The organism is Ruegeria sp. N11 (assembly GCF_056531525.1).
In genome coordinates, this window is the sequence record NZ_JBQFLX010000005.1 from 111346 (window position 1) to 223159 (window position 111814).

114 protein-coding genes, 3 tRNA genes and 1 other RNA gene (2 of these 118 running past the window's edge) are annotated in these 111814 nt (G+C 57.2%); 52 read left to right on the top strand and 66 right to left on the bottom strand.

The window, feature by feature from the left end:
- The 3 genes from ligA to sciP form a co-directional block, all read right to left on the bottom strand.
- A protein-coding gene (gene ligA / locus ACR0J8_RS07000; protein ID WP_480524030.1) for an NAD-dependent DNA ligase LigA crosses the window boundary here: on the bottom strand, positions 1-441 show its start. It extends 1812 nt beyond the left edge of the window; 441 of the gene's 2253 nt are visible here — the first part of the coding sequence; its start codon is at positions 439-441; the stop codon falls past the left edge of the window.
- A gap of 122 nt (positions 442-563) precedes the next feature.
- On the bottom strand, positions 564-1280 hold the full coding sequence (gene ctrA / locus ACR0J8_RS07005; protein ID WP_480524028.1) for a response regulator transcription factor CtrA: 717 nt from the start codon (positions 1278-1280) through the stop codon (positions 564-566).
- A gap of 83 nt (positions 1281-1363) precedes the next feature.
- The gene (gene sciP / locus ACR0J8_RS07010) at positions 1364-1657 is read right to left on the bottom strand and encodes a CtrA inhibitor SciP (RefSeq protein WP_480524026.1); all 294 of its coding nucleotides are present in this window, start codon (positions 1655-1657) and stop codon (positions 1364-1366) included.
- Between the two features lie 129 nt (positions 1658-1786).
- On the opposite strand from sciP, the gene mnmA reads away from it, so the two are divergent.
- Positions 1787-2932, top strand: coding sequence for a tRNA 2-thiouridine(34) synthase MnmA (mnmA, locus tag ACR0J8_RS07015; RefSeq protein WP_480524024.1), 1146 nt, complete (start codon positions 1787-1789; stop codon positions 2930-2932).
- A 30-nt stretch (positions 2933-2962) separates the two neighbouring features.
- Here the strand turns inward: mnmA and ACR0J8_RS07020 are convergent, their stop codons facing one another.
- The 18 genes from ACR0J8_RS07020 to ACR0J8_RS07105 form a co-directional block, all read right to left on the bottom strand.
- Entirely contained in the window at positions 2963-3538 is a 576-nt protein-coding gene (locus ACR0J8_RS07020) for a hypothetical protein (protein ID WP_480524022.1), read from the bottom strand.
- Entirely contained in the window at positions 3531-4697 is a 1167-nt protein-coding gene (gene lpxB / locus ACR0J8_RS07025) for a lipid-A-disaccharide synthase (RefSeq protein ID WP_480524020.1), read from the bottom strand. Before lpxB ends, ACR0J8_RS07020 begins: the two co-directional genes overlap by 8 nt.
- Entirely contained in the window at positions 4697-5491 is a 795-nt protein-coding gene (locus ACR0J8_RS07030; protein ID WP_480524018.1) for an LpxI family protein, read from the bottom strand. The genes lpxB and ACR0J8_RS07030 overlap by 1 nt, the downstream gene beginning before the upstream one ends.
- A gap of 4 nt (positions 5492-5495) precedes the next feature.
- Positions 5496-6281 carry an acyl-ACP--UDP-N-acetylglucosamine O-acyltransferase gene (gene lpxA, locus ACR0J8_RS07035; protein WP_321253038.1) on the bottom strand — a complete coding sequence of 262 codons (786 nt, stop codon included), beginning with the start codon at positions 6279-6281 and terminating at the stop codon, positions 5496-5498.
- Entirely contained in the window at positions 6278-6751 is a 474-nt protein-coding gene (fabZ, locus tag ACR0J8_RS07040; protein WP_170677032.1) for a 3-hydroxyacyl-ACP dehydratase FabZ, read from the bottom strand. The genes lpxA and fabZ overlap by 4 nt, the downstream gene beginning before the upstream one ends.
- A gap of 72 nt (positions 6752-6823) precedes the next feature.
- A complete protein-coding gene (locus ACR0J8_RS07045; protein ID WP_480524016.1) occupies positions 6824-7408 on the bottom strand; it encodes an OmpH/Skp family outer membrane protein in 585 nt (194 codons plus the stop codon).
- 13 nt (positions 7409-7421) lie between these two features.
- Positions 7422-9782, bottom strand: coding sequence for an outer membrane protein assembly factor BamA (gene bamA / locus ACR0J8_RS07050; RefSeq protein ID WP_480524014.1), 2361 nt, complete (start codon positions 9780-9782; stop codon positions 7422-7424).
- Positions 9783-9909: 127 nt separating this feature from the next.
- A complete protein-coding gene (locus tag ACR0J8_RS07055) occupies positions 9910-10038 on the bottom strand; it encodes a hypothetical protein (protein ID WP_480889348.1) in 129 nt (42 codons plus the stop codon).
- Positions 10039-10129: 91 nt separating this feature from the next.
- A complete protein-coding gene (rseP, locus tag ACR0J8_RS07060) occupies positions 10130-11482 on the bottom strand; it encodes an RIP metalloprotease RseP (RefSeq protein WP_480889350.1) in 1353 nt (450 codons plus the stop codon).
- A 4-nt stretch (positions 11483-11486) separates the two neighbouring features.
- A complete protein-coding gene (dxr, locus tag ACR0J8_RS07065; protein ID WP_480524010.1) occupies positions 11487-12659 on the bottom strand; it encodes a 1-deoxy-D-xylulose-5-phosphate reductoisomerase in 1173 nt (390 codons plus the stop codon).
- Positions 12659-13441 (bottom strand): phosphatidate cytidylyltransferase, encoded by a 783-nt coding sequence (locus ACR0J8_RS07070; protein ID WP_480524009.1) that lies wholly within the window; start codon positions 13439-13441, stop codon positions 12659-12661. The genes dxr and ACR0J8_RS07070 overlap by 1 nt, the downstream gene beginning before the upstream one ends.
- Entirely contained in the window at positions 13438-14169 is a 732-nt protein-coding gene (gene uppS, locus ACR0J8_RS07075) for a polyprenyl diphosphate synthase (RefSeq protein ID WP_480524007.1), read from the bottom strand. The genes ACR0J8_RS07070 and uppS overlap by 4 nt, the downstream gene beginning before the upstream one ends.
- Positions 14170-14178: 9 nt before the next feature.
- A complete protein-coding gene (gene frr / locus ACR0J8_RS07080) occupies positions 14179-14742 on the bottom strand; it encodes a ribosome recycling factor (RefSeq protein WP_170618994.1) in 564 nt (187 codons plus the stop codon).
- Positions 14743-14927: 185 nt separating this feature from the next.
- Positions 14928-15923 carry an acryloyl-CoA reductase gene (gene acuI / locus ACR0J8_RS07085; RefSeq protein ID WP_480524005.1) on the bottom strand — a complete coding sequence of 332 codons (996 nt, stop codon included), beginning with the start codon at positions 15921-15923 and terminating at the stop codon, positions 14928-14930.
- Positions 15924-16018: 95 nt separating this feature from the next.
- Positions 16019-17122 (bottom strand): dimethylsulfoniopropionate demethylase, encoded by a 1104-nt coding sequence (locus tag ACR0J8_RS07090; RefSeq protein WP_480524003.1) that lies wholly within the window; start codon positions 17120-17122, stop codon positions 16019-16021.
- A complete protein-coding gene (locus ACR0J8_RS07095; RefSeq protein ID WP_480889354.1) occupies positions 17123-17632 on the bottom strand; it encodes a DinB family protein in 510 nt (169 codons plus the stop codon).
- On the bottom strand, positions 17629-18333 hold the full coding sequence (locus ACR0J8_RS07100; RefSeq protein WP_480524001.1) for a DUF1326 domain-containing protein: 705 nt from the start codon (positions 18331-18333) through the stop codon (positions 17629-17631). Before ACR0J8_RS07100 ends, ACR0J8_RS07095 begins: the two co-directional genes overlap by 4 nt.
- A 4-nt stretch (positions 18334-18337) precedes the next feature.
- Positions 18338-19129: a DUF2182 domain-containing protein gene (locus ACR0J8_RS07105; protein ID WP_480889356.1), complete on the bottom strand. Its 792-nt coding sequence runs from the start codon at positions 19127-19129 to the stop codon at positions 18338-18340.
- Positions 19130-19215: 86 nt separating this feature from the next.
- Here ACR0J8_RS07105 and ACR0J8_RS07110 point away from each other — a divergent pair, with 86 nt between their 5' ends.
- The 9 genes from ACR0J8_RS07110 to ACR0J8_RS07150 all read left to right on the top strand — a co-directional run bounded on the left by ACR0J8_RS07110 (position 19216) and on the right by ACR0J8_RS07150 (position 26201).
- On the top strand, positions 19216-19947 hold the full coding sequence (locus ACR0J8_RS07110; RefSeq protein WP_480524128.1) for a FadR/GntR family transcriptional regulator: 732 nt from the start codon (positions 19216-19218) through the stop codon (positions 19945-19947).
- A gap of 128 nt (positions 19948-20075) precedes the next feature.
- On the top strand, positions 20076-21476 hold the full coding sequence (locus ACR0J8_RS07115; RefSeq protein ID WP_480523997.1) for a selenium-binding protein SBP56-related protein: 1401 nt from the start codon (positions 20076-20078) through the stop codon (positions 21474-21476).
- A 13-nt stretch (positions 21477-21489) separates the two neighbouring features.
- Positions 21490-22140, top strand: coding sequence for a hypothetical protein (locus ACR0J8_RS07120; protein WP_480523995.1), 651 nt, complete (start codon positions 21490-21492; stop codon positions 22138-22140).
- A gap of 62 nt (positions 22141-22202) precedes the next feature.
- Positions 22203-22565, top strand: coding sequence for a DUF4345 family protein (locus ACR0J8_RS07125; RefSeq protein ID WP_480889360.1), 363 nt, complete (start codon positions 22203-22205; stop codon positions 22563-22565).
- A 36-nt stretch (positions 22566-22601) separates the two neighbouring features.
- Positions 22602-22948: a transfer-messenger RNA gene (gene ssrA / locus ACR0J8_RS07130) on the top strand.
- A gap of 93 nt (positions 22949-23041) precedes the next feature.
- Positions 23042-23473: an ester cyclase gene (locus tag ACR0J8_RS07135; protein ID WP_480523991.1), complete on the top strand. Its 432-nt coding sequence runs from the start codon at positions 23042-23044 to the stop codon at positions 23471-23473.
- A gap of 127 nt (positions 23474-23600) precedes the next feature.
- Positions 23601-24413, top strand: a complete 813-nt coding sequence (locus tag ACR0J8_RS07140) for a chromate resistance protein ChrB domain-containing protein (RefSeq protein WP_480889362.1) — start codon at positions 23601-23603, stop codon at positions 24411-24413.
- Positions 24413-25666, top strand: coding sequence for a chromate efflux transporter (gene chrA / locus ACR0J8_RS07145; RefSeq protein WP_480889365.1), 1254 nt, complete (start codon positions 24413-24415; stop codon positions 25664-25666). Before ACR0J8_RS07140 ends, chrA begins: the two co-directional genes overlap by 1 nt.
- 76 nt (positions 25667-25742) lie before the next feature.
- On the top strand, positions 25743-26201 hold the full coding sequence (locus tag ACR0J8_RS07150) for an SspB family protein (RefSeq protein WP_321253078.1): 459 nt from the start codon (positions 25743-25745) through the stop codon (positions 26199-26201).
- A 39-nt stretch (positions 26202-26240) separates the two neighbouring features.
- On the opposite strand, the gene ACR0J8_RS07155 is transcribed toward ACR0J8_RS07150, so the two are convergent.
- On the bottom strand, positions 26241-26804 hold the full coding sequence (locus tag ACR0J8_RS07155; RefSeq protein ID WP_480523985.1) for a hypothetical protein: 564 nt from the start codon (positions 26802-26804) through the stop codon (positions 26241-26243).
- A 207-nt stretch (positions 26805-27011) separates the two neighbouring features.
- Here ACR0J8_RS07155 and fumC point away from each other — a divergent pair, with 207 nt between their 5' ends.
- The 4 genes from fumC to ACR0J8_RS07175 are packed head-to-tail and all read left to right on the top strand — an operon-like array spanning position 27012 to position 29461.
- Positions 27012-28406 (top strand): class II fumarate hydratase, encoded by a 1395-nt coding sequence (fumC, locus tag ACR0J8_RS07160; RefSeq protein ID WP_480523983.1) that lies wholly within the window; start codon positions 27012-27014, stop codon positions 28404-28406.
- Positions 28406-28582, top strand: coding sequence for a DUF4169 family protein (locus ACR0J8_RS07165; RefSeq protein WP_480523981.1), 177 nt, complete (start codon positions 28406-28408; stop codon positions 28580-28582). The genes fumC and ACR0J8_RS07165 overlap by 1 nt, the downstream gene beginning before the upstream one ends.
- Positions 28579-28800: a ribbon-helix-helix domain-containing protein gene (locus ACR0J8_RS07170; RefSeq protein WP_480523979.1), complete on the top strand. Its 222-nt coding sequence runs from the start codon at positions 28579-28581 to the stop codon at positions 28798-28800. The genes ACR0J8_RS07165 and ACR0J8_RS07170 overlap by 4 nt, the downstream gene beginning before the upstream one ends.
- A gap of 58 nt (positions 28801-28858) precedes the next feature.
- Entirely contained in the window at positions 28859-29461 is a 603-nt protein-coding gene (locus tag ACR0J8_RS07175) for a DNA-3-methyladenine glycosylase I (RefSeq protein ID WP_480889370.1), read from the top strand.
- Positions 29462-29468: 7 nt separating this feature from the next.
- Here ACR0J8_RS07175 and ACR0J8_RS07180 read toward each other — a convergent pair whose 3' ends face one another.
- The 4 genes from ACR0J8_RS07180 to ACR0J8_RS07195 all read right to left on the bottom strand — a co-directional run bounded on the left by ACR0J8_RS07180 (position 29469) and on the right by ACR0J8_RS07195 (position 33787).
- Complete coding sequence (locus ACR0J8_RS07180; protein ID WP_480889372.1) at positions 29469-30350, bottom strand: fructose bisphosphate aldolase; 882 nt, start codon at positions 30348-30350, stop codon at positions 29469-29471.
- 72 nt (positions 30351-30422) lie between these two features.
- Positions 30423-31772 (bottom strand): cytochrome P450, encoded by a 1350-nt coding sequence (locus ACR0J8_RS07185; protein WP_480889375.1) that lies wholly within the window; start codon positions 31770-31772, stop codon positions 30423-30425.
- On the bottom strand, positions 31769-32971 hold the full coding sequence (locus ACR0J8_RS07190; protein WP_480889378.1) for a hypothetical protein: 1203 nt from the start codon (positions 32969-32971) through the stop codon (positions 31769-31771). Before ACR0J8_RS07190 ends, ACR0J8_RS07185 begins: the two co-directional genes overlap by 4 nt.
- A 63-nt stretch (positions 32972-33034) precedes the next feature.
- On the bottom strand, positions 33035-33787 hold the full coding sequence (locus ACR0J8_RS07195; protein ID WP_170615107.1) for a cytochrome c biogenesis CcdA family protein: 753 nt from the start codon (positions 33785-33787) through the stop codon (positions 33035-33037).
- Positions 33788-33892: 105 nt separating this feature from the next.
- Here ACR0J8_RS07195 and ACR0J8_RS07200 point away from each other — a divergent pair, with 105 nt between their 5' ends.
- On the top strand, positions 33893-34126 hold the full coding sequence (locus tag ACR0J8_RS07200) for a sulfurtransferase TusA family protein (RefSeq protein WP_480889381.1): 234 nt from the start codon (positions 33893-33895) through the stop codon (positions 34124-34126).
- A 53-nt stretch (positions 34127-34179) separates the two neighbouring features.
- Here ACR0J8_RS07200 and ACR0J8_RS07205 read toward each other — a convergent pair whose 3' ends face one another.
- The 6 genes from ACR0J8_RS07205 to purC form a co-directional block, all read right to left on the bottom strand.
- Complete coding sequence (locus ACR0J8_RS07205; RefSeq protein WP_480889384.1) at positions 34180-37005, bottom strand: Rne/Rng family ribonuclease; 2826 nt, start codon at positions 37003-37005, stop codon at positions 34180-34182.
- A gap of 494 nt (positions 37006-37499) precedes the next feature.
- Positions 37500-38834, bottom strand: coding sequence for a sigma-54-dependent transcriptional regulator (locus ACR0J8_RS07210; protein ID WP_480889385.1), 1335 nt, complete (start codon positions 38832-38834; stop codon positions 37500-37502).
- A gap of 12 nt (positions 38835-38846) precedes the next feature.
- Positions 38847-40601: a sensor histidine kinase gene (locus tag ACR0J8_RS07215; RefSeq protein WP_480889388.1), complete on the bottom strand. Its 1755-nt coding sequence runs from the start codon at positions 40599-40601 to the stop codon at positions 38847-38849.
- Between the two features lie 60 nt (positions 40602-40661).
- A complete protein-coding gene (purQ, locus tag ACR0J8_RS07220; protein ID WP_480523963.1) occupies positions 40662-41330 on the bottom strand; it encodes a phosphoribosylformylglycinamidine synthase subunit PurQ in 669 nt (222 codons plus the stop codon).
- Between the two features lie 32 nt (positions 41331-41362).
- Positions 41363-41593, bottom strand: coding sequence for a phosphoribosylformylglycinamidine synthase subunit PurS (gene purS, locus ACR0J8_RS07225; protein ID WP_170616903.1), 231 nt, complete (start codon positions 41591-41593; stop codon positions 41363-41365).
- A 253-nt stretch (positions 41594-41846) separates the two neighbouring features.
- A complete protein-coding gene (gene purC, locus ACR0J8_RS07230) occupies positions 41847-42602 on the bottom strand; it encodes a phosphoribosylaminoimidazolesuccinocarboxamide synthase (RefSeq protein WP_170616901.1) in 756 nt (251 codons plus the stop codon).
- Positions 42603-42789: 187 nt separating this feature from the next.
- On the opposite strand from purC, the gene ACR0J8_RS07235 reads away from it, so the two are divergent.
- Positions 42790-43110 (top strand): DUF1476 domain-containing protein, encoded by a 321-nt coding sequence (locus ACR0J8_RS07235; RefSeq protein ID WP_170616899.1) that lies wholly within the window; start codon positions 42790-42792, stop codon positions 43108-43110.
- A 122-nt stretch (positions 43111-43232) separates the two neighbouring features.
- Positions 43233-44249, top strand: coding sequence for a betaine--homocysteine S-methyltransferase (gene bmt, locus ACR0J8_RS07240; protein ID WP_480523961.1), 1017 nt, complete (start codon positions 43233-43235; stop codon positions 44247-44249).
- A gap of 3 nt (positions 44250-44252) precedes the next feature.
- Here bmt and ACR0J8_RS07245 read toward each other — a convergent pair whose 3' ends face one another.
- From ACR0J8_RS07245 to ACR0J8_RS07290, 10 genes are all read right to left on the bottom strand, one after another.
- Positions 44253-45029, bottom strand: coding sequence for an enoyl-CoA hydratase-related protein (locus tag ACR0J8_RS07245; RefSeq protein ID WP_170616895.1), 777 nt, complete (start codon positions 45027-45029; stop codon positions 44253-44255).
- A gap of 72 nt (positions 45030-45101) precedes the next feature.
- Entirely contained in the window at positions 45102-45557 is a 456-nt protein-coding gene (locus ACR0J8_RS07250; protein ID WP_480523959.1) for a cytochrome c-type biogenesis protein, read from the bottom strand.
- Positions 45554-47518 carry a heme lyase CcmF/NrfE family subunit gene (locus tag ACR0J8_RS07255; protein ID WP_480889394.1) on the bottom strand — a complete coding sequence of 655 codons (1965 nt, stop codon included), beginning with the start codon at positions 47516-47518 and terminating at the stop codon, positions 45554-45556. Before ACR0J8_RS07255 ends, ACR0J8_RS07250 begins: the two co-directional genes overlap by 4 nt.
- 75 nt (positions 47519-47593) lie before the next feature.
- Positions 47594-48172 carry a holin family protein gene (locus ACR0J8_RS07260; RefSeq protein WP_480889397.1) on the bottom strand — a complete coding sequence of 193 codons (579 nt, stop codon included), beginning with the start codon at positions 48170-48172 and terminating at the stop codon, positions 47594-47596.
- Positions 48163-48774 (bottom strand): holin-associated N-acetylmuramidase, encoded by a 612-nt coding sequence (locus tag ACR0J8_RS07265; RefSeq protein WP_480523956.1) that lies wholly within the window; start codon positions 48772-48774, stop codon positions 48163-48165. Before ACR0J8_RS07265 ends, ACR0J8_RS07260 begins: the two co-directional genes overlap by 10 nt.
- A gap of 152 nt (positions 48775-48926) precedes the next feature.
- On the bottom strand, positions 48927-49373 hold the full coding sequence (gene ccmE, locus ACR0J8_RS07270) for a cytochrome c maturation protein CcmE (protein WP_170619004.1): 447 nt from the start codon (positions 49371-49373) through the stop codon (positions 48927-48929).
- A gap of 7 nt (positions 49374-49380) precedes the next feature.
- Entirely contained in the window at positions 49381-50409 is a 1029-nt protein-coding gene (gene argC / locus ACR0J8_RS07275; protein ID WP_480523954.1) for an N-acetyl-gamma-glutamyl-phosphate reductase, read from the bottom strand.
- A gap of 94 nt (positions 50410-50503) precedes the next feature.
- On the bottom strand, positions 50504-51313 hold the full coding sequence (locus ACR0J8_RS07280; RefSeq protein ID WP_170676964.1) for an aspartate/glutamate racemase family protein: 810 nt from the start codon (positions 51311-51313) through the stop codon (positions 50504-50506).
- A gap of 8 nt (positions 51314-51321) precedes the next feature.
- Positions 51322-52200, bottom strand: a complete 879-nt coding sequence (locus ACR0J8_RS07285; protein WP_480489797.1) for a lysophospholipid acyltransferase family protein — start codon at positions 52198-52200, stop codon at positions 51322-51324.
- A 78-nt stretch (positions 52201-52278) separates the two neighbouring features.
- Positions 52279-55698, bottom strand: a complete 3420-nt coding sequence (locus tag ACR0J8_RS07290; protein WP_480889401.1) for an indolepyruvate ferredoxin oxidoreductase family protein — start codon at positions 55696-55698, stop codon at positions 52279-52281.
- A gap of 169 nt (positions 55699-55867) precedes the next feature.
- On the opposite strand from ACR0J8_RS07290, the gene ACR0J8_RS07295 reads away from it, so the two are divergent.
- The 6 genes from ACR0J8_RS07295 (at position 55868) to grxD (ending at position 62751) form a co-directional block, all read left to right on the top strand.
- On the top strand, positions 55868-56773 hold the full coding sequence (locus ACR0J8_RS07295; protein ID WP_480523946.1) for a LysR family transcriptional regulator: 906 nt from the start codon (positions 55868-55870) through the stop codon (positions 56771-56773).
- A gap of 276 nt (positions 56774-57049) precedes the next feature.
- The gene (locus ACR0J8_RS07300) at positions 57050-59311 is read left to right on the top strand and encodes a mechanosensitive ion channel family protein (protein WP_480523944.1); all 2262 of its coding nucleotides are present in this window, start codon (positions 57050-57052) and stop codon (positions 59309-59311) included.
- A 215-nt stretch (positions 59312-59526) separates the two neighbouring features.
- The gene (gene purL / locus ACR0J8_RS07305) at positions 59527-61686 is read left to right on the top strand and encodes a phosphoribosylformylglycinamidine synthase subunit PurL (RefSeq protein ID WP_480889405.1); all 2160 of its coding nucleotides are present in this window, start codon (positions 59527-59529) and stop codon (positions 61684-61686) included.
- 143 nt (positions 61687-61829) lie between these two features.
- The gene (locus ACR0J8_RS07310; RefSeq protein WP_170619006.1) at positions 61830-62066 is read left to right on the top strand and encodes a BolA/IbaG family iron-sulfur metabolism protein; all 237 of its coding nucleotides are present in this window, start codon (positions 61830-61832) and stop codon (positions 62064-62066) included.
- A 45-nt stretch (positions 62067-62111) separates the two neighbouring features.
- Positions 62112-62402: a hypothetical protein gene (locus tag ACR0J8_RS07315; protein ID WP_480889408.1), complete on the top strand. Its 291-nt coding sequence runs from the start codon at positions 62112-62114 to the stop codon at positions 62400-62402.
- Positions 62389-62751 carry a Grx4 family monothiol glutaredoxin gene (gene grxD, locus ACR0J8_RS07320; RefSeq protein WP_170806285.1) on the top strand — a complete coding sequence of 121 codons (363 nt, stop codon included), beginning with the start codon at positions 62389-62391 and terminating at the stop codon, positions 62749-62751. Before ACR0J8_RS07315 ends, grxD begins: the two co-directional genes overlap by 14 nt.
- 7 nt (positions 62752-62758) lie before the next feature.
- Here the strand turns inward: grxD and ACR0J8_RS07325 are convergent, their stop codons facing one another.
- From ACR0J8_RS07325 to ACR0J8_RS07335, 3 genes are read right to left on the bottom strand one after another with little or no spacing between them, the layout of a single operon-like run.
- A complete protein-coding gene (locus ACR0J8_RS07325; protein ID WP_480889410.1) occupies positions 62759-63100 on the bottom strand; it encodes an MliC family protein in 342 nt (113 codons plus the stop codon).
- A gap of 2 nt (positions 63101-63102) precedes the next feature.
- The gene (locus tag ACR0J8_RS07330) at positions 63103-63498 is read right to left on the bottom strand and encodes a cell division protein ZapA (RefSeq protein ID WP_480889413.1); all 396 of its coding nucleotides are present in this window, start codon (positions 63496-63498) and stop codon (positions 63103-63105) included.
- Positions 63498-64295: a hypothetical protein gene (locus ACR0J8_RS07335; RefSeq protein WP_480523934.1), complete on the bottom strand. Its 798-nt coding sequence runs from the start codon at positions 64293-64295 to the stop codon at positions 63498-63500. Before ACR0J8_RS07335 ends, ACR0J8_RS07330 begins: the two co-directional genes overlap by 1 nt.
- A 235-nt stretch (positions 64296-64530) precedes the next feature.
- On the opposite strand from ACR0J8_RS07335, the gene tkt reads away from it, so the two are divergent.
- Positions 64531-66555: a transketolase gene (tkt, locus tag ACR0J8_RS07340; RefSeq protein WP_480523932.1), complete on the top strand. Its 2025-nt coding sequence runs from the start codon at positions 64531-64533 to the stop codon at positions 66553-66555.
- Positions 66556-66611: 56 nt separating this feature from the next.
- On the opposite strand, the gene ACR0J8_RS07345 is transcribed toward tkt, so the two are convergent.
- On the bottom strand, positions 66612-67571 hold the full coding sequence (locus ACR0J8_RS07345) for a DUF808 domain-containing protein (RefSeq protein WP_480889416.1): 960 nt from the start codon (positions 67569-67571) through the stop codon (positions 66612-66614).
- Between the two features lie 182 nt (positions 67572-67753).
- On the opposite strand from ACR0J8_RS07345, the gene gap (ACR0J8_RS07350) reads away from it, so the two are divergent.
- From gap (ACR0J8_RS07350) to gap (ACR0J8_RS07360), 3 genes are all read left to right on the top strand, one after another.
- Entirely contained in the window at positions 67754-68755 is a 1002-nt protein-coding gene (gene gap, locus ACR0J8_RS07350) for a type I glyceraldehyde-3-phosphate dehydrogenase (protein ID WP_480523930.1), read from the top strand.
- Positions 68756-68826: 71 nt separating this feature from the next.
- On the top strand, positions 68827-68970 hold the full coding sequence (locus ACR0J8_RS07355; RefSeq protein WP_480523928.1) for a hypothetical protein: 144 nt from the start codon (positions 68827-68829) through the stop codon (positions 68968-68970).
- A gap of 81 nt (positions 68971-69051) precedes the next feature.
- Positions 69052-70056, top strand: coding sequence for a type I glyceraldehyde-3-phosphate dehydrogenase (gene gap, locus ACR0J8_RS07360; protein WP_480889420.1), 1005 nt, complete (start codon positions 69052-69054; stop codon positions 70054-70056).
- Here gap (ACR0J8_RS07360) and coaD read toward each other — a convergent pair.
- The 3 genes from coaD to ACR0J8_RS07375 form a co-directional block, all read right to left on the bottom strand.
- On the bottom strand, positions 70048-70539 hold the full coding sequence (gene coaD, locus ACR0J8_RS07365) for a pantetheine-phosphate adenylyltransferase (RefSeq protein WP_170616849.1): 492 nt from the start codon (positions 70537-70539) through the stop codon (positions 70048-70050). The two genes, gap (ACR0J8_RS07360) and coaD, sit on opposite strands and share 9 nt — an antisense overlap.
- An 85-nt stretch (positions 70540-70624) precedes the next feature.
- A complete protein-coding gene (locus tag ACR0J8_RS07370) occupies positions 70625-71062 on the bottom strand; it encodes a CBS domain-containing protein (protein WP_480523925.1) in 438 nt (145 codons plus the stop codon).
- A gap of 63 nt (positions 71063-71125) precedes the next feature.
- Complete coding sequence (locus tag ACR0J8_RS07375) at positions 71126-72028, bottom strand: LysR family transcriptional regulator (RefSeq protein WP_170616845.1); 903 nt, start codon at positions 72026-72028, stop codon at positions 71126-71128.
- 103 nt (positions 72029-72131) lie between these two features.
- On the opposite strand from ACR0J8_RS07375, the gene ACR0J8_RS07380 reads away from it, so the two are divergent.
- Both ACR0J8_RS07380 and ACR0J8_RS07385 read left to right on the top strand, forming a co-directional pair.
- A complete protein-coding gene (locus ACR0J8_RS07380; protein ID WP_480889425.1) occupies positions 72132-73631 on the top strand; it encodes a CoA-acylating methylmalonate-semialdehyde dehydrogenase in 1500 nt (499 codons plus the stop codon).
- A 221-nt stretch (positions 73632-73852) separates the two neighbouring features.
- A complete protein-coding gene (locus ACR0J8_RS07385; protein WP_170676933.1) occupies positions 73853-74437 on the top strand; it encodes a L,D-transpeptidase in 585 nt (194 codons plus the stop codon).
- 50 nt (positions 74438-74487) lie between these two features.
- On the opposite strand, the gene ACR0J8_RS07390 is transcribed toward ACR0J8_RS07385, so the two are convergent.
- A complete protein-coding gene (locus tag ACR0J8_RS07390) occupies positions 74488-74967 on the bottom strand; it encodes a fasciclin domain-containing protein (protein WP_170616841.1) in 480 nt (159 codons plus the stop codon).
- A gap of 71 nt (positions 74968-75038) precedes the next feature.
- Positions 75039-75890 (bottom strand): class I SAM-dependent methyltransferase, encoded by an 852-nt coding sequence (locus tag ACR0J8_RS07395; protein WP_480889427.1) that lies wholly within the window; start codon positions 75888-75890, stop codon positions 75039-75041.
- A gap of 143 nt (positions 75891-76033) precedes the next feature.
- Between ACR0J8_RS07395 and ACR0J8_RS07400 the strand changes: the two genes are divergently transcribed.
- The 5 genes from ACR0J8_RS07400 (at position 76034) to ACR0J8_RS07420 (ending at position 80776) form a co-directional block, all read left to right on the top strand.
- A complete protein-coding gene (locus tag ACR0J8_RS07400; RefSeq protein WP_480523920.1) occupies positions 76034-77149 on the top strand; it encodes a carboxylate-amine ligase in 1116 nt (371 codons plus the stop codon).
- A gap of 123 nt (positions 77150-77272) precedes the next feature.
- Positions 77273-78415, top strand: a complete 1143-nt coding sequence (locus tag ACR0J8_RS07405) for an acyl-CoA dehydrogenase family protein (RefSeq protein WP_170616835.1) — start codon at positions 77273-77275, stop codon at positions 78413-78415.
- 7 nt (positions 78416-78422) lie between these two features.
- Positions 78423-79463 (top strand): enoyl-CoA hydratase/isomerase family protein, encoded by a 1041-nt coding sequence (locus ACR0J8_RS07410; protein WP_480889430.1) that lies wholly within the window; start codon positions 78423-78425, stop codon positions 79461-79463.
- A gap of 2 nt (positions 79464-79465) precedes the next feature.
- Positions 79466-80338 carry a 3-hydroxyisobutyrate dehydrogenase gene (mmsB, locus tag ACR0J8_RS07415; RefSeq protein WP_170676925.1) on the top strand — a complete coding sequence of 291 codons (873 nt, stop codon included), beginning with the start codon at positions 79466-79468 and terminating at the stop codon, positions 80336-80338.
- Between the two features lie 108 nt (positions 80339-80446).
- Positions 80447-80776, top strand: a complete 330-nt coding sequence (locus tag ACR0J8_RS07420) for a hypothetical protein (RefSeq protein WP_480523914.1) — start codon at positions 80447-80449, stop codon at positions 80774-80776.
- Positions 80777-80791: 15 nt separating this feature from the next.
- Here the strand turns inward: ACR0J8_RS07420 and uvrA are convergent, their stop codons facing one another.
- From uvrA to ACR0J8_RS07435, 3 genes are all read right to left on the bottom strand, one after another.
- Positions 80792-83650, bottom strand: coding sequence for an excinuclease ABC subunit UvrA (gene uvrA / locus ACR0J8_RS07425; RefSeq protein WP_480889434.1), 2859 nt, complete (start codon positions 83648-83650; stop codon positions 80792-80794).
- A gap of 174 nt (positions 83651-83824) precedes the next feature.
- Positions 83825-83901 (bottom strand) — tRNA-Asp (locus ACR0J8_RS07430).
- Positions 83902-83953: 52 nt separating this feature from the next.
- A tRNA-Asp gene (locus ACR0J8_RS07435) sits at positions 83954-84030 on the bottom strand.
- Between the two features lie 222 nt (positions 84031-84252).
- On the opposite strand from ACR0J8_RS07435, the gene ACR0J8_RS07440 reads away from it, so the two are divergent.
- From ACR0J8_RS07440 to ACR0J8_RS07455, 4 genes are all read left to right on the top strand, one after another.
- A tRNA-Val gene (locus tag ACR0J8_RS07440) sits at positions 84253-84327 on the top strand.
- A gap of 161 nt (positions 84328-84488) precedes the next feature.
- Positions 84489-85109, top strand: a complete 621-nt coding sequence (locus ACR0J8_RS07445) for a hypothetical protein (RefSeq protein ID WP_480889436.1) — start codon at positions 84489-84491, stop codon at positions 85107-85109.
- Positions 85097-85207, top strand: coding sequence for a VPLPA-CTERM sorting domain-containing protein (locus ACR0J8_RS07450; protein ID WP_480523910.1), 111 nt, complete (start codon positions 85097-85099; stop codon positions 85205-85207). The genes ACR0J8_RS07445 and ACR0J8_RS07450 overlap by 13 nt, the downstream gene beginning before the upstream one ends.
- A 180-nt stretch (positions 85208-85387) precedes the next feature.
- On the top strand, positions 85388-86974 hold the full coding sequence (locus tag ACR0J8_RS07455; RefSeq protein WP_480523908.1) for an APC family permease: 1587 nt from the start codon (positions 85388-85390) through the stop codon (positions 86972-86974).
- A gap of 98 nt (positions 86975-87072) precedes the next feature.
- Here ACR0J8_RS07455 and lon read toward each other — a convergent pair whose 3' ends face one another.
- The 3 genes from lon to ACR0J8_RS07470 all read right to left on the bottom strand — a co-directional run bounded on the left by lon (position 87073) and on the right by ACR0J8_RS07470 (position 91801).
- The gene (gene lon / locus ACR0J8_RS07460; RefSeq protein WP_480523906.1) at positions 87073-89481 is read right to left on the bottom strand and encodes an endopeptidase La; all 2409 of its coding nucleotides are present in this window, start codon (positions 89479-89481) and stop codon (positions 87073-87075) included.
- 213 nt (positions 89482-89694) lie between these two features.
- Positions 89695-90825, bottom strand: coding sequence for a tRNA guanosine(34) transglycosylase Tgt (tgt, locus tag ACR0J8_RS07465; RefSeq protein ID WP_480523904.1), 1131 nt, complete (start codon positions 90823-90825; stop codon positions 89695-89697).
- Between the two features lie 64 nt (positions 90826-90889).
- A complete protein-coding gene (locus tag ACR0J8_RS07470; protein WP_480523902.1) occupies positions 90890-91801 on the bottom strand; it encodes a nucleoside hydrolase in 912 nt (303 codons plus the stop codon).
- 174 nt (positions 91802-91975) lie between these two features.
- Here ACR0J8_RS07470 and ACR0J8_RS07475 point away from each other — a divergent pair, with 174 nt between their 5' ends.
- The 3 genes from ACR0J8_RS07475 (at position 91976) to ACR0J8_RS07485 (ending at position 93602) form a co-directional block, all read left to right on the top strand.
- Positions 91976-92866, top strand: a complete 891-nt coding sequence (locus ACR0J8_RS07475; protein ID WP_170616816.1) for an SPFH domain-containing protein — start codon at positions 91976-91978, stop codon at positions 92864-92866.
- Positions 92866-93144: an NfeD family protein gene (locus tag ACR0J8_RS07480; RefSeq protein ID WP_480523900.1), complete on the top strand. Its 279-nt coding sequence runs from the start codon at positions 92866-92868 to the stop codon at positions 93142-93144. Before ACR0J8_RS07475 ends, ACR0J8_RS07480 begins: the two co-directional genes overlap by 1 nt.
- Positions 93145-93239: 95 nt before the next feature.
- The gene (locus ACR0J8_RS07485; RefSeq protein ID WP_170616812.1) at positions 93240-93602 is read left to right on the top strand and encodes an SUF system Fe-S cluster assembly protein; all 363 of its coding nucleotides are present in this window, start codon (positions 93240-93242) and stop codon (positions 93600-93602) included.
- 237 nt (positions 93603-93839) lie between these two features.
- Here ACR0J8_RS07485 and ACR0J8_RS07490 read toward each other — a convergent pair whose 3' ends face one another.
- A complete protein-coding gene (locus ACR0J8_RS07490; protein WP_170806265.1) occupies positions 93840-94178 on the bottom strand; it encodes a hypothetical protein in 339 nt (112 codons plus the stop codon).
- A 213-nt stretch (positions 94179-94391) separates the two neighbouring features.
- Between ACR0J8_RS07490 and ACR0J8_RS07495 the strand changes: the two genes are divergently transcribed.
- On the top strand, positions 94392-94757 hold the full coding sequence (locus ACR0J8_RS07495) for a HesB/IscA family protein (protein WP_170616808.1): 366 nt from the start codon (positions 94392-94394) through the stop codon (positions 94755-94757).
- A 196-nt stretch (positions 94758-94953) separates the two neighbouring features.
- The gene (gene tpiA / locus ACR0J8_RS07500) at positions 94954-95703 is read left to right on the top strand and encodes a triose-phosphate isomerase (RefSeq protein WP_170616806.1); all 750 of its coding nucleotides are present in this window, start codon (positions 94954-94956) and stop codon (positions 95701-95703) included.
- On the opposite strand, the gene ACR0J8_RS07505 is transcribed toward tpiA, so the two are convergent.
- The 6 genes from ACR0J8_RS07505 to ACR0J8_RS07530 form a co-directional block, all read right to left on the bottom strand.
- Positions 95704-96015 carry a DMT family transporter gene (locus ACR0J8_RS07505; RefSeq protein WP_480523895.1) on the bottom strand — a complete coding sequence of 104 codons (312 nt, stop codon included), beginning with the start codon at positions 96013-96015 and terminating at the stop codon, positions 95704-95706.
- A 154-nt stretch (positions 96016-96169) separates the two neighbouring features.
- A complete protein-coding gene (locus ACR0J8_RS07510) occupies positions 96170-97546 on the bottom strand; it encodes a TRAP transporter large permease (protein ID WP_480523894.1) in 1377 nt (458 codons plus the stop codon).
- Positions 97546-98223: a TRAP transporter small permease gene (locus tag ACR0J8_RS07515; protein ID WP_480523892.1), complete on the bottom strand. Its 678-nt coding sequence runs from the start codon at positions 98221-98223 to the stop codon at positions 97546-97548. Before ACR0J8_RS07515 ends, ACR0J8_RS07510 begins: the two co-directional genes overlap by 1 nt.
- Before the next feature lie 112 nt (positions 98224-98335).
- Positions 98336-99337, bottom strand: coding sequence for a DctP family TRAP transporter solute-binding subunit (locus ACR0J8_RS07520; RefSeq protein WP_480523890.1), 1002 nt, complete (start codon positions 99335-99337; stop codon positions 98336-98338).
- A 371-nt stretch (positions 99338-99708) separates the two neighbouring features.
- Entirely contained in the window at positions 99709-100938 is a 1230-nt protein-coding gene (locus ACR0J8_RS07525; protein ID WP_480889445.1) for a sigma-54-dependent transcriptional regulator, read from the bottom strand.
- Positions 100935-102668, bottom strand: coding sequence for a sensor histidine kinase (locus ACR0J8_RS07530; RefSeq protein WP_480889449.1), 1734 nt, complete (start codon positions 102666-102668; stop codon positions 100935-100937). Before ACR0J8_RS07530 ends, ACR0J8_RS07525 begins: the two co-directional genes overlap by 4 nt.
- Before the next feature lie 47 nt (positions 102669-102715).
- On the opposite strand from ACR0J8_RS07530, the gene ACR0J8_RS07535 reads away from it, so the two are divergent.
- Entirely contained in the window at positions 102716-103891 is a 1176-nt protein-coding gene (locus tag ACR0J8_RS07535; protein ID WP_480889451.1) for a cytochrome P450, read from the top strand.
- A 153-nt stretch (positions 103892-104044) separates the two neighbouring features.
- Here the strand turns inward: ACR0J8_RS07535 and ACR0J8_RS07540 are convergent, their stop codons facing one another.
- Positions 104045-104524: an Lrp/AsnC family transcriptional regulator gene (locus tag ACR0J8_RS07540; RefSeq protein WP_480523882.1), complete on the bottom strand. Its 480-nt coding sequence runs from the start codon at positions 104522-104524 to the stop codon at positions 104045-104047.
- Positions 104525-104668: 144 nt separating this feature from the next.
- Between ACR0J8_RS07540 and cobA the strand changes: the two genes are divergently transcribed.
- The 8 genes from cobA (at position 104669) to ACR0J8_RS07580 (ending at position 111644) form a co-directional block, all read left to right on the top strand.
- Positions 104669-105445 carry a uroporphyrinogen-III C-methyltransferase gene (cobA, locus tag ACR0J8_RS07545; protein ID WP_170676887.1) on the top strand — a complete coding sequence of 259 codons (777 nt, stop codon included), beginning with the start codon at positions 104669-104671 and terminating at the stop codon, positions 105443-105445.
- Positions 105445-105759: a DUF2849 domain-containing protein gene (locus ACR0J8_RS07550; protein ID WP_170676885.1), complete on the top strand. Its 315-nt coding sequence runs from the start codon at positions 105445-105447 to the stop codon at positions 105757-105759. The genes cobA and ACR0J8_RS07550 overlap by 1 nt, the downstream gene beginning before the upstream one ends.
- Positions 105760-105825: 66 nt before the next feature.
- A complete protein-coding gene (locus ACR0J8_RS07555) occupies positions 105826-107490 on the top strand; it encodes a nitrite/sulfite reductase (RefSeq protein ID WP_480523880.1) in 1665 nt (554 codons plus the stop codon).
- A complete protein-coding gene (locus ACR0J8_RS07560) occupies positions 107480-108241 on the top strand; it encodes a phosphoadenylyl-sulfate reductase (protein ID WP_480889455.1) in 762 nt (253 codons plus the stop codon). The genes ACR0J8_RS07555 and ACR0J8_RS07560 overlap by 11 nt, the downstream gene beginning before the upstream one ends.
- A complete protein-coding gene (locus ACR0J8_RS07565) occupies positions 108238-108645 on the top strand; it encodes a DUF934 domain-containing protein (protein WP_321253205.1) in 408 nt (135 codons plus the stop codon). Before ACR0J8_RS07560 ends, ACR0J8_RS07565 begins: the two co-directional genes overlap by 4 nt.
- A gap of 108 nt (positions 108646-108753) precedes the next feature.
- Complete coding sequence (locus ACR0J8_RS07570; RefSeq protein WP_170616777.1) at positions 108754-109587, top strand: ferredoxin--NADP reductase; 834 nt, start codon at positions 108754-108756, stop codon at positions 109585-109587.
- 245 nt (positions 109588-109832) lie between these two features.
- Positions 109833-110294 (top strand): translation initiation factor IF-3, encoded by a 462-nt coding sequence (infC, locus tag ACR0J8_RS07575; protein ID WP_321254933.1) that lies wholly within the window; start codon positions 109833-109835, stop codon positions 110292-110294.
- Between the two features lie 240 nt (positions 110295-110534).
- A complete protein-coding gene (locus ACR0J8_RS07580) occupies positions 110535-111644 on the top strand; it encodes an aromatic ring-hydroxylating oxygenase subunit alpha (protein ID WP_480889458.1) in 1110 nt (369 codons plus the stop codon).
- A 16-nt stretch (positions 111645-111660) separates the two neighbouring features.
- On the opposite strand, the gene ACR0J8_RS07585 is transcribed toward ACR0J8_RS07580, so the two are convergent.
- Positions 111661-111814: the end of an aspartate aminotransferase family protein gene (locus ACR0J8_RS07585; protein ID WP_480523873.1), read on the bottom strand. It continues 1169 nt past the right edge of the window; only the last 154 of its 1323 coding nucleotides appear in the window; its start codon lies off the right edge, out of view — the gene reads right to left on this strand; its stop codon occupies positions 111661-111663.

Consider the following 111814-nt stretch of genomic DNA (forward strand, 5'->3'; position numbering starts at 1 on the left):
TGCGGCCTGAACCAGTTTTCCACCCTCATACCGCAAGGACAAGGACAGACCGTCGATCTTCGGTTCTGCAGTGAAGGCAAGCGGCGCATCATCCCGCAACCCCAGGTATTTCCGGATCGAACGATCAAAATCCCTGACGTCTTCGTCGTCAAAGGCATTGCCCAGGGACATCATCCGCACAGAATGTGCAACTTTGGAAAACCCTTCAGCGACGCGCGCGCCTACCTGCTCGCTTGGGCTGTCGGGACGTTTCAGATTCGGAAACCGCGCTTCGATTTCTGCATTTCTGCGCTTGAGCCGGTCGTACTCCGCATCCGAAATCTCGGGCGCGTCTTCTGTGTGATATTGGGTATTGGCGCGCAGCAGAAGGTCAGAAAGGCGCGCCAGTTCTTCCTGCGCTTCCTGTTCTGTCAGGTCGGTTACCGAAATGGAGTTGCTCATGGCCTCGCCCTGTCACGTGATCTTGGACCCCAGTGATAGGGCGAGGTCATGGCCAGGTCCAGTCGTGCTGTTCGTGAGTGAGGGTGCCGCCCTGAACCGGCAGCGGCATTTTCAGATTTCGCTCAGGCGCCGACTGCCATTCGGGTTTCATCGAGGCTGTTGTTTTGCGGATCGCGTAAAACATAGCCCCGCCCCCAAACCGTTTCGATGTAATTTTCACCTCCGGTTGCATTGCTCAGTTTCTTGCGTAGCTTGCAAATGAAGACATCAATTATCTTCAGTTCCGGTTCGTCCATTCCGCCGTATAAATGATTTAGAAACATCTCCTTTGTCAGGGTTGTTCCCTTTCGAAGGCTCAGCAGTTCGAGCATCTGATACTCCTTGCCTGTCAGATGAACCGCTTTACCTTCGACTTCAACAGTTTTTGCGTCGAGGTTGACTGCGACGCGTCCGGTGTGAATGACGGACTGCGAATGCCCCTTTGAGCGCCGGATGATCGCGTGAATGCGGGCGACCAATTCTTCACGATGGAAAGGTTTGGTCAGATAGTCATCGGCACCAAAACCGAACCCTTTGATTTTACTTTCGGTATCGTCCGCGCCCGACAGTATCAGGATCGGAGTTTCGACCCGAGCAATCCGCAATTGCCGCAACACTTCATGTCCGGTCATGTCTGGCAGGTTGAGGTCCAGCAATATCAGGTCGTAGTCATAAAGCTTTGCCAGATCGATGCCTTCTTCGCCGAGATCCGTTGCGTAAACGTTCAGGTTGGCATGTGTCAGCATCAGTTCGATGCTTTTGGACGTTGTCGGATCATCCTCGACAAGAAGTATACGCATTCACTGCTCCAATTCAGGTCAATATTGCAATTTCAATTCAACCTTGATCAAAAATAGTTAACCCGGTTTTACCGTTGAATCATTTATTCATTCTCTACCTTGGGTTGTCTATATTTTTTTAACGCTGTCACTTTTAATGCGTCCACCCCGTAGTCTGCGACGGCGGCGACCCACCCATTGAATTCCTCGTCACTGATTCCATATCGTTTCTTTGCGTCCGATAGGGAAATCAGCCCATACACGACGCCCCGAACAACAGTTGCCTTGCGCGAGGCGACCCAGCGGCGCGTTTCCGCCGGAGGCAGATCAGCCCGCGATAAAACCGTTCCATCCGGCAGGGTTACCGATCTTGGCCCCTCAACTTTGTGCAAATACATCGTTCGCCTCACTTTCTGCTGCGACAAAGCTGCGCCCAGCATACTTAAAGCCACATGAAACCGCCCCTTGAGAGTGTCTAGAATTTTCCTATATTCTGCCGGTCTTTCTTAATCCGCACTGGAAATGCCATGGCCCTCGATACCGAGACACCGCTGAACTCGCTTGGATTTGCCAAACCGCCCTCGGAAACCCGGGTGGTCGTGGCCATGTCCGGTGGTGTCGACAGCTCTGTTGTGGCCGCCTATCTGGCTGATCAGGGGTATGACGTCGTGGGTGTAACGCTGCAGCTTTACGATCACGGCGCGGCCCTGGCCAAGAAGGGTGCCTGTTGTGCCGGCATCGACATTCACGACGCGCGTCGCGTGGCCGAAGAGCGGGGATTCCCGCATTACGTGCTGGACTACGAAAACATCTTCAAAGACGCGGTGATAGACGAGTTTGCTGACAGTTATCTGGCGGGCGCAACGCCCGTTCCCTGTATTCGTTGCAATGAGCGTGTGAAATTCAAGGATCTGCTGGAAACCGCTAAGGATCTCGAGGCCGACTGCATGGCAACCGGCCACTACATCCAGCGCAAGGTTGGTCCCAATGGGCCCGAGCTGCACAGCGCGGAAGATGCAAACCGCGATCAGTCTTATTTCCTGTTCTCGACCACGCCGGAGCAACTGGATTACCTGCGTTTCCCTTTGGGGCACCTGCCTTCCAAGGACGCAACCCGCGAGATGGCCGCGCAGTATGGCCTGTCCGTTGCAGATAAACCGGACAGTCAGGACATCTGTTTTGTTCCAGATGGAAACTATGCCAGCGTGATCGAGAAGCTGCGCCCCGGAGCAGCCGAGCCGGGTGAAATTGTTCATGCGGACGGTCGCGTTCTGGCACAGCACAACGGCGTTATTCACTACACCATTGGTCAGCGGCGTGGGCTGGGCATCGGTGGGCTGAGCGAACCGCTTTATGTCGTCAAACTGGACGTGGACAAGAAACAGGTTGTTGTTGGTCCCAAGGAAATGCTGGCCACACGTACCGTTCCCGTGCGCGAGATCAACTGGCTGGGGGACAAGCCGTTCACGTCACAAAAAGAATGGCATGTTTCGGTCAAGGTTCGTTCGACCCGCCCCCCGCGCGAAGCGATTGTCAGGCCTCTGTCGGACACGACCGCCGAGGTGGAGTTACTGACCCCGGAGGAAGGCATCTCGCCCGGTCAGGCTTGTGTGTTCTATGAAACAGATGGCAGCCGCATTTTCGGCGGTGGATGGATCTGGCGGGGATATTAACGTGGCTTCTGGCCTCAGTCTTTCTGGGGCCTAAAGGGCATCCGTCCCGGTGTTGAGAAGAATATACAGACCGACCGCGACCATAACATAGGGTGCGATCCGGTCCAGCCGGGCCATTCTGGGTGCAAACAGTTTGGCCTTAGGTGCTCCCCAGGCGGCAACTCCTGTCAGCAGACACGCGGCGGTGGCAGCACCAAACAGCCCTGCCCATCTGTATGAGGTCGATGATTCCGCAAGAAGCGGTGTCATGACTGCAAACGTGTCTATGGACAGGCTGAGAAACAACAGAACGACCGAGATCACGGCCCCTTGCGGCTGGGTGTCGGTTTTTCCTCGCCCGGAAATCTGCAACCAGATGCCCCGGACACCCAATGCAAGTGGTACAACGCCAAGGTATCCAATAGTCGTTGGATATGTGCTGTGGCTCAGCCCGATGGCGACGGCGATTGCCAGTAGAAGAACGACGGTTTGCGCGACGGCGAACCCCACGACCGGACGACGTCGGCCCATGACAACGATCAGACCGAACAGCACCGCAAGGTTGTCCAGATTTGTCGAGACCTGCGCAATTCCGGCAGACAGGGCAAACAGAGCGTGATCAATCATGCCCGTTTCGCATCCGTGCCAGCACGGCGCGGGCCGCACGTAACCCCGGGGCCTCTCCACCCCGCCCAAGACGGTCCATCGTGAGGGCCATGGCCTCCTGCTGGGTCTTTGGTACTTCCATGACCTTTGACAAGGCTGCGGCAATCTTGTCGGGGCGGCAATCGTCCAAAAGGCACTCGGGCACAGTGCGGGTGTCTGACACCAGATTGACCAAAGTCACCGTATCCAGCTTGACCATGCGTTCGGCCATCTTCTGGGTCAGCCAGGTCAGTTTGTAGGCGATGACCATTGGGGTGGATTGCGCAGCGAGTTCCAGCGACACCGTGCCAGACGCGGCCAGTGCGACATCTGCCGCTGCAAACGCAGCACGTTTGCGAGACGCCGCCTGATCTGCCTCTAGCTCCCGTGGGTCGACCACTACGGGTTCGCCCGGCCATGATCGGATCTGATCGCGCACCGTATCGACGATGTGCGCAACTGCCGGGACCACGACGCGCATGTCCGGATGATCGCGCAGAAACAAGCTTAGGGCTTCGCCAAACACCGGTGCAAGGCGTTCGACTTCCCCGCGGCGCGATCCGGGAAGCGCCAGCAGGATCGGTGCTTCTCCCAGATCGTAGGCGCTTCGGAAGTCCGATATGTCCGTATCCGTCGCAATGGGTTCGTTGACGACTGGATGGCCGACGAAATCGCATTCCATGCCAGCCTTTGTCATGTATTGCGGCTCGAACGGCAGCAGGGCCAGAACGTGGTCGATGACCTTGGCCATTTTGTCGGCCCGACCAGGACGCCAAGCCCAAACGCTTGGCGCAACATAGTGAACGGTGCGAATGTTGCTGCCCGCCTTCACCAGCTTGGCCACACGAAGCGAGAAATCCGGGCTGTCGATGGTAATCAGCACATCGGGTTGTGTATCCAGAACCGCTTGTGCGGTTTCAGAAATGCGGCGTTTGAGGTGGAAGAACTTCGGCAGCACTTCAACCAGGCCCATGACAGACAGTTCTGACATTGGGAATCGGCTGTTCAATCCCTGCGCCTGCATCAAAGGGCCGCCTACCCCGTCGAATTCGACATCCGGGACAAGCGTCTTCAACCCTTCCATCAACGCGCCGCCCAACCGGTCGCCCGAGGGTTCACCGGCGACCAGAAACACGCGCATCAGACGGACCGCTCACGAACGAAAAGGAAAAGACCCAGCCGGTTGCATTCCTCGACGACCCGATCGCGTTGAAGGACGATGACCCCGCCTTTTTCGATAACGATGCCCGACAGACCTGCCGCAACCGCATCTGACACTGTATCAGGCCCGATTGCGGGCAGATCAACACGATGGTCCTGAGAGGGTTTTGGGGCTTTGAACAGAATGCCGCCGCCAGCATCTGGCCTTTGGGTCAGGGATTGCAGCATCCAGGCGGTTCCGAAAATCCCCTCAACCGCCATGGCCTGGCCCTTGGAAACCACGCAGGCCTGACCAATGTCGGCCGCTCCCATGGCCCGCACGATCCCGACAGCGCGGTCCGCATCCGCCAGATCCGCATCAGAAGGCTGGGTTTCGGTCAAACATCCCAACGGGGGCAACAGTTCCGGTGCGAGGTCCTGTGCCGCACGAACCGAAAGCCCGCTGTCTTCCAGAATACTGATCACAGCGCGCAACGCGCCGTCGTCGCCTGAGACAATTGCCTTCTGAATAACCGGAACCAATGGCATCGTCGCCGGATCGATCCGCGAAGGATCAATGACCGGGCGACGCACCGCGCCGGCCATGCAAATCTCGGTCACTCCACGGTTTTGAATATCAGCAATGAAACTGCCGAACCGCTCTAAAGGGAAAACGATGTCTGGCGTCAGGTCATCAGGCAGAAAGCCCTCGAGCGCACAGATCACAGGGCGTTCGGGCAAATGGCTCAACACCTCGGTCGGCAATTGCCCGGTTCCTGCGATCAGAGCCAGCACGGTCCTATTTCCCCGGTGTCAGGAATGAACGGTCGCTGTGTCCGGTCACGAAATCGACGATGCGCCGCACATACTCACTGTCGTTGCCTTCGCCTATCCGGTGGGCCCGGTCCATGAACGTCCCCTCGCCGCTCGACAGCTCGCGGAAAGCCGCGCGCAAGGCGGCGATATCTTCGCGCGGAACGCCCCGGCGTTTCAAACCAACGAGGTTCAACCCGTCGAGTTCGCCACGAGGTGCCTGAACAAGACCATATGGGATCACGTCATTAGCGACCATTGTCAGCGCCCCGATAATGGCACCGCGACCAACGCGGACCCATTGGTGCAAACCGGATATGCCGCCGACGATTACGTCATCTTCGACAATGCAATGCCCTGCAGCCCCGGCGTGGTTGACCATGATGACCCGATTGCCGATCTGCACATCATGCGCCACATGAACACCCGCCATCAAAAGACAATCGTCGCCTACTCGCGTAACACCGCCACCACCATCTGTTCCGGTGTTGATTGTCACATGTTCGCGAATGCGGTTCCGCTGACCAATTTCCAGCCGGGTGTTTTCGCCACCGAACTTCAGATCCTGCGGTATCTCACCGATGACCGAAAAATTGAAGATAACGGTGTCCTCGCCAACCGACGTGTCGCCGGTCACGACAACATGCGATTTCAGTTCCACGCGATCTGCCAGTTTGACCTGCGGACCGACATAACAGAACGGACCGATGGCACAGTCCTGCCCAATCTGCGCGCCGTCTTCGATGATTGCGCTGGGATGGATGCGGCTCATGTTGTTTTTTCCATGTCCCAGTCGACATAGGCGGAAAACTCGGCCTCGGCCGCAACCTCGCCGTCTACAGTTGCCCGACCGCTGAATTTGAAGATCTTGCCGCCCTTTTTGCCGCGCACGGTTTCAACGTGCATTTCGAGCACATCTCCCGGAACCACTTTCCGGCGGAATTTGCACTTGTCGATGTTCATGAAATAGATCAGCAGCTCGCTGTCGATGACATCCATTCCGACACCCAGCATGACACCGGCAGTCTGGGCCATTGCCTCGACAATCGTCACCCCCGGCATGATCGGCGTTCCAGGGAAATGACCCTGAAAATGCGGCTCGTTCATGGTGACGTTCTTGATGCCCACTGCGGACTGATAGCCGGAAATGTCTACCACCTTGTCGACCAGCAGAAACGGATAGCGATGCGGAAGAATCCGCTGGATCAACTGAATGTCGGCGCTCTTGGTTTCCGTCGTCATGGTAAACGAGTCCCTTCGTGGATTTCTCTTTTTCGAGTGGTTAGCAAGACCCGCGAACAAGGGCAAGCAAGCCTATTCGCTTGCCTTGTTATCCAATCTTCTACCATCGCCGATCATCGCATTGATCCGACGGATGGCCATGTTGGTGATATCGGACGATTCCGCGCGGAACAAAACATTCGACTGTTCGAGGATTACCGATGCCCCGGTCTCTCGCAAGAGGTCGACCAGAACCGGTTGCACCATCTCGAAAAACAGCTTGCGGGAGTTTTCGCTCCGACGGGCGAGCGCATCAAGTTTGGCCCGCTGTCCTTCGCGGTGGGATTGCACCTTATCATCGAACGCTTCGGCAAGTGGCCGGAACTCTTCGGCTGTCAACGTCGACCGCCGTTCCGTCAGTTCCTTTTCTTCCTTGCTCAATTCGGCAACGATTCGTTCGTTTTCTTCGGCCAGCAAGGCACTTTCGGCGTCGATTTCGCGCAGAATGCGCTGACCGAATTCTGACCCGGCGAAAAGGCGTTCGCTGGACAATGTCAAAACACCAGATTGCGGCACACCCAGTTGCTGTGCTGTACTTTGCGTCGCAGCTCCGCCAAGCAAAAGCAGAATGACAAAAAGGGCCCGAACCGGGCCCTGAATGTCTGGAATAAACCGCATGACCATCAAAGGATCAGAACTGAGCCTGAATGGTCAGGTCAAAGCTGCGCTCCTGGTCAAAGTCTTCCTTTTTGAGTGCTTTGGAGAAGTTAAACCGCAATGGGCCAAACGGCGTGTCCCAAAGAACCGACACGCCCAGAACATGGCGGATCGAGCCATCAGCGCCAACGATATTCGCCCCTGCGGTATTGACGTTGTCGATGTTGTAGAGGTTGCCGACGTCGTAGAAAACACCACCGCGCAGGCCCAGTTCTTCGGGGAGGCCAAGCGGGAAATCAGATTCGAAGCGGGCCACCCAGTAATAGTTGCCGCCAATCGCATCATCCTGACCGTTCGACAGATCGCGCGGGCCGATACCGGCCGGATCGAAGCCGCGGAAAGTACTCGGGCCAAGAACAAAGCGATCCACGGTTCGGCTGAAATCGTTACCTCTCCAATGGAATGCGCCCATTTCCAGCGAAGCGCGCAGGACGACCTCTTCGCTCAGAACACGTGTCTGGGCAATGCCGCGCGCGGTCGATTTGATGAACTTGTCGTCGCCGCCAAGACCGGCCGCGTCCACACCGACCTCAAATAGGACACCAGCGTTTGGATTCAGACCGGCGAGCCGGCTGTCATACACATAGGAAATACCCAAGGCACTGCTGCTGCGTTCACCTTGTGCAATTTCCGAGGCAATGACGGCACCGTTGATCTGGTTGTCCTGCTGCGTCATTTCACTGCGGTCCCAGCTATAACGCAGGCTCAGCGAGGAAAGTTCGCCAATCGCATAGCTGATTTGCGGGGTGAAGAACACAGTATCGGTGTCATAGCTTGCAAAGCTCGAATTGGTTGTCGAAAGACCAAGGCCTAGGTCGAAGCGCAGCTTCCGGCCCAACAGATAGGGTTCGGAAAAGTTGATGACGTATTGTTCTGAATCCTGCGCGGTTGAAAGCGAAAGACCCAAGTTTTGTCCGCGTCCCAGGAAGTTGGATTCGTTCAGACCGATCGCAATACCAAATCCGTCAGCGGCCGAGAAACTACCGCCAAGGCTGAGTGAGCCGGTTGGCTGTTCTTCGACGTCCACATCAACGATGACCTGACTGGGCGATGACCCTTCACGAGGTTCCACATCCGCCGTTGCGAAGAAACCAAGGGCACGAATACGCTCGGCGCTCTGGCGGATTTCGCGGGGGTTGAACGGATCACCCTCGACGGTATCGAACTGACGGCGGATCACACGGTCCAAGGTCGTCGTGTTTCCTTCAATATCGATCCGTTCGACAAAAATACGCGGACCGCGGGTCAGAACAAATTCGACGTTGAGCGTCAGATCTCTCTCGTTACGGGTAACACGCGGCTCTACCCGCAAGAAATCAACGCCCTGCTTCAGACCCAACCGTTCCTGCCGGGCAATCGAGTTTTCGACCAAAGAAGGCGAATACGTCACGCCCGGCTTGATTTTCAGGGCTTGCTGGTACGCGGCAGCGTCAACGCCAGGAATTTCGCTGACAGTCGTGATTTTTCCAAACGAGAATTTCTGGCCTTCGGTGATGTTCATCACCAGAAAGAACGCATCCCGTTCGCGGGTGAATTCAACATTTGCGCTGTTGACCCGAAAGTCGACATAGCCGCGCGATAGGTAAAAGTCGCGAATAACCTGTTTGTCGAATTCGATACGGTCCGCGATAAACGTGTCGCCGCGCAGGAAAGTTCGCAGGATGTTCGCTTGCTTGGTCTCCAGCACCCTGCGCAGGCGCCGGTCGGAATATGCGCGGTTGCCGACGAAGCTGACCCGCTCAACTTCGATCGTTGTGCCTTCGGCAATTTCGAACACCAAATCGACACGGTTGTCGCTGCGCCGGATAATGCGCGGAATGACAGTTGCAGCAACCCGACCCTGTGCCGAGTAAATATCAGCAATCAGATCCGCGTCCGCTTCGGCAACCTGAGGCGTAAAGACCCTGCGCGGCTGCGATGAAATCGCATCCATCAAGACATTGTCCTTAACACGGCGATTGCCCTCAATGCTGATCTTGTTGATCGTCGGGTATTCCTGAACCTCGATCACCAATATCGACCCGCGCGGTGTCAGTTCGACTGTTTCAAAAACACCACTGTCAAGCAATCGCTGATAGGCATCATTCAACTGTCCTGCCGTCACGGTTTGCCCCGGTTCGATTCCGGTCCGCGAGATAATCGTCGAGGTTTCGATGCGTCGGTTACCTTCCACTTGGAAGGAATTGATCGTGAAGTTCTGGGCATGCGCCGCCTGCGGCGCAGCCATGAAACTCATTGCACTAAAAAGAAAAAGAAACGTTAGTGTGCGCCACAAAATATTGTTTGCAGTCTTGTTCACACCGCAGAATATGCCCACGCCCCGCCTGTCCGTCATTTTTTTCACTACCCAGAATTTTCAGACTTTTAATGCTGAGTAACGGGATTGAAGGGTCTTGTCAAAAGCGCAAAAACACAAAACGGCCCAGCGGGCCGTCTAAATCAATCAACAAGTTGGGCGAGAATCACATACCTGCCAGGTATGCCCCACCTGCAAGCGCCAGAGCCGTCGCGCCAAAGCACAAAAAAACATCCCAGTTCAATATGAACAGAACGCTGAACCCCTGGTAGGATTTTTGCAGAGTCTTTGGCATCGGTCTCTAAGCCTGTCTTTCAATACACCAAACAAATTCTAGCCATGGATTTGGGCAAGATTGCGGCATCAATGTGCGCGGGGCGTCACATTCAGCAGAACAGGTCGTTGCTGACAGAAAACAGCATCAGGCCAAGTATCAGGCTGATCCCCACTCCCATCAGAATCCGCAGGACTGCGTCACTAGGCGGTTTGCCGGCGACCGCTTCGTAAGCGTAGAACACCAGATGACCGCCATCCAATGCCGGGATCGGGAACAGATTCAGAAGGCCTACGGCCGTCGACAGAACCGCGATGAAGAACACAAAACTCTGCGCGCCCTGACTGGCCATTGCTCCGGATGTCTCGGCAATACCGATAGGACCGGACATGTTGCAAGTGCTGATCGCCCCTGTAATCATATGCCAGATGCCAGACAAAGATCCGTTGATTACGCGCAAAGTCTGACGCGCCCCACCTGTCAGAGAATCCAATAGACCCGCCGGAACAGTAGCTGGTTCCAGCATCATCCCGCCTACGATCCCGATACGCCAATGCGTTACGAACCCGCCGTCCGGTTGAGGTTCATCCGTGCGTCTTGGGGCCAGCGCAAATTCCAGATCGGCACCGTCCCGCCAAACGTTAAGCAACAGCACGCGCCCGTCAGACCCTTCGACCCGCTCCTTCAATTGCTCGAAGGCAAAAATGGGGTCTCCATCCACCGACGTAATCACGTCGCCCGATGCCAGTTGAATGTCCATTGCAGCACTGCGCGGTGTAACCTGCTGGATCAGCGGCGGAAACAGCCAGGGCGCGGACACATTCAATGTCTCGCCGTCCCGGATGATGGTGTATTCCAGGCTCGGTTCAACCGGCAGAGACTCGGTAAACTGGGTCCACGATATTTCCTCGTCGAAATCCGGGGTTGGAATACCGGCAATTGCGATGATCTCATCGCCTTCCCGCAACTCCTGAACAGAACCGGGCAATGGTTGGAGTTTGCCAACGGTCAACGGCTCTCGTGAAACACCCTGAGACCAGAAGATCAGCCCGAAAACCAGAATGGACATTGCGAAGTTGAACGCGGGCCCCGCCGCGACGGTCGCCGCACGGGCCCACAAAGGTGCACCGTGCATGGTACGGCGTAATTCTTGAGGGCTTTGTTCTGTAATTTCGTGCATCGCAGCTTCGTCCTTGCCCGAAGCAGCGTTGGCATCCCCCAGAAACTTGACGTAACCGCCGAACGGCAACAGTGCGATCTGCCATTTTGTCCCGCGCTTGTCCATGCGGCTCCACAGGACAGGCCCGAATCCGATGGAAAACACCTCGGCATGAATGCCGGACCAACGTCCAACGATATAATGGCCGTATTCGTGCACCGCGACGATGACGGACAGTGCAACCACAAAAGCAACAATCGTGTACAGCAGGCTGCCGAATTGAGGGATCAGGGAAAGAGTGTCCAAGGGTTTATCCTGCTCGTTGGAGTATGGCTTCATCGACCCATTGACGTGCCAGATGGTCCGTTTTTTGCACATTATCAAGGGTCATAGGGGCATCAATAAGGCCATCTTCTGTATCAAATCTGTCCAGAACCGCTGCAATGGTATCGCCCATCTCAAGAAATCCGATGTCCTTGGCGATAAATCTGTCCAGAGCACGTTCTTTGGCCGCGTTAAAGACGGCACCGGAAAGACCCCCACGGGCCATCACCTCGCGCGCCAGCCGCAACGCGGGGTACCGCGATTCGTCAGGGTCCTGAAACCGAAGCTGCCCAAGCCGTGCCAGGTTCAGACGGTCGACCGGCAGGCTCCGCCTTTCGGGCCAGTGCAGAGCGTAGCCAATGGCATGGCGCATATCCGGTGCACCCATATGGGCCATGACAGCGCCGTCACTGAATCCGACCAATGCATGTACAATCGATTCCGGGTGGATCAGAACTTCGATCTGGTCCGGGTCTATTCCAAAGAATTCTTTCGTTTCAATTACCTCCAGCGCCTTATTGAACATTGATGCGCTGTCGATGGTAATCCGTTGACCCATGTTCCAATTGGGGTGACTCGACGCTTGCTCTACCGTCGCGAGGGCCAGATCCGACAAGGGCCAATCACGAAACGCCCCGCCGCTGGCGGTAATGATCACCCGTTCGACGGTCTCAATGTTTTCTCCGACCAGCGCCTGAAACACGGCCGAATGTTCACTGTCCACAGGCAGCAGGCGCGCGTTGTTTTTGCGCGCAGTCTCCAGAACCAGAGAACCAGCACACACCAGCGTCTCTTTGTTTGCCAAGGCCAGCGTCGCTCCTTGTTTCAGGGCTTCTATGCCCGGAGTTAACCCGGCTGCGCCCACAATGGCTGACATTACCCAGTCGGCCGGGCGGGATGCAGCCTCGGCCAGTGCTTTTTCGCCTGCCGCGACCGCAACCCCGCTGCCGGAAAGGGCGTCCCGCAAATCCTCAAGCCGGTCCTCATAGGCGGTCACGGCCAAATCAGCGCCGAGCCTGCGCGCATCTTCGGCCAGCTGTCGGATGTTTGCCCCGCCCGTCATCGCAACAACATCGTAGGACGAAGGATTCCGGGCGATCAGGTCAATGGTGTTTTGACCGATGGACCCGGTCGCGCCAAAAATTGAGATCTTGCGCATTACATAACCCCGGGGGCGTAGAACAACCCTGCGATCAACACGAACAAGGCAGCCCCCATCATTCCATCGAACCGGTCAAGAAAACCGCCATGCCCGGGTATCAGGTTGGAGCTGTCCTTGACGCCAAACCTTCGTTTGACCGCGCTTTCCACGATATCCCCGGCCTGACTGGCCATCGACGCCAGCACCGAAATCAGCACAAACAACACACCAAACCCGGCCTGCATCGCGACAACACCGCCAACGATGGCTGCGGCAACCCAACCGCCGGCCGTACCGGACCAAGTCTTCTTCGGGCTTACCTTGGGCCAAAACTTAGGTCCGCCAAACGTTTTGCCAACAAAATACCCTGCAACATCTGTTGCGACGACAACGGCGATCAGCCAGACCATCCAGCCAAAACCCATGGTTTCACGGATCGAGATGAAACCCAGACCAGCAGCAGCGATCCAGAAGGCAAACGCGGCATAAAGCCCTTTTGCCCGACTGATCTGCCCTGCCCCGACCAGCGCAGGTGCCAGCAAAAACGGCAACGTGTAAAGCGCAGGCAGGTGATAGCTGAGGACGACGGCAACCCCGGTCAATATCCCCAACTGAACCGCCAGACCAGTTTGACCCGGATCAATCATGCGGACCAGTTCCCAGGTCATGATGGCGCAGGCCGCAGCGATGAATGCTTCGAACCACAATCCGCCAAGCCATACTTCCACTGCACCGATAGCAACCAAAACAGCTGCCGACAGTACTCGGGCCGTCAGGTCAGACCATCGACCGTCGCTCATGCGAGAACTGCGCCAAAGCGGCGCTCACGCGAGCCAAAGTTCCGACACAAATGTTCAAGTTCAGCTGCTGTGAAATCCGGCCAAAGCGTGTCGATGAACTCATATTCGGAATAGGCTGACTGCCACAGAAGAAAGTTCGAAATTCGCGCTTCGCCGCTGGTGCGAATAACAAGATCGGGATCAGGAAGAACATGCGTATCCAAATATCTTGGAAGCGTTTCTTCATCCACATCTTCGGGGCGCAACCGGCCCGCTGCCACGTCGCACGCCAGACGTTGCGTCGCCCGGGCAACTTCATCCCGCCCGCCGTAGTTCAAGGCAACCGTGAGATGGACCAAGTCATTGTCTCTGGTTTCTTCCTCAAGCGAGTCCATCAGTCTGGTCAGCTTGGAATCCAGACGTACCCTGTCTCCGATAAAGCGGACACGAATACCGTTTTCCTTCAGCGTTCGCGTTTCTTTGATTATGTATCGGCGAAACAGGCTCATCAGTCCGGCGACTTCAACCTGTGTTCGCTTCCAGTTCTCTGTCGAAAAGGCGAATACTGTCAGATACTTGACGCCAAGACCGGGGCAAGCTTCGACCACCTCGCGAACACGCCGCGCACCTGCGTGATGTCCATACAGCCTAGGCCGGCCACGTGCTTGTGCCCAACGACCATTGCCATCCATAATGATGGCGACATGGCGCGGTCCGGCGGCGATAGGAGTGCGGGGATCGTTGGGCATTCTTCCGGCTCAGACCTGCATAATTTCTGCCTGTTTGGTCTCTAGTGCGGTATCAACCGATTTAATCATTTCATCGGTCAGATCCTGCACCTCGGTCTCCCAGAATTTCTGGTCGTCTTCAGACATGCCGTCGGACTTGGCCTTCTTGATCTGGTCCATGCCATCCCGGCGCACGTTTCGAATGGAAATCCGTGCGCTTTCAGCGTACTGCCCTGCAACCTTGCCCAGTTCGCGACGACGCTCTTCGTTCAACTCGGGGATCGGCAGCATGATGATTGTACCGTTCAGTTGAGGATTAATTCCCAACCCACTCTCCCGAATGGCTTTTTCCACTTTGCCGACAAGGGACTTGTCCCACACGTTAACGGTGACCATCCGGGGTTCGGGCACGTTGACGGTGCCAACCTGGTTGATCGGGGTCAGCGAACCATAGGCATCAACCATGATCGGCTCCAGCATCGACGCTGATGCGCGGCCAGTCCGCAGGGATGCAAATTCGGTTTTAAGGTTGGCCATTGCGCCGTCCATGCGGCGTTTCAGATCATCAGTGTCCAGTTCAAAATCGTCAGACATGCTGCTCACTCCCCGTTTTCAGGTACTGTTGGAATGGGTCTTAAGCCATCGCAAATGGGATGTATAGCAATGATGAGCCGGAATTGCGCCAATGACCAGAGGTGTTTCCGGCATTTTTGAGGTGTTTCCTCGGCAAAAGAACCGGCCAGCATTGGCGCTGGCCGGTTAGAAAATCAACGGGTGCGTCACGCGTTTACATCGACGACAACACGGCCCTGAACCTGTCCTTGAAGAATATCCGCGCCAAGTTTGGGCAAATCGCTTAGGGATGCAGGCTGTACCATGGCGTCCAATTTTTCCATGGGCAGATCTGTCGCGATACGTTTCCACGCGCGCACCCTGTTGTCATAAGGCTGCATCACGCTGTCGATGCCCAACAGGTTGACGCCACGCAGCAGAAACGGGATGACCGTCGCAGGCAGGGCAGCCCCACCGGCCAGACCAACCGCGGCAACCGATGCGCCATATTTCATCTGTCCGAGAACCCGGGCCAGCATCGCACCGCCTACCGCATCGATACAGCCCGCCCAGGTCTCGCTTTCCAGCGGGCGTTTTGTGGTCTCGTTCAGATCCTCGCGCGGAACGATCGTGGTCGCGCCCAGAGATTTCAGATAATCGGCAGCTTCCGCGCGCCCTGTTACTGCGGCAACTTCATAGCCCAGATTGGCCAGTATCGCAGTTGCCACGGACCCAACGCCGCCGGCCGCGCCTGTGACCAGTACAGGACCGTGGCCCGGCTGCAGGCCATGGTCCTCCAGCGCCATGACCGCAAGCATGGCAGTGAAACCAGCTGTTCCCACAGCCATCGCCTGCCGCGCGTCCAACCCATCGGGCAAGGGAACCAGCCAGTCGGCCAGTGCGTTGGCTTTCTGCGAATAGCCGCCCCAATGGGCCTCACCGACGCGCCAACCGGTCAGAACCACTTTGTCGCCCGGTTTGTATCTGTTGTCCGAAGACGTCTCGACCGTTCCTGCGTAGTCGATGCCTGGAATATGTGGATAGCTGCGGACCAGCCCGCCGCCTTTGGCCGACAAGCACAGACCGTCCTTGTAATTTACGGTCGAGTATTCGACGGCGACTGTAACCTCGCCATGGGGCAGATCATCAATCGACAGTTCTTTGATCGACGCACTGGCCAACCCGCTTTCTTCGTCTTTCTCCATTACCAATGCATTGAACATCGTGCTTTCCTTTCCTTTTCACAGCCAGGATATCGCATTTACCTGGTTAGATTATTCGGGGTGGAGTGCCGTGACGAGGGGATAGCCCCTGCCCGTCAGGCCCAGAATTTGGCCTGAACAACCGCCTTGCGCATGCCCCGTGAAGTTTGAATTTCCAGTTCCGTACCCGCAGCCCAATGGCTGGCGTGTACCATTCCGATTGCAACGTTTGTTCCGAAATCCGGCGACCAGACGGCCGATGTGACCTGACCGACCCGGTTCCCTTCACAGAAGGCTGGCCAGGCCCGGTCGCACGGGGGAACTGGATCGCCGTCAATCGCGACCGGCCGGATCTGCTGTTTGGGACCCTTCTCGGAGGCCTTCACCAGAGCGTCCCGGCCCACACATTCCGTCACGACGTCCGTATTGCAGAACTTGCCCAACCCGCATTCATGCGGGGTGTTTTCGTGGGTCATGTCGTTACCATAAGACAAAAGCCCGCCTTCGATGCGTTCAATCAGGTTTGGGCAACCGGCGCGCACATGCAGAACTTCCCCGGCTTTGAAAAGGGCGTTCCATAGCGGCATACCGATATCACTGCCGTCTACATAAACCTCGAACCCGCCCTGTTTCGAATATCCGGACCGCGCGATGACAAGGTCGCGCCCTTGAAACTGGAACAGGCCGAACCGGAAAAACCGGATGTCGCGGATCCCGTCCCCGAAAACACGCGCCATCAATTCATCGGACTTCGGGCCTTGAATCGCCAGAGGCGATACATCCGGTTCCCAAGCCTGAACATCCAGTGCAAGCCCATTCGCCAAGCCATTGACCCAGAACAACAAGTCACTGTCCGCTATCGAGATCCAAAAGCGGTCTTCGGACAATTTCAGCGCGACGGGGTCGTTCAGCATCCCTCCGGCCTGGTTCACGATCGGAACATAGTAGCACTGACCGGTCACCATTCCGCTCAGATCACGCGGGGTAAGCATCTGCAGCAGGCGCGCCGCATCAGGACCGCGAACCTCGATCTGACGCTCGCAAGAAACATCCCAAACCTGAACGTGGGTCTTGAGATGGCGGCAATCCGCTTCAAGCGACTCGAACACCGTCGGCAACAACATCCTGTTGTAAACCGTGTACGCTTTGACACCCGCTTCCTCGACACCTTCGGAAAAAGGTGTTCGGCGCAGTCGGCGTGACGGTGAAATCAGGGCCATTCAGGCACCCTCCGGCAGAAAGACCAGATCACTGACCTGCGCGGATGAGCCGGCTTCCGTCAACATCTTGTGCAACTGTCCCCGATGATGGGTCTGGTGATTGAACATGTGGATGACGCATTGCGCGTAAGGCTTTGTGACATCAGCTTCTTTTGCGGCTGAAAACCAGGTAAAGTCTCCGGTCAAGACGTCGTCACCCAACTCGTCGGCCCATTTGGCAATACGGACATCAACAGTCTCACGAAGCGGTAGCCAATCGGACAGACCAGCGCAAACAGATTTGCTTTCCGGGATCCCGCCACCCGGACCCGTTCCCTTGTCAAAGCGCGAAATCCAGATCCAGTCACCCCACAAAAGATGGTTGGCCGTTCCCATGATCGAGCCAAAGAACGCACCACGCTCACGCATCAGTTCTTCTTGTGGCAGCGCTTGCAGAAACCCTTTTAACTGGTTGTTCTGCCAGCTATTGTATCTGGCCATTTGACGCGCATAGCCACCTGTAATCATCATTTGGGCCCATTCCAGTCGATGGGGCAGATTTCAGCGGACTTGCCACCAAAATCCCAGACCCGGCCATAATCGCGAACCTTTGATTTGTTTCCCTTCGCGACAATGATGTCCGGTCCCATCCAATACTTCGAGTTGGAGACCATCACCGGATGCTCGGGGTCCCTGCCTGCCAGCATTTCAATTTCACCCTGAATCTTCCGGCCGATCATGATGCGACGTTTGGTACCGTCCCGCTCGATCTCGACCGGAGCACGCTCGGCCCCGATGATTTCACTGACCAGCATGGTAAAAAGCCCGGTCGTTCCGCCGGCCTGCCCGCTGAATATCTGAAGCAAGCCGTTATACGCCTTGCCGCTGGCGCGTTCGTCCACATACGCGGCCACTTTCCACTGGCCTTCCCCCATACGGCCGGGAATATCGACCAGCAATCCCACGTTCAGGCCCGACAGGTCCTCACCTTCATAGTGCCCCTCGTCAATGATGATACCCATCCAGGCATGGCAGTGACCCTCGGTCGGGGGGTGCGCGCCCAGAGAGACCACGCAGGGGCAAAACACATCGCAGGAGCAATTCAGGATCAGTTCACCCTTGATGGACCAGTCCGTCGGGCTCATCTCGCGGCGTTTGGGATTCGGCATGCGACTGTCGATCCGCTGGCTGATCGGAAGCTTGTCGGATTCCTTTTTTCTGTTTTTAGCCATAAGCTTACCCTCCGTATGTGATAGGATATACGAGCAGAAGAAGACCACCCGCGATCAATGCCAACCCCAGCGGTCGTGTGACCGCGTGACCGATCTGGGGTAGTTTTTCCAAAACCATGAACAGGGTCGCCAGACCCATCCACACCAGGCTCATGACACCGCCGACAAACCCCAGCACCATGAAGCCCCAGCAACAGCCGACACAAAATGCGCCCAGCCCAAGCCCCATCCGCAGACCACCCAAGAAACCGGTCTTCCAGTGGCCCAGGAAGTACGTCATCGGGGCGTGACACACACCATGACACACCTCTTTGGCGCGGCTGAACTGAAAAGCGCCCACAACGATCATAAGTCCAGCGGCGAGATAAACGGATTTGGCGATACCGAGCATGTCGACAATGCCGCCAAAAAGCAGTGTAAGCTGAACGGCGGCGATAAAGGCGGCAAATCCGACCCAGACCAAAAAGTACCCGGCCAAAACACCGACCCAACCGGCACGCGTTCCATTGGCACTACGGATAAGATCATCGTAACTGCGCAGCGTCGGAACCAAAGTCGGCAGCATCATGGCCGCCATCATGATAGCCCACATCCAGAACAGCGGACCGAATTCCGCCATGGGCATGTACATGTCCATGCGCGGGTCCATCACGCGCATCGCCTCGCCCATCGGACCCGGACGCCCGATCAGATCGAGGTCCATGTCGCGGCTCATCGAGAACATCATCCACCACGCCCAGAGGATCGTGATGTAGAAACTCAGCCAAAGACCGCTGCGTAAAACTGCGCGACTCACTCGCTCCTCCCGACTCAGTCCTTGCATTTCAAATGTCAGACTTTTAAATGTCAGACAAATAAAAACTGAGTTTTAGCGTGTCGGACATGGAAGTTGATCCCAAAAAACCGGCTGACTTGTCGGCACAGATCGCTCAGGCCATTCGCGACGCCATTGTCTCGGGTGAGTTGATTGTCGATGCGCGCCTGCCGTCCGAGGCCGAGTTGTCGGAACAGTTTAAGGTCTCGCGGCCGACCGTGCGCGAGGCGCTCAAAAGGCTCGCCGCGCAATCTCTTATCCGAACCCAGCGTGGCGCTTCGGGTGGTGCTTTTGTCAACAAACTGAGCTTTGAGGACGCCTATTCGCAGCAAGTCACCACCTCGACCCTGTTGCTGTCAATGAATGCTGTCAGTTTCGACATCGCCTGCGAAGCCCGTTACGCGCTCGAGCGGGCCTGCGCCGCCCTTTCGGCAGAGCGACACACCCCGAATCATCTGGCCACGATGCGGGCCGAAATCTATCGTCAGTCACAACCCGGGCTGACGGATGAAGCTTTTTGTGCCTCGGATGTTGCCTTTCATCGCGCTTTGGTCGACGCCGCAGGCAATCCGGTTTTGTCCTACCAGCTGGCGGGTGCGGTCGAAGCGATGCAGCCGCTGATGAACATGATCACCTTCTCCGCCCGGTCCCGGGAAGAGATCATTGCGCTGCACAACCTGATCGCCGATTCGATTGAGGCGCGGGATGCAGTGGCGGTGGACCGAACGCTCGTTGAACTGGAAACCTATACGAGGCAACTGGCCCACGACGTGGCTGAACGCCGACGCAACCCAGCCTGATTTCGCATCAGATAAAGCTTGACGGAGGAGGCAGACGAAAACGACACTCGGGCAGGCAGCATGACAGCCGGCATGAAGACCGGATCTCTCAATGCAAATTGAATTACAATTACTTACGGGAGGACGTTATGAACCAAAGACCGGACCCAACCTTTTACCCATCCGCCAAGCTGGCGATGGAGGGCCCAACGGAAACTCTGGCCTTCACGCTGATGCTCAGCCCCGACTTTTCGCAACCGGATGGTCTGGCTGTCGTTAACGTCGATCCGACTTCGGCGGATTACGGAAAAATCGTTCATCAGGTGATCATGCCCGAAAAGGGTGACGAGTTTCACCATTTCGGCTGGAACGCCTGCTCATCATCGCTGTCGCCGCTCAGCGGCCATGCATTTCTAGAACGCCGCTATCTGATCATTCCCGGCATACGGTCCAGCCGCATTTACATCATCGATGTCAAAAACCCGCTGGAAGCGAAGATTCACAAGATCATCGAACCCGAGGAAGTTTTTGCCAAGACGGGATATTCCCGGCCTCATACCATTCACTGCGGCCCCGAAGGCATCTACGTCAGCACATTGGGTGGCGGTGGCAAAGACGGCACAGACGGCCCGCCGGGTATCTTCATCATGGATTGCGAAAGCTTCGAGATCATAGGCCGATATGAAATCGAACGCGGGGTTCAGGACAAACACTATGACTTCTGGTGGAACCTGCCGCGTGATTACATGGTCAGTTCCGAATGGGCACTGCCGCCGCAGTTTGAAAACGGGATCGTGGCCGAGGATCTGCTGTCGAACAAGTACGGCCACCGCATCCATTTCTGGAACCTGCGCAGCCGCACGAATATCCAAACCATCGATCTGGGCGAAAACCATCAGATGGCGTTGGAAATCCGCCCGGCGCATGATCCGGTCAAGCAACACGGCTTCTGTGGCGTTGTGGTGGATACCACTAATCTTCAAGGTGCCATCTTCACCTGGTGGCGCAATGATGACGGAACGTTCGAAGCCAAGAAAACCATCACAATCGATCCGCAACCCGCTGATCCCGATGATCTTCCCGATCTTCTCAAGGGGTTTTCGGCCGTTCCGCCTCTGGTCACGGATATCGATCTGAGTCTGGACGACAAGTACCTTTATGTTGCCTGTTGGGGCACCGGTGAGATGCATCAATACGATGTGTCGGACCCGATGAACCCGACCCTGGCCGGCAAGGTCGAGATTGGCGGGATCGTCAAAAAGACCAAGCATCCCAACGGCAATGACTTTGGTTACGGACCGCAGATGGTTGAGATCAGCCGGGATGGCAAACGCGTCTACTGGACCAACTCGCTTTACTCCACCTGGGATGATCAGTTCTATCCGGGCGAACGCGGCGCAGCCATGGTCAAGGCCGATGTCGGTGACAATGGCGGCCTGACACTGGACCCGAAGTTCTGGGTCGACTTCCCTAAGGGCTATCGCAGCCACCAGATCCGGCTAGAAGGCGGCGACTGTTCGACGGACAGTTTCTGCTACCCGTCCGTCTGATTTGGAGTTCCTGATGACATCAACGGCCGGCCTGTGGCTGGCCGTTGTGCTTAGCGGCGCATATCACGGCCTGAACCCCGGCATGGGCTGGCCACTGGCTGTTTCAGCGGCATTGATGGAGCAGAAGCAATCGGCCCTTTGGCGGGCGCTGACTGCCTTGGCTGGGGGGCACTTTCTCGCCATGCTCGGGGTCTTGCTGCCGTTCGCGCTGATGGCGGTTTTAGTGGATTACCAGCGCGAAATTAGGATCGGCGCAGCCCTGATTGTTATCACTATGGGCCTTTACATCGCGATTGTCCGTCGCCACCCCCGCGCCCTCTCCCGTGTTCCTCCAGGAAAGCTGGCATTGTGGTCATTTCTTGTCGCTCTAGCCCATGGCGCCGCGCTGATGCTGGTTCCAATCTATCTGGGACTTTGCAATCTGGATGAGCTGGACGCCGGGCATCGTGCGGTTTCCGAGATCATGACGACCAACGGTCTTCTGGTTCTGGCCGTTGCCGCGCTTCACACAGCGGCGATGGTTTTGGGCGGAGGCATTCTGGCCTATGCCGTCTATCGCTGGTTGGGACTGCAATTCTTGTCACGCAGTTGGTTCAACCTCGAACTCATCTGGGCGCTTAGTCTTATCCTTGTGGGGATACTGGGACTGTTGTCGGCAATTTAGGTTCTTTCCTTTGCGAACATGCGCATTACTCTCCCTTTCAACAAAAACGACATGAGACCGGAATGACACCGATCCTGAATACGCTTGCCGCGATACTGACAATCGGCTTTGGCCTTTTCGGCTTTCTGGCTCCGGCCTGGACTGCGGCTTCACTGGATTTAGCCCCAACAAACAGCACCATGGGCCTGAGCGAGATGCGCGCTTCGGTTGGCGGATTGTTCGTAGTCACCGGCCTTGCTGTTTTGTGGTTCAATAGCCCAATGGCCTACACGATGCTTGGCGTGGTCTATGCCGGCGCGGCATTGGGCCGGTTCGTATCGATTGCACTGGACAACCCGCCACTGGCCAAGGCGATGGTTTTCGGCGGAATCGAACTGGCGTTGGCAATCTGGCTGATCCTGGCGAACATGAATAAATCAGTTTAATATTTTGAAAAGAAACAATTACGTCAGTTAAATTCTGGATTTGCATCCGATCGGAACGTCACCTATATATGAAGGGTCCTTCGGGACTATGGACATAAACGCGCTCGTAATAAGCGGATCGGACCCGGGGGCGGTACCCGGCGGCTCCACCAATATCCTTCGTTTGGGGAACATGGGGCCGAAACAGGATCGACGAACGTCTAAAGGGGTTAGCTTTGTCTCGGCTGTCTGCCACCGTTATCGGCGAAAATAGTACAATTGCAAACGACAATCGTGCTCCGGTTGCAGTTGCTGCGTAAGCAGTAGCAAGACCGAAACTTAAGCCCTTGCGCCTAGCAGCGTAAGGCGGGGTTCGCAGGTACCTGGCAACAGAAACCTGCATTTCAATGCAATTTGTCCGGTCAGAAACACGCTCTTGTTCAGGGATTGTTCATTCCTTTTTGCCATCGTCACTTCCATCAGAAGGGAGAGCGGCGATGTCACATTCCAAATTGCTCAGGCAGTGGTATTCAGAGGTTTGGGAAAACGGCAACACAGAAGCCATCGGACAGTTCTTTGCCCCCGACACGCTGGCCGAGGGGTTGATCCCGGAAATGCAGGTCGGCGCTGACGATTTCCGTGATCTGGTGACCGCATTCCGGCACATCCTTGGCGACATAAAAGTCGACCTGCCGAAGATAATCGAAGACGGTGATTGGGTTTCTGCCATTGTCCATTTGCAGACGACCCGCGCCGACAATGGCGCACCGCTGCAGGCAAGCGGAAGCGTCATCGCGCGTATCAAGGACGGATGCATGGTCGAGGCTTATAATCAGTTCGACTTTATTTCTTTTTTTGAACAGCTTGGACAGTTTCCCGAAGATACCCTGCCCGTCTGCATGACCGGACAACGACTGGACTGGGCCTGACAAAAACCTGCGACCTTGACCATGAAAGCCGTTCCACGTTAGCAAAGGGTATGGGGTAACATTGCGAACGCCCCGTGAGGCGTCAGCCCAAGTTTCGCATGTATCCGAACGCGACAGGAGACATGCCATGGCTGCGCCAAATTCCATCACCCCCAAACAACTGCTGCGACTGATCGGAACACCGACAGCGCCGGTTTTGGTGGATATCTGCCTCGAGGAAGACTTTGCGGCGGACCCGGTCTTGATTCCGGGTTCAGTACGGCATTCCGCGTCAGACATGCAGGGCCTGATGGCGACGATCGATGGGCGCTCCAGTGTAATCATTTGCCAAAAAGGCAAAAAGCTGAGCCAGGGCGTAGTTTCGTGGCTGCGCGGCGAAGGACAACAGGCCGAGTTTCTGCAGGGCGGTATACAGGCCTGGCGCGATACGCCCAGGGCGTCAAGCGTCCCCTACTCCGCTATTCCGACCCTGGTTGACAATCGGACGCTTTGGGTGACCCGACACAGGCCCAAAATAGACCGCATCGCATGCCCTTGGTTGATCCGGCGTTTTGTCGACCCCAATGCGCGTTTTTTGTTTGTCGCGCCTTCGGAAGTGAAGGAAGCCGCCAGAATATTCGGTACCACTCCATTTGATATTGAAAACACGGTCTGGGGCCATGACGGGGACAAATGCACCTTTGACACTATGCTGGACAAGTTCGACCTTCACACGCCCGCGCTTGACCGGATGGCGACTGTTGTCCGGGCGGCGGACACAGACCGTCACGATCTCGCACCCGAGGCGGCCGGTCTGCTCGCTCTGTCCGTTGGCCTGTCCCGCCAATACAGGGATGATCATGAGAACCTGTCGGCGGGCCTTGCTCTGTATGATGCGCTGTACCGCTGGGCCCGGGACGGGTATGAAGAAGGCCATAATTGGCCCGGCGAGCAAAAATAATGACACCCGACTATTCCGAATTGATCCGGGTTTTCGGCCGGATTGGGCTGCTGTCGTTTGGTGGTCCCGCAGCGCAGATTTCACTGATGCATCAGGAACTGGTCGAACGCAGACCATGGCTAGACGAACAAAGCTATCTGCGCGCTCTGTCCTTATGCATGTTGCTACCAGGGCCCGAGGCGATGCAGCTTGCAACCTATGCCGGCTGGCGCCTGCGCAGTGTGCCTGGCGGATTGATCGCGGGTGGCCTTTTCGTCATACCCGGCGCCATCATCATTGCGGTTCTGGTTGGTCTTTACGCCGCCTTCGGAGAACTTCCGGTTGTACAGGCCGGGTTTCTGGGCATCAAGGCGACTGTAATCGTCATCGTCCTGCAGGCTTTGCGAAACCTGTCGCGAAAAGCCCTTTCCGATGCCGAACATCGCATCCTTGCATTGCTGGGCTTTCTGGCAATTTTTGCACTTAACCTGCCGTTTCCACTTATCATATTTGCAGCCGCTCTCTGGGGCTTCGCGACCTTCAAAGGTCAGCACCGTTCGACACCCGCGCCAGCATCCCCGACCATGTCCCGTCCGATCAGAACTGCGGTGATTTGGCTGACCCTCTGGCTTGGGCCCTTGGCTGTTCTGACCCTGACGGGGCAGCAACTGCTCAGCGATCTGGGGTGGTTCTTTGCGCGCCTCGCGGTTGTCACATTTGGTGGTGCCTATGCCGTTCTGGCATACATGACGCAAACAGTCGTCGACACATATCAATGGATCAGCACGGATCAGATGATCGATGCGCTTGGGTTGGCTGAAACGACACCGGGCCCACTGATTTTGGTGACACAATTCGTGGCCATGTTGACGGGTCAGTTGTCTGGGGGCGCATCCATGGCTATCGCGGCGGGTGCCGTGGCCCTTTGGGCCACGTTTGTTCCCTGCTTTCTGTGGATTTTTCTTGCCGCGCCGTTCCTGGATCACCTGGCAGCCCGCCCGCGCCTGTCTGCGGCTCTGCACGGGATTACCGCTGCGGTTGTGGGGGTGATTCTCAAACTATCCTTGTGGTTCGCCCTCAATGTTCTATTTGGACAAGTTCCGAAAAAAACTCTGGGTCCTGTATCAATTCCCGTACCCGATATTTCGACTTTGGACGTCGCTGCATTGATTCTGACGCTAGCTGCCGGAGTGTTGATTTTCCGCCTAAAAATCGGGATGGTTCCGACTTTGGGTCTGATGGCCTGCGCCGGAATTTTACTGAACCTCCTATGAACAATCAGGTGTAACGCGGCCTTTCGTTTCCTTTGAAATCCCCTATGCTAGACGCTACCACTTTTGAGGATGACACATGTCGCAAGACATCGACTATGGAAACCTGATGCACACCGCCATGCGCGGTCTGATCAAAACGGTTTTGACCGGCGTTTCGGAACATGGACTGCCAGGTGCGCACCACTTTTTCATCACCTTCGATACCCGGCATGATGGTGTTGAACTGGCCGATTGGTTGCGCCAACGCTATCCGCAGGAAATGACGATCGTCATGCAGCATTGGTTCGAAAACCTTGAAGTGGGCGATGCGGGGTTTTCCATCACTTTGAATTTTGGTGATGCGCCTGAACCGCTTTATATTCCGTACACGGCCATCAAGACTTTTGTTGATCCCTCAGTCGAATTCGGGCTGCGTTTCGAAAGTCCGGAAGACGAGGAAGAAACGGACGAAGATATCGAAGAAATCATCGAGGTCGAAGAACCGGATGAGCCGCATGACGCGGATGTGGTTTCCCTGGACAGTTTCCGGAAATAACCAAGCTTCCGCGTGCAACAGACCCCGCCTTGGGCGGGGTTATTCTTTTTTCAGAAACGTTTCCACCGAACGGGATTTAACCCCATCGCGAAACCGCGAAAACGACAGGTTCAAACCGCCTTCGGCCAGGGTTCGGTCAAATTGCTGCAATTCGTACCCACCGGTTTCCGAGATAAATAGGGAAAACACCGTCAGCGTTTCACCATCAATACGCCCCCAGACAAATGGCTCTCCTTTCATTGGGTCCAGGGGAACCTCGTGCCCAAACACGTTGCGTTTCATCGCAGCAGAAAACACGTCTGGCCGGTCCGACGGCTGAAAGTCGATCGAGAATTTCTGTTCCTTGATCCGCCCATCTGCTTTGTAGGTGGTCGTCGTCCAACTCACATTGAAGCCGTTGTCGGTTTCGTGAATTGAAACGCTCATGTCTCTGGGCGTCTCGCTCCCGTCTTCGTCCACGAGATTGGCTGACCCAGTATAATCACCCAAAAACGGCGCGATGCTGGACGCCTGCACCGGATGACTGGAAACAAGCACCCACGCAAATGCACACATCACTATTGCGACAAGTGTCGGGGAAAATGTCGTGCGGAAAACGTGCATCAGATCCTCCATCGCAATAATGCTTATATTGTAGCTCAGCATGACGCGGGCACAATGGGACGGATGCGCCCGTCGACAACAAAATTGTCGCTGCTCTCTGCCTATACCTTTGTCACCCTTGAGTTTAAGGTGCGCGCAACTGGCCGATTGCGTTGCAACCCGCTTGGCGCTAAACGGCATACAATTGCATACACGACGGAGTGACAGATGTCTCAGACCCGCACCGAATCCGACAGTTTTGGCCCGTTGGAAGTGCCCGCTGACAAGTACTGGGGCGCTCAGACTCAGCGTTCGATCATGAACTTCCCGATCGGGTGGGAAAAGCAGCCGGTTGCCATCGTTCGCGCGCTGGGTGTGATCAAAAAAGCTTGCGCGATGCAGAACAAGGCCACCGGCAAGCTGGAAGCAAAAATTGCGGATGCGGTCATTCAGGCGGCCGGAGAAGTGATCGAGGGCAAGTTTGATGACAACTTCCCTCTGGTCGTTTGGCAAACCGGATCCGGCACCCAGTCGAACATGAACTCGAACGAGGTCATCGCGAACCGCGCCATCGAGATTCTGGGTGGCGTTATCGGTTCGAAAGAGCCCGTACATCCGAACGATCACTGCAACATGGGGCAGTCATCCAACGATACCTTCCCCACTGCGATGCACATCGCAACAGCAATGAGTGTACGTGATGTTCTGCTGCCGGGCCTTGAAAAACTGGCTTCCGCGCTTGAGCAGAAGGCCGAGGAATTCAAGGACATCATAAAGATCGGACGCACGCATACGCAGGATGCGACGCCCCTGACCCTGGGTCAGGAGTTTGGCGGGTACGCCCATCAGGTTCGTCAGGGAATTGCCCGTGTGCATGCCGCAATGCCCGGCATTTATGAATTGGCGCAAGGTGGTACCGCTGTTGGTACCGGTCTGAACACACAGCACGGTTGGGACCAGGCGGTTGCCGCAAACATGGCCGAAATCACCGGCCTGCCTTTTGTCACGGCACCCAACAAATTCGAGGCACTGGCCGCGCATGACGCGATGGTGTTCCTGTCGGGGGCTTTGGCCACGATTGCCGGTAGTTGCTACAAGATCGCCAACGACATCCGCTTTCTGGGCTCCGGTCCCCGGTCGGGGCTGGGCGAACTGATCCTGCCGGAAAACGAACCGGGTTCATCGATCATGCCGGGCAAGGTAAACCCGACCCAGGCCGAGGCGCTGACGCAGGTGGCCGCCCATGTCATGGGTAACGACGCCGCGATCAAGTTCGCTGGCAGCCAGGGTCATTTCGAGCTGAACGTCTACAACCCGATGATGTCCTACAATCTGTTGCAATCCATTCAATTGCTCGGCGACGCCGCTGACAGCTTTACCGAACGGATGCTGCTGGGCATAAAGGCCAATGAGTCGCGCATCGAAAAGCTGATGACGGAATCGCTGATGCTAGTCACTGCGCTTGCGCCGACTATCGGTTATGACAACGCCACAACCGTTGCCAAAACTGCCCACAAGAACGGCACCACCCTCAAGGAAGAAGCCATCGCACTAGGCTTTGTGGATGAGGCCACTTTCGACGCTGTGGTACGCCCCGAACAGATGATTGGCCCGAAAGATTGATGGGCAAGCCGGTAAATTTGAACCGGTACCGAAAACAGAAAGCGCGGGCTGAAAAGAAGGCCCGCGCAGATCAAAACGCTATGGCTTTTGGACAGACCAAGGCCGAGAAAGAGGTTGTCAGACTTCGACAAGACAAACAGAAGCGTGACCTCGACAATCACGAGCTGAAGGAATGAGTGGCCGCCCCGTCAAACGCTCGCTGACCCTTCAGGGACACCGCACTTCGGTTTCTTTGGAAGACGAATTCTGGCGCGCGTTCCGTGACATCGCACAGGAAAAAGATAAGCCGATCAATTCTTTGGCGGCTGAAATTGATGCGGTCCGCGATCCTGAAACAGGATTGGCTTCCGCCATTCGAGTCTTTGTTCTGAACTGGTATCGCAACCGGGATTGAGGCTTGTAAAGGTCTGGCAGCCAAGTGTACCTTGAATTGGAACAAAATAGGTACAGACATGAGCAAAACGATCACCGGGCCTGACGGTCAACCGCGCTGTGCCTGGTGTCAGGCCGCGCCGGAGTTCTTTGACTATCATGATCAGGAATGGGGCTATCCGGTCTCAGACGACCAGCGTCTATTCGAAAAGTTGTGCCTTGAGAGCTTTCAGTCGGGACTGAGTTGGCGAACCATCCTGTCAAAGCGCGAACATTTTCGGGAAGCGTTTTGCGGCTTTGATTTCAACAGGATGGCAGAGTTTACTGAAGCAGACGTTGAACGCCTTTTGCAGAATGCGGGCATCATCCGGCACCGCGGCAAAATCGAAGCTGTCATCAACAACGCCCGCCGCGCTCAGGAACTGATAAGGGTTGAGGGTTCTCTGGCCGCATATGTCTGGCGGTATGAGGCTGAAACTCCCCCACCGCCTCAAACAGCGTCGACATCACCGGAATCGGTCGCAATGTCGAAGGACCTGAAGAAGCGCGGATGGAAGTTCGTGGGGCCCACCACCGTTTTCGCGTTCATGCAGGCCATGGGGTTGGTCAACGATCACGCCGAAGGCTGCATCATGCGTGAAAAAGCGGCGCAAATGCGCCGCGATTTCAAAGTTCCGATTTAAGAATAAGTCAGACCGAAGCCTGATAGATCTTGTCGATGTTACCGCCCAGGGCCGCGTTGAATTCGGCATCGGACTGCTGTTTTGAAAGACCTTCGGTCAGCGCGCGCGAGAAGGAAGCGATCATCTTTCCGTTTTGATTCAACAGGTCGCAGGCCTGTTTTGTGGAATAGCCGCCTGACAGGGCCACAACCCGCAGAACGCGCGGGTGATCTGCCACTTCGTCATACAGATTGGCCTCGCTTGGGATCGTCAGCTTCAGCATGACGTCCTGGCCCTCGGCCAACTGGCCCAGGTTCTTGAGGATCTCGGCTTTCAGGATGCTCTCAGCCTCGGCCTTGGTTTCAGAATGGATGTTCACCTCGGGTTCGACAATCGGGACCATGCCCGCGCTGATCACCTCGCGTGCGACGTCAAACTGTTGGGCTACAACAGCGGCAATACCTTCTGAGTTGGCCTCGTGAATGACCGAGCGTTCTTTTGTTCCAAAGACACCATCGGCCTTGGCCAGCGTTTCTGCCAGACCAGGGATCGGTTTCATCATCTGAACGCCGTTGGCCTGATCCTCCAGTCCCTTGTCGATTTTCAGAAATGGAACGATGCCCTTGGCCGACCAAAGAAAATCGGCGACTTTGCGGCCTTCGATTTCCTCGTTCAGGGTGCGTTCGAACAGGATAGCGCCAATCACCTTAGCTTTGGTGAAGTCGTCCGCCAGAATGATGCGCGCGCGCATCTTCTGGATTTCTCCGAACATCTCTTCTTCCGAGGTGTAGTCCGAGGCTTCAACACCATAAAGCGCCAGCGCCTTGGGTGTAGAACCGCCGCTTTGATCCAGTGCCGCGATGAAACCTGCACCGTCGGACATTTGCGCGCGCTGTTCTGCTTTGGACATATCTGTTTCCCGTTCAATAATGATTCCGTGTTTTCCATCGCATACAACAAGGCGTTGACCGATGGTAGTTTGTTAGCGCTCAACCAGCCGCAGCCATATCCCGTCTTTCGAGCGTACCGTCAGATGCGCGACCGGAACAGGATCGCGTCCGGTCACTGGCTCAAACCGATAGTGCTTTAGCAGCATCGACAGGATCAGCGGCCCTTCAATCATCGCGAACCCTGCCCCGGTACAAACCCGCGATCCGGCGGAGAAGGGAATGAAGGCGTGCCGCTGGCAGGTCTTGCCGTTTTCCGTCTCCCACCGCGCTGGATCAAAGGCATCCGGGTTTTCCCACAGGCGCTCATGACGGTGCAAATGCCACGGGCTGATAACAATTTGCGACCCCTGCGGGACATCCCGATCTCTGAAACGCTCGGGACAGGTGGCTTCTCGCACCATCATGGGCACGGGTGGATAAAGGCGCAGGGTCTCGCGAAACACACTGCGACTGAGCTTCAAGCCTGAAACGGCGGCAAATGAAGGATCGTCCAATGCCGTCGCCTCTGCCGCGACCTTATCCTGCCATTCCGGATACAGCGCCATCAGGTATAGTGCCCAGGCCAGTGCCGAGGCGCTGGTTTCGTGCCCGGCCAGAAAGAAGATGGCCACCTGGTCGATCATCTCCTGCGTCCCGAAACAACGCCCCGTTTCCGGGTCCGGCCTGGTCATGATCTTGGTTGCAAGGTCATCGGGTGCTTTCCCCAGGGCTATTGCCTCCGCCCGCTCGTCCGTGAGGCGCGCAATCAGGTCCCTGATTTCCCGCGCTGTCCTTCGGGTCTTGCGGGAATGAAACCGGGGCACCCAGCTAGGGACAGGTACAAAGGCCGCAAGGTTCAGCAGCGGTTGTTCCCGCTGATGGGTGCGAAACTTGTCAAACACCTGTGTCGCCACGGTGTGTTCGATCGGAACCGAAAACAAAGTACGAAAGATAACATCTGCGGCCGCGTGGCTGGTGATTTCTTCGCATTCGACGTCGCGGCCGCCGCGCGTTCGCAGTCGGTCAACACTGGCCTGCGCCGCTGCATACATGGCCGGAAACGTGTCCTTCAGCCGCCCCCCCTCAAACGCAGGATCAATGATGCGGCGTTGGCGTTTCCAGGTTTCGCCATTGGTCAGGAAAACGGAGTCGCCCAGCAGCGGGCGCAATCCCTCGCTGATCCGGCCGGATTTCGGAAAATCGTCGGGGCGTTGTTTCAACACCAAATCAATGAGTTCAGGCTGATTGATCATGAAAGACCGGAAGAACGGCGTCCTGAACTCGGCCATCCAGGCCCGATACAAGCGTTGCGGTTGTGCCGAGAGGATATCCTGACGAAAGAGCTTCAGATAGCGCCACAAAGACACCTTGTCGGGACGAGAGACGGGTTTTGGTGGGGTCACGGGTGCACCGACGTGTAACCTGACACCGCCTCTTCGATCCGCGAACGCGATGGCGCCCGGTTGCGAAACCGTTCCCCCAATGTCAGTGGCCCGGCAGTGATACGGAAATAGTCATAATCGCCGGGCTGGTCGAAGGCGCAGAGATATTGAAAATGCAGTCTAAAAAACCGCCAGCGTAATGCCTTCCAACGGTCTGCTGAAAGGGTTTGCGTGAACGCAGCAGACAGAACCAGAGGCCAACGCTTATCAGATCCGGCAACTCCGCTAACGCACACAGGATCGCACAAGGCAAATGCGCAGCCGTCGCCTGGGGCCGAAACATCGATCCAACTCAGGTCTGCCCTGGACGACAAGAATTGTAGATCACTGCGCAACTGATGGGCGTCGGGCAAAAAGGACACCATGGGGACCACCTGCCCCAATGTCAGAAAGGACAGTGCGCGTCCGTCTTCGGCAACGGGCCTTGCCCGCAGAACGTCAGCAAGAACCGATACGCCCAGATGCGCGCCCGAGCTGTGCCCGACCACCAGAACCTCGTCCACTTCTGTTTCCATAGCTTGCCCGATCAGTTCAACAAACTGGCGCATTCGAGATTGCATTTCCGGGGACACACCGCCCCTTTCGCGCGAGGAATAGGCGTAGTCATGCATCAGGTAATAGGCAAACAGCCGATTATCGATTTTTCGAAACCAGCGCAGCAATACAAGCGCCACCAAAAGCCCCGCTGCCAGACCGGGCCAACCCAGCAAGGTAAAACCGGTCCAGACCACGCCAAAAGCCGCCATCAATTGCGCCAGCAACATGCCCACCGGGTAAAGCGCTGCAATTACCGGGCCTTTGCGCAAGCGCATCAGACGCAAAATTGCCCCCGTGGACAGGTAGATCCAGACCGTCCGCGCCAATTGAAGATAAGTCGCGGCTATCGAAGGTTCCATGCTGTCGCGGACAATGTCTGACCAAACCAGAACTTCAAAATCGGTATCGACCGCGACCCCGTCCTGACATGAGGAAACGTGCCAGCCATATGGACCATCATTCGTCCGGGCCGACAACGAAATGTCATAGCCGGAAATTTCACCCTGTGCGCGTCCTTCCTTCCGATAAAGCTCGCGGTATCGGCGCGGGCGAATGGGATCGTACCCCGGAATGTAAAACACCCGGCGCTTGCGCACCTGCGACTGGTTTTTCTGACTGCTCATGCTCGTACCATCTGCGGCGAAGGTTAGCGCAGCATTACGGCCAAGGTAAGATGGATCGGAAAATCAGCCCAGCGTCGCCAGCGCAGGAAAGGTTTCCAGCAGCCACCAGCTGAACTCGGTGAAAAGGCCGGTTATCAACATGATACCGACAAACAGAAGAAGCCCGCCCATCGCCTTTTCAATCGTACCCATGTAGGGCTTGATGCGGTTCATGACCGACATTGACCGGTTCAGGAACATAGCGGCCAGCAGGAACGGAATTCCAAGCCCCGCGGCGTATATACCCAGCAGGAATGTTCCCCGGGCCACCGAAGCCTCGGACGCGGCCAGCGACAGAATGGCCCCCAATTGAGGTCCGATACAGGGCGTCCAGCCGAATGCAAACGCAAGGCCCAGAATGTAGGCTCCGAACACGGACCCGCTGGAATCGCCGGTTTCCATACGCGCCTCGCGGTCGAGGATCGGAATGCGGAACACGTTCAGAAAGTGAAGCCCGAACACGATGACAACCGCGCCAGACAACTTGGCGAACAGTACCTGATTGGTCAGAACAAACGCGCCAAAAGCGGAAGCTGTGAAGCCCAACAGCAAAAACACCGTCGACAGGCCCATGACAAAAAACAGGGCCGCCAGCGTTGCCTTGCGGCGGGCTTTGGTTTCATCCTGCATCTCGTTGATGGTCACACCACTCATATACGCCAGATACGGCGGAACGATCGGCAAAACGCAGGGTGACAGAAAACTGATCAACCCGCCGATCATGGCGATGAACATGGCAGGCAAAAGTCCCGCGTCGATGATTTCAATTCCAAACATGAAACAGCACATAGGGTATGAAACCGGCGGCGTCACGAGGCCATTCGGTCACATCCTCGTGCTTGCGTGCTGGACACCGTGACAAAGTGGAAATATCTGAACGATATGTCTGAACCGACCGAAACCCTTGATGCCTTGGGGCTGTTGTGCCCGTTGCCCGTGCTCAAAGCGCGCAAACGTCTGAAATCCATGCCGGCGGGTGCTGTGTTGCGCATGTTGGCCGACGATCCCGCTGCAATCATCGATGTCCCCCATTTCTGTACGGAAAGCGGGCACAGCCTGCTGTCGCAGGAGGAAATCGACGGACACCAGGTTTATCTGATCCGGAAATCGGCCTGAATTTGAGATCATGCCGTAAATGAAAAAGGCGGGCCTTGCGCCCGCCTCCCGTATTATTGGCCCAACGACCACCATCCGCGCCGCTTGGGCTTTGGTGGCTGGGCGGGTTCACGTTCTTCGACCACGGTTTCCAGAACAGGTTCCGGAGTTTCCTCGGCAGCTTGCACGGGCTCCTCAACAACGGGTTCAGAGACGTCCTGTGCTGCGACCGGTTCAGCCTCCGGCTCCTCCGGAACGGCAGGTTCCTCTTGCGCTGTTTCGTCCACCTGCGGTTCTGAAGTTCCTTCTTCCGCGCCCGACTCAGGTTCAGCCGCAGCAGTCTCCACTTTTTCCTCAGCTTCCTGCGGCTCATCCGCAGTATCTTCCGAAACCGGTTGATCAGCTTGAGCCTCGGGTGCCTCTACTGGTGCTTCTGCAGCAACCTCGGCCTCGGCTTCTTTCTTGCGGCGACGAGGTGCGCGACGTTTCTTGGGCTTGGGCTCCGGCTTTTCACTTTCATCCTCACCCTCGGACACACTTGCATCCTGGGTTTCGACATCAGCAGCCGCAACCTCAGTTGTTTCCGTTGGTGCATCGTTGTCATCAGACGCCGCCTCTTGGGTGTCCGATACTCCGTTGTTCTTTTTCCGGCGACGGCGGCGGCGCTTGCGTTTTGGCTTGCTTTCGTCTTCGGCCTGCACCGTTTCTTCTTCCGGCTGATCTTCATCTGTTGCATCGACCAGATCCATCAGTGACGCATCAACGGAAACGACAGGTGCGGTTGCCTCGGGAACGATCCGGCTGGCGGTCTTGAATTTCTCCAACGAGAAATCCGGGCTAACCAGATGCACATCGCCTTCGATGCGAACCGACAGCCCATAACGCGATTCAATCTGGGCGATATGTTCGCGTTTCTGGTTCATCAGGAAGTTTGCGATGCTGACCGGGCAACGAACCAACACCTCACGCGAACGGCGGCGGGTGCCTTCTTCTTCAATCTGACGCAGAATGGTCAGCGCCATGTTGTCGTCCGAGCGGATCAGTCCCGTACCATGGCAGGCCGGGCAAGGTTGCGTTGTCGCCTCCAGCATACCCGGACGCAGCCGCTGACGGCTCATCTCCAACAGACCAAAGCCCGAGATTCGGCCAACCTGAATGCGGGCCCGATCTGTCTTCAGCTTCTCTTTCAGACGCTTTTCGACAGAGGCGTTGTTCTTCCGCTCGTCCATGTCGATGAAGTCGATCACGATCAGACCGGCCAAATCGCGCAGACGCAACTGGCGCGCCACCTCTTCGGCAGCTTCAAGGTTCGTCTTGAGAGCGGTTTCCTCGATCGAGCCTTCCTTGGTGGCGCGACCCGAGTTCACGTCAATCGCAACCAGCGCTTCGGTGACGCCAATGACGATGTAACCACCCGATTTCAGCTGCACGGTCGGGTTGAACATCCCCGCCAGGTAGCTTTCAACCTGGTAGCGCGCGAATAGCGGCAGCGCGTCTTCATACCGTCTCACGTTTTTGGCGTGCGACGGCATAATCATCTTCATGAAGTCCTTGGCGATGCGATATCCGCCCTCGCCTTCGACCAGAACCTCATCGATATCGCGATTATAGAGGTCACGGATCGAGCGTTTGATCAGGTCGCCTTCTTCGTAAATCTTCGCAGGCGCGATGGATTGAAGTGTCAGTTCCCGGATCTGTTCCCACAGGCGCTGGAGGTATTCATAGTCGCGTTTGATTTCGGATTTGGTTCGCTTGGCGCCCGCGGTACGGATGATCAGGCCCGCCCCCGTCGGCACGTCGATTTCCGCCGCGATTTCCTTCAGCTTCTTACGGTCTGGCGCATTGGTGATCTTGCGGCTTATCCCTCCGCCACGGGCGGTGTTTGGCATCAGTACGCAGTAGCGCCCGGCCAGAGACAGATACGTGGTCAGAGCGGCACCCTTGTTGCCCCGTTCTTCCTTGACGACCTGAACCAGCAGAACCTGGCGAACCTTGATGACTTCCTGAATCTTATACCGACGCGGGCGCGGTTTGCGCGGCGGGCGGATATCTTCGCTGTCATCTTCATCCGCCACGGACTCGATCGTTTCATCTTTGGTGGAGGCATCCAGCAAAGCTTCGGAATCATCCGCGTCCTCGGCGCCTGCCCTGTCGTCCTCGGCGTCTTCCTCGACCGCCTCTTCAAGCTCGGAAGCTACGGCCTCTGCCTCGCCAGCCACTTCTTCAGATGCAGCGGCTTCCGATCCATCTTCCGGCTCGGCCTCAGTTGGTTCTTCCCGGTCTGCTGTGTCGACGGTTTCGGCCTCAGCTTCCTGCTCGGCATCCTCAGCCGCGCCTTCCGCCTCCTCGGGTGCGTCAGCATCGTCAACGGGTTCTTCAACCGGGGTTTCGCCAACAAGCTCAACCGGAGAGGTTCCTTCGGGAACGGACAGATCAGCCGCCTCTTCACCTTCATCCAGATCGATCGTTTCCATACCCGTGGGTTCGGACGAAACCTCGATGCTCTCGACGGCATCGTCGGATTTCACATCCGCCGCCTTGGTCCGCGAACGGGACCGGCGCTTTTTGGGCCTGGATTCTTCGGCTTCGTCCCGCGCTTTCATCGCTTCGGCGTAGGCGCGTTCCTCTTCCATCAGCGCTTCGCGGTCGGCGACAGGGATCTGATAGTAATCCGGGTGGATCTCGGAAAACGCCAGAAAACCGTGTCGGTTTCCGCCGTAGTCCACAAACGCCGCCTGAAGCGACGGTTCAACCCGTGTTACTTTTGCAAGATAGATGTTGCCGGCAAGCTGACGTTTGTTTTCGGATTCAAAATCGAATTCCTCGACCTTGTTTCCGTCGACCACCACGACGCGGGTTTCCTCCGCGTGGGTGGCATCGATAAGCATTTTCTTAGCCATTTGTCCTTGGTGCACCGCGCCAAACGCGTTGTCCTTACCCGTCCGGGGGGACAGGCGCTTTTGGGGTGGTGTCTTGTCAGGGCGATATCGGACGGCGCGCGGCAGGGTCTGGCGCTTTGGCCCCCTGCCCGGTCACTCAATCGTTGCGCGCGCGTCATCGCGGTTCTTCTCCGACAGGCGCGGTCGTCCGCTACCTGCCCATTTATTCCTTTCACCCGCCATTTCACGGGTTAAGGCGTTCAGATGCCCCTATTGGGGCACAATCGGTCTGCGTCGCCTGGCGGGAAGGTGCACCACCTTTTGCGGCGTCGCAGCGAAACTCAAAGATTCGGGACTTTAGTGCCCAAAAACTGCCCTGCCCGTCCGGACACAATAAAAGCAGTCCTGTGGAAAAGACAATGGGCAAACTGCATCAGACCGCACGGACACATCCGACGCCCGGCTTATTCTGTTCAAAAATGCCTCAAGAGGGGGCTGGCCCCCTCTGAAATACGTCACAGATAGTCAGAACGTTGCAGGCCGTATTTGGCCATCTTTTCATTCAGTGTCCGACGCGGCAGGCACAATTCGTCCATAACAGACGCAATCGAACCTTTGTGGCGGCGCATCGTGTTGTCGATCAGCATCCGTTCAAACGCCTCGACATACTCTTTCAGCGGCTTGCCCTCGGTCGTCATCACAGGTTGCATCTCTTCATGATCAGACATCAGCAAAGACGCAATGGTGCCGGACCCACGCCGAGATTGCAAAACCGCGCGCTCGGCAATGTTGATCAGTTGACGCACATTTCCGGGCCATGGGGCCTGCAATAGCTGCGCCGCCTCTTGCGCGCTGACCTGCGGCGCATCACAGCCATATTCTTCGGCGAATTGCTCGCTGAGACGTGTGAACAAAGTCAGAATGTCCTCGCCCCGCTGGCGCAAAGGCGGCATGGTGATCCGCAAAGCCGCAAGACGATAGAACAGGTCGGGACGCAGCACATCCTCGCTTGTCTTGCCGGCTTCCTGCAGGTTCGAGATCGCGACAATCCGCGTTTCGGCCGGAGTACCCTGATCGTTCATGACACTCAGCAGACGTGCCTGCAGCGTGTCGCTCAACGCCTCGACATCCTCCAGAACAAGCGTGCCGCCGCGCGCTTCTTCGATGGCTGGCAACTGTGCGTCTTCCGGCATCATCGGGCCAAACAGACGCTTGGACAGCGCCTCTTCCTCAAGAGCGGCACAGGATACCAGAACGAATTTCTTGCCTGCGCGGCTGCCCACTGCGTGCAGTGCATGCGCCACCAGCGTTTTGCCCGTGCCGGTCTCACCATCGATCAGAACGTGACCATCAGCCTGACCCAGATCGAGAATATCCTCGCGCAGGCGCTCCATCACCGGGCTGGCACCGATCAGCTTATTCATGATCTGCGTACCACCTGACAACTCGCGCCGCAGTGCGCGGTTATCCAAGGTCAAACGACGCGCATTGCTGGCGCGTTTTGCCAGTTCGGACATACGATCCGGATTGAACGGCTTTTCAAGGAAGTCGAACGCCCCGACCCGCATCGCCTCGACCGCCATCGGCACATCGCCGTGGCCTGTGATCATGATGACGGGCAACGTGCTGTCGGCCCCCATCAGCTTTTTCAGCAACTGAATGCCGTCCAATCCCGGCATCTTGATATCCGAAATGACGATACCGGGGTAATCCGGACCAAGAACCTTGAGCGCGTCTTCGGCGCTGGAAAAGGTCTCGGTGTCATATCCTGACAACGCCAGCCATTGGCTGATCGACTGGCGCATGTCCTGTTCGTCGTCCACAATGGCGATTTTCATGGCCTGTGCCATAGTCATTCCTCGTTATTCAGCGGCCTCAAGGCCGTCGCTTCCAAGTATCGGCAGCTGCATCTCGAAAACTGCACCACCGTGCTGTCCGTTGCGTGCGGTCAGCCGTCCGCCATGGTCGTTCACGATCCCCGACGAGATGGCAAGCCCCAGTCCAACACCGTCACCCGGCTGCTTGGTGGTGTAGAACGGTTCAAACAGGTTCTCGATATCTTCTATACCATACCCGTTGTCGCGCACCGTCAGTACCGCAGTATCGCCCGCCGCAAGGATAATTTCCACATCCGGGTCTGCCACCGATTTGGTGGCGTCCAGCGCGTTCCGCAAGAGGTTGACCATCACCTGTTCAATTCGCATCCGGTCGCCCATCACGACCACCGGCTCCTCGGGCAGAATTTGTGTGATCTTCACCTGCCGCTGGCGCAGTTGCGGCTCCATCATCGACAAGGATGAGGCCAGCGCTTCTCCAAGATTTACAGGGGAAAACGCGTCCGCTCCCTTGCGTGCATATGACTTGAGCTGCCGCGTGATCGCGCCCATCCGTTCGATCAATCCGTCAATGCGGCCAAAGCTTGCAAGCGCTTCTTCCGGGCGGTTGCGGCGCAACAAAAGACGCGCGCCGGCCAGATAGGTTTTCATGGCGGCCAGCGGCTGGTTCAACTCGTGACTGACGGCGGCCGACATCTCGCCCAAAGCGGCAAGTTTCGAGCTTTGGGCCAGCGTTTGTTCGGCCACTTCAAGTGTCTTTTCAACCCGTTCCCGCTCAGCGATTTCCCGCTGCAACCTTGCGTTCAATGCGCGAAGCTCTGCCGACTCGCGCTGGATCGATACCATCCGAAAGGCCGCGCGTCGGCTTAGTGCATAGAAGGCCAACGCCAGAAGAATCGCAAAGCCCATGATCTCCAGCGCCAAAACGCTGTTCACCTTCTCCCGGATTGAGGAATAAGTCGTGAAGGACGTCATCTGCCAGCCACGGAACGGAATGCGGGTCTCCATCCGCATCACAGCCTCACCTTGCAGATAGGCATCGGGCGGAAGGACCGTCCAGTCAGTGGTCGCGCGTATGGCACGCTGAATCGCGCCCTGCGGAGGCTGGCGCAGCATCGCGGCCTTTTCGTCCAGTCCCCGCCATTGCGGTTCGGTCGAAAGAATGATGGTGCCGGTGCTGTCCACGACCATGACCGCATCGGAAATCCCGGCCCAGGCGCGTTCGAATTTTTGCAGGTCGACCTCGACAACGATCACACCCAGGGTCTCGGTTCCGGCTTCCATGCGACGGGAGTAAACAAAGCTGTAGCCGCCCGATTCCCTCTCGATCACGGTAAAAATCGTCGAGTTCGATCGCGCCGCATCGACAAAATAGGGCGAGTTGCGATGCAACTCACCCAGACGGTTGCGGTCCGTGGCAGCGACCGAGCGACCATCACGGTCCAGCAGCATCAGCGAGGCCGCGCCGATCTCTTCAACGAAGGAAATCAGGCGTTGGGTCGAAAGGGAAAAATCGCCCGACTGCAATGCCGCGATCAATGTCGGGTCGCGCGCCAGCAACTGCGGAACGATCGAATTTCTGCGCAGCTCGCTCAGCAGGTTTCCGGAATACAGAGTCAACCGCAACTCAGCCCGGTTGCGGGTGGATTCGGTAAACCTGTCTGTCAGTAAACGGTTCGTGACCCACACGGTGGCTGCGGCGGCCACCAGCAAAACGATAACCGCAACCCGCAACCGCCATCCAAGCGGCGCGCCGCGAAGCGGTTTTGCGATTTTGGGCATGTTCGTGGGCGCGTCAGAGCTCATAAGTGAAATTTACGCGTCCGGCGTTGCGACCTCAAGTCACGCTGGTGCCAAAACCCCGGACAATGCGCGGAACAACGCCGTTCCGTCGGTGCCGCCGTGCCCTTCGTCCGCTGCCCGCTCGGGATGGGGCATCATTCCGAGAACGCGACGGTTTTCCGAAAGAATGCCCGCAATATCGCCGACCGACCCGTTCGGGTTCTCGGCATAGGTGAACGCAATGCGGTCATGCTCTCGCAGGGTCGATAATGTTGCGTCATCAGCGAAGTAATTTCCATCGTGATGAGCAATCGGAATTCCGATCACATCCCCCGAATTGTAGCCTTGCGTAAACGCGCTGTCGCTGGTTTCGACCTTCAAGCCGACTGTGCGGCAGATGTATTTCAACCCGGCATTGCGCAGAAGCGCCCCGGGCAGAATGCCGGTTTCGGTCAGAATTTGGAATCCATTGCACACACCAATGGCGTAACCACCACGCTTGGTGTGGTTGACAACGGCCTTGCAGATCGGCGACTGGGCAGCAATTGCACCGCAACGCAGGTAGTCGCCGTAAGAAAATCCGCCGGGCACACCGACAATGTCGACGCCTTCGGGCAATGTGGCATCCTTGTGCCAGACCATCTCGACCTGGAAACCCGCCTGTTCAAAAGCAACTGCAAGGTCCCGATCGCAATTGGATCCGGGGAATACGATTACGGCTGCGCGCATGGCCGACCCTCCTTGATCAGATCCGAGAAAACTCAGACCAGTTCGATTTCGTAGCGTTCGATGACCGTGTTAGCCAACAGCTTTTCGCACATCTCGGTGATGTCCGCCTCGGTCGCGCCGTCTGCAAGTTCCAGATCGATCACCTTGCCCTGACGCACGCCCTGGACCTGATCAAAGCCCATGGCACCCAATGCATGACGCACCGCTTCGCCCTGAGGGTCCAGAACCCCGTTCTTGAGCATGACATGCACCCGTGCTTTCATTTTCGAAACTCCACCTGTGGGGCGAAGGTCCAGGCCCCATTTCGTTGCGCGGGGGATAGCGCGGTTGTGGGCGCTGGACAACCCTTCTTGGCGGCTACGGGGTATGCAGTTTGACGCAGAGGCATCTGTCGCCTTTTGAAAGAACCCCAGACATGCTCCAACACGCCGGATTGGCAAATGCCGAACTGAACAAAGAAAAAGCGCCCCCTCAACCGAGGCAGCGCTTTGTTCCAAATCGAACAGACCTGTTAGGTCAGTTGATCAATGTCGGCTTGGTCACGTTACTTTTGGGCAGAACGCCCAGGCGCCGGGCGACCTCGGAGTAGGCGTCGGTCAAATTGCCCAGATCGCGCCGGAACACGTCTTTGTCGAGCTTCTGGCCGGTTTCGATGTCCCACAGTCGGCAGCTATCCGGGCTGATTTCATCCGCCACGAGCAATCGCTGAAAATCACCTTCGAAGACACGGCCTATCTCGATCTTGAAGTCGATCAGACGGATACCCACAGCGAGCATCACACCGCTCATGAAATCGTTCACGCGCAGCGCCAGGCTGAGGATATCTTCCATATCCTGCTGGCTGGCCCAGCCAAAGGCCGCAATGTGTTCTTCCGAAACCAGCGGATCGCCGAGCGAGTCATCCTTGTAGCAGTACTCGATGATCGGGCGCGGCAACTGTGTTCCTTCGGCGATGCCCAGACGCTTGGACAGCGAGCCTGCGGCGTAGTTGCGAACGATCACTTCCAACGGCACAATCTCGCAGCTGCGCACCAGCTGCTCACGCATGTTCAGACGGCGAATGAAATGGTTCGGCACGCCAATCTGGGTCAGGCCGGTCATGAAAAACTCGCTCAGGCGGTTGTTCAACACGCCCTTTCCGTCAATGACGTCTTTCTTTTCGGCGTTGAAAGCCGTGGCGTCATCCTTGAAATACTGAACGATTGTGCCCGGTTCCGGGCCTTCATACAGGATCTTGGCCTTGCCTTCATAGATTTTCTTGCGACGCGCCATGTGCGACCTTTCCAGTCTGCTGAGCGGGAATGAGTCCCCTCACGTTGGCGTTCTCATAGTCCAAGCCCCCCTTTCTCGCAAGTTCGTCAACCCGGGAGGCTTTGACGCAGCGCAAATCCCTTGCGTCGACAACGTGCAATAGTCATATCATGAAGACAGAATTCGAAACTCAAGGGGTCCCCGACAAATGACCACATTTGACGAACGTGAAGCCGCGTTTGAAAACAAATTCGCGCATGATGAAAAAATGCAGTTCATCGCCAGAATGCGCCGGAACCGCTTTATGGCCGTTTGGGCATCCACGCTTAAGGGTGAGACGGTAGAACAAGCCCGCAAATACGGTCAGGAACTGGTGCACACAGATCTTCAGAACGTAAGCGAAGACGACGTTGTCGACGCCGTCAAAGGCTATCTGGGCGACCTTGCCGACGAAAAGACCATCCGCGTAAAGATGGCTGAGTTGTTGGTCGAAGCCAAAGAGCAGGTCATGGCGGAAGTAAACATCTGACCTGCAAGATACAAAGCTCATGATCTTCATGAGTTTTATGAATTTGATTTGACGCCCCGGTCGTGAGACACGGGGTGTCTCAATTTTTAACGGTCGAATGCACCTTTATTCGGACGACTCGCATGACAAACGCGCTTAGCACACTTTTGGAAACCAAGGATGCCATTCTGGCGGACGGGGCAACCGGCACCAATCTGTTCAATATGGGACTGCAATCCGGCGACGCGCCGGAATTGTGGAATGTGGACGCACCGGACAAGATCAGGGCGCTGTACCAGGGATCCGTCGATGCCGGCAGCGATCTGTTTCTGACCAACACTTTTGGCGGAACGGCCTCGCGCCTGAAACTGCACGATGCGCAGGGTCGCGTTGCAGAACTGAACCGAATCGGCGCCGAATTGGGCCGTGAAGTCGCCGACAAGGCAGGTCGCACGGTGATCGTGGCCGGGTCGGTCGGTCCTACCGGTGAAATCATGGAACCGGTCGGAAGCCTGTCACACGCAGATGCCGTCGAGATGTTTCACGAACAGGCCGAAGCCCTGAAAGCAGGCGGCGTCGACGTTCTCTGGCTGGAAACCATCAGCGCGCCCGAGGAATTCCGGGCCGCAGCAGAGGCATTCGCGCTGGCTGACATGCCATGGTGCGGGACCATGAGCTTTGACACCGCGGGTCGCACCATGATGGGCGTGACATCGGCCGATTTTGCCTCGCTGGTTGAAACGTTGCCCAATCCGCCCGTGGCTTTCGGCGCCAATTGCGGGACCGGGGCGTCGGATATCCTTCGCACGGTGCTGGGTTTTGCGGCACAGGGAACAGAACGGCCTGTGATCTCGAAAGGGAATGCGGGCATACCGAAATATGTCAATGGTCACATCCACTATGACGGAACGCCCGAGTTGATGGGCCAGTACGCGGCCATGGCACGTGACGCGGGGGCGACTATTATTGGCGGCTGCTGCGGCACGATGCCTGAGCATCTTCGTAAGATGCGCGAGGCGCTGGACACAACCGCACCGGGTGATCGACCGACACTGGATCAGATAACGGGCGCACTGGGTCCGTTCTCATCAGCCTCTGACGGCACTGACGAGGATGCGGCAGTCCCGGACCGCCGCGCGCGCCGTCGCCGCCGCGCTTGAGCTTCAGCGCCCCTCGAATTTCGGGGGGCGTTTTTCCATGAATGCAACGACGCCTTCGGCAAAATCGCGGGTGCGGCTGCAATCCCCCTGCAAATGCGCCTCGGTCGTCAATTGCTGCGTCAGGGATTTGTCGTAAGTTCCGCGAATGGCCTTTTTCATCGCAGCAAATGCAGCGGTTGGCCCATTGGCCAGATAAGACGCCCGCTTGCGCCAGTGCGCGTCAAACTCTGCATCACTGACGGATTCCCAGATCAGCCCCCAATCATCGGCTTGACGCGCGGTGATCTTGTCCGCGAACAGCGCCGCGCCCATCGCTTTGGCCATTCCCATCTGACGCGGCATGAACCATGTGCCGCCGGCATCCGGCAACAACCCGATACGCGCGAATGCCTGCAAAAAATATGCGCTTTCAGCCGCGATCACGACATCCGCGCACAAAGCCAGATTGGCCCCAGCCCCGGCGGCTGCCCCGTTTACCGCAGCGATTGTCGGAACCGGGCAATCGTGGATCGTTTCCAGCATCGGTTCGTATTCGTCGCGCAAAGACCTTTCCAGGTCGATCTTGCCAGTGCTCGAAGCATCCCCAAGATCCTGCCCCGAGCAAAACGCGTTGCCAGCCCCGGTTATCACGATCGCCCTGGCGCGACGGGCCGCATGTTTCATCGCATGCATGATCTCGGCCCGCATTTGCGTGGTCAGTGCGTTCATCTTATCCGGCCGGTTCAGCGTAAGAACCGCCAGATCGTCCGCAATGTCCAGAAGGACCGTTTCGTATTCCATGGTTTCCTCCCAAACTCAGAACCCTGGGTGAACCTGATGGATAAATGCGGGAAGGAAAAGCTAAACCGAACGTCAGTCTTCGAGAATTTGGCGCAGACGCTCTTTCTCATCTTCGCTCAGGGCGTCTGCTTCGGACGCGCCCTGCCCTTTTGACCGCTTTCGCAAGAAGTTCCAGCCCATTCCGGCGGCAATCAGCAGCATTATGGGACCGGCCAGCCAAAGCATCAGGTTTGACCCGGTCACTTTCGGCTTCAAAAGAACATATTCGCCGTAACGGTCAACGATATAGGCCACAGCCTCTTCGTCGCTGTCCCCGGCCACCAGCCGCTCACGCAACAACAGGCGCAAATCGCGCGCCAGTTCGGCATTGCTTTCATCAATGCTTTCATTTCGGCAGACAAGGCAGCGCAACCCGGTACTGATATCGCGTGCCCGCGCTTCGAGTGCCGGGTCATCCAGCACTTCATCCGGTTGAACAGCCATCAACGGGGAGGCAATCAGCATCAGGATCAGAGCCAGACGTCTCATTCCGCAGGTACTCCGCCAGCCGGGGACTTGCGGGCACCGGCAGCCACACGAAAACGACGATCAGACAGGCTGAGAACTCCGCCAAGCGACATCAGAATACACCCGCCCCAGATCCAGTTCGCCAGTGGTTTGATGTAGGTTCGCATGACCCAACCGCCATCGGCCTGCTGGTCGCCGATCACGACATACACATCCCGCAGGAAACGATAGTCGATCGCCGCTTCGGTCGTGGGCATCCGCGCCACGGGATAGTCGCGTTTTTCCGGATGCAGCGTTGCGATGGGTCGCCCGTTCTTTTCAACAATTACATCTGCCATGGTCGAGAAGTAGTTCGGCCCCTGTACCCGGCGCACATCATTCAGGGTCAGGGTGAATTGCCCGACCTCAAATGGTTGGCCCGGTTGCGCAACGCGTATGTCTTCGACCTCCCACGCGGTCAGGCCTGCAATGGCAAATATCGTTACCCCCAACCCTGTATGAGCGACCGCCTTGCCCCAATCCGCACCGGGAAGACGCACCAGGCGGTTCAGGTTGTTTTTGCGGCCCGTGCGGCTCCACAAATCCACGATTGCACCGAATGTGATCCATGCGCCAAGGAACAGACCAACCGGTCCCAAAGCGCTGCGTCCTGTCTGTATCGCCCAGACCAGCAACGCCAGCGCAAGCGCCAGCAGAAACGCGTAGCGCAGGGACCAGGCCGTTTTGCCAAGCTTGCCCCGTTTCCAGGGCAGCATGGCACCAACGGGCAACGCAATGCCCAACGCGACCATGAAGGGCGTAAAGGCCGCATTGAAGAAAGGTGCCCCAACAGAAAGCTTCCGATCAAAGGCCATTTCCGCCACCATCGGCCACATGGTTCCCACAAAGACGACAAAACAGCTAACAGCCAGAAGGATGTTGTTCAGTATCAACGCGCTTTCGCGGCTGACCATTCCAAACACACCCTTCGCCTCCATCGCCTGTGCGCGGGTGGCAAACAGGGTCAGCGAACCGCCGATGAAGAAAATCAGAATAAGCAGGATGAACACGCCCCGTTCCGGGTCGTTCGCAAAAGCGTGAACCGAGGTCAGCAGGCCGGACCGTACAATGAAGGTTCCGATCAGCGAAAATCCGAAGGCGATAATGGCCAACAGAATCGTCCAGCTTTTGAGGGATTCGCGTTTTTCGACAACAATCGCCGAGTGCAGCAATGCGGCAGCCAGCAGCCACGGCATGAACGAGGCATTTTCTACCGGATCCCAAAACCAGAAACCGCCCCAGCCCAGTTCATAGTAGGCCCACCATGACCCCAGCGCGATGCCGATCGTCAGAAACACCCAGGCCGCCAATGTCCATGGCCGGACCCAACGCCCCCATGCCGCGTCGATTCTGCCCTCGATGAGGGCTGCAACGGCAAAGCTGAACGCCATGCTCAGCCCGACATACCCCAGATACAGGAACGGCGGGTGGAACGCGAGGCCGGGATCCTGCAACAGCGGGTTCAGGTCGCGGCCGTCAAACGGCGCGATGACCAATCTGTCAAACGGGTTCGAAGTGAACAGAATAAAGGCGAAAAACGCGACAGCGATGGCCGATTGAACCGCCAGCACGCGCGCCTTGAGCGTTGGTGGCAGACCACCCCCGAAGAACGCGGCCATGGCACCGAAAATGGTAACAATCAGCACCCACAACAGCATCGAACCTTCGTGGTTCCCCCAGGTGCCGCTGATTTTGTACAGCATCGGCTTGGCGGAATGGCTGTTCTCTACCACGATACGCAGCGAAAAGTCCGACGTGATGAAGGCCCAGGTCAGCGCACCAAATGAAAACGCGGTTAGCAAGAACTGAGAGATCGCAGCCGGTTCCGCAAACGCCATCCAGCCGGTCCATCGTTTTGCAGCGCCGATCAAGGGCACCACGCTTTGAACGATGGCGACAAAAAAGGCGAGGATCAGGGCAAAGTGGCCAAGTTCTGTAATCATGGCCAACGATATAAACCTGTCGCGCGGCAAGCACCAACAACAATCGCCAGGATTTGGCGCACATAGTGTCGCGGGTCAGGCACTGCGCAGGCGCTTCCAGTCCTCCAATGCGCGGTTTTCGTCAAGGTCGACGGCCACCTCGACCTCGGGTTGGTCCGCTCCGGCGTCTACATGCGTCGGCATATCCTTGTCCAACGTTTGCAGGGTTCTGAGATTCTCGACGACGACAGGAACCCGTGTCATACCTGCGGCAATTTCTCGTTGCAGATCCTGCACTTTGCTGTGGTGACGCGCGCCAAAATAAAAGGAAACGATTACCCCTAACAGCCACCACAAAGGTTCAGGTACTAGCGCAATCCCCTGCATTCGGGCCGCAAACCAGATCGGGTCGACCATGGCCGCCACAAACAATCCCAACGTCCCCAAAGCCAGCGCCGGTCGCGGTACTCGGTTCAACCCATCCATAAACCGATCGAATGCACCTTTTTGCCCTTTGTGAAACTCGGCGCCGAACTGAGACATCGCCTGCCCCTGGACCGTTAAGGAGCGCTCAGCTGCCGCATCGGCGTTCTCGTGGAAAACTTCGACTGTTTCCCGCACAAGATTTCGCCCGCCCCCGAACAGAAGTGCCAATACGCCCGATATCAGTCCCATCGTGAAACTCTCCTTTGAAACTCTGCGTCGCTTAGGTGGTAATCTGGTGAAAGGAATTCTTCCGCCCGTCGAATCCAGCCCCCTTTTCCCCCAGACCGGGTGCGCGCATATTTGCGGGACTCAGGACGCCGATCTGCCAACTGAAAATAGTAGTTTCGTCGGGCGACACCGTAGGCGTCACACAGCGCCGCCGCATCAGGCATCGCCGCTTCCCGGCAAGCCTCTGCCGTCTGTGGACCAACCACGCCATCCACCGTGACCGCGAAACCCATTTGCACCAACAACCGTTGCAGGATCCGGACAGCCTGCGCACCTGCATTTACGTGCATGTCAAAAACAGTCGCCTGCAGCATTTCGGGCAACAACCCAAGGCGGGATTCCTCGAAATAGTATTGCAGAAAGATCTCAACTGCCTGACTTTGCGACAGTGCACGCACGTCTGCGTGCGAAATCTTTCCGTCTCCGGTCAAATCCAGCCCCAACCGCCGCAGCGTGCCGATTGTAACACCGAACTTCGTGGGGCCGCCGGGGTCATCCGGATCATCCACATACCCGCCTTCCCGTGCCACTATGCCCCTGGCGATTTGCCGAACCGTCTGCATGCCAACCTCATTTCAACTATCAGGTCAGACGGTCAGTCAAAGGCATTAACAACGCGAAAAACGAAAGGGCGCTGCATGTCCGTCACATGCAACGCCCTACTTCTTTTTGTTCAAGAATACGCTGCCGCCGGAGGCATGCGGATCAGCTGAGGTCAGCTCTCATCGGCCTCTTTGTAGACCCCTTGTTCTTTAAGGGCATCCACGACCTCTTTCGGCATATAGGTCTCATCGTGTTTTGCCAGTATTTCAGTGGCTTCAAAGACACCGTTCACGTAACTTCCGGTTCCCACCATACCCTGATTTTCCGAAAACAGGTCCGGCAGTACACCCGTGAATGCCACTTTGACGGTTTCGCCGCCGTCTGTGACGCTGAAATAGACCGTCTCGCCCTGTCCGCGAATGATTGACCCTTCTTCGACCAGCCCCCCGATCCGGAATACTTCGGTCGGTTTGGGCGGTTCCGCGATGACCTGACTTGGCGAGCGGAAAAAGTTGATGCCGTCCCGCATGGCGTACCCAATCAACGCCGTCGACAATGCCAGGGCAACAGCTGCCAGCAAAATGATCTGTACTCGACGGCGTTTCTTGAGCGTTTTCATCTTTTCCTCACGGGAACAACGGGGCCATCATCAGCCCGGCGGTTTCATTTTCACCTAACATCAGGTTGGCATTCTGCAAGGCTTGGCCACTGCTACCTTTTGTCAGGTTATCAAGTGCCGCGACCACAATCGCGCGACGTTCAATCCGATCTGCAACCACGCCGATATGGCAGAAGTTTGACCCCCTGACATGGTGGGTCGAAGGCGTTTCACCAAAGGGAAGCACCTGCAGAAACGGCTCTGCTTCATAGGCCTTGCTCAGTGTTTCATAAATGCTGTGTGGGTCGCCCTTCACATAGGTCGTTGCCAAAATCCCCCGATTGGCGGGGATCAGATGCGGTGTGAACTGCACATGCACGGTCCGCCCCGCCAGTTTCGAGAACTCCTGATCGAACTCCCCCAGGTGACGGTGCGTCCCGCCTACGGTATAGGCGTTGTACCCTTCACTGAGCTCTGCGTGCAAAAGGTTTTCTTTCAACGACCGACCCGCCCCTGAAACGGCGCATTTCAGGTCGAGAATGATGTCATCGAGATCAACCACGCCTGCTGTTACCAGCGGCCGCAATGCGTATTGCCCGGTCGCCGCGTTGCAACCTGTGCCAGCAACCAGTCGCGCAGCCCGGATTTCATCGCGGTAGAATTCGGTCAAGCCATAAACAGCCTCTTCCTGCTGTTCCAATGCAGCGTGCGGGTTGCCGTACCATTTCTCGTATTCCGCCGGGTCGCGCAGGCGGAAATCGGCGGACAGGTCGATAATCTTCAGGTTTTTCGGCAGATCACGGATTATTTCCTGGCTGGTTTTGTGCGGCAATGCGCAGAAACACAGGTCAATCTGCGAGAAATCAATTTCCGAAATCTTGCACAGATCCGGCAGATTCATATGCCGCAGATGTGGGAAAACCTGCGCCATGGGCTGCCCGGCCTTACGTTCAGCGGCCAGAGCGGTGATTTCCATATTCGGGTGCTCGGCGATCAGCCGCACCAGTTCCGCGCCAGTGTAGCCGGAAGCGCCAAGAATTGCGATTTTGTGGGTCATGTCAGACCTCTTGCATGAGTGTGTCACATATCACGACCGCCGATGTGACGGTCATCGGATTAAGGAATGGGTGTCCGGGCGTCCTTGACCTAAGTCAGGCCGCCTCAAATGTGATTTGTCGTCGGAGAAACTGAGTCGCCCGATCGCTGACAATGCCCGGTTTGCCGGTCGTCAGAAACCCGCCCCCGCCCGAGCCAAGCATGTTCGGATGGCGTTGCAGGTAATCCGCAAGGCTTTCCGCCACCAGATCTCCCTGACTGAACACCTGAACGTCCGGACCAAGCGCCTGCTGAAACGTTTCGGCCATCAAAGGGTAATGCGTGCACCCCAGAATGGCGGCCTGTGGTTCGGGCATCTTCCGCTTCAGGGCATCCACGTGGCTGCGCACCAGCGCTTCGGCCAGAATCATGTCGCCATCTTCGATCGCGTCAACAACACCGCCACATGCCTGCGCCTCGACATCTACACCGATGGCCCGAAAGGCCAGTTCCCGCTGAAACGCACGACTTGAAACGGTGGCCGGGGTCGCAAACAGCGCGACATGCTTCACGGCGACCTCTCGCGGGGGCGAGTTGTCGCCCCATTGGCGTTCCGTCAGGGCCTCGATTAGCGGCACAAAGACGCCGAGAACCCGCTTGCCGTCGGGCACGCCCTCTTCCTGCATCCGCCGCAACGCAGCCGCGCTGGCGGTGTTGCAGGCGAGAATCACCAGATCACAGCCCTTTGCCCACAGGCCATGCACTGCCTTGCGGGTCAGTTGATAGATATCCTCGGCATCGCGCACGCCGTATGGTGCGTGCGAACTGTCCGCGAAATACAGGAAATCCACGTCCGGCAGACGTTTCCGTGCGGCGTCCAGAACGGTCAGCCCGCCGAGACCAGAATCAAATATACCTACTGCCATTTGCCCCTTCAGGCGCGATGCCGTTCCTCGAATTCATACCCGTAGTCATAGGACTTTAACGGTTTCGGAGACAGCTCATACGTCGCTTTGCGCAAGAAATCCATCATCTTGCGCGTGTCCTTACCCAAAGGGTCCAGAACATCCCGTCCAATGGGCTCACCGATGACCACCTTGACCGGCGTGTCGACCCGCTTCTTGAACTCTTTGATCAGCAACCCCATGCGCAGCGTATTGTGCAAATGACTGGCAATCTGAAACAGGCGTGAGGTGTGCCCGTCAAAAAAAACCGGCACAACCGTCGCATTCGATTTCGCGACCATTCGGGCCGTAAAGCCGCGCCAGCCTGGATCCATTGGGTGCGAGAACGGTTTGGCTCCGGTGCTGACCGTTCCGCCCGGGAAGATCCCGATGGCACCGTCACTACCCAGATAATCCAAGGTCGTCTTCCGCGTTTCGAGGTTTAGCCTCATCGCCTCCTTCGTATTATCGAACGAAATTGGCAGGATGATACGATTCAGATCCTCGGCCTTTGTGAATACATGATTGGCCAATATCCGAAAATCTCCGCGCGTCCGAGACAGGATGTGACCCATCATCAGACCATCCAGAATTCCGTACGGATGATTTGCAATCAGGATCAGCGGCCCTTCAGCGGGTATGTTCGACAAAGATCCGCCGACGATATCCAGTGACAATCCGTACCGCTCGACCATAACCGCCCAGAAATCCCGGCCGTTGGCGACTTCGCGCTCGTACCCATCCGCCCGTTTGATCAGACGCAAACGCCCGGTCGTATTCTCCATAAGCTTGATGACCATCTTCCCGCCTCTGGTCTCGGCGGAATAGGCATAGGAAATGTCACGGGCGACATGACGGCGCGAAGGCATGCGATACTCCGGTCTGTTTCACGCAATCTAGGTGCAGGTGAGCCTTTTGCACAGATGCCGTTACAGGATTATGACATGTCATTCGGCCGCGGCACGCATCTCGGGACCGCCGTCGCGGATGATCGCCAGCAATTCCTCGCGCTTTTTGGCTGCTTTGGCTTCGTTCTCCCTCAGAACAGGTCCAAATCCGCGAATCTCCAGCGGAAGCCGCGCGAGGGCCGCAAATGCGTCACGTGTGTCGGCCGTGATCAATGGCGTGATCTCTCGCAGGTCGGATTCGTACTGACGGATCAATGCACGTTCCATCTTGCGTTCGGCACTGTAACCAAAAATGTCGAAGGGTGTACCGCGCAGGAATTTCAGTTTGGACAGAAGCTTCATCGGTGCAAGCATCCATTCCCCAAAAGCACGCTTGCGCGGTCGCCCGTTCGGTCCGGTGCCTCCCATTATTGGCGGTGCCAGATGAAAGGTCATCCTGAAGTCGCCATCGAACTCGGACTTTGCCTGTTCCCGGCTATCCAGGAGAAGGCGAGCAACCTCATATTCGTCCTTGTAGGACAGCAGTTTGTGATAACCTTTGGCCACAGCCTCGCGAACCGAGGCGTCCTCGAAAGCGTCAACCACCTTGCGGTAACGTTTTGCCAGACGATTGCCCTGATATTTCTTCAGATGATCGGTCCTGAAGTCGATCATCTGCTCCAGCGATTTGGGCAACTCTGCAACGGAAGGCGACAGTATCGCATCGACTTCCTGGGAATGCAGAACTGCCCACCGGCCAATATCAAAGGCGCGTTTGTTGCGTTCGACCGCAGTGCCGTTCAGTTCGATGGCTTGCAGAACGGCCTGATGTGAAACCGGCAGTAGACCCTTTTGCCAGGCAGCACCAAGGACCATCATGTTTGAATAGATCGAATCTCCCATGACAGCGCGCGCCAGCTCGGTTGCATCAAACATCGAAACGCCGTCCTTCAATCGCGCCTGCAGCGCCAGTTCCAGCCGGTCGCGGGGGATCTGGAAATCGGTGTCCCGGGTGAAGTCGCCGGTGATCGTTTCATGGCTATTGACCACCGCGCCGGTTTGGCCGGTTCGGGTCAGACCCAGTGTTTTGGCCCCGGCAGACACGACCAGATCGCCGCCAATCAGCGCATGTGCTTCGCCGGTCGCGACGCGGATGGCACTGATGTCTTCAGGACGGTTGGCCAACCGGCAATGGATGTGCACCGCACCGCCTTTTTGCGCCAAACCCGCCATTTCCATCATGCCAGCACCCTTGCCGTCGATCTGGGCCGCCTGAGCCAGAATGGCACCCAGCGTCACAACCCCGGTGCCGCCGACGCCAGTGATGACAACGTTATGAGTTCCATCAATACGCGGAAGTTGCGGCATAGGCAGATCGGGCAAGTCGATCTCGGTCGTCGCTTCCTTTCGGATCTGAGCGCCTTCCAACGTCACGAATGAAGGGCAAAACCCGTTGAGACAGGAAAAATCCTTGTTGCAGCTGGACTGATCAATGGCGCGCTTGCGACCAAGTTCCGTGTTCTTCGGAACGATCGAGACACAATTCGACTGAACACCGCAATCCCCGCAGCCTTCGCAGATGTCAGTGTTAATGAACACCCGCTTATCCGGGTCGGGAAATGTTCCGCGCTTGCGGCGGCGGCGTTTTTCGGCGGCGCAGGTCTGCACGTAGACAATAACCGACACGCCCTCGATCTCGCGAAAACGTTCCTGCACCCGCATGAGTTCGGCGCGCTCGAAGGTTTCGACATTAGCGGGCAGCGCCTTGAAGTTCACGTCTTCCTTTTCGTCATAAACAACAGCCACCGTCTGAACGCCCATTGCCTTGACCTCGGCCACAATACGTTCGGCCGTCAAACCGCCCTCATTGTCCTGCCCGCCAGTCATGGCAACTGCATCGTTGAACAGGATCTTGAAGGTGATGTTTGTCCCCGCCGACAATGCCGCCCGGATCGCCTGAACACCCGAGTGGTTGTAGGTTCCGTCCCCAAGGTTCTGGAACACATGCTTGGTGGTCGAAAACGGCGCTTCCCCAATCCAGTTTGCGCCTTCACCGCCCATCTGAGTGAACCCTGTCGTCTCACGATCCATCCACTGAACCATGTAGTGGCAGCCGATACCGGCATAAGCGCGGCTTCCCGTCGGCACGCGGGTAGAACTGTTGTGCGGGCAACCCGAACAGAAATATGGCAGGCGCGTCGCGATTTCCTGGGCGTTGTCGGCCCTGCGGGCTTCGGACAGTTTTGCCAGCCCGGCGCGAACGCCGTCTGTATCGTGCCCCTCTTCGATCAGGATCTCACCGATTTTCTCGGCGATCATGATCGGATCCAGCGCGCCGCGTGTCGGGAACAGTTCTTCACGGTGCAAGGTGCCGGCACCGCCCTTGTACCAGCCATAGACACGACGGCCGCGGCGATCGTCGAAAATGGCCTCTTTGACCTGAACCTCGATCAGCTTGCGCTTTTCCTCGACAATCACGATCAGATCCAGGCCTTCAGCCCAGTCGTGGAACCCAACCATGTCCAGCGGGAAGGTCTGCCCCACCTTATAGGTGGTAATGCCCAGCCGCTCGGCCTCGTTTGCGTCGATGTTCAGCAGGGACATGGCATGGGTCAGGTCCAGCCAGTTTTTGCCTGCCGCAACAAACCCGATTTTCGCGCCCGGCTTACCCCAGATACGCTTGTCCAGTTTGTTGGCATGGGAAAAGGTTTCCGCCGCAAAACGCTTGAAGTCGATAATGCGCCCTTCCTGCATATGAGGGGTATCGCCCAAACGGATGTTCAGCCCGCCCTCCGGCATGTCGAACTCGGGCATCACCAGCCCCATGCGATCCGGGCTGCCGTCCACGACGGAAGTCACCTCAATCGTGTCTTTCATCGTCTTCAGGCCAACCCAAACGCCGGCAAACCGGCTGAGCGCAAAGCCGTAGATACCGTAATCCAGGATCTCCTGAACACCTGCCGGGCTGACCACAGGCATGTACATGTCGACCAGAGACCATTCCGACTGGTGCAACACGGTCGAGCTTTCACCGGTGTGATCGTCGCCCATTGCCATCAGCACACCGCCATGGCGCGCGGTTCCGGCCATATTCGCATGCCGCATCACGTCACCGGACCGGTCCACGCCCGGACCCTTGCCGTACCACAACCCGAACACGCCGTCGTACCGGCCGTCTCCTCGCAACCCGGCCTGCTGGCTGCCCCATAGGGCTGTTGCCGCCAGATCCTCGTTCAGACCGAACTGAAAGGTGACATCGCTTTCCGAAAGCTCTTTTTGCGCTCGCATCATCTGCTGATCGACCGCCCCAAGCGGTGAGCCGCGATAGCCCGTCACCAGTCCGGCGGTGTTCAAACCCGCCTTCTGGTCGCGCGCTTTTTGCATCAGCATCAGCCGAACAAGCGCCTGCGTGCCGTTCAGAAGAACGGGATTTCTGGTCAGATCAAAGCGGTCATTCAGCGTAATCTTGGGCTCGCTCATCGGACGCCTCCCCTCGTCAGATCAGGTTGCTAACTTAACACATATTTTAGGTCATAATTTCTGACCTGTATAGACGCTATCCTCTGAATTGTAACGATTTCACAGTTTGAATGTAGAACTTGTTACCTATTTCATATAGGGCTTCCTTAGGATAACGAAAGTTGCGGCGATGGACTGGGACAAGCTTAGGATATTTCACGCGGTTGCAGACGCGGGCAGCCTGACGCACGCCGGAGACAAGCTTAACCTGTCACAATCGGCGGTCAGCCGCCAAATTCGCGCGCTGGAAGAATCACTCGATGCCACCTTGTTTCATCGTCATGCCCGAGGTCTGATTCTGACCGAACAGGGCGAATTGCTGTTCGATGCGACCTCGGCCATGTCCAAACGGCTGGACGCTGCCGCCGCGCGCATCCGCGATAGTGAAGAAGAAGTGTTTGGGGTTCTTCGAGTAACAACCACTTTCGGTTTCGGAACCCTTTGGCTGGCCCCCAGGCTGCCGAAGTTATATGAACAATACCCCGACCTGAACATCGACCTGATGTTGGAAGAACGGGTTCTGGACCTTCCCATGCGCGAGGCCGATGTTGCCATCCGCATGAAAGAACCCAGCCAGGCGGATCTTGTGCGCAAGCGTCTTATGACGGTCCGGATGCAGCTTTATGCAACCAGAGAATACCTGGACACGCATTCCTCTCCGGCATCGATTGAGGAGATTTCCAATCACAGGCTGATCTGCCAGACCCCCGCCGCCCCACAGGTTGGTGCCAGCGCAGCAATGGTCCGGCATTTAATGACGCACAACCCCAGCTCGCTGCTGACGGTCAACAACTATTTTGGGGTATTGCAGGGTGTACTACACAACCTTGGCATCGGTGTTCTGCCGGACTACGTCACGCAGGATTTCCCGCATCTGATTTCCATTCTGGCAGATATCGAAAGCGCGGATGTGCCGGTCTATCTCGCATACCCCGAGGAATTGCGACATTCCAAACGCGTGGCAGCCTTCCGGGATTTCGTTCAGGATGAGATCATCGAACAGCGGAAACAGTTGAAGAAGCTGGGAAAACTCTAGCTATGCACATTTGGCATAGCGGGCATGAGCAGCAAACAGCCTAATAAATCTTGAACGAACGAAAACCGCACACTAAATGGGCACTCGAAGGCGGTGATGCTGAAACGCTCACCATCTTCATACCTCCCTGTTGGACTACGGCCGAGCTTATTGCTCGGCCTTTTTTTTGGCCCGAAAGCCAAGCCCTCTGAAAACAAGCCAATTTTTCTGGGAATCGTTCCACACTCCCTCTATGCTGCCGGAAAATAAAAATTTTCTACTTTCGAGGGAAATCTCATGTTCAATCTGCTTCGCCTAATGCTGGCGATGATCGTATCCGTGTTTATTGTGGGTACGGCGCTGGCTCAGGAGTCTGACACAGGCTCATCCTCTACGGTGGCAGCCCCGGTCGTTCCCGATGACCTGAGCCCCGAGCAGGTGGACGATTTGGTTGCGCGCATGTCTGACGATCAGGTGCGCGCCCTTTTGTTAGAGCGGTTGGACGCCGTAGCCGAGAAGAGGGCCAAGGAGGCAGAAGGACAGGAAGACCCGCTGACCGAAATCAACGAAATATGGGCGGCGATGGTTGCCTCATGGACTAATGTTCTGACGACACTTCCAAACATTTTCAGCGCGCAGGTTAAAGCATTTAGCAACTTTTCCGAAACTCTCGGTTCGACCGGTGTGCTTACTTTGATCGGGCTGGTCGCAAGCGTTCTGGTTGTGGGATTCATAGCTGAAAAGTTGTTCGATCTGTTAACCAGAAGATGGCACAAACACACCGAAGTCGGGGATGAGGCCGACCTTTGGGGTGCCGTGAGCTTTTTGTTCCGCCGGTTCTGCCGCGAGATCGCCGGGTTGATTGTTTTCTATATCGTCATCCGGACTCTGGGCCGGATCCTTTTGACACCCGAGCAGCTCAAATTTGCGGGCCCTTTCGTATTCTATCTTATCTGGATCCCGCGACTGGGCGCGGCGGCGTCGCGGTTCATTATGGCACCAAACAACCCAAAATTCAGACTGGTCAACATTGACGATCACTGGGCAAAATACCTGCATCGGAATCTGATTGGTTTGCTGATCCTGATCGGGGTTACGCTGTTCGTTGTCCGCTTCAATGGTTTGAACGGTATCACTCCCGGCGATACCCGCATCGGTTTCTGGCTGAACAGCGCTATTCATATCTACATTGGCGTGATCGCCTGGACCGCGCGCGAGGGCCTGTCGCAGATGATGCTGGGCACCGATCCGGATCACACAAAATTCGATGAAGAAGTCGCGCAGTATTATCCGTACTTCGCAATCGGCGTTTCGGCGGTGACCTGGCTGCTGGTCGAGTATCTTGCCGCACAGCGCGACCCGGCAATCCTGGCGCTGTTGGTCAAAGGCCCGCATTTTACGACTATGTTCTGGTTGCTGATTGCACCCGCCCTCGACACTCTGATCCGTGGATTGGTGCGCCATCTGCAACCGCCGATGTCCGGCGAAGGCCCGCTTGCCGAACGCGCCTATCGGTCGACCAAGCGAAGCTATATCCGCATCGGGCGTGTTCTGGCAGGCCTGTTTGTCGTGATGATGATTGCGCAGGCATGGCAGTTGGATTTGCGGCATGTCGCTTCCGCTGGCATCGGCGCCGAAGTTGGTGGGGCCGTGATCGAGTTTCTGCTGATTATTGCCGTCGGTTATATCATGAACGAGGTCGTCTCGCTTTGGATCAACCGTCGTCTGGCCAAAGAACAGACAGCCGCCGAAGCTTTGGACGAAGAAGCCGGTGGCGAAGGCGGCGGTGCGGGCGGCTCGCGTCTGGCGACCGTTCTGCCATTGCTGCGCATCACCGCGCAGGTGACGATTGCCGTCATCTTCGGCCTGCTGGCACTCGGGGCACTGGGCGTCAACATCACGCCGCTCCTGGCCGGTGCCGGTGTTCTCGGCCTGGCCATCGGCTTTGGTGCGCAGAAGCTGGTTGCCGACATTGTCGGCGGCATCTTCTTCCTGATCGATGACGCCTTCCGCGTTGGTGAATACGTGGATGTGGGCGGCACTATGGGAACCGTCGAAAAGATCTCGATCCGTTCGATGCAATTGCGCCACCATCGCGGGCCGGTTCACACGATCCCTTATGGTGAAATTCAGAAGCTGACGAATTTCAGCCGTGACTGGGTCATCATGAAACTGAAATTCACTGTGCCGTTCGACACTGATCCCAACAAGGTCAAGAAGATCTTCAAAAAGATCGGGGCCGACATGATGGCGGACGAAACTCACAAGGATGGTTTCTTGCAGCCCTTCAAATCTCAGGGTGTGTTCGATTTTGACGATGTCGGGATGATCATCCGAGGCAAGTTCATGGCCAAACCGGGCAAGCAGTTCACGCTGCGCAAGGAAATCTTCAACCGGGTCAAGGCTGCCTTCAACGAAAACGGAATCGACTTTGCCCGCCGCGAAGTCCGAGTGGCGATCCCCGGCCTTGAAGAGGCGGAAGCGCTGTCGGAAGAGCAAAAGGCCGCTGTTGGCGCTGCCGCCGCGGACTCGTTGAACAAGCAGCAAGGTGGTGCTTGATAAGCTCCGCGCCCGGTAGCTGCCCTAGTAGTCGGGTTTTGGACCAATTTCTTGAAGAACCGGCGCACCGCGCCGGTTCTTTTTTGCCCGGGTAATTGCTCTCCTCCTAGCTTTCGGCCCGGTTCTTGCGCCCTGCGCGGTCTTGACCCTTCCCACGGGCGCGCCCATGGCCTAAAAGGCGCGCAATCTCGGCCATCTCGGACACAGGACAAACCATGCAAGAGCCCGCCATCACCCCGGATCTGATTGCAGCACACGGGTTGAAACCCGAAGAATATGAAATGATCCTGGAGATCATCGGGCGGGAGCCGACATTTACCGAGCTTGGCATCTTTTCGGCCATGTGGAACGAACACTGTTCCTACAAGTCCTCGAAGAAATGGCTGCGCACGCTGCCCACCTCGGGGCCTCAGGTCATTTGCGGCCCTGGTGAGAATGCGGGCGTGGTGGATATTGGCGACGGTCAGGCCGTCGTCTTCAAAATGGAAAGCCACAACCACCCCTCGTATATCGAGCCCTACCAAGGGGCGGCGACCGGGGTGGGCGGCATTCTGCGCGACGTATTCACCATGGGCGCGCGTCCGATTGCGTCGATGAACGCACTGTCCTTTGGAGAGCCGGGCCACCACAAGACACGCCAACTGGTCAACGGCGTGGTTGAAGGGATTGGCGGCTACGGCAACTGTTTCGGTGTTCCCTGTGTGGGCGGCGAAGTCCGTTTTCACCCTGCCTATAACGGCAACTGCCTTGTGAACGCGTTCGCCGCCGGCCTCGCTGACAGCGACAAGATCTTCTATTCCGCCGCATCGGGCGTCGGTATGCCTGTCGTTTATCTGGGAGCCAAAACCGGCCGCGACGGCGTTGGCGGTGCGACAATGGCTTCGGCTGAATTCGATGACACCATCGAAGATAAACGCCCCACCGTGCAGGTTGGTGACCCCTTCACCGAAAAGCGTCTGATGGAAGCAACGCTGGAATTGATGCAGACCGGCGCTGTGATTTCGATCCAGGACATGGGCGCCGCCGGCCTGACTTGTTCGGCTGTTGAAATGGGCGACAAGGGCGGCCTTGGTGTGCGTCTGGATCTGGAAAACGTGCCTCAGCGCGAAGAAGACATGACCGCGTATGAGATGATGCTGTCGGAATCCCAGGAACGGATGCTGATGGTCCTCAAGCCGGAACTTGAGGCCGAAGCCCGTGCAGTATTCGAAAAATGGGATCTGGATTTCGCGATCGTTGGTGAAACGATTGCCGAAGACCGCTTCCTGATTATGCACAATGGCGAAGTCAAAGCTGACCTTGTCCTGTCGAAACTGTCCTCGACCGCACCGGAATATGACCGCCCGTGGGAGCCGACGCCGGAGGCCGAGGAACTGGCCGACGTGCCACAGATCGATCCGATCGACGGATTGAAGGCCCTGTTGTCCTCTCCCAACTACGCGGGCAAGCAATGGGTTTATGAACAGTACGACACCATGGTGATGGCGGATTCCACCCGCACACCGGGATTGGGCGCTGGCATGGTTCGCGTTCATGGCACCGACAAGGTATTGGCCTTCACCTCGGACGTTACCCCGCGCTATGTGCGCGCCAACCCGGTTGAAGGCGGCAAGCAGGCCGTGGCCGAAGCCTATCGCAACCTGACAGCCGTTGGGGCCAAGCCGCTGGCCACGACCGACAACCTGAATTTCGGCAACCCGGAAAAGCCCGAGATCATGGGCCAGTTTGTCGGCGCCATTCAGGGCATCGGCGAAGCCGTTGGCGCGCTGGATATGCCGATCGTTTCTGGCAACGTGTCGCTTTACAACGAAACAGATGGTCAGGCGATCCTGCCGACCCCGACAATAGGCGCCGTGGGTCTGCTGCTGCATTCTGACGAGATCATCGGCAACGAGGTCCGCGAAGGGCATGTGGCGCTGGTCATCGGCGAAACCAAAGGTCATCTGGGTCAGTCCGCCCTGCTGGCCGAGGTGTTCAACCGCGAAGACGGTGATGCGCCCCATGTCGATCTAGCGGCCGAGGCCCGCAACGGTGATTTCATCCGCACCAACCGCAACATGATCAAGGCGTGTACCGATCTGGCCGACGGCGGCCTTGCTCTGGCCGCTTTCGAACTGGCCGAAGCGTCTGGCGTCGGCGTTCAGTTGGACGAGGCGTCGACCGAGTTCCTGTTCGGTGAAGATCAGGCCCGCTATCTGGTCGCCTGCAACTTCGATCAGGCCGAGGCGCTGATGATCGCCGCCGGTCAGGCCGGTGTCCCTCTGGTCTCGGTTGGCAGGTTCACGGGCGATGCTGTCAGGATCGGAAGTTCGGAAGCGCCGCTGTCGGAACTGGCGGAAATCTTCCGTGGCAGCTTTGCCGCTGCGGTGGCCTGACGCCCGCCCTTCATACATCCCAAATTCAGAAATCCTGCGCGCGCGACTGGGCGCGGGATTTGTAAACTTGGTCGCCCCGAGGCACCTTGCACGCCCCTGCGCATCGCTCTACATCTTGGGAAAGACCTTCAGGAGTAACCTTTATGCCGATGAGCGCCCACGAAATCGAACACCTGCTGCGCGAAGCCTTTCCGGATGCGGAGATTCAGGTTGGCGGGCATGATGGTGTTCATATGTCTGCCATGGTCGTTGACGAAAGCTTTCGCGGAAAGAACAGGGTGCAGCAACAGCGGGCAGTCTACGCCGCGTTGAAAGGCAAAATGGACGGCCCGGATGGCGAACTGCACGCGCTGGCGTTGACCACAAAAATTCCGGAATGATCAGATCCGGCGCCATCACTTACAAGCCCCAGTGGAGGCCTGAATATGAGTGATCTGATGCTTGGCGTTTGCATTGTAGTTGGATTGATTGTTGCCGCAGCGCTGATTGAAGCCTATTTGAAGCGCAACAAGAAACGCTCGCTGGCCGATATGCGTCCTGATCCGGACGAAGTAAGCCAGGTGGGCGGAATAGAGAGATACGGGCTGGATCCGTTGACTTTGGCGCAGGCCGAGCATCGGCGGCTCGAAGCGGAAGGATGGGGCCCGGAGGCCTCACAAAATGAAACGACTGCCCATGATACGGGCGAAGAGGACAAGCAAGATGAGCGACGTTAAGACCCAGATCGACGAAACCGTCAAAGCCAATGATGTGGTGCTGTACATGAAAGGCACCAAGGAAATGCCGCAATGCGGATTTTCGTCTCGTGTGGCCGGTGTCCTGAACTACATGGGTGTGGAATATACTGACGTGAACGTTCTGGCCGACGAAGAAGTGCGTCAGGGCATCAAGGACTATTCCGACTGGCCGACCGTGCCGCAGCTTTTTGTCAAAGGCGAGTTCGTGGGCGGCTGTGACATCGTTACAGAAATGACTCTGTCGGGTGAACTGGACACACTGTTTGACGAAAACGGCGTCGGCTACAACAAGGAAGCAGCCGACAAAATCCGCGAAGCAAACGCCTGATCGGCGCTTACCGGCTGCTGCATTCCTGATAAATGACCTGCTCACTGGCGGCGCTTCCTGCCGCCAGATAGCTGATCGAAGCGTTCCAGCCGTTGGAACGCAGAATATACGTTCCGTCAGTGCCCAGAGACTCGTAGCGAATCCCGGATCCGCTTTCGACCTGGCGCATGGCGACCAGAGTGTTGTCGACCATGACCGCCGCAGCACCTGATCCATCGGTCGAATTAAAGTAACTCACATGCAGCGGCACTTCGTTTTCGCAGGTGAAAGTCACTGATAATATGTCGATCTCGGCCATAGCGGCGGATCCTGACATCAGCAGTCCAAAGCATGCCAGATTGCGCAGCATTCTCATCCCCCGGACTTCTCTTCCAGCATTGACGCCAGCGCTTCGGCCCGCGCCGCCAGTTCCCCCAAGGTGTCGGTCACCGATGGCGGCACGACTGCCACTTCAACACGCTCGGGTTCCGGCGGTGGTGCACTTCGCAGCGTCTCTAGCTCCGCTTGGAACTCGGCGAGCTTTGCCTCAAGGGATTTGACCTTTTCTTCGGTTCCGGCGGTTTTGTCCGCCAGCATCAGGCCAGCCATCAGCAGCATTCGTGATTCCGGCATGCGCCCAATCTGGTCCGACAGAACCTGAGCCTCGTCGTCCAGCATTTGGGCCGCAGCCTGCAGAAATTGCTCTTCACCTTCCTGGCACGAGACGTCAAAACCACGACCACCGATATGAATGGTTACTTCGGGCATCACTCCACCTCACCTTCTGCCAACTTTGCCTGTGACAGCAACGGTTCCAGCCGTGCCAGAACCGCATGCGCCTCAGCTGCATCCGTCGCCTGAGCGGCACGCGTTGCTTCCAACTCGGCGACTGTGGCGCGGTTCAGCATCTCGGCATCCGGCAGACCGTCCTGCACGGCGGCGCGCAACTCATCAACCGAACGCCGCAACTGTTCGTTGGCTTTGCGCATGCGCTGCAGATCGTCATCCAACCGCGACATCGCAGCCCCGTGACTTGACCGTTCCGCCCTCAGCATTTCCAGTTCGGCGTTAAGCTCTTCCAGACGCTCGGTGTCGGCGATCTCTGACAGCAGTCGGGCATTTTCGGCCTCAAGCTCCTGCAGCTTTCCACTCAATGCGCTTAACCGAGTGTTTTCGGCCTTCAGCGCCTCCAGTTCCTCACGGTTGTCCAGCGCAGCCTTGGCGTCGGCAAGCTCTGCCCGCGCAGCCTCAACCGAGGCCAGTCTGTCATTGGCATCGGCAAGTTGTTGGCGCAGTGCCGTTTTCTCGGCGTCATCAACAGGAACGTTGCGCAAAGCCTCCATATCGGCGCGCATCGCGTCGACTTCCTGTTCGTGACGTTCTTTCAGAGATTTCAGCCGCTCTTCCAACTGCGCATTCGCCACACGCTCGTCCTCAAGCGCGACGCGCAGTTCGTCATCTGCACCTTCTTTGGCTGGTGCTGTGTCCTGAATGGCCGCTACACCCGCGCCAATCCGCTCCATCGCGGCGGTCAGGCGACGCTGTAGTTCTTCGATCTGGCTCATGCCCCTGTCACCTCATTATCAAGGTTCGTTATCTCTCGGGTTTGTCCGAATCAATGCAAACCACTTCTGTGCCTAGTCTAACGGATTGTTCCGGAAAATACCCACTGTTTGCTTTCAACGACTTGGACCGTCTTCTTGAAGCGGCCACCTCATGGAATGCCCGGTTCCACTTGAACTTTGGGGGCTGAGTGTTATTGAGCGCGCAACCTGCCCGTAACCCAAAGGAACAACGCCCGTGGACCTGACTGCGCTGCGCAATGCCAACCCCGAACACTGGGACAAAGCTGCGGCCATCCGCACCTTGACCCTCGACGCCGTCGCCGCCGCCAATTCCGGCCATTCCGGCATGCCGATGGGCATGGCCGATGTTGCGACCGTACTGTTCGAAAAGCACCTGAAGTTTGATGCGTCAGCCCCGAACTGGCCCGACCGCGACCGGTTCATTCTGTCGGCGGGTCACGGCTCGATGCTGGTTTATTCGCTGCTGTATCTAACCGGCCATGCAGATGTGACGCTGGATGAGATCAAGAACTTCCGCCAGTTGGGCGCAAAAACGGCGGGCCACCCGGAAAACTTCCTGATCGAAGGTGTTGAGACAACCACCGGCCCGCTGGGTCAGGGCATCTCGAACGCCGTCGGCTTTGCCATGGCCGAGGAAATTCAGCGCGCGCATTACGGCAAGAAGGTCGTCGACCACTACACCTACGTGATAGCGGGCGACGGCTGCCTGATGGAAGGCGTCAGCCAGGAAGCCATCACTCTGGCCGGCCGTCATGAGCTGAGCAAGCTGATCGTGTTCTGGGACAACAACAACATCACCATCGACGGCACCGTCGATATGGCCGACCGCACCGACCAGGTGCGCCGATTCACGGCTTCGGGCTGGCAGGTGATCGAAATCGATGGCCATGACCCCAAGGCTATCGACGCCGCCATCGTACAGGCGAAGAAATCCAACAAACCGACCATGATCGCCTGTGAAAGCCATATCGCACTGGGTCATGCGGCGCAGGATACGTCCAAGGGGCACGGCGCACTGACCGATCAGGATCAGCTGAAGGCGGCAAAAGAGGGCTACGGCTGGCCTCATGACGCATTCGAAATCCCCGCCAACGTAAAGTCTGCCTGGGAAGTTATCGGCGCCCGTGGCGCGACCGAGCGCGCTGCGTGGCAGGAGCGTTTTGCGCAACTGTCCGAACGCAAGCAGGCCGAGTTCAACCGCGCCTACGCGTTTGAAGCACCCAAAAAACTGGCCGGTGCTATCCGCTCGTTCAAGAAACAGATGTCGGAAGACCAGCCGAAACTGGCAACTCGGGCCTCGTCCGAGAAGGTTTTGAATGTCGTGAACCCGATCATGACCGAGACCGTGGGCGGCTCGGCGGACCTGACCGGTTCGAACAACACCAAATCCGCCGATATGGGCGTGTTCCTGCCGGAAAACCGCAAGGGCCGTTACATTCACTACGGCATTCGCGAACATGGTATGGCCGCTGCGATGAATGGCATGGCGCTGCACGGCGGCATCCGCCCTTATGGCGGCACATTTATGGCCTTCACCGACTATGCCCGCCCGTCCATGCGCCTGGCCGCACTGATGAAGGTGCCTTCGGTCTTCGTCATGACCCACGACTCGATCGGTCTGGGTGAAGACGGCCCGACCCACCAGCCGGTCGAGCATCTGGCGATTTCGCGCGCGACACCAAACACCTACGTTTTCCGCCCTGCGGATACGGTCGAGACAGCCGAAGCATGGGAACTGGCACTGACATTCAAAGAAAGCCCCTCGGTCCTGTCCCTGACCCGTCAGGGCGTGCCCACCGTACGCAAGGACCACAAGGCCAGAAACCTGACCGCACAAGGCGCATATGTTCTGGCCGACGCGGAAGCCAAGCGTCAGGCCATCCTGATCGCCACCGGTTCGGAAGTCTCGCTGGCGATGGAAGCCAAAGCCATGCTCGAAGCCGAAGGCATCGGCACCCGTGTCGTTTCCATGCCTTGTATGGAACTGTTCGCCGAACAGGACGAAGCCTATCGCAAACGCGTTCTGCCCGCAGGTGCCGTTCGTGTCGGTATCGAGGCCGCCGTCCGCGCCGGTGGCTGGGATCGCTGGCTGCTGGGCGAGCGTGGTCGCGAGGTCAAGGCCGGTTTCATCGGCATGTCGAGCTTCGGCGCTTCAGCCCCGGCTGGTGAGCTTTACAAGCATTTCGGTATTACTGCCGAGGCTACTGTTGCCAAGGTCAAGGAATTGCTGGGCCTTTAAGCGCAACCAGAAAAATCAAGCAAAGGGCGGCTCTGGCCGCCCTTTTCCATTTGGTTTCAGTGAGATCCGGACTTTCCAATGATCGGCATTATCACTTTGGTTGCAAGCGGGATTAGGATCAGACCCCAGACCAAACCGAACACACCGTCCATAGTGGCCTTGGATGTCCATTCCACCGCGCCAACCCACTGATCGGACACGGAATGACCGATGGCATAGGCCCAATCATGGATGTGGTGGCCCAGCCAGCCAAACCCAAGAACCTCCATCCCGTGGATCACAATTGAACCTCCGACCCACAGCATCGCGGCAGTTCCCACAATCGACAAGGTTTTCATCACGGCAGGCATGGCCCGCACAAGTCCCCTGCCCAGCCCCCGGCCAATAGGTGTCGGGGCGTTATTCGCCAGATAAAGTCCCACGTCGTCCATCTTCACGATTAACGCGACCGAGCCGTAGACCGCTACCGTCACGCCGATCCCTACAACGGCCAGTGTTGCGGCCTGCATCCATAAGTTCGGGGCCTCGATCGCCGCCAGCGCAATGGTCATGATTTCAGCAGACAGGATAAAATCGGTTTTGATGGCACCCTTGACCTTTTGTTCCTCAAGATGGCCCGGATCGCGCACGCTCATATCCTGTTCAATCGCGTGACTCCCGTGCGGGAACAGAACATGAAAGATCTTTTCGGCCCCTTCGAAACACAAGTATGACCCGCCAAGCATCAAAAGTGGTGTGATCAGCCAGGGTGCGAAATTGGCCAGCAGCAAAGCCACCGGCAGCAACAGAATGATCTTGTTGAAGATCGAGCCGCGCGCGATACGCCAGATGATCGGCAACTCCCGTGCTGGCGCAAAGCCCTGCACGAATTTCGGAGTAACAGCCGCGTCATCAATGATGACCCCTGCGGTCTTGGCCCCGGCCTTGCCGGCGGCAGCCACCACATCGTCCACCGAAGCTGCTGCTACCTTGGCAATCCCTGCCACATCGTCCAACAGGGCCAACAGACCACTCATCGCGTTTCCTTTCCTGTCACCTGCCGCAACCGAGACCCTACCCGATCTCACGGCTAGCGCAAGCGTTAGCGCAATCGCGTGAGGTTTGCGCTAACACCTTAAAAATATGCCATTTTTGCCCTTTTGAGAATTCGCTTTCACCGTTATATGGCCCCCAAAGCAAGCGCATTTGGAGACGTCATATGACCATCAAGGTCGGTATCAATGGTTTTGGCCGCATTGGCCGCTGTACCCTGTCACATATCGCGGCATCCGGCCGTAACGACATCGAGGTGATCAAGGTCAACGCCACCGGACCGCTGGAAACCTCGGCACACCTGCTGAAATATGACAGCATTCACGGACGTTTCCCGCGTGACGTTTCCATTAACGGCAACACCATGGATTTGGGCCGCGGCCCGATGCAGATGTTCTCGACCTACGATATGAGCGAACTGGACTGGGAAGGCTGTGACGTCGTTCTGGAATGCACTGGCAAGTTCAATGACGGTCTTAAAGCAAAGACCCACCTGGACCGTGGCGCGCAGAAAGTTCTGTTGTCGGCGCCGGGCAAAAACGTCGACAAGACAATCGTCTTTGGCGTGAACCACAACGGTCTGACCGCTGCGGACAAAATGGTTTCCAACGGCTCTTGCACCACCAACTGCCTTGCTCCGCTTGCCAAGGTATTGGACGAAGGCATCGGCATCGAACACGGCATCATGACCACGATCCATGCCTATACCGGTGACCAGCCGACCCTGGACCGCCGCCACAGCGACCTGTACCGCGCCCGCGCAGCCGCCATGTCGATGATCCCGACCAGCACCGGTGCCGCCAAGGCGCTGGGTGAGGTTCTGCCCAAACTGAAGGGCCGTCTGGACGGGTCGGCCATCCGCGTTCCAACACCGAACGTTTCCGCCGTGGACCTCAGCTTCCGTGCGTCGCGCGATGTTACGGTCGAAGAGGTTAACGCGATCGTTCAGGAAGCTGCGCAAGGCCCGATGCAGCGCGTTCTGGGCTACGAACCCGCGCCGCTGGTCTCGACCGACTTTAACCACACCGAAGAAAGCTCAATCTTCGCGCCGGACCAAACCCGCGTGGTCGACGGACGTATGGTCCGCGTTCTGGCATGGTACGACAATGAATGGGGCTTCTCTGTCCGCATGGCGGATGTCGCCGTTGCAATGGGTCGTCTTAACTAAACCAGCCGACTGTTATTGAACATTTTGGCCCGCTCAGGTTATCTGGGCGGGCCTTTTCCTGCGGTGCGCAAATGACCAATCAAATCGCCATCTGGCTCGGCCTGTTCATCCTCGGCGGTTTCTTCCTCGACTTTGCATTGTTCGGAACCGAACATTTGTGGTTCCTTGCCAAAAAACTCTACAGCTTTCTCGACTGGCTCGCTTTCTGGCGCTGACAGAGGTTTTACTTGACATTTTCTGTTATCTGGCTTTGTTAGCGCTAACCTTATTCAGGCCCACAATCGACGGAGCAGAAAATGACACTAAAGCTGGCAATCAACGGATTTGGGCGGATCGGACGTGGTGTGTTGCGCGCGGTCATGGAAACAGGCCGTACAGACGTCGAGATCGTGGCAATCAACGATCTGGCAAAACCGGAAATAAACGCCCATCTTTTCGAATTCGACAGCGTCCATGGGCGTTACACACGGCCTGTTCGGTTGACAGATGCCGGATTGGATGTCGGATCCGGACCCATCAGGCTTTCCAGTGAACGCGACCCCGAAAACCTGAACTGGTCCGATGTGGACGTGGTACTTGAATGCACCGGTGTTTTTCGCACGCGCGAAGCCGCATCACGTCATTTCGAGAACGGTTCAAAAAAGGTCCTGATTTCGGCCCCTGCGCGCGGTGATGGCGCGGTCAAGACAATCGTATTTGGGGTAAACGACAAAGACCTGACGGCCGCTGACACTGTTGTATCAAACGCGTCGTGCACAACGAACTGCCTGGCCCCCGTTGCCGCGGCACTGGATGCCGGGCTGGGCATTGTGCATGGCAACATGACGACGGTGCATGCCTATACGGCCAGTCAGCCGGTCCACGATACCGCAGGCAAGGACCCTTACCTGTCACGAGCCGCCGCGTTGTCGATGATTCCCACTACGACGGGCGCAGCATCTGCTGTCGGCCTCGTGCTGCCCCAACTGGCCGGCAAACTGACGGGCCAGGCCATTCGCGTTCCCACACCGAATGTGTCGGTCGTTGACCTGGTCGCCGAGGTGTCGCGACGAACCACGGAGGCCGAAGTAAATGCGCTGTTTACGGATGCTGCTTCCAGGATCCCGGGTGTTCTGGCTGCCGAGACCCGTCCGCTGATTTCAGTGGATTTCAACCACGATGCCCACAGCTCGACCGTGTCCCTGCCGGAAACAAAAGTCACTGACGGAACACTGGTCAGGGTTCTGGCGTGGTATGACAATGAATGGGGCTTTTCGAATCGGATGCTGGATACGGCCGCCGCGATGGGTGCCCTAGCCTAACCTCTTGCGCAAGGCGTCATTGACGAGGGGCGTAACGAATTTCGATACGTCCCCGTCCAGCCGGGCAATCTCTTTCACAAGTTTCGAGGCAATGGCCTGGTGTCGAGCCTCGGCCATCAGGAAAACGGTCTCAACCGTATCATCCAGCGCACGGTTCATTCCGACCATCTGGAATTCATATTCAAAATCCGCCACAGCTCGCAATCCGCGCACAATGATCTGGGCGCCAACATCGCGGGCGCAATCGATCAGCAGATTTTCAAATGGATGGGCGACGATCTCGGTTCCGGTCTGATCGCTCAGATGGGCACATTCGGCCTCGATCATGGCTACGCGTTCTTCCAGCGAGAACAACGGCCCCTTGTCGCGGTTGATTGCAACGCCGATGACCAGTTTATCCACCAGGGCCGAGGCGCGGCGGATAATGTCGATATGTCCCAGGGTGATTGGGTCAAAGGTTCCCGGATATAATCCAACCCTCATCGAGACCTCCTGCGCAACAAAATTTCTGCGCAAGCAAACACAACTCTGCCGCAGGTGCAAGAGGGCCCGTTACATGCAAAGGGCATCAATGCCCCATGATCATGCCTTCCAGCGCGTCTTTCTCCATCGCCAATTCGGACAGCTGCGCTTTGACAACGTCGCCCAAAGTGACGATACCGACCAACTTGCCCTCTTCTATGACGGGCATATGTCGAAAGCGCCCCTCGGTCATGCGCGACATGATGTCTTGCACTGAATCCTGCCGCGATGCGGTCACAAGCTCGCGGGTCATGTACGTGCTGACCGGCTGTGTCAAGCAACCGCTGCCGCTAGCCGCCAACTCGCGTACAATGTCGCGCTCCGACAAGATCCCGGCCGCTGTTTCTCCGCCATCATCGGACACAACCACCGTACCGATCCGTTTATCCGCAAGGATCTGGGCCGCCTCGGACACGGTAGCCGAAGGTTGAACGGTCACTACCCCGCTGGTCGCCTTGGATTTTAGAATGGCCTGTACAAGCATTTGCAAAAAACCTCCGGACTAACGTACTGTTTTTTCAAAGCCTTGCCCGAATGTTTGCACCTGTCAAGGTGCAGCTTGAGCCTCAAGCCGCGCGACCTCTTCGCGGATGCCCTGCGTCAGCGCGTCGGCAAAGCGATTCAGTCGCTCATTGCGCTGATCTCCGAGGTGCCGGACCAGATGGAAACTGCGTGTCAGACTGACCTGATCCGTCAATATTTTCCGCAGGTTCGGATGGAACGGAAGCGTGAAATCATGCGCGACGCAGATGCCGCTGCCAAGCGTGACCTGGCGCAGCTGAACTGAGACGGAATTCGATGCAAGCGCGACACGGTCAACGCCAAGATCGACGAGATAATCCAGTTCACGATCAAAGATCATATCAGGAATGTAACCAATCATCCGGTGCCCTCGCAGGTCGTCCACAGAATGAATGGCGTCATGCTGTGCCAGGTATTCCTGCGTGGCAACCAGATGCAGTCGGTAATCACTGATCTTCTGGACAAGCAATTTCCCTGCCGTCGGGGCGCTGACGGTAACTGCCATGTCAGCCTCGCGCCGGGACAGATTGATGACCCGCGGCAGGGCCAGAATCTGTATGTCCAGATCCGGGTTTGCATCACAGATCTTTGCGCAGACCTGAGGCAGCAGGTAATTGGCGCTGCCATCCGGTGCACCGATCCGTATCTGGCCGCTCAGCGTTTTGGAGGATCCCGTAACTGTTCCGGCTGCTGCCCGCATCGCCTCTTCGGCTTGTAATCCATGCTCGACCAACCGTTCGCCGGCAGTGGTCAGAATGTATCCCTGCTGAGATTTTGAGAATAGCGGTGTTTCCAGCGCGGTTTCCAGCCGGGCGATTCTACGCCCAACGGTTGCAGCGTCGATCTTCAACAGGCGGCCGGCGGCAGACAGGCTTTGTTCACGGGCCACCGCCAGAAACACCCGCATATCATCCCAGTTCCGGTTCATCCCAGACCTCTGCATTTTTGCAAAACTTCTTTGAGACATTGCCTCTGTTCAAGTGATTTATGCAAGCCTATTGTGCGCGCAACTTACTTCGGAGGAATTCGCTATGACTGAACTGACCCATTTCATTAACGGCGAAAACGTGGCCGGATCGTCCGGCCGCTTTGACGACGTCTTCAACCCTGCAACGGGCGAAGTGCAGTACAAATGCCCGATGGCAAGTGCCGCTGAAACCACTGCTGCAATTGCCAGCGCCGCCGCCGCACAACCGGCCTGGGGCGCGACCAACCCACAGAAGCGTGCGCGCGTGATGATGGCCATGGTCGGCCTGATGAACCGCGATATGGACAAACTGGCCGAGGAGCTGAGCCGCGAACACGGTAAAACCATTCCAGACGCCAAGGGTGACCTGCAGCGTGGTCTGGAAGTAATCGAATACTGCATCGGTGCGCCTCAGATGCTGAAGGGTGAATTCACCGACAGCGCGGGCCCCGGCATCGACATGTACTCCATGCGCCAGCCGCTGGGCGTAGTCGCTTCGATCATGCCGTTCAACTTCCCGGCGATGATGCCGCTGTGGCATGTCGGCCCTGCCCTGGCCTGCGGCAACGCCGTGGTGCTGAAGCCGTCCGAGCGTGACCCGTCCGTGCCGCTGATGCTGGCTGAGCTGTTCGTCGAGGCCGGTCTGCCGAAAGGCGTGTTCCAGGTCGTCAATGGCGACAAAGAAGCTGTGGATACGCTGCTGGACAGCGAAGTCATTCAGGGCGTGTCCTTTGTTGGTTCGACCCCGATTGCGCAATACATCTATTCGCGTGCCACTGCGAACGGCAAACGCGCGCAGTGCTTTGGCGGTGCGAAGAACCACATGATCGTCATGCCTGACGCGGATCTGGATCAGGCGGCCGATGCGCTGGTTGGCGCAGGCTTTGGCGCGGCGGGCGAACGCTGCATGGCCATTTCTGTCGCCGTTCCGGTGGGTGAGGAAACAGCCGACGCGCTGATCGAGAAACTGATCCCCCGTGTCGAAAAGCTGAAGGTCGGCCCCTACACCGCGGGCGACGATGTCGACATGGGGCCCGTTGTCACCGGTGCCGCGAAAGAGCGCATTCTGGGTCTGATCAACTCGGGCGTGGAACAAGGCGCGAAACTGGTTGTCGATAACCGCGACTTCAGCCTGCAAGGCTATGAGGACGGCTTCTTTGTCGGTCCGCACCTGTTCGATCACGTGACCCCGGACATGGACATCTACAAGCAGGAAATCTTTGGCCCGGTTCTTTCGACTGTCCGTGCCGGCTCCTATGAAGAAGCGCTGAAGCTGGCGATGGACCACGAGTACGGCAACGGCACCGCGATCTTCACCCGTGACGGTGACACTGCGCGGGACTTTGCCAGCCGCGTGAACATCGGCATGGTGGGCATTAACGTTCCGATCCCGGTTCCGCTGGCCTACCACACCTTTGGCGGCTGGAAGAAATCCATGTTCGGCGACCTGAACCAGCACGGTCCGGACAGCTTCAAGTTCTACACCCGGACCAAAACCGTAACGTCGCGCTGGCCGTCCGGAATCAAGGAAGGTGGCGAGTTCAACTTCAAAGCGATGGACTGATCCGCACATCGGACCTAAAAATCAATATGCCCGGCCTGCCGCAGGCCGGGCTTTTTTTCGGCAAAGCACAGCCAACGGGGACCATTTCACGAAAAATTCAGACGCAAAGCTCTGGAAAACCGAACCGGCTGACAATATTTTAGCGCCAAATAAATACCCGAGCAGTTCAAATAAATACCCGAGCAGTTCCTGAACCGGAGGCCAACTTGTCAAATCCCCGCATGACCCGCCGCTCTGCATTGCTGGGCGCAGCGACCTTTCTGGCGACGCCTGCCCTGGTACGCGCGCAAAGTCTTGACGCATTTCCGCAGGAAGAAGAAGCCATCAGCACGCAGTTGCCGGTGCGGCGCAATGTGTCCTCGTTCTCGCAGCAGAACTGGCAGGATCACTTCAATGAATTGGGCGTCGGATGCCTGCTGGCCGATATTACCAGCCGCGCCGTTCACTACTGGGCTCCGGATGGGACCTATAAACTCTATCCCAGCTCGGTTCCGATGAGCGAGGAATTGACCAAACGCGGGTATACCGAAGTTGTGCGCAAGCGGGAAAACCCCAGCTGGACCCCGACTGCATCTATGCGCGAGCGTGACCCGAACCTGCCGGTGCGAATGGAAGGTGGCGACCCGGGCAATCCGCTGGGAACCCGCGCAATGTATCTGGGCTGGCCTGCCTATCTGGTGCATGGAACGCATGATACGCGCAAAATCGGTCGCCAAAGCTCGTCCGGCTGCATTGGTCTGTACAATCAGCATGTCGAACAGTTGTACCCGCTGGTGCAGATCGGCACACAAGTCAGACTGATCTGACAAAAAAACCCCGGCCTCAAGGCCGGGGTTTTTCATTTTCGTTGGGAAACTTATTCAGGCAGGATCACCGCGTCGACAACGTGGATCACGCCGTTGCTGGCTTCGATATCAGCCTGCACCACCTTGGCACCATTAACCTTTACGCCGTTTTTCGCGTTCACACTAAGGCGGTCGCCCTGGACGGTCAGCACCTTCGCGCGCTTACCTGCAATGTCCCCTGACATCACTTTGGCCGGAACCACGTGATAAGTCAGTATGGAAACCAACTGATCTTTGTTTTCAGGCAGTAGAAGCGATTCAACGGTACCTTCGGGCAATGCCGCAAACGCCTCGTCGGTCGGGGCAAAAACAGTGAAAGGTCCGTCGCCTTTCAAAGTGTCAACCAGCCCTGCAGCCTGAACTGCGGCGACAAGAGTGGTGAATGATCCGGCCGAGACGGCGGTATCAACAATATCGGACCCGGCACGAGCCTGCATTGGCAAAGTCAGTGCAATCGCGGCGGCGGCGCCCAGGAATGTGCGGCGAAACATGGCTGTCATCTCCTCTCCAGCTTGTTATGGAAAGGATTACGGCAGCCCCGGCGTGGCGGATCACTTTGAAGTCAAGATTTTCTGAGCTGAACCCAAATACTCTGCGCCCGTCCGTCCGTCAGGAATGGCAAGGCCTCGACCGCGTCCGGGCGTTCCCGTTGAAGATAATATCCCGGCCAAAGCATTGAATATAAACCTGATTGCAGCAATGCGTGCAGCATGTACTGTTCGCCCCATCCGGGGCAATCATAGAAGAAACGAGTGGGGTATTCGTAGGGCAAAAAAACATCGTGCACGTGGATGACGACACCGGGTTTCAGGGCCGGAATGATGCGACAGAACAGATGCGCGACGTCGTTGCTCATGCGGACCACATGGCTGGAATCGATGAAAAGAACGTCGCCTTCTTGCAGGTTTTCAAACAGCGCCGGATCGACATCTTCCAGCCGTTTTTGTTCAAAATCATCCACGACATGCGCAATATCCGCCCTCGGATACGGATCGATTGCCGTAATGCGGGTGTTCAGCCCGCCATCAATGATCGCTTGTCGCGTGACGCGGGTTGAATTGCCACACCCGACCTCGATCACATGTTTCGGCTTGAATCTGCGGATCATCAGATAAAGCGCGTCCGCATCCGGGCTGTCATAGTATCCGTTCCCGATGCGATAGCCGGTCTTGTTGCGCGCCGGGTCTTTCAATGCCGCCAGCGCCTCGGCATGTTCGTGATATTCCTCGACCAGCGGGCCGACATCAAACCCGTCCATTCCCGGAGAAAGGGCATATGCAGGGCGTTCCAATCCGCCTGCCCGTTCAAAGCTTTCCAGCCGAGCGCGCTCATCCCGTTCAGTGACTTTGTCGATCAGCTTGACGCCGAAGCGATCCAGAATTGCATTGGTCCGCGGGAATTTCCTGGGTTTCACGCCGCCGTCTCCGATCCCTGGTTGAACACTCCCCGCTCCTTACCTGTGCCGACCAAGGCTTCGCAAGCACCTGCGCGGCAAACACTTGGCAAAAGGGCAAATTCCGTATTCACTGGCGTGAACATAAAGACCGGAGGGCCGCCATGCAGCAGGAATTCACGCTGGGTATTGAAGAGGAATACCTGCTTGTGGACCGCGACAGCCTGCAATTGTCCGAAGCACCTGCCGCTATGATGGATGCTTGCCAGGCCGATTTTGAAGGTCAGGTCAGCCCTGAATTCCTGCAATGCCAGATCGAGGTGGGAACCCGCCCTCATGCCACGATTGGCGCGGCCCGTGAGGACCTCAAGCGGTTGCGGTCTTGCGTAGCCACGCGCGCCGCTGAATACAATCTTGCCCCGATTGCCGCATCCTGCCATCCCTTTGCAAAGTGGAAAGACCAGCATCATACACGCAAGGATCGCTATGACGCCTTGCAACATGCCCTTGGCGGTGTTGCGCGACGCATGCTGATCTGCGGCATGCATGTTCACGTCGGCGTCGAAGACAAGGCGCTGCGTGCCGATCTGATGCCACAACTGTCCTACTTTTTGCCGCACCTGCTGGCTCTTTCCACATCCTCTCCGTTCTGGAGCGGTGAAGACACAGGGTTGTCCTCCTATCGGCTGACCGTGTTCGACAACCTGCCCCGAACCGGATTGCCTCCGGTACCGGCCAGTTGGGCTGAATACGAGCGTACGACAGGAATCCTTGTGGAACTCGGCGTCATCGAAGACACCTCAAAGATATGGTGGGACCTGCGCCCCTCGCATCGGTTTCCGACGTTGGAAACCCGTATCATGGATGTGCAGCCCCGGCTGGAACACGCCCTTTCGCTGGCTGCGATGATCCAGGCGCTGACCCGGATGCTGTGTCGTTTGAAAGACCGCAACCTGCGCTGGCGTCACTATGACCGGTTCCTCATCGGCGAAAACCGCTGGCGTGCACAACGGTACGGCGTTGGCGAAGGGCTGATCGATTTTGGCGACCGGTCAATCAAGCCAATGCCTGAACTGATTGGTGAACTGATGGGAATGCTTGCGGAAGATACCGAGGCGTTGGGCACGATGACCGAATTGGCCCGCCTTCGGCAAATTGCGGAAAACGGAACGTCCGCCACACGCCAGCGCCGTGTACACGCCGAGGCCGTGGCAAAAGGGGACGATCCCGGTCAGGCGGTCGTGAAGCACCTGATCGAGGAATTCCACGAAGATCTCTGATATCGCGCACCCGGGCCGATCAATACCATAACCTTACTTCCCGTGATTGCTGATCGTGCAAAATTTCTGTAACGATTGGGAAATAAACAATCGTTCAATTCAGCATCGACGGGAAGGATTGGCATGGATTTCGCGCTGACCGAGGAACAGACAGCTATCTTCGACATGGCCTATGCATTTGGGCAGGAAAACATCGCTCCGTTTGCGCGGCAATGGGAGGCGGACGGAACCATTCCCAAAGACCTTTGGCCCCGGATCGGCGAACTGGGCTTCGGTGGCTTGTATGTCTCTGAGGACGCAGGAGGATCGGGTCTGAGCAGGCTGGATGCAACGCTGGTTTTTGAAGCTTTGTCCATGGCTTGCCCGTCGGTTGCAGCCTTTCTGTCGATCCACAACATGTGCGCAAAGATGCTGGACAGTTTCGCCAGTGACGAGCTGAAATCACGTATCATGCCACAGGTTCTCAGTCTTGATACGGTCCTCAGCTACTGCCTGACCGAACCCGGCTCGGGCTCGGACGCTGCAGCTCTCAAAACCCGCGCCGAGCGTACAAACGAAGGTTACACGCTGAACGGCACCAAGGCGTTTATCTCGGGCGGTGGCTACTCTGATGCTTATGTCTGCATGGTGCGCACGGGTCAGGATGGTCCCAAGGGGATTTCGACCGTTTATGTCGAAGACGGTACGCCCGGTCTCAGCTTCGGGGCGCTTGAGCAGAAAATGGGTTGGAAAAGCCAGCCGACGGCGCAGGTGCAGTTCGATGACTGCAAGATACCATCGGGGAACCTGGTCGGCACCGAAGGTGACGGATTCAAATACGCCATGATGGGACTGGACGGCGGGCGTTTGAATATCGCCTCCTGCTCTCTGGGTGCGGCGCAAACCGGCTTGGATATGACCTTGCAATACATGTCCGAGCGTAAAGCATTCGGTCAATCCATCGACCAGTTTCAGGCCCTGCAGTTCCGCCTGGCCGATATGGAGATTGAACTGCAGGCCGCGCGCGTCTTCTTGCGGCAGGCCGCGTGGAAGCTGGATCAAGGCACGCCCGATGCCAGCAAGTTCTGCGCGATGGCCAAAAAGTTCGTTACCGAAACGGGATCAAAAGTCGTCGATCAATGTCTGCAGTTGCATGGCGGGTACGGCTATCTGGCCGATTACGGGATCGAAAAGCTTGTGCGTGATCTGCGCGTGCATCAGATATTGGAAGGCACCAACGAGATCATGCGCGTGATCGTCGCCCGCCAGATGCTTGCCCAACGCTGAGGATCAAATGCCAGATATCAACATCCGTGTGACAGGCCGCGCCGGGCGCATCACATTGGCTCGGCCCAAGGCGCTCAACGCGCTTAGTTATGACATGTGCATGGCCATAGACAGCGCCCTGCGGAACTGGCGCGAAGATGACTCGGTTGACCTGATCATTATTGATGCCGAAGGCGACAAGGCCTTTTGCGCCGGAGGTGACATCGCCGAGCTTTATGAAACGGGCATGAAAGGCGATTTCGCCTATGGTCAAACCTTCTGGCGCGATGAATACCGCTTGAATGCCCTGATCTTCGAGTACCCTAAACCGGTGATCAGCTTTCTGCAGGGTTTCACAATGGGCGGCGGTGTTGGCATCGGGTGCCACGGAAGTCACCGGATCGTGGGCGAGACCGCGCAGATCGCATTGCCTGAATGCTCCATCGGACTGGTTCCGGACGTCGGCAGCACGCTGATGCTGGCCCTGGCACCCGGCCGGTTAGGTGAATATCTGGGAACAACCGGACGACGCATGGGGCCAGGTGATGCGATTTATGCCGGATTTGCCGATCACTATATCCCGCAGTCCCAATGGTCCGATCTCATGGAGCTGCTCGAAGCCTCTGGTGATGCCGAGATACTGGCCAAACACGCGCAGACTCCGCCGGAGAGTACATTGGAGCAGGACCAACCTGTGATCGATGACATATTCTCGGGCGAGGCGCTGGGCGACATCCTGACCAATCTGCGTAACGCTGATCCGGAATTTTCCACCAAAACTCTGGCCACACTCGGACGGCATTCACCTTTGTCGATGGCCTGTTACGTAGAAATGCTGCATCGATTGCGTGGGCCATCTCTGACGATACGCAAAGCGTTGGAACTGGAATTCCGGTTTACGTTCCGCGCCATGGAACACGGGGATTTTCTGGAAGGTATTCGCGCGCAGATCATAGACAAGGACCGCAATCCTAGGTGGAGCTTTGCGGATCAATCCGTACCCGCAGTCGCTGTTTCGAAAATGCTGCAACCACTGGGCGCGGACGCACTGACATTCGAGGAGGAATAAGGATGAAGATCGGTTTTATCGGCCTTGGCAACATGGGCGCACCGATGGCCGCCAATCTGGCGAAGGCCGGGCATGTCGTGATTGGCTTTGACATGGCAGACGTTACGGTCGAAGGGGTCACCATGGCATCTTCCGGGGCCGAGGCCGTCGCCGGAGCAGACGTGGCAATTACGATGCTTCCAAACGGTCAGATCTTGCGATCTGTCGCGGACGAGATTGTTCCGGCCATGCAGAAAGGCGCCACCTGGATTGATTGCTCAACCGTCGACGTCGACAGCGCGCGCGCTGTGGCGGATCAGGCCCTGGCAGCCGGGTTAAGAGCCGTCGACGCTCCGGTTTCAGGCGGTATCGGGGGCGCCGCGACTGGTACGCTGACTTTCATGGCAGGTGGTTCGGAAGAAGCGTTTGCAACGGCCGAACCGCTGTTCGACATCATGGGCCAGAAGGCCGTTCATTGCGGCGATTCCGGCGCGGGTCAGGCGGCAAAGATCTGCAACAACATGATCCTCGGCGTCACCATGATCGCGACCTGTGAGGCTTTTGCACTGGCCGACAAGTTGGGGTTGGATCGCCAAAAGATGTTTGATGTCGTCAGTACATCGTCCGGATATAGCTGGACAATGAACGCCTATTGCCCTGCCCCCGGTGTTGGTCCCACCAGTCCGGCCGACAACGGCTACAAGCCAGGTTTTGCTGCAGAGCTGATGCTGAAGGATTTACGCCTTAGCCAGCAGGCCGCGGAAGGGTCGGATGCCGACACACCCATGGGCCAGGCTGCAACGGCCTTGTATGAACAATTTGTCGAAGCTGAAGATGGGTTGGGGAAAGACTTTTCCGCCATGCTGCCCCGGTTTGAAAAGAGAGGCCGGAGCTGAGGCGCGTAATGCAGTTTTTTGCTGACCCGAAAACAGTTGTTTGTCGTCACTTCTTTGTCCCGGTCTGTACGTGCTAAAACCAGTGCAGAATAATTGCAGGGGCCGCCGATGAAAACTCTCAGAACTTTTGGATCCATCGCCTTGCTGGTGATCAGTACGGCTGCGGTCGAAGCTGGCAACGGCAAGGGAAAGGCCGGGCACTGCCCGCCCGGTCTGGCCAAAAAGGCAGTCCCCTGCGTGCCACCAGGACAGGTCAAAAACCTATATCGGACGGGCGACCGCATCGAACGGGACTATGTCTGGATCGACGATCCCTATCGTTACGGCTTGAAACGAGGCGGCAATTACGTTCGCGCCGGCGACTATGTCTACAGAATCGATCCTGAAACGCGGAAAGTTCTCAACCTGATCGGCGCCGTGGCGGATATCCTGTACTAGGAAACTGCCGGGCCGCTATTCTGCAGCGACCCGGTCCAAATTCAACATCGGCCTGAGGTAGTGCCCGGTATGGCTGCTCTCACACTCCGCAACTTGCTCGGGTGTGCCCTCGGCAACAATCTGTCCGCCGCCATCGCCACCTTCCGGGCCAATATCGATGATCCAATCGGCGGTTTTGATCACATCCAGGTTGTGTTCGATCACAATGACCGTATTTCCTTGATCCACAAGTTCGTGCAGTACTTCCAAAAGCTTGCGCACATCTTCAAAGTGCAGGCCGGTGGTCGGTTCATCCAGAATATACAGCGTCCGCCCGGTCGAACGTTTGGACAGTTCCTTTGAAAGCTTGACCCGCTGCGCCTCACCACCCGAAAGCGTGGTGGCCTGCTGTCCGACCTTGATATAACCCAGACCAACCCGCGCCAGTGCGTCCATCTTGTCGCGAATGGAAGGCACGGCTTTGAAGAAGTCCTGCGCGTCTTCCACCGTCATATCAAGAACATCCGCGATGGACTTACCCTTGAATTTGATCTCCAGTGTCTCGCGGTTGTACCGCGCACCCTTGCAGGTTTCACAGGTCACGTAGACATCCGGAAGGAAGTGCATCTCGATCTTGATGACCCCGTCACCCTGACAGGCCTCGCACCGACCTCCCTTGACGTTGAAGCTGAACCGTCCAGGTTTGTACCCTCGTGCCTTGGCCTCGGGCAGACCGGCAAACCAGTCGCGGATCGGGGTGAACGCCCCCGTGTAAGTTGCTGGATTTGAACGCGGAGTCCGCCCAATGGGTCGCTGGTCGATGTCGATGACCTTATCCAGATGCTCCAGTCCCTTGATCGTCTCGCACGGCGCAGGTGTCTGGCGCGCACCATTCAAGCGCATCGACGCCGTTTTGAACAGCGTCTCAATGGTCAAAGTGGACTTCCCGCCGCCGGAAACTCCGGTCACACAGACAAACTTGGCCAAAGGAAACCCAGCCGTCACATTCTTCAGGTTGTTCCCGGTCGCATTGACCACCGAAACCTTCTTCTTATTGCCCTTGCGCCGTTCAGCGGGCACCGCGATCTCGCGCGTTCCGGCCAGGTATTGCCCCGTGATCGAGGCCGCATCCGCTGTTATTTCCGCAGGTGTTCCCTGGCTTACGACCTGCCCGCCATGCACACCGGCGCCGGGACCAATATCAAAAACGTAATCAGCCTCACGGATGGCTTCTTCGTCATGCTCAACAACGATCACGGTATTCCCTTGATCGCGTAGGTTCTTGAGCGTTCCAAGCAGACGGTCATTGTCGCGCTGGTGCAATCCGATTGACGGCTCGTCCAGCACATACAGAACCCCTGTCAGACCCGAACCGATCTGGCTGGCCAACCGGATCCGCTGGCTTTCGCCACCAGACAGGGTTCCACTTGAACGTGACAGCGTAAGATATTCCAAACCAACATTATTCAGGAATCCAAGTCGTTCGCGGATTTCCTTCAGAATTGCGCGCGCAATCTCGTTTTTCTGCGTGCTCAGATGGTTCGGAGCATCCTCGATCCAGGCCAGAGCCTCCTTGATCGACATCTGAACCACCTGCCCAACATGCAGGCCCGCGATTTTGACGGCCAGGGCTTCGGGACGCAGACGGTAACCATCACATGTGCCGCACGGACGGTTATTCTGATAGCGCTCGAATTCTTCGCGAATCCAGGCGCTGTCGGTCTCGCGGTAACGGCGTTCCATATTGGGAATTACGCCCTCAAAACTGCGCGTCACCTGATAAACCCGTCCACCTTCGTCGTAACGGAACTGTATTTCCTCGTCGCCCGACCCCCGAAGAAACACCTGCTGAACCTTCTCCGGCAGGTCTTTCCATGGGGTGTTCTTGTCGAACTCAAAGTGGCGGGCGATGGCTTCGATGGTTTGCAGGAAGTACGGCGATTTACCCTTTCGCCACGGCGCCAGTGCACCATCATACAGTTTCAGTGTCTGGTCCGGCACCACGAGACGCTCATCGAAAAACAGTTCCACTCCCAGACCGTCACAATCCGGGCATGCCCCAAACGGTGCGTTAAACGAGAACAGGCGCGGCTCGATCTCGGGAATCGTGAAGCCGCTGACCGGACAGGCAAAATTCTCGCTGAAAGTGATACGTTCGGGGTCTCCTTCGCGCGGCGCGGTTTCCAGAATCGCGATTCCATCGGCCAGATCCAGCGCAGTCCGCAGGCTGTCGGCCAGACGTGTTTCCATCCCTTCGCGTACAACCAGACGGTCGACTACGACGTCGATGTCATGGCGAAACTTCTTGTCCAGAGTGGGCGGCTCATCAAGTTCATAGAACTCCCCGTCCACCTTGACGCGCTGGAAGCCTTGTTTGCGAAGTTCCAGAAACTCCTTTTTGTACTCCCCTTTTCGGTCCCTCACGATGGGGGCCAGAAGGTATCCGCGCGTCCCTTCCTCCATCGCCATGATGCGGTCGACCATGTCCTGCACCTGTTGCGCCTCAATGGGCAGACCCGTGGCAGGGCTGTAGGGCGTCCCTGCACGCGCGAACAGCAGGCGTAGGTAGTCGTAAATCTCGGTTACCGTGCCAACGGTGGAGCGTGGGTTCTTCGACGTCGTTTTCTGCTCGATGGAAATCGCCGGGGACAGGCCGCTGATATGGTCAACGTCGGGCTTTTCCATCATGTCCAGAAACTGGCGCGCATAAGCGGACAGGCTTTCGACATAGCGCCTTTGACCTTCGGCATAGATGGTATCAAAGGCCAGCGACGACTTGCCCGAACCAGACAGACCTGTAATCACCACAAGCTGATCGCGTGGAATGTCAACATCAATACTTTTGAGGTTATGCTCGCGCGCGCCGCGCACCTCGATATTCTTCAGCTCAGCCATTTCGGCCCCCAACAGACAAGTGTCCTAGAAATAGGCGAGCCAGGCTGAGTCTCCAACACAAAAGTTAGAACAAAGTGTGAACAGTCGGATTATTGCCGACAACTCCTGACATCAGCCCCATGTCGATCGCCCCAATGGGCAATTGTTTTCGGTCAATCTACGAAATCAGGGAAATGGCGCGGTTGACGGGGCTCGAACCCGCGACCCCCGGCGTGACAGGCCGGTACTCTAACCAACTGAGCTACAACCGCGCATTTAGGGTCTATGTCTGATCCATTGACCCGGATCACAGGCTGGCAGCGATGGCGCGGTTGACGGGGCTCGAACCCGCGACCCCCGGCGTGACAGGCCGGTACTCTAACCAACTGAGCTACAACCGCCCGCTGCCCGTTCGCTCTGAACGTTGGGGTGTATTATGGCCACGCCCGGGCATCGTCAAGCGGCGTTTTCAAGTTTTTTGCCTTATCCTGATTTTTTCCCGAACCCACCCTTTGAACAGGTGCCGGGTTCTGCGTGAAATGCGCTGAGGGCAAGCAAAGTTTCTGCGCCACCTGCATCTGATCTTGCGAACCGGACTGACACACTGTAAGAGGCGGCCTCACGGGTGATTAGCTCAGTGGTAGAGCGCTTCGTTCACATCGAAGATGTCAGGAGTTCAAATCTCTTATCACCCACCATCTTTTCAATGATTTGTCGGATCTGGTGACAGGAATGGGTGCCAGAAGCCAAAACGCGGCAAGGCGTCCAAGCCTCATTTCTCTAAGAGAACCGCCTCTACGACTAGTTGCAAAGTGATACTTCACTAACTAATCTGGAGACATTGATAGAGGGTATTGCGATGAAACATATTTTTGCGGCGTTAGCCGTGTGCTTGGCCAATGCAGCCAGTGCTTTGACGGTTACGTTCGATCACAACCCGGTTTATCCCAATGCGGGTGGTGGACCTGCGACGTCCAACGGGTTCATCTACGATTACAGCACGACCTATCTGGGCGGGAACTACCTGTACCTGCATTCCGATAGCGGCATTCTGACGTCAACAATCAGAGCCATAAGCGGAACAACATACACGGCAAAATCTATTGATGTTTGGGGCGCATTGCGGATTTTCATGTCGGGATCGGGGCCTAGACCGGCAGACGATAACAGCCAAGCCTACTTCCAGTGGGCAACGTCAGGAATTGCGCCGGTGGCAACTCTGACTTTCACTGGAGTACGAAACGGGGCTACGGTGGCTACGCAGTCAATCGGCCCGACGCAGACACAATTTACGTCGGACAGTGTCATACCGAAACTAAAGAAGCTTAGGTTATCTAGCGGGTTCTCTCATATCGATCAGTTGATACTTACCGTGACAACCCGATCAGTGGCCCCTATTGGAATGACTTATACGACCCGTTCGGACCCAACACGGTTTGGTGTAATGATTGGTGTGCCAGTTATCGGGTGGACAATCTAAAAGTATCAGCCGTTCCCCTGCCCGCCAGCGGACTGCTACTGATAGGCGCAATAGCTGGGCTGTTTGGAATCAGGCGACGTAGAATAACCGCCTACTAGAGTCTGGCTGGAAGCCCGGTGACACCAAGGCTGGCTTACGCGTGCTTCCAGAACTGCCTCAAAACCAACAAGTTGAGCAGATTGAGGGTTGCTCGAGAGCAAGCTTGTCACAGCGCGTTCCCCCCGCCTATCCTGACCGGGATTGATCGGTAATTCCGGGCATTATTTTCAGGAATGTTTATGGCTGAATTGAAGCGCGATATTGGTCTTGTTGGCCTGACCTTCATTTCGGTTGGTGGCATTATTGGCTCGGGCTGGCTGTTCGGACCTATGTTGGCCGTGCAACATGCTGGTCCTGCGGCCATCCTTTCCTGGATCATCGGCGCGGTTGCCATGTTTGTTCTGGCCATAACATTTGCCGAAATCTCGGCCATGCTGCCGATATCCGGTGGAATTGCACGGGTGCCTCAGTTTTCACATGGCAACATAGTCTCGATGGCCATGGGCTGGACAGCCTGGATCGGATATAACACCACCGCACCAATCGAAGTTGAGGCGATGTTGAAATACCTCGCGCCCTATGCGCCCTGGCTGCATGCTGCGGATACCGGCGATCTGACCGGGGCTGGCATTGCGGTTGCGCTGGTTTTCATGCTTCTGTTCGTCGCGGTCAACGCATTGGGGGTGAAGTTTTTCACGCGGGTCAACGCCGCGCTGACGTGGGCCAAAATCGCTATCCCTATCGTTCTGTCGATCCTGCTGATCGCGACACGGTTCAACACCGAAAACTTCACTCAGCCAGGTGGTTTTGCGCCCTATGGATTACAGGGCATCATGGCAGCGGTGTCGACCGGAGGCGTGATATTCTCTTTCATCGGATTTCGCCACGTGGTCGACATGGCCGGTGAAGTTCGAAACCCCAAATTCGCCATCCCCGCAGCCCTGGTTCTATCCATCGTTCTGTGCGCGGCCCTGTATCTGGGACTTCAGATCGCCTTCATTGGCGCGCTTGATCCCGAAATGCTGAAAAACGGTTGGGCACAATTGAACTTTGGCGGCCAGGGTCCGCTGGACGGAATAATCATGTCCGTGGGGATCATCTGGTTTCTCAGCCTGCTCAACGTCGGCTCGGTGATCGGACCTTTTGGCAACGGATTGGTGGCCACTGGCTCGAACGCGCGTATTGCCATGGCGTTGTCCAAAAACGGATTTCTACCCCATCGCCTGCAAATGCTGTCTTCGTTCGGCGTGCCGCTTTGGGCACTGGCGCTGAATTTTCTGATCGGAACGCTTTTCCTGCTGACCGTACCTTTCGCCACAGTAATCGCGTTGAACGGAGCGGCCATCGTCCTGTCATTCGCCGTCGGCCCAATCGCCGTGGTCTGCTTGCGCCACCTCATGCCCGATCACCCGCGTTCGATCCGCATCCCGACCGTCAAGGTGGTCGCCGTCACGGCCTTTGCCGTTGCCACACTGGTCGTCTACTGGAGCGGTTGGGACACAGTCTGGCGCCTTGGCATTGCGTTGATCGTGGGAATGGTTCTTCTGTTGCTGCGATTCCGCAACCGTTTGGACGAAATGGACGTGACCGAAGCCTTGTGGCTGGCGCCCTATTTTGCCGGTATCGGGCTGATCTCTTTCCTTGGGCAATTCGGCGAAGGCGCGCAAAAGCAGATCCCCTTTGGATGGGATATCCTTCTATGTATCCTGTTTTCCGCTGTGATCTTCAGCCTTGCCGTCCGTTCAGCCCTATCCACTGAAAAGTTTCAGGAATACATCGCCGAAGAAGAAATACTGGATCCCAAGGAACCCGTTGTCGGGTTCTGAATAACCGAGTGACCCAAATGAAAAAGCCCGCCGCAATTGCCGCAGGCTTCTCCATATTCTCTCAGGTGGCCAGTATCCCGGCCCTGACTTCCGGTAACTTAATGTGCAGTCGCCGACGGTCCGGTGCTTTCGGGTGCCTTGGCGGCGGCTGCCGCTGCTTCCTCGGCCGCTTCGTCCCATTCGATGGGATCTGGCGCGCGAACAAGTGCCTGCTCCAGAACTTCCGAGACATGCTTGACCGGAATAATCTTGAGGCCTTCCTTAACGTTATCCGGAATGTCCGCCAGATCCTTCTCGTTCTCTTCCGGGATCAGCACCGTCTTGATGCCTCCCCGCAGGGCAGCCAGCAGCTTTTCTTTCAAACCGCCAATCGGCATTGCATTCCCGCGAAGCGACACCTCGCCCGTCATGGCAATGTCCTTACGCACCGGAATTCCGGTCAGGACCGATACAATCGACGTTACCATCGCCAAACCGGCCGAAGGACCGTCCTTGGGGGTTGCCCCATCCGGAACGTGCACGTGAATATCCAACGTGTCGAACTTGGGCGGTTTCACACCGATCTGAGGTGAAATCGACCGCACATAAGACGAGGCCGCGTCGATGGATTCCTTCATCACGTCGCCCAGCTTGCCGGTGGTCTTCATCCGCCCTTTGCCGGGCAGTTTCAGCGCCTCGATATGCAGCAGATCACCCCCTACCGAGGTCCAAGCCAGACCGGTAACAACACCAACCTGATCGTCCTGCTCAGCAAGACCATAGCGGAACTTCGGCACGCCCAGGAATTCATCAAGATTGTCCGGCGTAACCGTGACGGATTCAGCCTCTTTTTTGATTATCTTGGTCAGCGATTTCCGCGCCACCTTGGCGATCTCACGTTCCAGGTTCCGCACCCCGGCTTCACGGGTGTAGATGCGAATGATCTTCTGGAGCGCCTCGTCGGTCAGATCAAACTCCTTGGTTTTCAGACCATGGTTCTTGACCTGTTTGCCGATCAGGTGCTGTTTGGCGATCTCGCTCTTTTCCTCTTCTGTGTAGCCGGCCAGCGGGATGATCTCCATCCGGTCCAGCAGAGGCCCGGGCATGTTGTAGCTGTTCGACGTGGTCAGGAACATCACGTTCGACAGGTCATATTCCACCTCAAGATAGTGGTCCATGAACGTGCTGTTCTGTTCCGGGTCCAACACCTCCAGCATTGCCGAAGCCGGGTCGCCACGGAAGTCCTGCCCCATCTTGTCGATTTCATCGAGCAGGATAAGCGGGTTCGTGGTCTTCGCCTTTTTCAGCGCCTGGATGATCTTACCGGGCATCGAGCCGATATAGGTCCGACGGTGACCGCGGATCTCGGATTCATCGCGCACACCGCCCAGCGAGATGCGAATGAACTCGCGCCCCGTGGCTTTGGCAACCGATTTACCAAGCGAAGTCTTACCCACACCCGGAGGGCCAACAAGGCACAGGATCGGACCTTTCAGCTTCTTCGAGCGCTGCTGCACCGCGAGATACTCAACGATCCGTTCCTTGACCTTCTCAAGACCATAGTGGTCGGCATCCAGAATGTCCTGCGCGCGGCCAAGATCCTTTTTGACACGGGATTTGGTGCCCCATGGCAGAGCCAGAATCCAATCCAGATAGTTGCGCACCACTGTTGCCTCGGCCGACATGGGCGACATGTTCTTGAGCTTTTTCAGCTCGCCTTCGGCCTTTTCGCGGGCCTCTTTCGACAGCTTGGTCTCGGCTATTTTGGCTTCCAGTTCGGCAACCTCGTTGCTACCGTCCTCGCCATCGCCAAGCTCTTTCTGAATGGCCTTCATCTGCTCATTCAGATAATATTCGCGCTGCGTCTTCTCCATCTGGGATTTGACGCGGGTCTTGATCTTTTTCTCGACCTGCAGAACCGACATTTCGCCCTGCATCAGGCCGTAGACCTTCTCGAGCCGTTCGCTGACGGACAGAGTTTCCAGCAACTCCTGCTTTTGCTCGACTTCAATACCCAGATGACCTGACACGAGGTCAGCCAGCTTGGCGGGCTCAGTTGTCTCGCCAACTGCTGCAAGCGCTTCTTCGGGAATGTTCTTGCGCACTTTGGCATAGCGCTCGAACTCGTCCGCAACGGTGCGCAGCAGCGCCTCGGTCGTGGTCACATCGCCGGGAATTTCGGTCAGATACTCCGCACGGGCTTCGAAGAAATCGTCGTTTTCGAGGAATTCGGTGATCTGCACGCGTGCCTGCCCTTCAACCAGTACCTTGACGGTGCCATCGGGCAGCTTCAGCAGCTGCAGTACGTTCGCCAGAACACCGGATTGGTAAATCCCTTCGATGGTGGGATCGTCGTCACCCGGATCAATCTGGCTGGACAGCAATATCTGCTTGTCGTCCTGCATCACTTCTTCCAGTGCACGGACGGATTTTTCCCGCCCCACGAACAGCGGCACGATCATGTGCGGAAAAACCACGATGTCGCGCAAAGGCAGTACGGGGTATGAGGAATTCAGAGGCTCTTGCATGCTCAATCCTTATCATTGGCAAGACGGCACTGGTCCCTAGAAAGGCAACCTTTGGCCATCTCCTGTCTTGGACGATAAAGGTGGGGCGCGGACCGCCTGTTTTCAACCTCATCGCCGTTTGTCGGCAATCAGAATGACCGGATGATTTACCGACTGCAAGGCGTCGCGCGGACATATCCACGAATTTTGTTGAAACCCAACCGGATTTGCCGCCTAAACAGGCTCAATATCCCCTTCCGCACGCTGCGCGTGAAAGTCACCTTGCCACGCCGCAAACCGACCTTCGGAAATCGCGTCTCGCATTCCCTGCATAATCTCTTGAAAATAGTGCAGATTGTGCCATGTCAGCAGCATCCCCGAAATCATCTCGTTCGAACGGAAAACATGGTGAAGGTAAGCGCGCGAGTAGTTTGAACAGGCCGGGCAGCTGCAGGCCTCATCCAGCGGGCGCGGGTCGTCCGCGTGACGGGCATTCTTGATGTTGACCACACCGCGACGGGTGAAAACCTGCCCTGTTCGCCCAGACCGCGACGGCAGCACACAATCCATCATGTCGATCCCGCGTGCGACGGCACCCACGATGTCGTCAGGCTTGCCAACCCCCATCAGGTAACGGGGCTTGTCCGAGGGAAGATAGTCCGGCGCGTATTCAAGGCAGTCGAACATGGCTTCCTGCCCCTCGCCCACGGCCAGACCGCCGACGGCATAGCCTTCGAAGCCGATTTTCTTCAATGCCTCGGCGCTTTCCTCGCGCAGGTCGCGTTCCAGCCCGCCTTGCATGATCCCGAACAGTGCATGGCCCGGACGATCCCCGAACGCCTCGCGCGACCGGTCGGCCCATCGCATCGACAGGCGCATGGATTCTGCGATACGGTCCCGATCGGCTGGCAACGCTGGGCACTCATCGAAACACATGACGATGTCCGATCCCAAGAGCCGCTGGATTTCCATTGACCGCTCGGGCGTCAATTCATGTTTTGACCCATCGACATGGGATTTGAAAGTCACGCCTTTTTCCGTCAGCTTGCGCAGCCCGGCCAGCGACATCACCTGAAATCCGCCCGAGTCCGTCAGGATCGGCCGTTCCCAGTTCATGAATTTATGCAATCCGCCCAGGCGATCGATCCGCTCAGCGGTGGGGCGCAACATCAGGTGATATGTATTGCCCAACAGTATATCGGCCCCTGTGGCGCGAACGCTTTCCGGCATCATCGCCTTGACGGTCGCGGCTGTCCCGACGGGCATGAAAGCAGGCGTTCGAACCTCACCCCTTGGGGTGTGGATCACACCGGATCTGGCCTTGCCGTCGGTGGCCTCTAGGTCAAAGGAAAAACGGTCTGTCATTGTGTCGCCTCGGGGTCGCTGAACCGGGCAGGATTTGCCTGATCCGCCTGCCCTTTGCAACCCGTCAGGGCAAAGTGACAACGCGCTCCGTGAACAACGCCACAACGCCTTCGCCGTCGACATCCCTGCAAACGCGAATTGCGGGACGGGACGGGTCTGGACGCGTGGCACCGTTTTCCTCCCCACCGACGATCACGCGCAGGCCTGTCTCGACCATGTCGAACATCGGTTCGTGAGAGCATGCAATTACGGCGGTCGAGTCGTGCAACCCGCATCCTTCCAACCCACCGATTTCCTTATAAAACTTGAGGTAGAACTTTGAAATGTCGCGCAAAAAGACGCCCATGTTTGGGGAACTTTCGGCTAGCGCATCGAAGTCCGCGCCCCGGTAAAGGGTCTTCAGCGTGACGTCCAATCCAACCAGAACCGTATTCGGGGGGGCCGCAAAAACGAAATCCGCTGCTCGGGCATCGTGGTAAATGTTGGCTTCTGCGTGGGCGGTGATGTTTCCGGGGCAATACACGGCGCCCCCCATGATCACCAGCCGACCCAGATTTTGGGAAAACTCCGGGTCCAAGCGCATCGCATCGGCGATGTTGGTCAACGGACCAACCGCACAAACGACCAGTTCGCCTTTGTGTTCGCGTGCCATTTCGACCAGAAATTCTGCCGCTGGCAGGGGATGGTTTTCACCGATCTGCGGGATCTCCGTCAGGTCTCCGAACCCTTCCGGCCCGTGGACATGTTCGGACGGCACATGTGCGTCCGTCTCAAGCGGAAAGGCTGCGCCTTCCGCGACTGCAGCATCAAGGCCGAGTTTGTGCAGCAAAAACCGCGCATTACGGCTGGATTGATGCACATGCGTGTTTCCGAAAATGGTCGTCAGACCAATCAGGTCAATTTCCGGCGCGGCGGCGGCGTAGGCAATAGCCATCGCATCGTCGATTCCCGGATCTGTGTCGATAATCAGTTTCATATGCGCCCGATACCGCAATCATGACAGGATGCAAAGCGGACACATCTGTTGTCTTCCCTCGAACTTCGACGCCTTCACTGGTTTGCATCCGAGTCCAATCTGTCCATACCAGAGTTGAAATCGGGCGACTCAACCCCCAAGTGTATACCATAGTACACAATAAAGAGGACAGAAATGACCGAAGATCAGATTATCGGATTGCTTTCATCGAACATCATTTACCTGCTCGCGGCGGCCCTAATCGTAATCGTCATCCTGAAGGGCATCAAAATCGTCCCGCAATCCGAAAAGTTCGTGATTGAACGCTTCGGTCGGCTGCACTCGGTTTTGGGGCCCGGAATCAATTTTATCGTTCCTTTCCTGGATGTTGCGCGCCACAAGATATCCATTCTTGAACGTCAGCTTCCAAACGCGACGCAGGATGCGATCACCAAGGATAACGTTCTGGTCCAGATCGATACATCGGTGTTCTACCGCATTCTTGAGCCTGAAAAGACAGTCTACCGAATCCGTGACGTCGACGGTGCGATTGCGACCACAGTGGCAGGTATCGTGCGCGCTGAGATCGGCAAAATGGATCTGGATGAAGTACAGTCGAACCGCGCCCAGTTGATCTCCCAAATCCAGGAAAGTGTCGAAACAGCCGTCGATGACTGGGGTATCGAAGTGACCCGCGCCGAAATTCTGGACGTTAATTTGGACCAAGCGACCCGTGACGCCATGTTGCAGCAGCTGAACGCCGAACGCGCACGCCGGGCTCAGGTTACCGAAGCCGAAGGCATGAAGCGCGCTGTTGAACTGCAGGCCGATGCCGAACTTTATGCGGCGGAACAAACCGCCAAGGCCCGGCGTATTCAAGCCGAAGCAGAGGCTTATGCGACCGGTGTCGTTGCCAAGGCAATTCAGGACAACGGCATCGAGGCCGCTCAGTATCAGGTCGCTCTGAAACAGGTCGAATCGCTTAACGCATTGGGCAACGGGACCGGAAAACAGACGATCGTCGTACCGGCAAACGCCCTTGAGGCTTTCGGTGATGCGTTCAAGATGCTGAAAGGAGCAAAGTGATGGCAGATCCCTTCTGGCTGACCTGGTGGATCTGGATGGCCGCCGCATTGGCCTTGGGAATCCTTGAAATCGTGCTGCCGGGTTTCATCTTTCTTGGCTTTGCCATCGGTGCCGCAATCACGGGTATCCTGCTGATTTTGCCGGGGCTTCCACCCTCGCTGCCGATACTGTTGCTGATCTTCGCGGTTTTGTCGCTGGTGTCCTGGCTGGTTCTTCGGCGTATATTCGCGCTGCCCCATGGTCAGGTCAAAACGTTCAACCACGATATCAATGACTGAACGGGGATGGCGCCCAAGGCGGGCGCCATTGCCGCACTGGACGCTGGTCCGGCCTTTCCCTATATATTTTCTCAGGTAACAAACCCGAGGCAAGAATGACGCATCCCAGTGAACAGTTTGAAGGCACGCCGCTGATTGCCCCTTCGACCATCGAACACCCCCTGTACGAGGCCGTGGTCGAGGCATGCCGAACGGTTTATGATCCTGAAATTCCAGTGAATATCTATGATCTCGGGCTAATCTACACAATCGAGATTGCCGAGGACAATGCAGTCAAAGTCATCATGACCCTGACCGCACCGGGCTGCCCCGTCGCCGGAGACATGCCGGGCTGGATCGTTGAAGCTGTTGAGCCGGTTGCTGGCATCAAGGAAGTTGACGTCGAACTGACCTGGGAACCACCGTGGGGAATGGAAATGATGTCTGACGAGGCCCGACTGGAACTCGGATTTATGTGACCAGAGAATTATTTCTCAAGAATCAATCTGTTGTCGTCAAAAAGTCATCCAACTGTTACACGGCTGTAGCAAAACTTTCATACACCTGCGCAACAAATCGGTGTGTCGACGAAATAGTGCATTCCATTTGTCGTTCGCACGGGCTGCTGGATCGCCTGCCCTCCTTGAAATCTCCGGCCCGAATATTGGACCGCTTTTGCCCGAGGGCGGTCCAGAACGTTCAGGGTAAACTGCAATTTACTGATTGCCGCAGGTCGATTTGATCTCTGCTGCCCTATCGTCCAATTGCTTGACGTAATCTCCGGACAGCATTTGCAGTCTTTTGCCTTCGGTGCCGGTTACCAGACCAAGCAATGCGCCCGCGGGCGTAATTGCCGCCACACTTTCCAACTGCTTGTCTTCGGCATGCTTCTTTTCTGAGGCAATCGCGCGCAGATCGCCTTCAGCGGTTGCGCAATTGACAGGGTGTCTGGGCCCGTCCGACGCAGCCCAGGCAGTGCCAGCCAAAACGGCAAAACTCAGCCCCAACAGCGCCAGCGGCGCATTTGATTTCAGATATTTTGACCGCACTGCCATATTTGCAAACCTCGTGACTGTTGTTGCACCAAAGGACGGATATCTGTTGCCCCTTCGGATCAGGCTAATCCGGCCAGCGGCGCTGGTGCAAGGCGACCGGTGCCCGCAAACCGGCCGTTTCAAAGCAAATCTTCGCAATCATAGGCCGCGCTCACTTGAGCCCGGTGATCGAAAGCCCTAAATTAGTGTCAACGCGACGACGGAGATCCCCTGATGTTTGGCATTCCTGGCAAACAGGCTGTAACCATGACGCCCAAGGCGGCCGAGCAGATTGCTCGTCTGATGGCCTCGGCCGGACATGCCGGGCTGCGCATCGGCGTGAAAAAAGGCGGATGCGCCGGCATGGAATATACCATGGACTATGTGGATCAGGCGGACCCTAACGACGAGGTTGTCGAACAGGACGGTGCACGGGTCATGATTGCACCCATGGCGCAAATGTTTCTGTTCGGGACCGAGATCGACTACGAGGTCACTCTGTTGGAGTCCGGCTTCAAGTTCCGCAATCCAAATGTTGTTGATGCATGCGGCTGCGGCGAGTCGATCAAGTTCGACGAGGCGCTGACTGAACAGCGATAAGGCGTCTGTGCGTCGCATCAACATTCTCCCCAAGGTTCCCGGGTTTCCGGCCACCTATTGAACAGGTGTGCCGTATGTATTGGCGCAGACGGAATTTCCGGCGTTTGACCGTCCAGCACCCCTTGCGCGGAATTGTCAGGTGGGGCGTAGGGTGCTATCCGAAAATGAAATGATGTCAAAATGAATAGGTGCAGGGATGCGGCGCAAGCTGGCGGCTGGAAACTGGAAAATGAACGGAACCAGCGAAGCGCTGGGCGAGCTTGAGGTGCTGGCCAGCACCCACCCTGCCCCGACTGTCGATATTCTGATCTGCCCTCCGGCCACACTGGTTCACCGCGCCGCGCAGGCGACGCAGGGAACCGGCATTACTATCGGCGGCCAAGATTGCCACGCGGCCCCGAACGGCGCCCACACCGGCGATATCAGCGCCGACATGCTGGTCGACGCTGGCGCAACGACCGTCATTCTGGGGCATTCGGAACGACGCGAGGATCATTCCGAACAGAATGAGGACATTCGTGCCAAAGCCCGCGTCGCGATGGACGCCGGTCTTAAGACCGTTATCTGCGTTGGTGAAAGTCTGGAACAACGCGAAGCCGCCAATACGCTTGATATTATTGGCGGCCAGATGTCGGGGTCCATTCCGGATCAGTCGACCGGTGAAAACCTGATCGTCGCGTATGAGCCGATCTGGGCCATCGGAACCGGAAAAGTTCCCACTCTGAACGAGATCGGAGAGGTTCACGACTTTATTCGCGCGCGTCTGGAGCGCCGCTTTGGCGAAGGTGTCGGGCGCTCGGTCCGGTTGCTTTATGGCGGTTCGGTAAAGCCTAGCAACGCAGCAGATATTTTCGCCGTCTCCAATGTCGATGGTGCGCTGGTTGGCGGCGCAAGCCTGAAAGCCGCCGATTTCTCGGGGATCATCGAGGCACTGGAAAACGCCTGATCAGGCAAGCTTCATCGTGATCATCCCGGCCACGATCAGAACCGCCGCGCAGATGCGCGTGGCGGTTACCGCTTCGCCCAGAAACAAGATACCGACCAGAAACGCGCCAACGGCGCCAATCCCTGTCCAGACGACATAAGCTGTGCCCAATGGCAGCGTCCGCATTGCCAGCGCAAGCAGGGCGAACGATCCCAACATCGACACGCCCATAATCGCGGTGGGCCAAAACCGGGTAAAACCGTCCGATTGCTTCATGGCAAAGGCCCAGACGATTTCAAGCAGTCCGGCAGTTAACAGAATGATCCAGGGCATATGAGAGACCTCGTTTTGCCCGGGCCGTCCCGGAGAATTTCCCATTTTGGGGAGGTCGTCCTCTGAGCGGCAGATAGTCACTCAATTCTGTTCTTCAAGACAAAACCGGGCGGATCGCGCCGCCCGGTTTTTTGCGTTGTCATTTAGACGCTGTTTAATTGGTCACGATTTCCGGCCCCATGAAGGTGTTGGGCAGGAAGGTCGACAACCACGGAATGTACGTCACCATGATGAGGAAGACGAACAGCACCGCAAGGAACGGCAGCGCGGCCTTCACGACGCCCATCATAGGCATTCCCGCAACGCCCGAGGTCACGAACAGGTTAAGGCCGACCGGTGGCGTGATCATTCCAATCTCCATGTTCACCACCATGATGATGCCCAGGTGGATCGGGTCGATGCCCAGTTCGATGGCAATCGGGAACACCAGTGGCGCAACGATGACGAGCAGGCCTGAGGGTTCCATGAACTGACCACCGATCAGAAGGATCACGTTGACCACAATCAGAAACGTAATCGGCCCCAAGCCCGCCGACAGCATCGCGCTGGCGATATGCTGCGGCACCTGTTCGTCGGTCAACACATGTTTCAGGATCAGTGCGTTGGCAATCACGAACAATAGTGTGACGGTCAGCTTTCCAGCCTCGAACAGCGTGTGCTTGGTATCCGGGTGAAAGAGCGCGGTGACCAGTGCATAGGGTTTCTTCAACAGCGAGATATTCTGCGCGTCACCCTCGCTGCTAAGCGGCCCCATGTCCTTGTAGACGAAGCAGGCGATCAGGAACGCATATACTGCGGCCACTGCGGCAGCTTCGGTCGGCGTGAAGATACCGCCGTAAATGCCGCCCAGGATGATCACGATCAGGAACAGGCCCCAACCAGCTTCACGCGCTGATGCGAATATCTCGCCCCAGCCTTTCCAGTCGCCCTTGGGCAGGTTCTTGACCTTCGCCATCACATAGATTGCTACCATCAGCATCAAACCGGCCATCAGGCCCGGAATGACGCCTGCCAGGAACATGCGGCCGACCGAAACCTCGACTGCCGCTGCATAAACCACCATGACGATCGAAGGAGGGATCAGGATACCCAGGGTTCCTGCGTTACAGATCACACCGGCCGCGAATTCTTTGGAATACCCAACCTGTCGCATTCCAGCGATAACGATCGAACCGATTGCGACCACCGTTGCAGGGGATGACCCCGACAGGGCTGCAAACAACATACAGGCAAACACGCCCGCAATCGCCAGCCCGCCGGGCAAATGGCCCACACAGGCAATCGAAAAGCGAATGATCCGGCGCGCCACGCCCCCTGTCGTCATGAAGGACGACGCCAGGATAAAGAACGGGATCGCGAGCAGAGTGAAGTGCCCCTCGAATGCCTCAAACAGCGTACCGGCAACCGAGGCGAGCGAGCTGTCGGAATAGATCAGCAGGAACAGGGTCGAGCTGAGGCCAAGTGCCACCGCGATCGGAACGCCGATCAGCAGCAGGCCAATGACCATCGAGAAAAGAAGAACTACATCCATCAGTCATGCTCTCCTTGCTGAGCCCGGACTTCTTCGATCTCGTCCTCGACTTCGTGGCTGGCGACAAGCCGGTCAGTTTCACCGCGCCAGATCTGCACTGCGACTTGCGAAAAGCGGATCACCAGCAGCAGCATGGACACTGGCAACACCAGATACGGCACCACCTTGGGAAGCTTCTCGTATTCCTCGCCATAGTTGATGAGACCCTCAAGAAAGCGCAGCGGCGCGACCATAGGGATATCGTCAACTTCGTAGAAACTCTGGCTGCGCGCTCCGCTATCGAACCCTGTCGGGAACCAGCGTCCGGATGTGGGTGGCAGGTCGGCAAACACAGCCCAATAGTCATACGACCCTTTCAGCAGCAGCAGCGAAAACACCAGACAGCACGCGACGGCGATCAGCGCCAGTATCCGGCGCGGCGCCGGAGCCAGCATGTTCAGGATGGCATCGACCCCCAGATGCGCGTGTTTCTTCACCGCATAAGATGCGCCAAGCAACACTAGCCAGCCAAACATGAACACTGTCAGTTCAAGCGCCCACAATATGTTCGAATTAAAGAAGAAACGCGCGATCACATTTGCAAATGTAACGGCCGTCATCAGGCCCAGGAGCAATGCAATCAGGGTTTCTTCGATATGGTCGACCAGCCCGCCATGGCCGGATTTCGCACCAGACATCTATCTGTCCCCACATTTTTATTGTTGAGAAGGATTGGGGCGGGCCTTTTCGGCCCGCCCGGCCTGCGCGTCGATAACTCCCCAGTCCCCTGACGCGCGGCCTGGACCGGGATCAGAACCCGGCGTTGATTGCCTGAGCGGCGTCGATCTTTTCCTGACCTACATCGTCAGCGAACTTGTCCCAAACGGGTTTCATCGCATCAACCCAGGCCTGACGTTGTTCAGGGTTCAGTTCGCGAATTATTCCACCGGCGTCCGTGATCGAGGCTTTCGCCGCTTCGTTCACGGCAAAGGCTTCCTTGTTCCGGGTCTCGGTCACTTCGCTCAGAATGGTCAGGAACTGATCACGCACTTCCGGCTCGAGGCTGTCCAGCCAGTCGACCGACGTCACGACCAGATAATCGATGATACCGTGGTTGGTCTCGGTGATGCCGTCCTGCACCTCGAAGAACTTCTTGCCGTAGATGTTCGACCAGGTGTTCTCCTGTCCGTCCACAACGCCCTGCTGCAGCGCGCCGTAAACTTCCGAGAATGCCATCTTCTGCGGGCTGCCACCGATGGCTTCCATCTGCGCAACCAGAACGTCCGAAGACTGAACCCGGAACTTCAGGCCATCCGCATCAGACGGGTCAACCAGCGGTTTGTTCGCCGACATCTGCTTCATGCCATTGTGCCAGAAGGCCAGACCCTGCAGGCCGCGGCGCTGCATACTGTCTTTCATCGCCTGACCGTCCGCCGAGGCCTGGAAGGCATCCACGGCGTCGATATTCTTGAACATGAACGGCAGGTCGAACAGGCGGAACTGTTTGGTGAACTTTTCGAACTTCGATAACGACGGGGCGGCCAGCTGAACGTCGCCCTGCAGCATTGCCTCAAGAACCTTGTCGTCATTGTAGAGCGTGGAGTTCGGATAGACCTCCATGCACATGACGCCCTGCATCTCGTCATTGACGCGTTGTTCCAGCAGCGAGGCAGCGATGCCTTTCGGATGCTTGTCGGTGTTGGTCACGTGTGCAAACTTAACGACAATTTCGCCATCTTCGCACGCCGCCATCCCGGCAGTAGCCGTCACGGTCAGCGCAAGCGCGGTTGCAGTTGTTGTCAGGATTTTCATCTGTATTGTCCTCCCAGACTTCCTAGAACCCTTCATCGGGCACTCTTGCAGCGCCCCATGACGCGAAGTGAACCGAATCAGATCTCTTCTCACAACTTTTTGTTTCATGGCTGTTCTTTTGATATTTTATTGTTTTCTATCAAATACCTAGGTGAACTTAATACCTGAGATTTCAAGATCCCCAAGAAGCCATGTGCGGAAATCCGCACAGGCCTTTGGCGCACTGTGCGGATTTCCGCACTACGGCGACTCACGAGTTCCGAATCAAACACCAGGAGATTCGCACCGGTAGCAACTCCCTTGGGGCGGGATACTCCGCCAAGCGCGCATAACCGCAGAATTTTTGGGTAATACTGAGCCGCACGGCCGCGTCAGCGCCGATAGTCTTCTGGGCGGATGCCGTAGCGTGCAAGTTTGTCGTAAAACGTCTTTCGCGGCAGCTTCAGTGCACGCGCCGCTTCCGTGGCCTTCCCGTTATGCCTGCCCAAGGCGGTGATCAGCAGCGAACGTTCGACACGCGCCATCTGCTCGCTCAGCCCCAAATCAGCAGCCTGCGCGACATCTTCGGGCATTCCCAGAACAAATCGCATCGCAGCGGACATCAGCGAGCGCGCATTGCCCGGCCAGTCGCTGGCCATCAAGGACGCCAGATGTTCCGAGGTTATCTCGGGCGCGGCAATCCCCGCCTGCTCAGCGGCCTGCGCGACATAGTGGCGAAAGATGACCGGAATATCCTCGGGACGCTCTGCCAGCGACGGAATGCGCACCCGCATGACGTCCAGGCGATAGAACAGATCCGCATGAAAACGGCCCTGCGAAGACAATGCCGACAGGTCCGCTGTGGTGCCCGCCAGAATGCGGACCCCGGCGCCCTGCTCGACAATCTCAAGCGCGGCATATTGCGTAGCCTCGGGCATTGCCGACACTTCATCCAGAAACAGCGAGCCACCAGCGGCGTCATGACAGACCTGCACCAGCGCCGCCGCGGTCAGACCCGAGGATGGCCGCTTGACAAAGGGCCCCTGCGCCTGCGGCGACATCATATGGACCACTTCGGCAACCTTGGATATTCCACTTCCAGCCGGCCCGGTTACCAGAACCTCGGCGTTGATCGGTGCTACGGTGCGGACACGTTCGCGCAGTGCTTCGGCCTGCTGGGACAGTCCGAACAACAATCGGGCGGCGGGATCACCGCGTTCCAATTCGTGTTTTAATGCGCGCTGTTCCAGAACCTGCGCACGGGCTTCCATGGCCCTCTTCAGAACCGCCAGAAGGTCGGCGGCGGCACAGGGTTTTTCAAGGAAATCGAAGGCACCCTGCCCCATGGCCTGCACCGCCATCGGAATGTCGCCCTCTCCGGTCAGAAGGATGACCGGCAGATCGGGGTCGATTTCATGCGCGTAATTCAGCAGATGAAACCCGTCTCGCCCCGGCATGCGGATGTCCGAGATGATGACACCGGGAAATTCGGCCTGGATATGGTCTTTCGCGGCCACAAATGACCCTGCTGGAATCGGAGCGTAATCGGCCAGTTCCAGCGTCTGCGCCAGGGCGTCCCGAACCGCCGCATCGTCGTCAACCAGTAGGACCTTGTGCATCATGCGGCCTTGTCATCCTCGTAATAATCCAGCTCGACGGTAAAACACGCGCCACTCTGTGAATTGTAACCCCGAATGTCGCCGCCGAAACTCTGAACCAGCCCATAAGAAATCGACAGGCCCAGCCCCATACCCTCGGACGAACCAACGGCCTTGGTCGAATAGAAGGGTTCAAACAGCTTTTCGGGATCCTCGATTCCCGGACCGTTGTCGCGCACGGTGACGGACACTCGCGCGTCGGTGTCGATCCATATGCGAATATATCGATCGTCCTGTTCGATCATGGCATCTGCGGCGTTGTTGATGAGGTTGACGAAAACCTGAACAAGCCGAACCTCACCACCCCAGGCGAAGACCGGTTCAACATCGGGCTGCCAATCCACTGTGACCCCTTCAGCGTGCAACCGTGCCGAGGTCAGTTCGACGGCTGTATTGATGACTTGAACAAGATCCACCTTTCCCATCGGTTCGCTTTCATTTCTGGCGAAGGCGCGCAGGTTCTTGATGATACGGGCCATACGCGCCGCCATTTCAGAAATACGCCCCAAGTTTTCGCGGGCCTTTTCACTCCGACCGCGCTCCATGAACGCGGCACCATTATCCGCAAACTGCTGAATGGCCATAAGCGGCTGGTTCAACTCGTGGCTGATACCCGCTGACATCTGCCCTAACGCGCTCAGCTTTCCGGCCTGCACCAGATCAGATTGCGCGCGCTTCAGGGCGGCTTCCGCTTCCATCCTCTCGGACACTTCGCGCCGCAAGGCCAGGTTTGCATCCGTCAGATCACGGGTTCGCCGCGCGACTTTGCTTTCCAGAACGGTGTTTGCCTCGGCCAAAGTGCGCCTGCGCTCAGTTGCCAGAAAAAGTAACGCCCCAAAGGCCAGACAGATTGCGGCAACCGCGGCGGCCTGTAATCCCGCCAAGCGCCGGGCCGGTGCTACGTCCACCAGCACCTCGGCCGTCATATCGATAACCGGCAGGTCAAGCGTCAGGTGCAGCGCGTGACGGGGCAAATAACGCCCCCAGTTCAGCGTCCACAATTCATGCCCGGCGACCCGGGTCGAGCTGAAATCGACCGTGCCGCCATCCGGCGGTGAAAGCCCTTGTTGTCCCTCTGCGCGCCGCCAGAACAGAAGATCGGACCTGTTCGAGATGAAGACAACGCCTTCCGCATCCACGAAGAATACCGCTTCGGTGCTGCCGCGCCAGGTTTGCTCAACATCCTGCACGTCCGCGACAACCATCAAAGCACCCTCAACCTGACCCGAGGGTCCAAAGGTCGGAGCCGCATAAGAATAAATCCGATCACCGCTTTCCGGCAGGGCCCCATGGGCACTTCCCATGGCCCCCTGCATGGCGCGCTCAAAAGCAGGATATCCGGCCATGTCGGGCTGCCTTATCGGCTGGGCCGCGACCAGAACCTGCCCGTTGGAATCCAAATACATCATGTTCACTGCAGCTGTCTTGTCGGACACATCCAGCAGCAGGGACCGGGCCGCCTGCCTGTCTGCCGGGGTTTCTAACTCGTGCAGGGCTGGATGATCGGCCATCAGGACCGCCAGCTCCTGATACACCTGCATCTGCGTGCTCAGCCGGTCTGCTGCAAGTTCAAGATCTGCCTCGGCCTTTTCGCTCAGTTGCGACAGGGCTTGACGATAGGCGTAGGACCAGACCCCGGCAGACAACTGTCCGACGACAAACAGAAATCCAAGGATCACCCAGACTCGATACATGACATAGGGTCTTGCATTCGACGCGCCTCATGGCAAGTCTGCGCCGCATGAAGACGCTATTTCAATCGCCGGTCGAACTCGGTTTCGTGCAGAACCCCTACCCATTCTATGACGAGGCGCGCCAATACGGCGACCTTGTGTATTGGGGCGACTACAACAAAGTGGCCGCTGTTTCTTATCGCGCTGTGCAAGCCCTGCTGAAGGATCGGAGGTTTGGCCGAGAGGTTCCGGCAGAATTGCGAGAACCCGGCCCCGCCCATCTGGCGCCGTGGTTGAATGTCGAAGCGCATTCCTTGCTGGAAGCTGAACCTCCACGGCACACGCGGCTGCGCGCCCTCGTCATGCGCGCCTTCACCACACGTTCAATCGCGTCCCTGGCGCCTTCGATCGAGCAGCTTTGCCACACCCTGATAGACCGGTTCCCCGCGACAGAGTTCGACCTTCTGGACGCCTATTGCACTCAGGTACCGGTCATTACGATCTGCCGTCTTCTGGGCGTCCCCGAGGACATGTCACCACAGTTGCTGCGATGGTCGCATGACATGGTCGCGATGTATCAGGCCAGCCGGAACCACCAGACCGGGGACAACGCGGCCCGGGCCGCACGGGAGTTTACCGATTTTCTGACCCGCTATATCGAACAGCGCCGCAGCGAACCCCGTGACGATCTGATCACGCGCCTGATAGCGGCCGAAGAGGACGGAGAAAAACTGTCCCGCGACGAACTGGTTGCCACTTGCATCCTGTTGCTGAACGCCGGGCACGAGGCCACGGTTCACTCCCTGGGGAACGGGGTGAAAACTCTGTTGCAAACCGGATCCCGTCCGCTTGCACCCGACGAAATCGATGCCGCCGTTGAAGAAATTCTGCGATATGATCCGCCACTGCACATGTTCACGCGCTATGCCTATGAGGATGTGGAGATCTTTGATCACCGCTTCAGCCGTGGCGATGAGGTTGCGCTGTTGCTGGGTGCCGCAAACCGCGACCCCGCGGTCTGGAATGCACCGAACACCTTCGATCCAACCCGGCCCATTTTCACAAACACCAGTTTCGGCGGCGGCCTGCACTTTTGCGTCGGCGCCCCACTGGCCCGTCTCGAGATGCGCATCGCACTGCAGGTGTTGTTCCAGCGGGCGCCAGAACTACGGCTGTCGGTACAGCCGGAATATTCGAACAGCTATCACTTTCATGGGCTTACCCGGCTGCCTGTTCACGTCTGAGTTTCAGCAGATGCCGACTGAATAGCGCATAATGCGCTATGCCTCCGGCGGGGATATTTATAGCCAGATGAAATCGGATCCTTTATTCATCTGGCCCCAAATATCCCAGGGGAGGCGCGCTTAAGCGCGGCGGGGGAAGCGCCCCCCACTTCGTTAACCAACAACCAACGCACTCAGCGGTAGCATCGTCGTTGATTTGATCTCTTCCATCGACAAAAGGGCCGTGACGTTGTGCACCCTGACTTCCGAGATCAGGGTCTGATAAAAATCGTCGTAGGCGCGGGCATTTCTGACGCGCACCTTGAGGATGTAGTCGATGTCACCAGCAAGGCGGTGCGCCTCCTGCACTTCTGGTCGGTCCCTCAGCGCCTTTAGGAACTTACGCTGCCACTCCGCCTCATGTTCTGAAGTCCGGATCAGAACAAAGAACGTCGCCTCGAACCCCAGTGCCTCGGCATCCAGCAACACTGTCTGTTGACCAATGACCCCTGCACTTTTGAGTTTTCGGATTCGGTTCCAGACAGGTGTCTTGGAACTGCCGACCCTTGCAGCGATTTCATCCAGTGACTGACTGGCGTCGCGTTGCAGCTCGACCAGAATTTTCCGATCCGTATCATCAATCCGCACCGACATTCCAATTTCCTTCCATTTCCGGAACCAGCGTCCCTAAGCTCAGCCTGATTGGAACGTATGTTCTTATTTACTCGCCCATATGGCATTAATCCGGGAATATTTCCTATATTGAGGGTCAAGTCAAACACAGGTCGAGATCCTCAGATGCGGCAATCGCACACATATACGGATACAGGGCACGTCGATTTCGTCGGCGCAGGTCCGGGTGATCCGGAATTGCTGACGCTTAAGGCGCTGAACGCGTTTGAGCGTGCGGATATCGTTCTGCATGACCGCCTGATCAGCCCCGAAATTCTGGCGCTGGCCGGCAAGACCGCTGAACTGGTCGATGTTGGCAAGGCCGGCTTCGGACCCTCATGGAAACAGGAAGACATCGACGCATTATTGGTGGACTACGCACTGAAGGGTCAGCGTGTGGTCCGTCTGAAGTCGGGGGACCCCACTGTATTCGGGCGTCTGGACGAAGAAATCGAAGCGGTCGAGGCTGCAGGTGTTTCCTGGCAGATCATTCCCGGCATCACTGCCGCCTCTGCCGCTGTTGCTGGCATCGGTCAAAGCCTGACGCGCCGCGGTCGCAATTCCTCGGTGCGGTACCTGACGGGTCACGACATGAAGGGTTTTGCCGACCACGACTGGAATGCACTGGCGCGTCCCGGTTCCGTGGCTGCAATCTATATGGGCAAGAAATCCGCCCGTTTCATTCAGGGCCGTCTGATCATGCACGGTGCTGACCGCGCAACCCCTGTCACCATCGTCGAAAACGCGTCGCGCCCAGGCCAAAGGGTGCTGTCCACGACGCTGGACCAATTGCCCACCGATCTGCATGCCGCCGCAATGGACGGCCCCGCACTGACCCTTTATGGCCTCGCACCGCGCCGTGCAGCCGAGGCCCTGACCGAATTCAACAAGGAGCTTGCCTGATGGCCCGCGCTTTTACACCCAAAGTGGTTACAGCCAACGACCTGCTGGAAGGAGACGTCATTTATCTGACCGAAGACGATCGCTGGTCACGCGATCTGTCCGAGGCTGAACTGATTACTGACGAAGCTCACGCACAGGTGCGTCTGCTGGATGCCGCACGTCAGGCGAATACCATCGTTGGCGCATATCTGGCCGACGCGGTCGCTGGCAAACGCGGCCCCGAGCCCACTCATTTTCGGGAAGACTTCCGCCGGACTGGTCCGTCCAACTATGCCCACGGCAAACAGGAAACTTCCCCGCAGCCCCGGGCCTGACCTCTGGCCCCTCACTCTCCCCTACAAGGCCCCAAGGTTCGGGGCTGCAACTAAGGACAGCTAATCATGTATCGCTACTCCGAGTTCGACACAGCATTTTTGGCAGAACGCAACGCGCAGTTCCGCGCGCAGGTCGAGCGTCGCATCGACGGCTCGCTCACCGAAGACGAATTCAAACCCCTGCGCCTGATGAACGGCCTGTATCTGCAACTGCACGCCTACATGCTGCGCGTAGCGATCCCTTACGGGACGCTGAACAGCGCTCAGATGCGTCAGCTGGCCCTACTGGCCGAAAAGTGGGACAAGGGCTATGGCCACTTCACCACCCGTCAGAACATCCAGTACAACTGGCCGAAACTGAATGACGTGCCGGATATGCTGGACGCGCTGGCCGAGGTTGGGATGCACGCCATTCAGACCTCGGGCAACACCATCCGCAACGTGACCGCCGACCATTTCGCCGGTGCCGCCGCGGATGAGGTCGCCGACCCGCGCCCCTATGCGGAACTGCTGCGTCAGTGGTCCACCGACCACCCGGAATTCCAGTTCATGCCGCGTAAGTTCAAGATCGCCATCACCGGCTCGGAAAACGACCGCGCCGTGATTAAGGCGCATGACATCGGCCTGCAACTGGTCGAGCGTGACGGCGTTCTGGGGGCTCGTGTCATCGTGGGTGGCGGTTTGGGCCGTACGCCAATGATTGGCAAGGAACTGTCCGAATTCGTCGCCTTTGACGACCTGCTGGCTTATCTCGAAGCCACCGTTTCCGTGTGGAACCAGATCGGCCGCCGCGACAACAAATACAAGGCGCGCATCAAGATCACCGTGCATGAGCATGGCATCGACGCCATCCGTGCCAAGGTGAATGAGCGCTTCCTGAAGGTTCGCCCGCAGTTCAAAGGCGCGGACATGTCGCTGCTGGACGAAATCAAGGGCCACTTCGCTGCCCCCGCCTTCCGAGAGGGTTCGGTTGCGTCGTTTGAATCTGCCTACACCAACGATCCGGTCTTCCGCTCGTGGATCGATACGAACATCGCACCGCACAAGAACGCAGACCACGCGATTGTCACGATCTCGATCAAGAAGCACGGCCAGACGCCGGGCGATGCAACGGCCGAGCAGATGCGGGTCATGGCCGATCTGGCCGAAGAGTTCGCCTATGACGAGCTGCGCATCAGCCATGAGCAGAACGTGATCCTGCCGCATGTCCATAAATCGGACCTGCCTGCAATCCATGCGAAGCTGAAGGAATACGAACTGGCAACCGCTAATATCGGCCTGATCAGCGACATCATCGCCTGCCCCGGCATGGATTACTGTGCACTGGCGACCGCTCGTTCGATCCCGGTTGCGCAAGAGATTGCAACCCGCTTCGAGGAGTTGAAGCTCGAGCATAATATCGGCCACCTGAAGATCAAGATCTCGGGCTGCATCAACGCTTGTGGTCACCACCACGTGGGTCATATTGGCATCTTGGGTTTGGATCGTGCCGGCGTCGAAAACTACCAGATCACTCTGGGCGGTGATGCCACCGAAAGCGCGGCCATCGGCGATCGAACTGGTCCGGGCTTTGCTTACGATGAGATCGTCCCCGCCGTAGAACGCATCGTCGAAACCTACTTGAACCAGCGCGAAAGCGCAGAGGAGACGTTCCTGGAAACATACCGCCGCGTTGGCATGGCGCCGTTCAAGGCGGCGCTTTACCCCGAGGCACAGGCCAATGCCGCTTGACCTGATCCAGACGGAACTGGGTAAAGACCGAAGTGAACTGACTGAACGGGTCGAGGACCTCAACGCCCGATTCCGCCACCACAGTGCACACGACGTGATGCATGGCGCGATTGAAGAGATCGATGAGCTTGCCCTTGTGTCAAGCTTTGGGGCGGAATCGGTGGTGTTGCTGCACATGGCGGCTGTTGTTGACAAAGCAACGCCCGTCCTGTTCATCGACACTCAGATGCTGTTCACCGAAACGCTGGAATATCAGCAGGAGGTCAGCGAGCGTCTTGGACTGAGAAACGTTCGGATCATCAGGGCGGACGATGAAGACGTCCAGCGCGATGACCCCTATGGAGCCTTGCGCCTGCGCGACACGGATGCGTGCTGCAACCTGCGCAAGACATTCCCGCTGCAAAAGGCCCTTATGGGCTATTGCGGCTGGATCACCGGGCGCAAAAAGTTTCAGGCCGGCACCCGCGCCGCGCTCGACTTTTTCGAGGTCGAGGACGGAACAGGCCGGATCAAGGTCAACCCGCTGGCACATTGGGCACCCGAAGATGTGCGCGCCTACATGGACGAAAACCGCCTGCCCCGGCATCCGCTGGTGGCAAAAGGATATCCCTCAATCGGCTGTGCGCCCTGCACCTCGCCGGTCAAAGAGGGCGAAGACCCCCGCGCCGGACGCTGGCGCGATCAGAACAAGGAAGAATGCGGCATCCATTTTGTCGACGGCAAGATGGTGCGTGTTGGAGAAAAGCAATGAATGTAATCGTAACGGATCAGGGGTTTTCCCCCGATGATTGGACCGACGGCTTTGTTTCGCTGGATGATGCCGCCAATGACGTGGTTGCCCTGGATGTAAGTTCAGACACCGACCCGGATGAACTCTACGATCGTCTTGGCCGAGCCGAACTGGTGCGGGTCGATTTCCCGTCCTTCGCAGATGGCCGCGGCTTTACCATCGCCCGCACACTGCGCCTGAAAGGCTATACCGGGCGTCTGCGCGCCAAGGGGCACGTTCTGGCAGACCAATACGCCATGGCGCGGCGCAGCGGCTTTGACGAGGTCGAGATTGATGATGGCCTTGCCACCCGTCAGCCCGAAGATCAGTGGCTTGCCCGCGCCAACTGGAAAGAGAACAACTATCAGGCCCGCCTGCGCGGTTAAGGCCGCACATCGCCAGCTTGTGACAGAAAGGGGGCAATCTGTCCCCTTTTCCTGACTTGGATCAACGATTAAACGGAGATGTCGGTTTAGCAGACCGGCAGGTAAACGATGACAGAGATGAAGCCCGTGAGCGAAGTAACTGCCGTAAAGGCCCCCGTCCTGCCGGACGCGCAAACTGTAATTGACGTGAAACACTGGACCGACAGCCTGTTTTCTTTCAAGGTGTCGCGCCCTGCCTCGCTGCGGTTCCGTTCGGGCGAATTCGTGATGATCGGGTTGTTGGGCGATAACGGAAAGCCGCTGCTGCGCGCCTATTCCATCGCCTCGCCTTCGTGGGACGAGGAACTCGAGTTCTACTCGATCAAGGTGCAGGACGGTCCGCTGACCTCGAAGCTGCAACACATCAAACCCGGCGACCAGATCATCCTTCGCCCCAAGCCCGTTGGTACCCTGGTGCACGACGCGCTGCTGCCCGGCAAACGCCTGTGGTTCTTTGCCACCGGCACCGGTTTCGCGCCCTTCGCTTCGCTGCTGCGCGAGCCGCAGACCTATGAGGATTATGATGAGGTCATCATCACGCACACCTGCCGTGAAGTGGCTGAACTGGAGTACGGCCGCCAGCTGATCGAAAGCATCCGCCAGGACGAACTGTTGGCCGAACTGATCGGCGAAGGTTTTGCAGACAAGATCCGCTACTACCCGACCACCACCCGGGAAGAGAGCCCCAAGATGGGCCGCATCACCAACCTGCTGAAAGACGGCACCGTATTTGCCGATCTGGGCATCGATGGCGGAATCAAACCCGAAACCGACCGAGCGATGGTTTGCGGCAGCCTGGCTTTCAACCTCGATATCAAGGAAATTCTGGAAGAGTTCGGACTGCGCGAAGGCGCAAATTCCGACCCCAAGGAATTCGTCATCGAAAAAGCCTTTGTCGGCTGATCTTTGGGGCTGGCCGGGTAATTGACAACCCGGCCAGCTCAATCCCGCCAACAAAGGCGGGTTTTTCGTGTTTTCCGGCCTTTATGCTGCTTGAAACGCCTTTCGCACCGGTCTAAATTCCGGTCTCGAAATTCTGCAATCATCAAAGGAATGAACCCATAGCCCGCAGACCCCACAACGCGCCGCCGCAGAGAGACACCGGACCGCGCGTCAATGAAAAGATCCGTGCCCCTGAAATCCGCCTGATCGGCGCTGACGGTGATAACGTAGGGGTGGTTCATCCCGCCAAAGCTATGCAGATGGCCGCTGATGCCGGACTTGATCTGGTCGAGATCTCGCCCAATGCCAATCCTCCGGTTTGCAAAATCATGGATTTCGGCAAGTTCAAGTACGAACAGCAGAAACGCGAAAGCGAAGCCCGCAAGAAGCAGAAAATCATCGAGGTGAAAGAGGTCAAGTTCCGGCCCAACACCGACACGCATGATTACGACGTCAAGATGAAGAACGTCGTCAAGTTTCTGGAAAAGGGCGACAAGGTCAAAGTCACCCTGCGCTTTCGTGGCCGTGAGATGGCGCACCAGAACCTGGGTCGCGAGCTGTTGGAGCGTGTTGCCGAAGACATCAAGGAAATCGGCAAGGTCGAGAACATGCCGAAGATGGAAGGCCGTCAGATGATCATGATGATCGGCCCGCTTCCGCAGAAATAAGCTCTGCAAGTAGCCAATTCCGAACCCTGTCAGAGTTGCTCTGGCAGGGTTTTTTTGTTCACCAAAAATTCAATCCTCGCGATTTGTATACACCTGTCCCCGTCCGCACATCTTAGAGGTCTGAAAGCGACCATGGGTCGATTTCAGGCACTCTGATTTCGACGGCGCGCTGGCGCAAACTGGAATGCGCGGAATCGCGATGCGGTTAAGCGTGAGATGCCGGATAAAGGGGAGGTAGCGATGGGTGAAATGTCATTCGCGGGCGGCGTTTATCAATCGCTGCCGACGCAGGCCTATTGCGATGAGGCTTTTTTCTCCCAGGAACGCACCCGGATATTCAGGCGGTCCTGGCATTTGGTAGGCCATGTGACCGACATCCCCAACTTCGGTGACTATGTTGTCGAAGACATCAGCGGCGTCTCAGTGATCGTGATTCGGGGCCAGGACAGCGAAATCCGAGCCTTTTACAACGTCTGCGTTCATCGCGGCCATGAATTGCTGAATGGCAAGGGTTGCACCAAAAAGATGACGTGCCCCTATCACGCATGGACCTATGACACGACCGGACAGTTGCGCGCCGCGCCGAATGCCACCGCGTTTCCGGGCTTTGACAAAAGCCAGTACAAGCTGCGCCCGGTTCAGGTTGAACTGTTCTTCGGACTCATTCTGCTGAACCTGGACCCGGACGCCCGGCCAATGGCCGAACTGGCCGAAAGCGCGCTTGGCGAAATCGCTGAGTACGCGCCCAACCTTCCCAACTATAAACGCGCGGACCGGACGGAACGGTTGGCCAGCGCGAACTGGAAAGTGGTCGCCGAGAATTTCAACGAATGCTATCACTGCGCTGTTGTTCACAAAACTCTGACAACTGGTGTGGTCGATCCGGACCTGTACCGGACGCGCGGCCATGATTACGGCATTCGCCATGCCAGCCCGGCCCGCCCGGACAGTCAGAAATCCTACAGCTATGTCGCCGACCCCGAAGCGCGCACGGACAAGTTCCTGACCTGGTGGTTCTTTCCGCTTTTTGCCCTGCAGGTTTATCCCGGTGGGATTGTGAACACCTATCGCTGGACCCCGGTCAGCGTGAACAAAACCAAGATCGAAGTTGACTGGTGGTTGCCCGAATCCGAACCCAACGCCGTTGAACAAGAGATCATCCTGCAACACCGCAACACCACCTTTGCCGAAGATGGCCCGATTGTGGATTCGGTTCAAAAAGGGTGGGAAAGTGGCGCGATCGGGTTTGGGGCACTGGTGGTCGATGACGCGTGTTCATCGCAATCAGAACACCCGATCATGGCGTTCAATGCGCATTACCAGAGGGCCATGGAAGGCACGGCCCTCTGAGAATTCTCTGACTTGATCAGGCCGGAAGCGAAACCTCGATGGCTTTGCTTAGTTTTGCGACCAGTTCATCAATCTGCTCGTCCTCGATGATAAAGGGCGGTGCCAGCAGGACGTGGTCACCTTTCCTGCCGTCGCGCGTTCCGGACATCGGGTAACAGATCAGCCCTTCG

Excerpts from the sequence above, each read along its gene's own strand:
- ctrA (WP_480524028.1), bottom strand. The coding sequence starts at position 1,280 with ATGCGTATACTTCTTGTCGAGGATGATCCGACAACGTCCAAAAGCATC.
- sciP (WP_480524026.1), bottom strand. The coding sequence starts at position 1,657 with ATGTATTTGCACAAAGTTGAGGGGCCAAGATCGGTAACCCTGCCGGAT.
- mnmA (WP_480524024.1), top strand. The coding sequence starts at position 1,787 with ATGGCCCTCGATACCGAGACACCGCTGAACTCGCTTGGATTTGCCAAA.
- ACR0J8_RS07020 (WP_480524022.1), bottom strand. The coding sequence starts at position 3,538 with ATGATTGATCACGCTCTGTTTGCCCTGTCTGCCGGAATTGCGCAGGTC.
- lpxB (WP_480524020.1), bottom strand. The coding sequence starts at position 4,697 with ATGCGCGTGTTTCTGGTCGCCGGTGAACCCTCGGGCGACCGGTTGGGC.
- lpxA (WP_321253038.1), bottom strand. The coding sequence starts at position 6,281 with ATGAGCCGCATCCATCCCAGCGCAATCATCGAAGACGGCGCGCAGATT.
- fabZ (WP_170677032.1), bottom strand. The coding sequence starts at position 6,751 with ATGACGACGGAAACCAAGAGCGCCGACATTCAGTTGATCCAGCGGATT.
- ACR0J8_RS07045 (WP_480524016.1), bottom strand. The coding sequence starts at position 7,408 with ATGCGGTTTATTCCAGACATTCAGGGCCCGGTTCGGGCCCTTTTTGTC.
- bamA (WP_480524014.1), bottom strand. The coding sequence starts at position 9,782 with ATGACGGACAGGCGGGGCGTGGGCATATTCTGCGGTGTGAACAAGACT.
- ACR0J8_RS07055 (WP_480889348.1), bottom strand. The coding sequence starts at position 10,038 with ATGCCAAAGACTCTGCAAAAATCCTACCAGGGGTTCAGCGTTCTGTTC.
- dxr (WP_480524010.1), bottom strand. The coding sequence starts at position 12,659 with ATGCGCAAGATCTCAATTTTTGGCGCGACCGGGTCCATCGGTCAAAAC.
- ACR0J8_RS07070 (WP_480524009.1), bottom strand. The coding sequence starts at position 13,441 with ATGAGCGACGGTCGATGGTCTGACCTGACGGCCCGAGTACTGTCGGCA.
- uppS (WP_480524007.1), bottom strand. The coding sequence starts at position 14,169 with ATGCCCAACGATCCCCGCACTCCTATCGCCGCCGGACCGCGCCATGTC.
- frr (WP_170618994.1), bottom strand. The coding sequence starts at position 14,742 with ATGTCTGACGATTTTGAACTGGACACTGATGATCTGAAACGCCGCATG.
- acuI (WP_480524005.1), bottom strand. The coding sequence starts at position 15,923 with ATGTTCAATGCATTGGTAATGGAGAAAGACGAAGAAAGCGGGTTGGCC.
- ACR0J8_RS07090 (WP_480524003.1), bottom strand. The coding sequence starts at position 17,122 with ATGGCCCTGATTTCACCGTCACGCCGACTGCGCCGAACACCTTTTTCC.
- ACR0J8_RS07095 (WP_480889354.1), bottom strand. The coding sequence starts at position 17,632 with ATGATGATTACAGGTGGCTATGCGCGTCAAATGGCCAGATACAATAGC.
- ACR0J8_RS07100 (WP_480524001.1), bottom strand. The coding sequence starts at position 18,333 with ATGGCTAAAAACAGAAAAAAGGAATCCGACAAGCTTCCGATCAGCCAG.
- ACR0J8_RS07110 (WP_480524128.1), top strand. The coding sequence starts at position 19,216 with ATGGAAGTTGATCCCAAAAAACCGGCTGACTTGTCGGCACAGATCGCT.
- ACR0J8_RS07115 (WP_480523997.1), top strand. The coding sequence starts at position 20,076 with ATGAACCAAAGACCGGACCCAACCTTTTACCCATCCGCCAAGCTGGCG.
- ACR0J8_RS07120 (WP_480523995.1), top strand. The coding sequence starts at position 21,490 with ATGACATCAACGGCCGGCCTGTGGCTGGCCGTTGTGCTTAGCGGCGCA.
- ACR0J8_RS07125 (WP_480889360.1), top strand. The coding sequence starts at position 22,203 with ATGACACCGATCCTGAATACGCTTGCCGCGATACTGACAATCGGCTTT.
- ACR0J8_RS07135 (WP_480523991.1), top strand. The coding sequence starts at position 23,042 with ATGTCACATTCCAAATTGCTCAGGCAGTGGTATTCAGAGGTTTGGGAA.
- ACR0J8_RS07140 (WP_480889362.1), top strand. The coding sequence starts at position 23,601 with ATGGCTGCGCCAAATTCCATCACCCCCAAACAACTGCTGCGACTGATC.
- chrA (WP_480889365.1), top strand. The coding sequence starts at position 24,413 with ATGACACCCGACTATTCCGAATTGATCCGGGTTTTCGGCCGGATTGGG.
- ACR0J8_RS07150 (WP_321253078.1), top strand. The coding sequence starts at position 25,743 with ATGTCGCAAGACATCGACTATGGAAACCTGATGCACACCGCCATGCGC.
- ACR0J8_RS07155 (WP_480523985.1), bottom strand. The coding sequence starts at position 26,804 with ATGCACGTTTTCCGCACGACATTTTCCCCGACACTTGTCGCAATAGTG.
- fumC (WP_480523983.1), top strand. The coding sequence starts at position 27,012 with ATGTCTCAGACCCGCACCGAATCCGACAGTTTTGGCCCGTTGGAAGTG.
- ACR0J8_RS07165 (WP_480523981.1), top strand. The coding sequence starts at position 28,406 with ATGGGCAAGCCGGTAAATTTGAACCGGTACCGAAAACAGAAAGCGCGG.
- ACR0J8_RS07170 (WP_480523979.1), top strand. The coding sequence starts at position 28,579 with ATGAGTGGCCGCCCCGTCAAACGCTCGCTGACCCTTCAGGGACACCGC.
- ACR0J8_RS07175 (WP_480889370.1), top strand. The coding sequence starts at position 28,859 with ATGAGCAAAACGATCACCGGGCCTGACGGTCAACCGCGCTGTGCCTGG.
- ACR0J8_RS07180 (WP_480889372.1), bottom strand. The coding sequence starts at position 30,350 with ATGTCCAAAGCAGAACAGCGCGCGCAAATGTCCGACGGTGCAGGTTTC.
- ACR0J8_RS07190 (WP_480889378.1), bottom strand. The coding sequence starts at position 32,971 with ATGAGCAGTCAGAAAAACCAGTCGCAGGTGCGCAAGCGCCGGGTGTTT.
- ACR0J8_RS07195 (WP_170615107.1), bottom strand. The coding sequence starts at position 33,787 with ATGTTTGGAATTGAAATCATCGACGCGGGACTTTTGCCTGCCATGTTC.
- ACR0J8_RS07200 (WP_480889381.1), top strand. The coding sequence starts at position 33,893 with ATGTCTGAACCGACCGAAACCCTTGATGCCTTGGGGCTGTTGTGCCCG.
- ACR0J8_RS07205 (WP_480889384.1), bottom strand. The coding sequence starts at position 37,005 with ATGGCTAAGAAAATGCTTATCGATGCCACCCACGCGGAGGAAACCCGC.
- ACR0J8_RS07210 (WP_480889385.1), bottom strand. The coding sequence starts at position 38,834 with ATGGCACAGGCCATGAAAATCGCCATTGTGGACGACGAACAGGACATG.
- ACR0J8_RS07215 (WP_480889388.1), bottom strand. The coding sequence starts at position 40,601 with ATGCCCAAAATCGCAAAACCGCTTCGCGGCGCGCCGCTTGGATGGCGG.
- purQ (WP_480523963.1), bottom strand. The coding sequence starts at position 41,330 with ATGCGCGCAGCCGTAATCGTATTCCCCGGATCCAATTGCGATCGGGAC.
- purS (WP_170616903.1), bottom strand. The coding sequence starts at position 41,593 with ATGAAAGCACGGGTGCATGTCATGCTCAAGAACGGGGTTCTGGACCCT.
- purC (WP_170616901.1), bottom strand. The coding sequence starts at position 42,602 with ATGGCGCGTCGCAAGAAAATCTATGAAGGCAAGGCCAAGATCCTGTAT.
- ACR0J8_RS07235 (WP_170616899.1), top strand. The coding sequence starts at position 42,790 with ATGACCACATTTGACGAACGTGAAGCCGCGTTTGAAAACAAATTCGCG.
- bmt (WP_480523961.1), top strand. The coding sequence starts at position 43,233 with ATGACAAACGCGCTTAGCACACTTTTGGAAACCAAGGATGCCATTCTG.
- ACR0J8_RS07245 (WP_170616895.1), bottom strand. The coding sequence starts at position 45,029 with ATGGAATACGAAACGGTCCTTCTGGACATTGCGGACGATCTGGCGGTT.
- ACR0J8_RS07250 (WP_480523959.1), bottom strand. The coding sequence starts at position 45,557 with ATGAGACGTCTGGCTCTGATCCTGATGCTGATTGCCTCCCCGTTGATG.
- ACR0J8_RS07255 (WP_480889394.1), bottom strand. The coding sequence starts at position 47,518 with ATGATTACAGAACTTGGCCACTTTGCCCTGATCCTCGCCTTTTTTGTC.
- ACR0J8_RS07260 (WP_480889397.1), bottom strand. The coding sequence starts at position 48,172 with ATGGGACTGATATCGGGCGTATTGGCACTTCTGTTCGGGGGCGGGCGA.
- ACR0J8_RS07265 (WP_480523956.1), bottom strand. The coding sequence starts at position 48,774 with ATGCAGACGGTTCGGCAAATCGCCAGGGGCATAGTGGCACGGGAAGGC.
- ccmE (WP_170619004.1), bottom strand. The coding sequence starts at position 49,373 with ATGAAAACGCTCAAGAAACGCCGTCGAGTACAGATCATTTTGCTGGCA.
- argC (WP_480523954.1), bottom strand. The coding sequence starts at position 50,409 with ATGACCCACAAAATCGCAATTCTTGGCGCTTCCGGCTACACTGGCGCG.
- ACR0J8_RS07280 (WP_170676964.1), bottom strand. The coding sequence starts at position 51,313 with ATGGCAGTAGGTATATTTGATTCTGGTCTCGGCGGGCTGACCGTTCTG.
- ACR0J8_RS07285 (WP_480489797.1), bottom strand. The coding sequence starts at position 52,200 with ATGCCTTCGCGCCGTCATGTCGCCCGTGACATTTCCTATGCCTATTCC.
- ACR0J8_RS07290 (WP_480889401.1), bottom strand. The coding sequence starts at position 55,698 with ATGAGCGAGCCCAAGATTACGCTGAATGACCGCTTTGATCTGACCAGA.
- ACR0J8_RS07295 (WP_480523946.1), top strand. The coding sequence starts at position 55,868 with ATGGACTGGGACAAGCTTAGGATATTTCACGCGGTTGCAGACGCGGGC.
- ACR0J8_RS07300 (WP_480523944.1), top strand. The coding sequence starts at position 57,050 with ATGTTCAATCTGCTTCGCCTAATGCTGGCGATGATCGTATCCGTGTTT.
- purL (WP_480889405.1), top strand. The coding sequence starts at position 59,527 with ATGCAAGAGCCCGCCATCACCCCGGATCTGATTGCAGCACACGGGTTG.
- ACR0J8_RS07310 (WP_170619006.1), top strand. The coding sequence starts at position 61,830 with ATGCCGATGAGCGCCCACGAAATCGAACACCTGCTGCGCGAAGCCTTT.
- ACR0J8_RS07315 (WP_480889408.1), top strand. The coding sequence starts at position 62,112 with ATGAGTGATCTGATGCTTGGCGTTTGCATTGTAGTTGGATTGATTGTT.
- grxD (WP_170806285.1), top strand. The coding sequence starts at position 62,389 with ATGAGCGACGTTAAGACCCAGATCGACGAAACCGTCAAAGCCAATGAT.
- ACR0J8_RS07325 (WP_480889410.1), bottom strand. The coding sequence starts at position 63,100 with ATGCTGCGCAATCTGGCATGCTTTGGACTGCTGATGTCAGGATCCGCC.
- ACR0J8_RS07330 (WP_480889413.1), bottom strand. The coding sequence starts at position 63,498 with ATGCCCGAAGTAACCATTCATATCGGTGGTCGTGGTTTTGACGTCTCG.
- ACR0J8_RS07335 (WP_480523934.1), bottom strand. The coding sequence starts at position 64,295 with ATGAGCCAGATCGAAGAACTACAGCGTCGCCTGACCGCCGCGATGGAG.
- ACR0J8_RS07345 (WP_480889416.1), bottom strand. The coding sequence starts at position 67,571 with ATGAGTGGTCTGTTGGCCCTGTTGGACGATGTGGCAGGGATTGCCAAG.
- gap (WP_480523930.1), top strand. The coding sequence starts at position 67,754 with ATGACCATCAAGGTCGGTATCAATGGTTTTGGCCGCATTGGCCGCTGT.
- ACR0J8_RS07355 (WP_480523928.1), top strand. The coding sequence starts at position 68,827 with ATGACCAATCAAATCGCCATCTGGCTCGGCCTGTTCATCCTCGGCGGT.
- gap (WP_480889420.1), top strand. The coding sequence starts at position 69,052 with ATGACACTAAAGCTGGCAATCAACGGATTTGGGCGGATCGGACGTGGT.
- coaD (WP_170616849.1), bottom strand. The coding sequence starts at position 70,539 with ATGAGGGTTGGATTATATCCGGGAACCTTTGACCCAATCACCCTGGGA.
- ACR0J8_RS07370 (WP_480523925.1), bottom strand. The coding sequence starts at position 71,062 with ATGCTTGTACAGGCCATTCTAAAATCCAAGGCGACCAGCGGGGTAGTG.
- ACR0J8_RS07375 (WP_170616845.1), bottom strand. The coding sequence starts at position 72,028 with ATGAACCGGAACTGGGATGATATGCGGGTGTTTCTGGCGGTGGCCCGT.
- ACR0J8_RS07380 (WP_480889425.1), top strand. The coding sequence starts at position 72,132 with ATGACTGAACTGACCCATTTCATTAACGGCGAAAACGTGGCCGGATCG.
- ACR0J8_RS07385 (WP_170676933.1), top strand. The coding sequence starts at position 73,853 with ATGACCCGCCGCTCTGCATTGCTGGGCGCAGCGACCTTTCTGGCGACG.
- ACR0J8_RS07390 (WP_170616841.1), bottom strand. The coding sequence starts at position 74,967 with ATGTTTCGCCGCACATTCCTGGGCGCCGCCGCCGCGATTGCACTGACT.
- ACR0J8_RS07400 (WP_480523920.1), top strand. The coding sequence starts at position 76,034 with ATGCAGCAGGAATTCACGCTGGGTATTGAAGAGGAATACCTGCTTGTG.
- ACR0J8_RS07405 (WP_170616835.1), top strand. The coding sequence starts at position 77,273 with ATGGATTTCGCGCTGACCGAGGAACAGACAGCTATCTTCGACATGGCC.
- ACR0J8_RS07410 (WP_480889430.1), top strand. The coding sequence starts at position 78,423 with ATGCCAGATATCAACATCCGTGTGACAGGCCGCGCCGGGCGCATCACA.
- mmsB (WP_170676925.1), top strand. The coding sequence starts at position 79,466 with ATGAAGATCGGTTTTATCGGCCTTGGCAACATGGGCGCACCGATGGCC.
- ACR0J8_RS07420 (WP_480523914.1), top strand. The coding sequence starts at position 80,447 with ATGAAAACTCTCAGAACTTTTGGATCCATCGCCTTGCTGGTGATCAGT.
- uvrA (WP_480889434.1), bottom strand. The coding sequence starts at position 83,650 with ATGGCTGAGCTGAAGAATATCGAGGTGCGCGGCGCGCGCGAGCATAAC.
- ACR0J8_RS07445 (WP_480889436.1), top strand. The coding sequence starts at position 84,489 with ATGAAACATATTTTTGCGGCGTTAGCCGTGTGCTTGGCCAATGCAGCC.
- ACR0J8_RS07455 (WP_480523908.1), top strand. The coding sequence starts at position 85,388 with ATGGCTGAATTGAAGCGCGATATTGGTCTTGTTGGCCTGACCTTCATT.
- lon (WP_480523906.1), bottom strand. The coding sequence starts at position 89,481 with ATGCAAGAGCCTCTGAATTCCTCATACCCCGTACTGCCTTTGCGCGAC.
- tgt (WP_480523904.1), bottom strand. The coding sequence starts at position 90,825 with ATGACAGACCGTTTTTCCTTTGACCTAGAGGCCACCGACGGCAAGGCC.
- ACR0J8_RS07470 (WP_480523902.1), bottom strand. The coding sequence starts at position 91,801 with ATGAAACTGATTATCGACACAGATCCGGGAATCGACGATGCGATGGCT.
- ACR0J8_RS07475 (WP_170616816.1), top strand. The coding sequence starts at position 91,976 with ATGACCGAAGATCAGATTATCGGATTGCTTTCATCGAACATCATTTAC.
- ACR0J8_RS07480 (WP_480523900.1), top strand. The coding sequence starts at position 92,866 with ATGGCAGATCCCTTCTGGCTGACCTGGTGGATCTGGATGGCCGCCGCA.
- ACR0J8_RS07485 (WP_170616812.1), top strand. The coding sequence starts at position 93,240 with ATGACGCATCCCAGTGAACAGTTTGAAGGCACGCCGCTGATTGCCCCT.
- ACR0J8_RS07490 (WP_170806265.1), bottom strand. The coding sequence starts at position 94,178 with ATGGCAGTGCGGTCAAAATATCTGAAATCAAATGCGCCGCTGGCGCTG.
- ACR0J8_RS07495 (WP_170616808.1), top strand. The coding sequence starts at position 94,392 with ATGTTTGGCATTCCTGGCAAACAGGCTGTAACCATGACGCCCAAGGCG.
- tpiA (WP_170616806.1), top strand. The coding sequence starts at position 94,954 with ATGCGGCGCAAGCTGGCGGCTGGAAACTGGAAAATGAACGGAACCAGC.
- ACR0J8_RS07505 (WP_480523895.1), bottom strand. The coding sequence starts at position 96,015 with ATGCCCTGGATCATTCTGTTAACTGCCGGACTGCTTGAAATCGTCTGG.
- ACR0J8_RS07510 (WP_480523894.1), bottom strand. The coding sequence starts at position 97,546 with ATGGATGTAGTTCTTCTTTTCTCGATGGTCATTGGCCTGCTGCTGATC.
- ACR0J8_RS07515 (WP_480523892.1), bottom strand. The coding sequence starts at position 98,223 with ATGTCTGGTGCGAAATCCGGCCATGGCGGGCTGGTCGACCATATCGAA.
- ACR0J8_RS07520 (WP_480523890.1), bottom strand. The coding sequence starts at position 99,337 with ATGAAAATCCTGACAACAACTGCAACCGCGCTTGCGCTGACCGTGACG.
- ACR0J8_RS07525 (WP_480889445.1), bottom strand. The coding sequence starts at position 100,938 with ATGATGCACAAGGTCCTACTGGTTGACGACGATGCGGCGGTTCGGGAC.
- ACR0J8_RS07530 (WP_480889449.1), bottom strand. The coding sequence starts at position 102,668 with ATGTATCGAGTCTGGGTGATCCTTGGATTTCTGTTTGTCGTCGGACAG.
- ACR0J8_RS07535 (WP_480889451.1), top strand. The coding sequence starts at position 102,716 with ATGAAGACGCTATTTCAATCGCCGGTCGAACTCGGTTTCGTGCAGAAC.
- ACR0J8_RS07540 (WP_480523882.1), bottom strand. The coding sequence starts at position 104,524 with ATGTCGGTGCGGATTGATGATACGGATCGGAAAATTCTGGTCGAGCTG.
- cobA (WP_170676887.1), top strand. The coding sequence starts at position 104,669 with ATGCGGCAATCGCACACATATACGGATACAGGGCACGTCGATTTCGTC.
- ACR0J8_RS07550 (WP_170676885.1), top strand. The coding sequence starts at position 105,445 with ATGGCCCGCGCTTTTACACCCAAAGTGGTTACAGCCAACGACCTGCTG.
- ACR0J8_RS07555 (WP_480523880.1), top strand. The coding sequence starts at position 105,826 with ATGTATCGCTACTCCGAGTTCGACACAGCATTTTTGGCAGAACGCAAC.
- ACR0J8_RS07560 (WP_480889455.1), top strand. The coding sequence starts at position 107,480 with ATGCCGCTTGACCTGATCCAGACGGAACTGGGTAAAGACCGAAGTGAA.
- ACR0J8_RS07565 (WP_321253205.1), top strand. The coding sequence starts at position 108,238 with ATGAATGTAATCGTAACGGATCAGGGGTTTTCCCCCGATGATTGGACC.
- ACR0J8_RS07570 (WP_170616777.1), top strand. The coding sequence starts at position 108,754 with ATGACAGAGATGAAGCCCGTGAGCGAAGTAACTGCCGTAAAGGCCCCC.
- ACR0J8_RS07580 (WP_480889458.1), top strand. The coding sequence starts at position 110,535 with ATGGGTGAAATGTCATTCGCGGGCGGCGTTTATCAATCGCTGCCGACG.